Annotated in this window: 108 protein-coding genes and 1 riboswitch (2 of these 109 running past the window's edge); of the genes, 50 read left to right on the forward strand and 58 right to left on the reverse strand. The window is 35.8% G+C overall.

All coding sequences use genetic code 11. From position 1 onward, the window contains the following. The 5 genes from AC5P2S_RS16165 to AC5P2S_RS16185 form a co-directional block, all read right to left on the reverse strand. Positions 1-898, reverse strand: the 5' portion of a protein-coding gene (locus AC5P2S_RS16165) for a formimidoylglutamase (RefSeq protein WP_494555591.1). 173 nt of this gene lie to the left of the window's left edge; the window shows 898 of its 1071 coding nt (coding positions 1-898); its start codon is at positions 896-898; its stop codon lies beyond the left edge, outside the window. A gap of 4 nt (positions 899-902) precedes the next feature. Next, positions 903-2459 (reverse strand): DUF8728 domain-containing protein, encoded by a 1557-nt coding sequence (locus AC5P2S_RS16170; protein ID WP_494555592.1) that lies wholly within the window; start codon positions 2457-2459, stop codon positions 903-905. Between the two features lie 6 nt (positions 2460-2465). Continuing rightward, a complete protein-coding gene (locus AC5P2S_RS16175; RefSeq protein WP_283417844.1) occupies positions 2466-3599 on the reverse strand; it encodes an EpsG family protein in 1134 nt (377 codons plus the stop codon). A 112-nt stretch (positions 3600-3711) separates the two neighbouring features. Further along, a complete protein-coding gene (locus tag AC5P2S_RS16180; RefSeq protein ID WP_494555593.1) occupies positions 3712-4764 on the reverse strand; it encodes an acyltransferase family protein in 1053 nt (350 codons plus the stop codon). Positions 4765-4776: 12 nt separating this feature from the next. Beyond that, positions 4777-6126 carry a hypothetical protein gene (locus AC5P2S_RS16185; RefSeq protein WP_494555594.1) on the reverse strand — a complete coding sequence of 450 codons (1350 nt, stop codon included), beginning with the start codon at positions 6124-6126 and terminating at the stop codon, positions 4777-4779. Positions 6127-6501: 375 nt separating this feature from the next. On the opposite strand from AC5P2S_RS16185, the gene AC5P2S_RS16190 reads away from it, so the two are divergent. Together AC5P2S_RS16190 and AC5P2S_RS16195 are read left to right on the forward strand one after the other, a co-directional pair. After that, positions 6502-7581 (forward strand): serine hydrolase domain-containing protein, encoded by a 1080-nt coding sequence (locus AC5P2S_RS16190; RefSeq protein ID WP_494555595.1) that lies wholly within the window; start codon positions 6502-6504, stop codon positions 7579-7581. A 202-nt stretch (positions 7582-7783) separates the two neighbouring features. Further along, positions 7784-8884 carry a protein NO VEIN domain-containing protein gene (locus AC5P2S_RS16195; protein WP_494555596.1) on the forward strand — a complete coding sequence of 367 codons (1101 nt, stop codon included), beginning with the start codon at positions 7784-7786 and terminating at the stop codon, positions 8882-8884. Positions 8885-9014: 130 nt separating this feature from the next. Here the strand turns inward: AC5P2S_RS16195 and topA are convergent, their stop codons facing one another. Next, entirely contained in the window at positions 9015-11555 is a 2541-nt protein-coding gene (gene topA / locus AC5P2S_RS16200; protein ID WP_494555597.1) for a type I DNA topoisomerase, read from the reverse strand. Between the two features lie 248 nt (positions 11556-11803). Here topA and AC5P2S_RS16205 point away from each other — a divergent pair, with 248 nt between their 5' ends. The 23 genes from AC5P2S_RS16205 (at position 11804) to AC5P2S_RS16315 (ending at position 31839) form a co-directional block, all read left to right on the forward strand. Beyond that, entirely contained in the window at positions 11804-15469 is a 3666-nt protein-coding gene (locus tag AC5P2S_RS16205; RefSeq protein WP_494555598.1) for an MMPL family transporter, read from the forward strand. A 33-nt stretch (positions 15470-15502) separates the two neighbouring features. Further along, a complete protein-coding gene (locus tag AC5P2S_RS16210) occupies positions 15503-16417 on the forward strand; it encodes a dialkylrecorsinol condensing enzyme DarA (RefSeq protein WP_283417834.1) in 915 nt (304 codons plus the stop codon). A gap of 2 nt (positions 16418-16419) precedes the next feature. Next, positions 16420-17559: a dialkylresorcinol biosynthesis protein DarB gene (gene darB, locus AC5P2S_RS16215; RefSeq protein ID WP_494555599.1), complete on the forward strand. Its 1140-nt coding sequence runs from the start codon at positions 16420-16422 to the stop codon at positions 17557-17559. Continuing rightward, a complete protein-coding gene (locus AC5P2S_RS16220) occupies positions 17559-17990 on the forward strand; it encodes a hotdog family protein (protein WP_494555600.1) in 432 nt (143 codons plus the stop codon). Before darB ends, AC5P2S_RS16220 begins: the two co-directional genes overlap by 1 nt. A gap of 144 nt (positions 17991-18134) precedes the next feature. After that, positions 18135-18578 (forward strand): hotdog family protein, encoded by a 444-nt coding sequence (locus AC5P2S_RS16225; protein WP_283417831.1) that lies wholly within the window; start codon positions 18135-18137, stop codon positions 18576-18578. A gap of 4 nt (positions 18579-18582) precedes the next feature. Next, on the forward strand, positions 18583-18987 hold the full coding sequence (gene DarG / locus AC5P2S_RS16230; protein WP_494555601.1) for a flexirubin biosynthesis protein DarG: 405 nt from the start codon (positions 18583-18585) through the stop codon (positions 18985-18987). A 55-nt stretch (positions 18988-19042) separates the two neighbouring features. Then, positions 19043-20038 (forward strand): BtrH-related acyltransferase DarH, encoded by a 996-nt coding sequence (gene darH, locus AC5P2S_RS16235; RefSeq protein WP_240580537.1) that lies wholly within the window; start codon positions 19043-19045, stop codon positions 20036-20038. Continuing rightward, positions 20039-20794: an ABC transporter ATP-binding protein gene (locus AC5P2S_RS16240; RefSeq protein WP_494555602.1), complete on the forward strand. Its 756-nt coding sequence runs from the start codon at positions 20039-20041 to the stop codon at positions 20792-20794. Next, the gene (locus tag AC5P2S_RS16245) at positions 20781-22049 is read left to right on the forward strand and encodes an ABC transporter permease (RefSeq protein WP_494555603.1); all 1269 of its coding nucleotides are present in this window, start codon (positions 20781-20783) and stop codon (positions 22047-22049) included. Before AC5P2S_RS16240 ends, AC5P2S_RS16245 begins: the two co-directional genes overlap by 14 nt. Further along, positions 22039-22464 (forward strand): acyl-CoA thioesterase, encoded by a 426-nt coding sequence (locus AC5P2S_RS16250; protein ID WP_494555604.1) that lies wholly within the window; start codon positions 22039-22041, stop codon positions 22462-22464. Before AC5P2S_RS16245 ends, AC5P2S_RS16250 begins: the two co-directional genes overlap by 11 nt. Continuing rightward, positions 22461-23609 carry a beta-ketoacyl synthase N-terminal-like domain-containing protein gene (locus tag AC5P2S_RS16255; protein WP_494555605.1) on the forward strand — a complete coding sequence of 383 codons (1149 nt, stop codon included), beginning with the start codon at positions 22461-22463 and terminating at the stop codon, positions 23607-23609. The genes AC5P2S_RS16250 and AC5P2S_RS16255 overlap by 4 nt, the downstream gene beginning before the upstream one ends. Before the next feature lie 39 nt (positions 23610-23648). Then, the gene (locus tag AC5P2S_RS16260; protein ID WP_494555606.1) at positions 23649-23900 is read left to right on the forward strand and encodes a hypothetical protein; all 252 of its coding nucleotides are present in this window, start codon (positions 23649-23651) and stop codon (positions 23898-23900) included. Beyond that, positions 23861-24184: a type II toxin-antitoxin system RelE/ParE family toxin gene (locus AC5P2S_RS16265; protein WP_494555607.1), complete on the forward strand. Its 324-nt coding sequence runs from the start codon at positions 23861-23863 to the stop codon at positions 24182-24184. The genes AC5P2S_RS16260 and AC5P2S_RS16265 overlap by 40 nt, the downstream gene beginning before the upstream one ends. Before the next feature lie 9 nt (positions 24185-24193). Further along, positions 24194-24733, forward strand: coding sequence for a 3-oxoacyl-ACP synthase (locus AC5P2S_RS16270; RefSeq protein ID WP_494555608.1), 540 nt, complete (start codon positions 24194-24196; stop codon positions 24731-24733). A gap of 100 nt (positions 24734-24833) precedes the next feature. Beyond that, positions 24834-25091 carry a phosphopantetheine-binding protein gene (locus tag AC5P2S_RS16275; protein ID WP_034672593.1) on the forward strand — a complete coding sequence of 86 codons (258 nt, stop codon included), beginning with the start codon at positions 24834-24836 and terminating at the stop codon, positions 25089-25091. An 84-nt stretch (positions 25092-25175) separates the two neighbouring features. Then, on the forward strand, positions 25176-26375 hold the full coding sequence (locus AC5P2S_RS16280) for a beta-ketoacyl-[acyl-carrier-protein] synthase family protein (protein WP_494555609.1): 1200 nt from the start codon (positions 25176-25178) through the stop codon (positions 26373-26375). Continuing rightward, positions 26372-27433: a beta-ketoacyl synthase N-terminal-like domain-containing protein gene (locus AC5P2S_RS16285; protein WP_494555610.1), complete on the forward strand. Its 1062-nt coding sequence runs from the start codon at positions 26372-26374 to the stop codon at positions 27431-27433. The genes AC5P2S_RS16280 and AC5P2S_RS16285 overlap by 4 nt, the downstream gene beginning before the upstream one ends. A gap of 235 nt (positions 27434-27668) precedes the next feature. Continuing rightward, positions 27669-28430 carry a polysaccharide deacetylase family protein gene (locus AC5P2S_RS16290; RefSeq protein ID WP_494555611.1) on the forward strand — a complete coding sequence of 254 codons (762 nt, stop codon included), beginning with the start codon at positions 27669-27671 and terminating at the stop codon, positions 28428-28430. A 149-nt stretch (positions 28431-28579) separates the two neighbouring features. After that, a complete protein-coding gene (lolA2, locus tag AC5P2S_RS16295; RefSeq protein ID WP_494555612.1) occupies positions 28580-29206 on the forward strand; it encodes a flexirubin biosynthesis/transport protein LolA2 in 627 nt (208 codons plus the stop codon). Continuing rightward, positions 29172-29807: a flexirubin biosynthesis protein LolB2 gene (gene lolB2 / locus AC5P2S_RS16300; protein ID WP_494555613.1), complete on the forward strand. Its 636-nt coding sequence runs from the start codon at positions 29172-29174 to the stop codon at positions 29805-29807. The genes lolA2 and lolB2 overlap by 35 nt, the downstream gene beginning before the upstream one ends. A 1-nt stretch (position 29808) precedes the next feature. Further along, complete coding sequence (locus AC5P2S_RS16305) at positions 29809-30189, forward strand: ApeI family dehydratase (RefSeq protein WP_494555614.1); 381 nt, start codon at positions 29809-29811, stop codon at positions 30187-30189. Next, on the forward strand, positions 30186-30662 hold the full coding sequence (locus tag AC5P2S_RS16310; RefSeq protein ID WP_283417820.1) for a hypothetical protein: 477 nt from the start codon (positions 30186-30188) through the stop codon (positions 30660-30662). Before AC5P2S_RS16305 ends, AC5P2S_RS16310 begins: the two co-directional genes overlap by 4 nt. A 4-nt stretch (positions 30663-30666) precedes the next feature. Then, the gene (locus tag AC5P2S_RS16315; RefSeq protein WP_494555615.1) at positions 30667-31839 is read left to right on the forward strand and encodes a DUF2062 domain-containing protein; all 1173 of its coding nucleotides are present in this window, start codon (positions 30667-30669) and stop codon (positions 31837-31839) included. Positions 31840-31900: 61 nt separating this feature from the next. On the opposite strand, the gene AC5P2S_RS16320 is transcribed toward AC5P2S_RS16315, so the two are convergent. From AC5P2S_RS16320 to flxA, 7 genes are all read right to left on the reverse strand, one after another. Then, a complete protein-coding gene (locus tag AC5P2S_RS16320; protein WP_494555616.1) occupies positions 31901-33559 on the reverse strand; it encodes a C45 family autoproteolytic acyltransferase/hydrolase in 1659 nt (552 codons plus the stop codon). After that, positions 33559-35085, reverse strand: a complete 1527-nt coding sequence (locus AC5P2S_RS16325) for a phytoene desaturase family protein (RefSeq protein ID WP_494555617.1) — start codon at positions 35083-35085, stop codon at positions 33559-33561. Before AC5P2S_RS16325 ends, AC5P2S_RS16320 begins: the two co-directional genes overlap by 1 nt. Before the next feature lie 168 nt (positions 35086-35253). Next, positions 35254-36138, reverse strand: coding sequence for a lysophospholipid acyltransferase family protein (locus AC5P2S_RS16330; RefSeq protein WP_494555618.1), 885 nt, complete (start codon positions 36136-36138; stop codon positions 35254-35256). A gap of 48 nt (positions 36139-36186) precedes the next feature. After that, positions 36187-36441 carry an acyl carrier protein gene (locus tag AC5P2S_RS16335; protein ID WP_283417815.1) on the reverse strand — a complete coding sequence of 85 codons (255 nt, stop codon included), beginning with the start codon at positions 36439-36441 and terminating at the stop codon, positions 36187-36189. Positions 36442-36448: 7 nt separating this feature from the next. Continuing rightward, on the reverse strand, positions 36449-37669 hold the full coding sequence (locus tag AC5P2S_RS16340; RefSeq protein WP_283417814.1) for a beta-ketoacyl-[acyl-carrier-protein] synthase family protein: 1221 nt from the start codon (positions 37667-37669) through the stop codon (positions 36449-36451). Between the two features lie 85 nt (positions 37670-37754). After that, positions 37755-38486 (reverse strand): flexirubin biosynthesis SDR family reductase FlxB, encoded by a 732-nt coding sequence (gene flxB, locus AC5P2S_RS16345; protein ID WP_283417813.1) that lies wholly within the window; start codon positions 38484-38486, stop codon positions 37755-37757. A gap of 11 nt (positions 38487-38497) precedes the next feature. Then, entirely contained in the window at positions 38498-40033 is a 1536-nt protein-coding gene (gene flxA, locus AC5P2S_RS16350; protein WP_494555619.1) for a flexirubin biosynthesis tyrosine ammonia-lyase FlxA, read from the reverse strand. Between the two features lie 85 nt (positions 40034-40118). On the opposite strand from flxA, the gene AC5P2S_RS16355 reads away from it, so the two are divergent. After that, positions 40119-41366 (forward strand): NAD(P)/FAD-dependent oxidoreductase, encoded by a 1248-nt coding sequence (locus tag AC5P2S_RS16355; protein WP_494555620.1) that lies wholly within the window; start codon positions 40119-40121, stop codon positions 41364-41366. Between the two features lie 45 nt (positions 41367-41411). Here AC5P2S_RS16355 and AC5P2S_RS16360 read toward each other — a convergent pair whose 3' ends face one another. Continuing rightward, entirely contained in the window at positions 41412-41999 is a 588-nt protein-coding gene (locus tag AC5P2S_RS16360) for a hypothetical protein (protein WP_494555621.1), read from the reverse strand. 23 nt (positions 42000-42022) lie between these two features. Further along, a complete protein-coding gene (gene flxY / locus AC5P2S_RS16365; RefSeq protein ID WP_494557044.1) occupies positions 42023-43312 on the reverse strand; it encodes a flexirubin biosynthesis putative acyl-CoA ligase FlxY in 1290 nt (429 codons plus the stop codon). A gap of 171 nt (positions 43313-43483) precedes the next feature. On the opposite strand from flxY, the gene ileS reads away from it, so the two are divergent. The 7 genes from ileS (at position 43484) to trpS (ending at position 50360) form a co-directional block, all read left to right on the forward strand. Then, positions 43484-46939, forward strand: coding sequence for an isoleucine--tRNA ligase (ileS, locus tag AC5P2S_RS16370; RefSeq protein WP_494555622.1), 3456 nt, complete (start codon positions 43484-43486; stop codon positions 46937-46939). 139 nt (positions 46940-47078) lie between these two features. Beyond that, on the forward strand, positions 47079-47459 hold the full coding sequence (locus AC5P2S_RS16375; RefSeq protein ID WP_072997529.1) for a TraR/DksA family transcriptional regulator: 381 nt from the start codon (positions 47079-47081) through the stop codon (positions 47457-47459). Positions 47460-47537: 78 nt separating this feature from the next. Then, positions 47538-47780, forward strand: a complete 243-nt coding sequence (locus tag AC5P2S_RS16380) for a DUF6576 domain-containing protein (protein WP_283417808.1) — start codon at positions 47538-47540, stop codon at positions 47778-47780. A 61-nt stretch (positions 47781-47841) separates the two neighbouring features. Beyond that, positions 47842-48033 carry a DUF2683 family protein gene (locus AC5P2S_RS16385; protein WP_494555623.1) on the forward strand — a complete coding sequence of 64 codons (192 nt, stop codon included), beginning with the start codon at positions 47842-47844 and terminating at the stop codon, positions 48031-48033. Further along, positions 48033-48677 (forward strand): lipoprotein signal peptidase, encoded by a 645-nt coding sequence (locus tag AC5P2S_RS16390; RefSeq protein WP_494555624.1) that lies wholly within the window; start codon positions 48033-48035, stop codon positions 48675-48677. The genes AC5P2S_RS16385 and AC5P2S_RS16390 overlap by 1 nt, the downstream gene beginning before the upstream one ends. 3 nt (positions 48678-48680) lie before the next feature. Then, the gene (locus tag AC5P2S_RS16395) at positions 48681-49322 is read left to right on the forward strand and encodes a SanA/YdcF family protein (RefSeq protein WP_494555625.1); all 642 of its coding nucleotides are present in this window, start codon (positions 48681-48683) and stop codon (positions 49320-49322) included. A gap of 69 nt (positions 49323-49391) precedes the next feature. Next, on the forward strand, positions 49392-50360 hold the full coding sequence (gene trpS / locus AC5P2S_RS16400) for a tryptophan--tRNA ligase (protein WP_494555626.1): 969 nt from the start codon (positions 49392-49394) through the stop codon (positions 50358-50360). Positions 50361-50410: 50 nt separating this feature from the next. Here trpS and AC5P2S_RS16405 read toward each other — a convergent pair whose 3' ends face one another. From AC5P2S_RS16405 to AC5P2S_RS16430, 6 genes are all read right to left on the reverse strand, one after another. Beyond that, positions 50411-51109, reverse strand: coding sequence for a YjjG family noncanonical pyrimidine nucleotidase (locus AC5P2S_RS16405; RefSeq protein ID WP_494555627.1), 699 nt, complete (start codon positions 51107-51109; stop codon positions 50411-50413). Positions 51110-51189: 80 nt separating this feature from the next. Beyond that, positions 51190-51327, reverse strand: coding sequence for a hypothetical protein (locus AC5P2S_RS16410; RefSeq protein WP_170144185.1), 138 nt, complete (start codon positions 51325-51327; stop codon positions 51190-51192). Between the two features lie 43 nt (positions 51328-51370). Beyond that, a complete protein-coding gene (locus tag AC5P2S_RS16415) occupies positions 51371-51961 on the reverse strand; it encodes an RNA polymerase sigma factor (protein ID WP_120212336.1) in 591 nt (196 codons plus the stop codon). Positions 51962-52180: 219 nt separating this feature from the next. After that, positions 52181-52654 (reverse strand): hypothetical protein, encoded by a 474-nt coding sequence (locus AC5P2S_RS16420; protein WP_494555628.1) that lies wholly within the window; start codon positions 52652-52654, stop codon positions 52181-52183. Positions 52655-52782: 128 nt separating this feature from the next. Continuing rightward, positions 52783-54063 (reverse strand): methionine adenosyltransferase, encoded by a 1281-nt coding sequence (gene metK, locus AC5P2S_RS16425; protein WP_120212334.1) that lies wholly within the window; start codon positions 54061-54063, stop codon positions 52783-52785. Between the two features lie 200 nt (positions 54064-54263). Then, positions 54264-55217 carry a hydrogen peroxide-inducible genes activator gene (locus tag AC5P2S_RS16430; protein ID WP_494555629.1) on the reverse strand — a complete coding sequence of 318 codons (954 nt, stop codon included), beginning with the start codon at positions 55215-55217 and terminating at the stop codon, positions 54264-54266. Between the two features lie 112 nt (positions 55218-55329). Here AC5P2S_RS16430 and AC5P2S_RS16435 point away from each other — a divergent pair, with 112 nt between their 5' ends. From AC5P2S_RS16435 to recJ, 3 genes are all read left to right on the forward strand, one after another. Beyond that, positions 55330-56820 (forward strand): catalase, encoded by a 1491-nt coding sequence (locus AC5P2S_RS16435; protein WP_494555630.1) that lies wholly within the window; start codon positions 55330-55332, stop codon positions 56818-56820. 132 nt (positions 56821-56952) lie between these two features. Further along, positions 56953-57852, forward strand: a complete 900-nt coding sequence (locus tag AC5P2S_RS16440; protein ID WP_494555631.1) for a T9SS type A sorting domain-containing protein — start codon at positions 56953-56955, stop codon at positions 57850-57852. 93 nt (positions 57853-57945) lie between these two features. Further along, positions 57946-59658 (forward strand): single-stranded-DNA-specific exonuclease RecJ, encoded by a 1713-nt coding sequence (gene recJ, locus AC5P2S_RS16445; RefSeq protein ID WP_494555632.1) that lies wholly within the window; start codon positions 57946-57948, stop codon positions 59656-59658. A 37-nt stretch (positions 59659-59695) separates the two neighbouring features. Here the strand turns inward: recJ and AC5P2S_RS16450 are convergent, their stop codons facing one another. From AC5P2S_RS16450 to AC5P2S_RS16460, 3 genes are all read right to left on the reverse strand, one after another. After that, positions 59696-63826, reverse strand: coding sequence for a DUF7619 domain-containing protein (locus tag AC5P2S_RS16450; RefSeq protein WP_494555633.1), 4131 nt, complete (start codon positions 63824-63826; stop codon positions 59696-59698). Between the two features lie 84 nt (positions 63827-63910). Then, a complete protein-coding gene (locus tag AC5P2S_RS16455) occupies positions 63911-64672 on the reverse strand; it encodes a LytR/AlgR family response regulator transcription factor (RefSeq protein ID WP_494555634.1) in 762 nt (253 codons plus the stop codon). Further along, positions 64669-66582 carry a tetratricopeptide repeat-containing sensor histidine kinase gene (locus AC5P2S_RS16460; RefSeq protein ID WP_494555635.1) on the reverse strand — a complete coding sequence of 638 codons (1914 nt, stop codon included), beginning with the start codon at positions 66580-66582 and terminating at the stop codon, positions 64669-64671. Before AC5P2S_RS16460 ends, AC5P2S_RS16455 begins: the two co-directional genes overlap by 4 nt. Positions 66583-66688: 106 nt before the next feature. Between AC5P2S_RS16460 and nadD the strand changes: the two genes are divergently transcribed. The 6 genes from nadD (at position 66689) to AC5P2S_RS16490 (ending at position 74335) form a co-directional block, all read left to right on the forward strand. Further along, complete coding sequence (gene nadD / locus AC5P2S_RS16465) at positions 66689-67309, forward strand: nicotinate (nicotinamide) nucleotide adenylyltransferase (RefSeq protein ID WP_494555636.1); 621 nt, start codon at positions 66689-66691, stop codon at positions 67307-67309. 6 nt (positions 67310-67315) lie between these two features. Further along, positions 67316-67921, forward strand: a complete 606-nt coding sequence (locus tag AC5P2S_RS16470) for an XAC2610-related protein (protein WP_494555637.1) — start codon at positions 67316-67318, stop codon at positions 67919-67921. After that, entirely contained in the window at positions 67918-68259 is a 342-nt protein-coding gene (locus tag AC5P2S_RS16475; protein WP_283417793.1) for a DUF3817 domain-containing protein, read from the forward strand. The genes AC5P2S_RS16470 and AC5P2S_RS16475 overlap by 4 nt, the downstream gene beginning before the upstream one ends. A 202-nt stretch (positions 68260-68461) precedes the next feature. Then, a complete protein-coding gene (locus tag AC5P2S_RS16480) occupies positions 68462-69460 on the forward strand; it encodes a 2-hydroxyacid dehydrogenase (protein WP_283417792.1) in 999 nt (332 codons plus the stop codon). Between the two features lie 271 nt (positions 69461-69731). Further along, on the forward strand, positions 69732-71990 hold the full coding sequence (locus AC5P2S_RS16485; protein WP_494555638.1) for a TonB-dependent receptor domain-containing protein: 2259 nt from the start codon (positions 69732-69734) through the stop codon (positions 71988-71990). A gap of 41 nt (positions 71991-72031) precedes the next feature. Beyond that, complete coding sequence (locus tag AC5P2S_RS16490) at positions 72032-74335, forward strand: TonB-dependent receptor domain-containing protein (protein ID WP_494555639.1); 2304 nt, start codon at positions 72032-72034, stop codon at positions 74333-74335. 70 nt (positions 74336-74405) lie between these two features. On the opposite strand, the gene AC5P2S_RS16495 is transcribed toward AC5P2S_RS16490, so the two are convergent. The 14 genes from AC5P2S_RS16495 to AC5P2S_RS16560 form a co-directional block, all read right to left on the reverse strand. Further along, complete coding sequence (locus AC5P2S_RS16495) at positions 74406-75428, reverse strand: hypothetical protein (protein WP_494555640.1); 1023 nt, start codon at positions 75426-75428, stop codon at positions 74406-74408. Then, complete coding sequence (locus tag AC5P2S_RS16500; protein ID WP_494555641.1) at positions 75425-76906, reverse strand: flavin monoamine oxidase family protein; 1482 nt, start codon at positions 76904-76906, stop codon at positions 75425-75427. Before AC5P2S_RS16500 ends, AC5P2S_RS16495 begins: the two co-directional genes overlap by 4 nt. 121 nt (positions 76907-77027) lie before the next feature. Continuing rightward, the gene (locus tag AC5P2S_RS16505) at positions 77028-77333 is read right to left on the reverse strand and encodes a type II toxin-antitoxin system RelE/ParE family toxin (protein ID WP_494555642.1); all 306 of its coding nucleotides are present in this window, start codon (positions 77331-77333) and stop codon (positions 77028-77030) included. Continuing rightward, positions 77320-77655 (reverse strand): hypothetical protein, encoded by a 336-nt coding sequence (locus AC5P2S_RS16510; protein ID WP_494555643.1) that lies wholly within the window; start codon positions 77653-77655, stop codon positions 77320-77322. Before AC5P2S_RS16510 ends, AC5P2S_RS16505 begins: the two co-directional genes overlap by 14 nt. Before the next feature lie 57 nt (positions 77656-77712). Then, the gene (locus tag AC5P2S_RS16515; RefSeq protein WP_494555644.1) at positions 77713-79227 is read right to left on the reverse strand and encodes a polyamine aminopropyltransferase; all 1515 of its coding nucleotides are present in this window, start codon (positions 79225-79227) and stop codon (positions 77713-77715) included. Next, entirely contained in the window at positions 79220-79435 is a 216-nt protein-coding gene (locus AC5P2S_RS16520) for a DUF350 domain-containing protein (protein WP_494555645.1), read from the reverse strand. Before AC5P2S_RS16520 ends, AC5P2S_RS16515 begins: the two co-directional genes overlap by 8 nt. Before the next feature lie 17 nt (positions 79436-79452). Then, positions 79453-79647 carry a hypothetical protein gene (locus tag AC5P2S_RS16525; protein ID WP_494555646.1) on the reverse strand — a complete coding sequence of 65 codons (195 nt, stop codon included), beginning with the start codon at positions 79645-79647 and terminating at the stop codon, positions 79453-79455. 6 nt (positions 79648-79653) lie between these two features. Further along, complete coding sequence (locus AC5P2S_RS16530) at positions 79654-81096, reverse strand: DUF4178 domain-containing protein (RefSeq protein ID WP_494555647.1); 1443 nt, start codon at positions 81094-81096, stop codon at positions 79654-79656. Further along, the gene (locus AC5P2S_RS16535) at positions 81093-81461 is read right to left on the reverse strand and encodes an S-adenosylmethionine decarboxylase family protein (protein ID WP_494555648.1); all 369 of its coding nucleotides are present in this window, start codon (positions 81459-81461) and stop codon (positions 81093-81095) included. The genes AC5P2S_RS16530 and AC5P2S_RS16535 overlap by 4 nt, the downstream gene beginning before the upstream one ends. 82 nt (positions 81462-81543) lie before the next feature. Next, a complete protein-coding gene (ctlX, locus tag AC5P2S_RS16540; protein WP_494555649.1) occupies positions 81544-82461 on the reverse strand; it encodes a citrulline utilization hydrolase CtlX in 918 nt (305 codons plus the stop codon). A 107-nt stretch (positions 82462-82568) separates the two neighbouring features. Beyond that, positions 82569-83483, reverse strand: a complete 915-nt coding sequence (locus tag AC5P2S_RS16545; protein WP_494555650.1) for a dimethylarginine dimethylaminohydrolase family protein — start codon at positions 83481-83483, stop codon at positions 82569-82571. 176 nt (positions 83484-83659) lie between these two features. Next, positions 83660-84946, reverse strand: coding sequence for a citrate synthase (locus AC5P2S_RS16550; RefSeq protein WP_283416054.1), 1287 nt, complete (start codon positions 84944-84946; stop codon positions 83660-83662). A 220-nt stretch (positions 84947-85166) separates the two neighbouring features. Beyond that, entirely contained in the window at positions 85167-86459 is a 1293-nt protein-coding gene (gene eno / locus AC5P2S_RS16555; protein WP_283416053.1) for a phosphopyruvate hydratase, read from the reverse strand. A gap of 126 nt (positions 86460-86585) precedes the next feature. Beyond that, complete coding sequence (locus AC5P2S_RS16560) at positions 86586-86990, reverse strand: septal ring lytic transglycosylase RlpA family protein (RefSeq protein WP_283416052.1); 405 nt, start codon at positions 86988-86990, stop codon at positions 86586-86588. Positions 86991-87116: 126 nt separating this feature from the next. On the opposite strand from AC5P2S_RS16560, the gene AC5P2S_RS16565 reads away from it, so the two are divergent. The 4 genes from AC5P2S_RS16565 to AC5P2S_RS16580 are packed head-to-tail and all read left to right on the forward strand — an operon-like array spanning position 87117 to position 89813. Continuing rightward, positions 87117-87884: an enoyl-CoA hydratase/isomerase family protein gene (locus tag AC5P2S_RS16565; protein ID WP_494555651.1), complete on the forward strand. Its 768-nt coding sequence runs from the start codon at positions 87117-87119 to the stop codon at positions 87882-87884. Positions 87885-87893: 9 nt separating this feature from the next. Continuing rightward, entirely contained in the window at positions 87894-88328 is a 435-nt protein-coding gene (locus AC5P2S_RS16570; RefSeq protein WP_283416050.1) for a deoxycytidylate deaminase, read from the forward strand. A gap of 35 nt (positions 88329-88363) precedes the next feature. Continuing rightward, on the forward strand, positions 88364-89278 hold the full coding sequence (xerD, locus tag AC5P2S_RS16575) for a site-specific tyrosine recombinase XerD (RefSeq protein ID WP_283416049.1): 915 nt from the start codon (positions 88364-88366) through the stop codon (positions 89276-89278). Between the two features lie 19 nt (positions 89279-89297). Then, positions 89298-89813, forward strand: coding sequence for an NUDIX hydrolase (locus tag AC5P2S_RS16580; protein WP_283416048.1), 516 nt, complete (start codon positions 89298-89300; stop codon positions 89811-89813). A 29-nt stretch (positions 89814-89842) separates the two neighbouring features. Here AC5P2S_RS16580 and AC5P2S_RS16585 read toward each other — a convergent pair whose 3' ends face one another. Then, entirely contained in the window at positions 89843-90400 is a 558-nt protein-coding gene (locus tag AC5P2S_RS16585; RefSeq protein WP_283416047.1) for a thioredoxin family protein, read from the reverse strand. A 45-nt stretch (positions 90401-90445) separates the two neighbouring features. Then, entirely contained in the window at positions 90446-91357 is a 912-nt protein-coding gene (gene miaA, locus AC5P2S_RS16590) for a tRNA (adenosine(37)-N6)-dimethylallyltransferase MiaA (protein ID WP_494555652.1), read from the reverse strand. Positions 91358-91433: 76 nt separating this feature from the next. On the opposite strand from miaA, the gene AC5P2S_RS16595 reads away from it, so the two are divergent. Together AC5P2S_RS16595 and AC5P2S_RS16600 are read left to right on the forward strand one after the other, a co-directional pair. After that, positions 91434-92591 (forward strand): methionine aminotransferase, encoded by a 1158-nt coding sequence (locus AC5P2S_RS16595; protein WP_494555653.1) that lies wholly within the window; start codon positions 91434-91436, stop codon positions 92589-92591. A gap of 1 nt (position 92592) precedes the next feature. After that, a complete protein-coding gene (locus AC5P2S_RS16600; protein WP_494555654.1) occupies positions 92593-93159 on the forward strand; it encodes a DUF2911 domain-containing protein in 567 nt (188 codons plus the stop codon). Between the two features lie 54 nt (positions 93160-93213). Here AC5P2S_RS16600 and AC5P2S_RS16605 read toward each other — a convergent pair whose 3' ends face one another. The 10 genes from AC5P2S_RS16605 to AC5P2S_RS16650 form a co-directional block, all read right to left on the reverse strand. Beyond that, complete coding sequence (locus tag AC5P2S_RS16605) at positions 93214-93840, reverse strand: HAD family hydrolase (RefSeq protein ID WP_494555655.1); 627 nt, start codon at positions 93838-93840, stop codon at positions 93214-93216. 7 nt (positions 93841-93847) lie between these two features. Then, the gene (hutG, locus tag AC5P2S_RS16610; protein ID WP_494555656.1) at positions 93848-94762 is read right to left on the reverse strand and encodes a formimidoylglutamase; all 915 of its coding nucleotides are present in this window, start codon (positions 94760-94762) and stop codon (positions 93848-93850) included. A 3-nt stretch (positions 94763-94765) separates the two neighbouring features. Continuing rightward, entirely contained in the window at positions 94766-95989 is a 1224-nt protein-coding gene (gene hutI, locus AC5P2S_RS16615; RefSeq protein WP_494555657.1) for an imidazolonepropionase, read from the reverse strand. 57 nt (positions 95990-96046) lie between these two features. Next, positions 96047-97003, reverse strand: a complete 957-nt coding sequence (gene metF, locus AC5P2S_RS16620) for a methylenetetrahydrofolate reductase [NAD(P)H] (RefSeq protein ID WP_494555658.1) — start codon at positions 97001-97003, stop codon at positions 96047-96049. 24 nt (positions 97004-97027) lie between these two features. After that, entirely contained in the window at positions 97028-99709 is a 2682-nt protein-coding gene (metH, locus tag AC5P2S_RS16625) for a methionine synthase (RefSeq protein WP_494555659.1), read from the reverse strand. A 3-nt stretch (positions 99710-99712) separates the two neighbouring features. Then, positions 99713-100726, reverse strand: coding sequence for a homocysteine S-methyltransferase family protein (locus AC5P2S_RS16630; RefSeq protein ID WP_494555660.1), 1014 nt, complete (start codon positions 100724-100726; stop codon positions 99713-99715). Positions 100727-100794: 68 nt separating this feature from the next. Then, positions 100795-101049 (reverse strand): DUF8617 domain-containing protein, encoded by a 255-nt coding sequence (locus AC5P2S_RS16635; RefSeq protein WP_494555661.1) that lies wholly within the window; start codon positions 101047-101049, stop codon positions 100795-100797. A gap of 26 nt (positions 101050-101075) precedes the next feature. Further along, complete coding sequence (locus tag AC5P2S_RS16640) at positions 101076-102236, reverse strand: O-succinylhomoserine sulfhydrylase (protein WP_494555662.1); 1161 nt, start codon at positions 102234-102236, stop codon at positions 101076-101078. Positions 102237-102362: 126 nt separating this feature from the next. Next, a complete protein-coding gene (locus AC5P2S_RS16645; protein WP_494555663.1) occupies positions 102363-103901 on the reverse strand; it encodes an ACT domain-containing protein in 1539 nt (512 codons plus the stop codon). Continuing rightward, positions 103901-104848, reverse strand: coding sequence for an alpha/beta fold hydrolase (locus tag AC5P2S_RS16650; protein WP_494555664.1), 948 nt, complete (start codon positions 104846-104848; stop codon positions 103901-103903). Before AC5P2S_RS16650 ends, AC5P2S_RS16645 begins: the two co-directional genes overlap by 1 nt. A gap of 52 nt (positions 104849-104900) precedes the next feature. Further along, positions 104901-105005: riboswitch (SAM riboswitch) on the reverse strand. A gap of 173 nt (positions 105006-105178) precedes the next feature. Between AC5P2S_RS16650 and AC5P2S_RS16655 the strand changes: the two genes are divergently transcribed. Together AC5P2S_RS16655 and AC5P2S_RS16660 are read left to right on the forward strand one after the other, a co-directional pair. After that, complete coding sequence (locus AC5P2S_RS16655) at positions 105179-105985, forward strand: glucose 1-dehydrogenase (protein WP_283416034.1); 807 nt, start codon at positions 105179-105181, stop codon at positions 105983-105985. 285 nt (positions 105986-106270) lie between these two features. After that, a complete protein-coding gene (locus AC5P2S_RS16660; protein ID WP_494555665.1) occupies positions 106271-108877 on the forward strand; it encodes an MGH1-like glycoside hydrolase domain-containing protein in 2607 nt (868 codons plus the stop codon). Between the two features lie 44 nt (positions 108878-108921). Here the strand turns inward: AC5P2S_RS16660 and AC5P2S_RS16665 are convergent, their stop codons facing one another. From AC5P2S_RS16665 to AC5P2S_RS16700, 8 genes are all read right to left on the reverse strand, one after another. After that, positions 108922-109344, reverse strand: coding sequence for an OsmC family protein (locus tag AC5P2S_RS16665; RefSeq protein ID WP_494555666.1), 423 nt, complete (start codon positions 109342-109344; stop codon positions 108922-108924). Positions 109345-109451: 107 nt separating this feature from the next. Further along, the gene (locus AC5P2S_RS16670) at positions 109452-110783 is read right to left on the reverse strand and encodes a DUF58 domain-containing protein (RefSeq protein ID WP_494555667.1); all 1332 of its coding nucleotides are present in this window, start codon (positions 110781-110783) and stop codon (positions 109452-109454) included. Positions 110784-110811: 28 nt separating this feature from the next. Then, positions 110812-111216, reverse strand: coding sequence for a GxxExxY protein (locus AC5P2S_RS16675; RefSeq protein WP_283416030.1), 405 nt, complete (start codon positions 111214-111216; stop codon positions 110812-110814). 44 nt (positions 111217-111260) lie between these two features. Beyond that, positions 111261-112256, reverse strand: coding sequence for an AAA family ATPase (locus AC5P2S_RS16680; RefSeq protein ID WP_283416029.1), 996 nt, complete (start codon positions 112254-112256; stop codon positions 111261-111263). 5 nt (positions 112257-112261) lie between these two features. Beyond that, positions 112262-113431, reverse strand: coding sequence for a DUF4350 family protein (locus AC5P2S_RS16685; protein WP_494555668.1), 1170 nt, complete (start codon positions 113429-113431; stop codon positions 112262-112264). A 26-nt stretch (positions 113432-113457) separates the two neighbouring features. Next, on the reverse strand, positions 113458-114246 hold the full coding sequence (locus AC5P2S_RS16690; RefSeq protein ID WP_494555669.1) for a DUF4129 domain-containing protein: 789 nt from the start codon (positions 114244-114246) through the stop codon (positions 113458-113460). Further along, complete coding sequence (locus AC5P2S_RS16695) at positions 114236-115207, reverse strand: EI24 domain-containing protein (protein ID WP_494555670.1); 972 nt, start codon at positions 115205-115207, stop codon at positions 114236-114238. The genes AC5P2S_RS16690 and AC5P2S_RS16695 overlap by 11 nt, the downstream gene beginning before the upstream one ends. Further along, positions 115176-115343 carry the 3' end of a stage II sporulation protein M gene (locus AC5P2S_RS16700; protein WP_120212242.1) on the reverse strand. Its footprint extends 822 nt past the window's final position, so only the last 168 of its 990 coding nucleotides appear in the window; its start codon lies off the right edge, out of view; the stop codon is at positions 115176-115178. The genes AC5P2S_RS16695 and AC5P2S_RS16700 overlap by 32 nt, the downstream gene beginning before the upstream one ends.

Here is a 115343-nt window from a genome sequence, read left to right on the forward strand (position 1 = left end):
CGTAAGATTTCTCCTTCGGATGAGATCGCTGAATATTGATTCCCTCGATCAGATACCAGATCATTTGTGCCAAAAGCTGATGGTTCAGTTGAGAATCAGAATAGATATTATAATTGAAAATCCCTACAGATTTCAATCTTTCACTCAAGCCGATTTCTTTCATATAGGCACAAATCTCCCTTCTGTTAAGTCCATTCACTTGCGGATTCATAGAAAAAGCCTCACCAAAACTTTCAATCGCATCACAATTAATTGTAACCAAGTCTGCTTTACGAAAGTATGGTTCTGTTTTCTCAGTAGAATTCATCATCTCTGCCAATCTGATAATATCAAACTGAACTTCTTTGATGAGCTTTACAGAATCCATTTCGTTCAGATGTTTCTGATAGCCCAGATGATGGTAATTTTTGATAGAGAAATTTTTGGAGCCTAAGATTTTACTTAAAAAATTAGACTCATGGATTTCTTCATCCTGTTTCAGCGACACCACATTGCTGATTTGGGTGTAGCTGATATCTTGCTGATGAAAATTGAGCGCAGAAAAAAGCGAAAATGCGAAGTCATTACTTCCGCCAACAATCACCGGGATCGCACCTTTGTAATGACAAGCTGACAAAACTTCCTGCAAGATGTAATGCGAATCCTGCGGCGTCCTTCCGGAAACCAAATCTCCTAAATCCACAACCGGAATCTCAAAATCGAGCTGAGACAGTTTATAAAATTCTTTTCGTATACCTGTAAAATCCTGACTTTCCGCCTCGCCGTTAGCGCCACGGTAATCTGAAACAAATAGCAGAACAATACTGCCTTCTTTGATGTCGTTGGTGATTCCGTCTCCGATTTGCCATTTCTCCGTTCGGATTTTTCTGGGCGCAATAATAAAGTCTTCGAATTCCATAGTTCTAATCTACAATTTTTATGATAACGTCTTTTGGTGTTTCCTTAGAAAATTGAATTAACTGATTTCTAAGGCTCTGGGTATTCTCTTTCTGCACAGAGTAAAAAGAAACTGTTGCTCCTCCTGACATATAATTATTCTGAATCGTCAAAGTTCCGACTTTTGAAAAATAATCCGGCATTTTTACCCATTCATCAAAAACCAAAGCCACATCAAAATTCTGATTTTTTGCCGTATCGTAAACATATTGTTGCAAAGCCTTGTTATCGGTAAATTTTCCGTGGTCACTTTTTCTGAGTTTCGCCACTTCTATACTTCCTAAACCGTAAGTGTCCAAAAGATGAATATTATTGAAATAAGTAATCGCCCCGATATCATTGGCAATAACTTTCGAGTTTCCGTAATACTGATGAAGAAAATCCGCCAGCTGAATCTGCTGGTCAAAGATATTTTTGGAAGCGGTCGGCTGCTTTTCCAGCATTGTTCCAAACCGCATATAGAATGTAACCAGTAAAAGAAAAATAGTTCCGAATTTTAGAATTTTATTTGTCGCATTTTTATTGAAAACCTCATTAATAAAAGGCGTTATTGCAAATAAGACAATCACCACAAGATAAGCTTCATACCGGATCAGCCAGCCGAAATTAGCAAATAAAAGATGAACGACAAACCCGCAAAACACCACAAACGGAATAGCATTTTTTGAAATCTTATCCGTTAATGTTGTTTGATGTTTTGATTTGACAAAAACCTGAATCAATAAAATTAGAACTAACACCAGAACTGAAATTCCACGGTAGGCATTTCCTGCAACTCTGGTTAGGAAACCCACAATACCGTCATTGGTATTCCCTTTTAGAATCAAAGAATTTGGTAAGAAAAATGAGCCGTTGTCAATGGAAATATAACCATAAACCAGAACCGGCAAAAGCGCCAGAATTCCTAAAGCCACACTTATAACATAATCTTTTTTGATGAAAAAAAGGTAAATGCAGATAAAGAAAACAAAAAACAAACTCTCATACCGGAAACCGACAGCAATAATTGAGAGCAATGCCAGATTGGAGAAATGTCTCGGCGTTTTATCTTCAAGATATTTTTGAAATCCGAGTAAAACCAAAACCATCACCAACGTGTGAAAAACGTGCTCCATTCCCGTCATTATCATCAGATGCAATGGCATTAGCAGAACGACTGATGACAAAACAACAATATAAGTTGATTGTGAAAATTGTTTCAGATACCTATGAAAAACAAGGATCAAAGCAATTCCGGCAATACTATTGGCAACTAGTGGAATGTATTGCCAATTTCCAAATATCTTAATCAGAACAGCTAACAGAAAAGTGAACAGTGGTGATGACGTGGTAGAGGAAAATTCATATTGCGTGATACCCCACGTTCCAAATTCAGCAAAGTTTTTTGCCATAGATAAGTGGATATATGCATCGTCTAACGGATAAATATATTTTCCTGCAAAATCTATTACAACTTGGGTATTATAAAATATCAATAATCCAAGAACCAGAAATATTACTAAAAGTATTATATTTTTTTTCATCTAATTTTATTGAGTAAACCAAAGGAAGTTTTGATATTTATCCGGTGTGAAGCGCCCTGCGTTCCCCTGATATTTCACAAATACAAAATAGTAAAATATCATAAAAACAACGAAGAACAAATGGAAAAACCATCTTGTATTTTTTTTATCCATAGATGCAATAATATTGGTAATAACCAATGGTGCAAATCCTAAGTAAGAACCTACAAGTCTGGTAGAGAAAACGGGATTACTTCTCATAATAAAATAAAGACAAATTCCCATAATCAGCAGATTCCGCATATACTCATAATAATAGATCTTCTCACAGGCGACCTTGTCATAAGTAATCAGCAAGAAGCTAAAAACCAAAATCTGTCCGTCGAGAAAACTGGAGCCGGAAGCTTCATAATTGATGTAACCATTGTATCCGTTCGAAACGTCCTGAACATTAAGTGTATCCAGAAAACCTGAAAACAAATTATATATCTGAAATGGTGATAATATCACGCAAATCATTATCGAATAGAAGATCCTGCTGGGATTCATCGGGATTGTTGCGAGCCAGTAAGCAGGCAAAAAGATAATCGTGGATTTATGAAACCCATAAGCAATATAAATACACAGAAGATACCACCAGACTTTTCTCTCTTTGATAAATTTGAAAGATATAACACACATTGTCATCCCCAATGCCTGTCTCATATGCCCGCTGTCTGCAATGAAATATCCCGGAATCAGGAAAAGAAGAATTGCAAAAACAGGATATTTGGAATCTTTGTAAAAAACGGCAAGTTTTCCGGTAATTGTTATAATAGCGCTGATCAATGTAAATTCTTTAAACGGAACGCCTGTAGAATAGACCCATTTATTCAGCATGGCATACATCCATTCTACATCTATCCTTGATTTTCTAAACAACATTTTATCAATCAACTGACTATAATCAACAGTAGGAAAATACTGGCTGTACATCGAATCATAAACAGGATAATCCGCACCAACATATCTCCTGTAGCCAATAATTACGATCATATATACGGCAATGGTCCAAAAAATAAATTTGGGAGTTCGCAAGCCATCTTCTCTATTGACTTCTACAAAACTGTAGAGAATCAAGAAGACAAAAAGAACCGTAAAAACCGGATGTAAAAATGCCATTAATTACCTTTGCTAAGTATATCTGTTATAATTAGAATTCAAATATAATTCTTATTTTAAGATTTCGCAGTCAAATAAAATAAGTATTAATTCGATTTAATTCCCCTAATATTCAATTATTTTTTATCATTTTTTTCAAAATATATAACCTCACTGGTTCTTCAAAATATTTAAAGGCTAATGACGCCATTAGTAAATTGAGTAAAGCTAAAATCAGCAACTCTATAGAACCGGAAATATATTCCGAGATATTCAATTGGGCTATATAATTCTGTACAGGTTTGAACAAATAAAATGCTGTCAACTGAAACATGTAAAAAGCAAACGAAATATTTCCAAGATAAACCATTCTTTTTGAGTTGAATAACTTATCAAAATACGTCGGAAATGACAGTGAATAAATCATCCCCGCAAACAGCAACATACACAGAGCATCCACTTTGTAGTCTGTGATTGTAAGAGTCAGTAAAATCAAAACACTGGCTGCAAAAATCAAGCTCGCTGCTTTTTTAGAAACAGTAAAATCAAACCTTAATAATCCTATTAAAATTCCCAGAAAAAACTCGGGAATAATTCTTTCCAAGCCTTTGTAAGTATATTCATTAAGGTCAAAATTCTCGATATTAAACCATCTTACAATAAAGAAAAGAACAACTGCACCAAGAATAATTCTTCCCCAGAATTTATTCAGTTTAATAATGAATGTTGCAGAAATAAATAAAAACAGGTAAGCAAACCATTCATCTGACAAACTCCAGGAATGGGTATTCCAGCTCAAAGCATCATTGATGTTCCAGGCGTGGATCATCAAAAGGTTTGAAACGATATGATCCGGCCTGATGATTAGATCTTTCTGATGAAAAACATATTTGCCGACCAATAAAAGAATACCAACGATCACAAATGTTAATATCTGTAGCGGATAGATTTTCGCAAATCTCTTAACCAGAAAATTATAATATTTCCTGGAGGTTACTTTTTCCAAAATAAAGCTTTTATGATAAGCATAGGTCAAAATAAAACCACTCAACACAAAGAAAATATCCACACCCAGATAACCTTTCTTCACAAAGAAATTATCCATTCCTCCCGTATAAACACAAAAATGATATAGGAAAACCCAAAATGCGGTATAGAATCTCAGTCCTGTTAAATTATTCAGCATCTTCTTTCTGTTTTACCAATAAAAATTCCCGATCATCTGCATCCCAAACGTTTGAAAAAGACAGAGGTAAAACATGATTTTAAAATTGTCTGAACTAATACCCTTCAACAAAATCAAAAAATAAGGAACCAGAAACAAACAGGCCCTCGCTGTTTCGCCCGTTCCGTAAGCACCTGTCAGAAGCATTGCTGAAATCCCTGAAATCGCAGAGAAAAACAGGATATTAATATTCCGGTTTTCAAAAACTTCCGTTCCTGATTTTTTTGAGAAAAAAACAGATAAAAATCCAAAAGATAAAAACAGGAAAATCTCACCAATATCTTCCATTCTTGTCATTAAATAAACAAACGGCTGATGAAACAATCGGAAACCGTCCGGATTTTCTGATTTTGAAGCCAAAAAGAACGTCTCCAATTGATTGTAGCCCGTCATGGCATATATCATTGCAAACACCAAAACAAAAACAACAGTACCCATCAGGCTCAGCCAGACAAAATTCCATTTTCCCTTTGATAAAAAATAGAAACTGATGCAGCCTAAAAATGCAAATAGAAATAATCCCGAAAAGGTCAAAAGATTGGTCAGAATCAACCCTGACGAAATCAGCAAAAATGAAACGGAATCAATTTTATTCTGATGAAAAATTCTCGCAAAGCCTAATAAAAAGATCAGGGTTGAAGTTAAAACCAATGCATCAATCGAAACCAGAAGATAAATATTAACAGAAGGCACAACGGCAAACAAAAGCAGCGCCCACTTCCTTCTGGTTTCTTCGAAGCCGAGATCAACCAAAATCTTATAGAACAGTGGAAATGATAAACTTCCTATCGCAAAAAACACAATCGCCAGGGTTTCAATATTGGAAATATTCAGTATCCAATAATGCAGGAGCGTTACAAATGGCGGATGCGTTTTGGTATGCATCTGGAACTGTTCCAGATTCCCGGAGAAATCTCTCAGCCAAATCTGTCCGTCGGTAATGTTGATTGCATCAGCATAATATTGTCTTCCTTTCAGATAAAACGGCTGCAGGAAAGCAATATCGAAATTACCCTGACTCAGATTGCCTAATAAAACCAAAATAACAGCAATCAAAAAGAGAAGATAGACATTCATCTTGTCAGCAAATCTGAAAACAAAAGTCCCTGAAATCAGAAACAAAAACGCAAACACAAATCCGCTCCATAAAAACTGATTGGGATAGATCACCGAGATCGGGAAAAGAATCCCTGTCCCTGTATAACCGCCCTGATGCTGGTAATAGAAATTAGCGCCGGCAATGGCGATCCAAACAGCTATCGCTATAAAAAAAATCAGCCATGGAAAGCTTTTAAGATTCACCCATTGTAATTTTTCACCCATCAGTAACTGTGTTTTCTTGGTTCAAACGTCAAAAATATTAATAAAACTTCAGACTGCTCATTAATTTTTTGTGATTTTGGTTAAATAACGGCTGTGACAGAAGTCGGATTACGAAAAAATTACTGTTTCTGAGGACCTTCGCAAAATCTGCATTTAATAAATCCCAAAGGCACAAAGTTTTATTACAAAGCACCCAAATCTGGATAAGTCATGATTGTAATCTTGAAAAATCATAATCATTGCAAAACCCTTGTTAGCTTTGCGTTAAACAGCTAAAGATCACTCAAAATAAAATCAATCAACACATATTAAAATTAATTACATTTGACTGCTTAACAACTTGCTAGCACAAGTCCCCTTAAAGTAAACATAAAAATGAAAAAAATAACGACAATACTATTATTAACCATATCAGTAATTTGCTTTGGTCAAAAAACAATTAATTTCGCTGACTCGATTAGGAAATCATATAACATCCCCGAAATTAGTTACGCCGTAGTCGACAGCAGATCCACACTGGAAATCGCGGCTTTAGGAAAGCATTCGGTTAATCTTCCGGATGCAGCGACATTAAACGACAGGTTCCATATTGGTTCCAATACAAAAGCGATGACAGCGTTTATTATTGCCAAATATGTAGAAAATGGAAAACTAAAATGGACAACCCAATTTTTTGATCTATTTCCCGAATGGAAACAAAAAAGCAAACCGGAGTATGCTAATATGACATTACAGGATTTACTGTCACACAAAGCAGGAATACAACCATTCCAAGGAGAAGATGACCCTGTAATTCCCGGCTTCAAAGGGACAAATCCGGAAAAAAGAAAACAATTTGGGCAGTTCGTATTAACGCTGGAACCTGTAAAACCCGACGAGCAAAACCCGTTCATTTATTCGAATGCAGGATATACGCTGGCCACATTAATGCTAGAAAAAGTAACTCATAAAAGCTGGGAACAATTAGTTGAAAAGGTATTCAATAAGGATTTAAAATTAAATGTGAAATTATCCTGGCCCGAAAATCAAAAGCAAAAAGATACCTGGGGACATAGAACAGAGGATGGTAAGCTGGAGCCGGTTCCTTCTAACTTTGACTATCATTTGGACTACACCGAACCCGCTGGAGATCTAAATATAAAGCTTAAAGATTACATCAAATTTATTCAGCTCAATTTAAAAGGTCTTGAAAAACAAGATAATTACCTGAAAGCAGAAACATATACTTTTATCCATAAGGGAATCCCAAACTATTCCCTCGGCTGGTTTAATATTTATGAAAACGGAAAAGAACTTTCGACACACTCCGGTACTGCAGGAACATACTATACTCTTGTGCACATCGACAGATTAAAAAATAAAGCCTATATAATTTTCACAAATTCCTTTAATCCGGATACGCAGCAAGGTGTAAGGCTTTTAATGAGAAAGCTGAAAGAAAACTATGGCAGCTAGAAGCGTAGCCCAATTGGCTATGTGTAAAATCCATAAAATCTGACGTAGCCCAATCCCTGAGGTCTTAAAGCACAATTACAAACCCTCGTGAGTCTTGCATTAAACAGCTATCGCATTTTTTAAAATAAATAAATATAATTATTTCATAAATTAAAATTAATTATTCTATATTGGTGCCGCGTATTTGACAGCAGAAATTTTAATGGAAAATCTGACATTACAAGACTTAAGGTTTATAAATGAAATAAGTAATCGAAATTACAAGGATAATTTTTTTCTAAGCAATGCAATAGCTGAAGAAAAACAACATCTTCAAAACATTAAGTTAAAATTAAAAACTATTGCAAATTTTTTCAAGCAAAAATATGATGCAGGTTATGGAATTTTTGAATCATCAATAGTAACAGGAAATGACATTGCCATTGGTGGCACTAGGTTGAAACGTATTTGGTCTGGAATATTTAAAGGAAATACGAACAAACAATATTCTGCTCAAATAAGTTTTGTATTAAATCCACATAAACCGTGCCTTGATGTTGGATTTTTCTTTGGTAGGGCACACGGACATAGTGTAAAAAAAGAAGAAAAATTAAGATTAGAAACTGAATTAAAAAATTTAGCTATCAGTATAAGTAATAAAATAAATGAAGATCAGCTTTATAAAGAAAAATTTTATAATTTATGTGATTTAGGTTTTACCGCATATAGCAATAATTCAAGGGTTAGTTTTGAAGATTGGGCAAATATAATTATTAAACATACCAATACATCACAAATTTTAGTTGAAGTATATCCTAATGAAATAGGAGAAATCGAATTTTCACAACTTGATTTCTATGTTTCTCAAATTATCTTTTTATTATCAGCTATCTCAACTAATGGTGAAGAACAAAAAATTAAGCCTTTGTCAATTGAGCAACGAACAAAACAATTACAAAGATTAAGTGAGATAGGTTTAAAAGGTGAAAAATATATTTTTGAAATAGAAAAAAAACGTTTAAAAAGCCACGATAAACATCCTATTCATAAATCTTTAGTATCGGATCATTATGGTTATGATATACATTCTTACGATGAATATGGTAATGATCAATTAATTGAAGTAAAGACCACATGTAGAATGAAAGGAGAATACAACTCCCAAAAGTTTTTTTTATCAACAAATGAATATAATGTCTTTCAGAAAAATAAGGAAAGGTACAAGTTATATCGTGTTTATGACATAGAAGGGAATCCACATTTTGAGATTATTGATCTAGAATCTATCGAAATATTTTCAGATGGATATTATTGTATTTACTAAAAAAATCCCCACGCTGCACAAAGTCTCCAGGCTTTGCGCCAACAACAAAACTGTTAATCAGTACCTCAACAAAAAACCCTTTCAGAGTTTGAAATTCTGAAAGGGTTAATTATTTATGGAGAATAAGTTTTTACTTTTTCTTCGCCGGTGCTTTCTTCGCAGCCGGCTTTTTAGCAGCTTGTTTCTTTTTCTCGGCAAAAGCTTTCGGATCCTGCGCGGTGATCCATTTTTTCACTTCGTCGAGAGAAATGTCTTTCAGTTCATCAGCCTCATATTTAGAATCATCTTTCTTTTTCGGGATTTTGAAGTTCGCTTTTCCAAACTTGATAAATGGTCCCCATCTTCCGTTCTCGATAGCGATTTTTTCTTTTTCCCATTGCTGGATGTAGCGGTTGGCCTCTTTGTCCAGTTTGGCATCAATCAGTTCATTGATATCACTTTGGGAAAGATTGTCGAAGTCGTAACGCTTCGGCACATTCACGAAAATGTTTTGGTATTTGATAAACGGCCCGAATCTTCCTGTTCCTTTAGTTACCGGCTCACCTTTGTAAGTGGCGATAGGCGCGTCGGCTCTTTTCTTTTCGTTGATGATCTCTTCTGCTCTTTCCTGGTTCACAGACAATGGATCTTCGCCTTTCGGGATGCTGATAAACGTCTCGCCCCATTTCACATAAGGCCCGAATCTCCCAACACCCACTGACACCGGCTGACCGTCAAAATCCTGAAGATCAAAAGGCAGCTTGAACAGCTCCAAAGCTTCCTCCAGTGTAATGGTAGCGATATTCTGGTTAGACATCAGTGATGCAAATGTCGGTTTCTCCTCATCATCCTGCTCGCCGATCTGGATCATTGGCCCGAATCTTCCGATTCTTGCATGAACATTTTTACCAGACTTTGGATCAATACCTAAGATTCTCTCTCCAGTTGCTCTATCTGCATTTTCCTCGACGTCCTCAATTCTTGGGTGAAATTTGGAGTAGAAATCCGTCATCATTTCTTTCCACTTTTGTTCACCGCTCGCGATCTCATCAAAGCCTTCTTCCACTCTCGCCGTGAAACCATAATCCAGAATCTCCGCAAAGTTATCGGTTAAGAAATCATTTACCACTTCACCGATATCGGTTGGAACAAATTTATTTTTATCACCGCCAAACTTCTCTTCGAGAACTTCTTTTTTGACACCGGATTTGCCCAATGTCATCTTAATGATCTCTCTCGTTTGTGGTTCTATTTCTCTTTTATCCACATACTCGCGGTTTTGAATGGTTTGAATTGTTGGTGCGTAAGTCGAAGGACGACCAATTCCCAATTCTTCTAATTTCTTAACCAATCCCGCTTCTGTAAATCTCGCAGACGGTCTCGTAAATTTTTCTGTAGCTGTGATTGTTTTATAGTCAAGAGTTTCACCAACTTTTACTTTTGGCAACAGCTTTTCATTGCTTTCATCGTCGTCATCTTCTGTTTTGACAATGCCATAAGCCTTAAGGAATCCATCGAAAACAATCACTTCGCCTTGCGCTTCAAAATGCTGTGGTAATTTCGGATTCCCGATCTCGATCACCGTTTTTTCGATTTTTGCATTTTCCATCTGGGACGCCAGTGTTCTTCTGTAGATCAATTGATACAGTTTGTTCAATTGTGCATCTCCAATTGACTTAACAGAAAAATCTGTCGGACGGATCGCCTCGTGCGCTTCCTGTGCAGAAGAAGATTTTGTTGTATAATTTCTCGGCCTGGAATAGCTCTCGCCGTATTCTGAAATAATTTGCGCTTTTGCACCGTTGATCGCTTCCTGAGAAAGGTTAACAGAATCCGTTCTCATATAAGTAATGAATCCTTCTTCATAAAGTCGCTGCGCCAAACGCATAGTAGTCGTTACATTGTAACCCAATCTGGAAGACGCTTCCTGCTGCAAAGTAGATGTTGTAAAAGGAGCAGACGCTGTGCGTGTCCCCGGTTTTGTCTCAACATTCAGAACTTTGAATTCTGTAGCTTTGGATTGTTCCAGGAATTTTTCGGCTTCAGATTCTTTTTCGAAATCTTTTTTCAGCTTAGCTGCGATCTCCTGTTTTCCGTCATTCAGGAAAATACCTTCCACTTTGAAACTTGGTTTTGGAACAAACTCACGGATCTCTTTTTCTCTCTCTACAATTAATCTTACCGCAACTGACTGGACTCTACCTGCCGACAATCCTGTTTTAACTTTTTTCCAAAGAACCGGTGACATCTCGAAACCAACGATTCTGTCCAGAACTCTTCTCGCCTGTTGAGCGTTAACCAGGTTTTGATCAATATCTCTTGGGTTTTCGATTGCTTTCAGGATCGCATTTTTGGTGATCTCGTGGAAAACAATTCGTTTTCTGTTTTCAGGTTTTAATTTTAATTCATCTGCCAGATGCCATGCAATCGCTTCTCCTTCTCGGTCCTCATCGGAAGCCAGCCAGACCATCTCCGCACTTTTAACAGCGCTCTTCAGTTCTGCCACTAACTTTTTTTTATCAGCAGAAACTTCATAATCAGGCGTGAAATTGGAAAGATCAATTCCCATCCCTTTTTTAGGCAGATCACGAATGTGTCCGAAGCTGGATTTGACCTCGTAATCTTTACCTAAATATTTCTGAATCGTTTTTGCTTTTGCCGGAGACTCGACGATGACTAAATTTTTTGGCATTCTAAAAAAATTTTTGCAAAAGTAGGAGTTTTTTTATTACCAATCGATTTAAGAATTATTTCTATTGTCTATTCCTTATATATATTATTGATTTCAGAAAACCTCTTTTAACAAAACATTAACTTTTTTTCATTAAATTCGCAGACTCAATTTAAAAAAAATTGTTTTTAAATATTGAGAATGAACACGTTCGCAGAAATAAAAAACTTTAACCATATTTAAAACTGAATACAGCAGTTTAAATCAAAATGCATCGCTTTTTCATCTTTTTATATTATCTGATTGCCAAGAACCGGCTCATTTCCATCGCAGCAGCATTGGGAATTCTTGTCATTTGTGGTTTTTTTGCTTCTAAAATTAATTTTGAAGAAGACATCAATCAGATTATTCCGAAAAACGACAAATCTGATTTGACGGCGAAAGTTCTAAAGCAATTGAACTTTTCAGACAAAATTATTGTCATCATTGAGAACAAATCGAAAGATGATAATTTCCAGCTTTCAGAAACTGCAGATACTTTTTTACATAAAATCGAACCTTTACAAAAATACATCAGTTCGGTTCAGGGAAAAGTAAATGACAACGAAATTTCTGAAACTTTTGATTTTGTCAATCAGAATCTGCCTTTATTTCTGGATGAAAACGATTATCAGGAAATTGAAAGAAAACTTAACAAAGACAGTATTGCAAAACAGGTAGAGAACAATTATGTGTCGCTGGTTTCGCCAACAAGTTTAGTCACCAAAGAATTTATCAAAAAAGATCCTCTCGGAATCACTTTTCTCGGAATCAAAAAACTCAATGCTTTAAATATCAGTAAGGATTTCAAGCTGGAAGACAATTACATCGTTACCAAAGACGGAAAAAACCTCCTGCTCTTCATCGATCCTAAAAATAAAAGCAACGACACGAAAAACAACGAAGTTTTTGTCAATCAGTTAAATGAAATTAAAGACAACCTCAACAAAGAATTCAAAGGAAAAACTGAAATCAGCTATTTTGGTTCGCCGGTAATTGCGGTTGCCAATGCCCAACAAATCAAGAAAGACATTCAGAATACGGTTATTATTTCGATGACGGTTCTGTTGATTTTGTTGATGTATTATTTCAGAAATTTCTTTACACCGCTGATTGTTTTTTTACCGACAGTTTTTGCTGTTTTCATTTCACTGATGATTTTATACTTTATTAAAGATAAAATCTCGGCAATTTCGCTCAGCGTCGGAGCAATTTTAATTGGAATTACCATCGATTATGCCCTTCATATTTTAACGCATTACAAGCACAACAACAATACTGAAGAGCTTTACAAGGAAATTACGCAACCGATTATTCTGAGCAGCGCAACTACGGCGGTTTCATTTTTGTGTTTGGTTTTTGTCCGTTCTGAAGCGTTGAAAGATCTTGGGCTTTTCGCTGCGATTACAGTTTTCCTGTCGTCTTTTACCGCTTTAATTATTGTTCCGCAACTGTATCATCCGAAAGAAAAATCTGATAAAGTTAGCACGAATTTCATCGATAAAATCGGAAATTACCCTTACGAAAAGAACAAACCGTTGATTATCGGATGTTCTTTGATGATAATTGCGTGTCTTTTTGGTTTCCGTCACGTTGGTTTTAACGAAGACATTGGTGATTTAAATTACATTCCAAAAGATTTGAAAATCAGCGAAGCGAAACTTGAAAAATTATCGGACCTTACTTCAAAATCGATTTACACGATTTCTTATGGAAATTCTGAAAATGAAGCTTTGGCGAGAAACTCTCAGCTGAGCCGGTTTTTGGAAAAAGAAAAGCAGGAAGGAAAAATCCTGAGCTATAATTCGCTTGGAAATGTTGTTTTATCGAAAGAAGACCAACAAAAAAAGTTTGAAAAATGGAACCAGTTCTGGAATCAGAACAAAAAAAATCAGACAATCTCTGAATTGGTTCAAAATGGGAATAAATTCGGATTCAATGCTTCTGCTTTCGATAAGTTTAATGAAAATTTAAATAAATCCTACTCCACTTTAAGTTTAAGAGATTATGAAAAAATAAAAGCCCTTCAGATTTCAGAATTCCTAAGCAACGAAAATGGATTTTACACTGTTTCGAATGTGGTGAAAGTGGACGAAAAGAAACGCGATGCTTTCATCAAAGATGTTGAAAAAAATCACGATGCTTTGGCAATCGACCGCCAACAGATGAACGAGAACTTTTTAGGTTTGCTTAAAAATGATTTTAATACGCTAATCAATTACTCACTTTTAGCTATTATTCTTACGATTATTGTTTTCTTCAGAAATTTCGAATTGTCTGTTTTGACGATGTTTCCGATTGTTTTAACGGGAGTTGTGACTGCAGGAATTTTGTATTTTCTTGGATTAGAATTAAATATTTTCAGCACCGTTGTCTGCACTTTGGTTTTCGGAGTCGGTGATGATTTCAGTATTTTCCTCACGAAAGCGATGCAGAAAGAACATACAACAGGAAAAAATGAACTTCCAACATACAGAATTTCGATTATTTTGGCAGTTTTCACAACGATTTTATCCATCGGTTCTTTGATTTTTGCAAAACATCCTGCTTTACATTCTTTGGCTTTGGTCGCATTGATCGGAATGTTTTCAGTGATTGTAATTACCTCAACTTTGTATCCGTTCTGGTTTAGATTTTTGATCATTAACAGGCAGAAAAAAGGTTTATCGCCGATTACTTTCAGACTGTTTTTGCACTCTGTTTTATCATTTCTTTATTATGGTTTGGGTGGATTATTTTTTTCTTTTTTCGGAACTATTTTTGTGAAGAATGCGAAAGGAAACACCTTGATTTTCATTAAAAAATTCATTGCAAAATATTTAGGTTCAGTTTTGTACACCAATCCTTTTGTTAAAAAAACTGTTATCAGAAATCCAAACGAAGACTTCGGCAAACCTTCTATTATTATTGCCAATCACACATCGTTTCTTGACACATTAGCGATGGCGATGACGACTCACAAAATCGTTTATCTTGTGAATGACTGGGTTTATGAATCACCAATTTTTGGAAAGTTAGTAAAGGCATTGGGTTTCTATCCCGTTTCTCAAGGCATTGAAAACGGAATGGAAAAGTTGAGAGAAAAAGTGAAAAATGGCTATTCTCTAATGGTTTTTCCGGAAGCGAAACGTTCTTATGACAACGACATCAAGAGATTTCATAAAGGTGCATTTTATCTTGCCGAGCAATTTGATCTGGACATTGTTCCAGTTTATATCCACGGCAATTCAGAAGTCCTGCCAAAAGGCGATTTCATAATCTATGACGGTGCAATCACAGTAAAAGTCGGAGACAGAATTAATAAGGATGATTTGAGTTTTGGAACAAATTATTCCGAAAGAACGAAGAAAATCAATGCTCTGTTCAGAGAAAAATTTTCTGAATTGAGAACTGAATTGGAAGATGAAAACTACTTCAGAAAGAAATTATTCTTAAGTTTCCTTTACAAAGAAAATGAAGTTGTAAAGGAAATCAAACGAGATTTTGAAGCTAATAAGTCGGTTTATTTTGAACTGAATCAATACATTGCAAAAGACACCGTTGTTCTGCATATTGCGGATGATTATGGACAAAAAGATGTTTTACTGAGTCTTTATCATGCTAGCAGAAAAATTTTTAGTTTCATCGGCAATGAAGAAAAACGGGAAATTGCCGGACAGAATTATATTGTAAAAACCAGAAAAATCAGTTACATCAAAAATATTTCCAATGTCAACAAAAATATTGACGTGCTTTTGATTTCTGATGACCATTTTAGCTTTTCAAAAATCTCTGATCTACCAGAAACCGTTATACTGTTAAAAACAAAAGCGTTATTGTTCACTAATCAGAATTATTCCTTAATATTTGAATCAGGCGCTATAAAAATTTACAAAAAAAATCAGAATAAAGGCTAAAAATCATAGTTTTGTATAAAACCATTTTTATTAATGTCTAAAAAAATTCTTGTCATATACTATTCGCAAACCGGGCAGCTGAAGGATATTGTGAAGAATATAGCTCAGCCGTTTGAGGAAAAAAAGGACGAATATAGTGTTACCTATTATAACATCCAGCTTAAAAAGGATTTTCCTTTTCCATGGCCAAGTGATGTGTTTTTCAATACATTTCCGGAGTCTTACCTTCAGATTCCAAGTGAAATCCTTCCACCACCGGAAGATGTTCTGAATCAAAAATTTGATCTCATCCTTTTCGGATATCAGGTTTGGTATTTGACGCCTTCGATTCCGATTATTTCGTTCCTGAAAAGTGGTTATGCAGAAAATATTTTGAAAGATACACCAGTCGTTACAATCTCTGGAACCAGGAATATGTGGATGCTTTCTCAGGAAAAACTGAAAGTCTATCTGCGTGATTTGAAGGCTCAATTAGTAGGAAATATCGCGTTGGTTGACAGACACGATAACTACACCAGCGTACTTACAATCCTACGTTGGCTAACAACCGGACAAAAAGAAAAATCCGGAATTTTACCTGCCGCGGGAATTTCTGACGAAGAAATTGCCGGTTCTGTAAAGTATGGTAAGATTATTGAAGGGCATTTGCGCGAAAATAGCTTAAAGGATCTTCAGCCCGATCTGGTAAAAAACGGAGCGGTAGAGATAAGACCTTTTTTGGTAAGAGTAGAAAAAGTCGGGAACAAAATTTTCACCGTCTGGTCGAATCTGATTATCAAGAAAAAAGAAAAGCGTCCTTTGCTGATAAAATTCTTTAAGGTATATTTGATGGCAGCGATCTGGATTATATCTCCGATCGTTTTAATATTTCATATATTATTAGCGCCATTATTATGGTTTAAGAGAAAAAAACAAAGAGAATATTTACAAGGAATTAATTTAAAATAAAAATGAGTAACGTTTATATCACCAAATCTTCTACATACTTACCAAATGAACCGATAGCCAATGATGATATGGAAACCTATCTTGGTTTGGTAAACAACACACCTTCCAAAGCAAGAGCTTTGATTTTGAGGAATAATCAAATCAAAACCAGATATTATGCGCTTGACAAAAATGGACAACCCACTCATACCAATGCTCAGATTACAGCTAATGCAATTAACGGGCTTTTTGATGAGAATTTTAAAAAAGAAGATATGGAACTGTTGTCTTGCGGAACAACGTCTGCAGACCAAATACAGCCGTCTCACGCATCAATGGTTCACGGTGAATTGGGTATGAACAAATCTGTGGAGATCAATACATCAATGGGACTTTGCAACTCCGGGATGAATGCGCTGAACTACGGTTTTCTTTCTGTAAAAGCAGGTGTAAAAAACAATGCGGTTTGTGTTGGTTCTGAGCGGTTTTCTTCTTGGATGACAGCGGATAAATTTGATCATGAAGCAGAGAATCTGAAGCTATTGGAAGAGAGACCAATCGTAGCGTTCAAAAGAGAATTTTTAAGATGGATGCTTTCTGACGGTGCTGGTGCATTTTTATTGGAAAACAAACCAAGAGAAAACCAGACATCATTGAGAATCGAGTGGATTGATTTTTATTCTTACGCTCACGAGATCGAGGCTTGTATGTACTCCGGTTGTGAAAAACAGGAAGACGGAAGTCTAAAATCCTGGGCAGATTATCCTTCTGATGAGTGGTTGAAGCAATCTATTTTTGCTTTGAAGCAAGACACAAAAATTCTGGATCAGTATATCCTTGTAAAAGGTGCGCAGAGTTTGAGAGCTTCTTTTGACAAACATGAGCTGGATCCGGAATCTATAGATCACGTGTTAGCACACATCTCTTCCGGTTATTTCAAAGATGGATTGAAAGAAGAATTTGCCAATGTAGGCTTAGATTTTCCTTGGGAAAAATGGTTCTATAATCTTTCCGAAGTTGGAAATATCGGTGCTGGATCCATCTTTATTGCTGTAGAGCAATTGATGAATTCTGGGAAACTGAAAAAAGGAGAAAAAATCCTTCTTTGTGTTCCGGAAAGTGGACGATTCGCTTATTCTTGCGCATTATTGACAGTTTGTTAATGGAAAACTTGTTACCAAATTCTGACAAAAACTTCATAGAAAGTCTGATTCCTCAAAAGTTTCCTTTTGTAATGGTAAGCGGGCTTGTAGAATATTCGGAAAATCATTTGATTTCCGAATTTGTCATTAAAGAAGACAATATTTTTGTTAATGACAATACGTTTCAAGCCTCTGGTTTGATTGAACACCAGGCGCAGAGTGTAGCTTTGCATACGGGTTACAAATATTTTCTTTTAGGAAAGGAATCTCCTACAGGTTACATCGGTGCTATCAAATCTTTTGAAGCCGAAAGTTTACCTCAAACTGGAGATGTATTAAAATCCGAAGCGACTATCATTAATGAAATGATGGGCGTAACATTGGTAGAAATCATTACAAAAATCAATGATAAAGTGATTGCAAAATCGCAGATGAAAACCATTGTGAAATAATAAAAAATAAACCACAAAGTCAAGAAAGGAAAAGTAATTAATCTAAGTTCAAAAGAAGAATAGTTTTAAAGTGACAATCTTTTTTGAGCTTTTTAAAAATAAAAATGGCAAAAACTTTTGTGACTTTTGTGGTTAAAATAAAATATGGAACCGAAGACTGAAAACTTAATCAACATCCACAATTTTTTACCTCATCGCGAACCGATGCTGATGACGGATTATATTTTGGAATTGACGGAAGATAAAGTCATCACATCATTCAGAATTACTCAAGACAACATTTTTGTTCACAATAATGAATTTGTTGAAGCAGGTTTGATTGAAAATCTCGCGCAGACCTGTTCATCCATTCTCGGACAAAGTTTCTTCGAAAATCCTGATGCAGACACAAAAGTGATTGGTTTCATCACCAATATTAAGAAAATTGAAGTCTTTGCTTTACCGAAAGTGGGCGATAAGATCATTTCAAAAGCCTCTCTGATTTCTCAGTTTGAAAACATCTGCCATATCTTCTGCGAGACATTTAACAATGATGAATTGTTGATAAGAGCTGAAATTAATTTGTTTATTCAAGAAGTAAAACACTAAGCCAATGAAAAAACAAGACCTTCCTCAGGACGAAAGCAATCTGAAGTCAGCCAACATGACCGAAGTGTTGTATGTGACCGACGAAAATGATAATTACACCACAGCCAACAGCATTGGCTGGGATGCTAAGAAAGCAGCACTCGAAGAATCGATGGAACTGATTCATGAGCGTATTGAAGACGCAAAACAAGATGTTGCCAATCATAAAGTAAGCCCTATTATTTATTTCATGGAGCTGAATAAAATGGATTTACAAGTTCTTGCAGCCTATGTCGGAATGTGGCAATGGCGCGTAAAAAGACATGCAAAACCAAAAATTTTTAAAACACTAAGTGAATCCGTACTGAAAAAATATGCCGACGCTTTCGGGATTTCAGTAGATGAATTAAAAAACTTCGACGGAAAATAAATAGAAACCTTCAAGGTTTTTAAAACCTTGAAGGTTTGGTAAAATCAAGCTAAGAATGAAACTTAATTTTGAACACCATCAGACCGCACATTGCGAAAACGGTGTCGCCTCCAATTTACTATTAAACAAAGGGTTAAAACTCAGCGAACCCATGATTTTCGGAATCGGTTCCGGATTGTTCTTTGTGTATCTTCCTTTTTTAAAAGTGAATTTCGCTCCCGGTTTCAGTTATCGCCCGATGCCAGGTGCGATTTTCAGCAAAGCGGCAAAAAGACTGGGAATAAAAATTAAAAGAATCAAATTCTCAAATCCGGCAGAAGCTCAGAAAGCGCTGGAAAAAAATTTAGAAAATAATATCCCGACAGGACTTCAGGTAGGAGTTTTCAATCTTACTTATTTTCCTGAAGAATATAAATTCCACTTCAACGCTCACAACTTAGTTGTTTACGGAAAAGAAGACGGAAAATTTCTGATCAGTGATCCTGTGATGGATTACACAACGACGCTTACAGAAGCCGAACTGGAGAAAGTAAGATATGCAAAAGGCGCTCTTCCGCCGAAAGGTCATATGTACTACCCTACTTACATTCCCGAAAATGTAAATCTGGAAGAAGCGATCAAAAAAGGGATTAAAGATACCTGTAAAAATATGTTGGCTCCCGTTCCGATCATTGGAGTAAAAGCAATGCGTTGGGTGGCTAAAAGCATCCCGAAATGGGCTGCAAAAAAAGGAACAAAAACCACCAATCATTATTTGGGACAACTGATCAGAATGCAGGAAGAAATCGGAACCGGAGGCGGTGGTTTCAGATTTATTTACGGAGCTTTCTTGCAAGAAGCTGCGGTGATCCTTAAAAATGATGAATTAAGAGAACTTTCCAAAGAAATTACAGCAATCGGTGATCTTTGGAGAGATTTTGCGGTGGATATTGCAAGAGTCTACAAAAACAGGAATTCGAAAAGCGATATTTACAACCAGCTTTCGAAAACTATGCTTCATATCGCAGATCTGGAAGAAGCTTTCTATAAAAAACTGAGAAAAGCGATCTAAATGGAGAACTTTATTGAGATTAAAAATTTATATAAAAAATATAAAAATGCAGAAGAGTTTTCTGTAAATGATATTTCGTTGAATATTGATAAAGACGAAATCTACGGAATTCTCGGTCCAAACGGAGCAGGAAAAACAACATTGATTTCCATGCTTTCAGGTTTAATAAAGCCCACATCGGGAAGTTTTAAAATCAATGGATTGTCTCCTCAAAAAGATGGTTTTAAATTAAGACAGATCATCGGAATTGTTCCGCAGGAATACGCTTTATACCCGACTTTAACCGCTAAAGAAAATTTGATGTTTTTCGGAAGTCTGTATGGTTTAAGTCACAAAAAATTAAGAAATGCTATTGATGAATCTTTGGAAATCATGGGTTTGTCAAAATTCGCAGATAAAAAAGTAGAACAGTTTTCAGGGGGAATGAAGCGTCGCTGCAATCTGATCGCGGGAACCCTTCATAATCCTAAAGTTTTATTTCTTGACGAACCAACTGTTGGTGTTGATGTTCAGTCAAAAAAAGCCATCATCGACCACCTTTTGGAGCTGAATAAAAAAGGAACCTGCATCATTTATACATCTCATCACCTTTCAGAAGCAGAGGAATTCTGTACAAAAATTGCCATCATCGACCATGGAAAGATTCATGCGGTGGGAACTCCTGAAGAATTGGTGAACAGAGTAACAAATGCCGAAAACTTAGAAGATGTTTTCATTTCATTAACCGGAAAAGAATTAAGAGATGTTGTTGTATAAACTGTGGAGAAGTTTCGTTAAGGAAATCCTTTTGCTGAAAAGAGATATCGGAGGAATCGTCATTATTTTCGTGATGCCTTTATTGCTGATTATCACGATTACCTTGATTCAGGATTCTACCTTTAAAAATCTGGAAGGCTCAAAAATCCCGATTATTTTTATTGACAATGACAAGTCTGAAGTTTCGAAAAACATAAAACAGGAGCTTGAAAGCAGCAAAACATTCGAGTTACTGACCAATTTTACGGAAAAATCCGCTCAGGATGCTGTTTTTGGCGGCGATTATCAAATGGCTATCGTCATCCCCGAAAATTTAACGAAAGATATCAATTCAAATATTGATACAAAAGTTCAGACCATCGTCAGTTCATTTGGTCTGGAAACAGATTCTTCCGCCGTGAAGAAAACGGTTTCAAAAGCGAAAGATATTCATTTATATTTCGATCCGGCAACCAATATCGGCTTCAAAAACAATGTGATGAATGCTGTGAACAAAATGGTTTTTGAGATCGAAAATAAAAAGATTTACAAAGCTTTTCAGGATCAGCTGGGAACGACGGAAAACCTGGAAGAAAATAAAAATTTGATCAGCTTTAAAGAAATCACTCCGAAAAAAGGCAACATGGATGTCATGCCTAATTCCGTTCAGCACAACGTTCCGGCTTGGGCTTTGTTTGCGATATTTTTTATTGTGGTTCCCTTATCGATTAATTTAGTTAAAGAAAAAAGTCAGGGAACGAGCGTGAGAGCGAGAATCAGTCCGACTCCTTACTTTATCCATATTTTAGGAAAAACATTTACTTATTTGATAATTTGCGTCATTCAGTTTTTACTGATGGTTGCGGTGGGAATTTACCTTTTTCCTTATATGGATTTACCGCAGTTTGACGTGACAGGAAAAATGTTCCAGCTTATTGTTGTGACCTTATTCTCAGGTTTGGCAGCAATCGGATTCGGAGTTTTATTGGGAACTGTTGCCGATACGCAGGAACAGTCTGCGCCATTTGGGGCAACTTCGGTTGTCGTTTTGGCAGCTGTCGGAGGAATCTGGGTTCCGGTATTTTTAATGCCTGAATTTATGCAGACCATCGCCAAATTCTCTCCTATGAACTGGGGCTTGAATGCTTACTATGACATTATTTTAAGAAACAGCGGAATCGGAGGAATTGCCAAAGAAATCACTTTCTTATTTTTATTTTATGTAGCCATGGTCGCTATTTCATTATTTTACGAAAGAAAACAAAATGCAGTCTAAAGAAAATTTAACTTGTACAGAGGAAGTTCGCGTAAGGTTCAACGAAACAGACCCGTTGGGAATTGTCTGGCATGGACATTACATCGTGTATTTTGAAGACGGAAGAGAAGCTTTCGGAAGACAGCACGGTTTGACCTATCTTGATATTCAGAAAGCAGGATTTGTAACACCGATTGTAAAAAGTACCTGTGAACATTTTCTTCCTTTAAAATACGGAGAAACCTTTAAAATTGTAACCACTTTCGTGAATTCAAATTCGGCGAAATTAATTTACAGATACGAGCTTTTTAACGAAGACAATAAATTGGTCTGTTCAGGAGAAACCATTCAGGTTTTCCTGGATTCTGACAATAATTTATGTTTGTATAATCCTGAGTTTTTTCAGGCCTGGAAAGATAAAATGGGGTTATCGTGAGAAAGGAAGTTTACATTACAGATTACAACTGCGTCACGCCTTTAGGTTTTGATGTTTCTTCGAACTGGAATGCCCTTTTGGAAGGAAAATCCGGCGTAGCTTTACATAAAATCATAGAAAATCAGGAGCCTTTTTATGCTTCTATGATTGATTCTGAAAAGTTAAATAAAGAATTTAATAGATTCTTCGACTCCGCTCAGAATGACAGTACGGAATTCACAAGGCTTGAAAAAATGTTTTTGTTGAGTTTAAAACCTTTGGTTGAAAAACATCAGATTTCAAACGAAACGGCTTTTATTTTATCAACAACAAAAGGAAATATCAGTTTATTAAAAAACCAGAAGACTTTACCGGAAGGTATTTTTCTTTCCAGCTTAGCTCAAAAAATTGCTGACTTTTTCGGATTTAAAACAAAACCGATTGTTGTTTCCAATGCCTGTGTTTCTGGAGTGATGGCGATTGCTGTTGCCAAAAATATGATTCAAGCGGGAAAATATAAAGATGCTTTTGTCATTGCCGGAGACGAAATTTCTGAATTTGTAATTTCTGGTTTCAATTCTTTTCAGGCGATCGGAACCGAAATTTGTAAACCCTACGATAAAAACCGTGACGGGATTAACATCGGTGAAGCAACAGCAGCAGTTTATATCACTTCAGAACTCAATCAAAACGAAAAATTTAGTTTTAAAGTTTTAGGAGATTCAGCCATCAATGACGCCAATCACATTTCCGGACCTTCAAGAACAGGCGACGGATTATTTGCAAGCATCAAAAATGCAATGACAGAAGCCCAAGTTTCGACAGAAAAAATCGATTTTATTTCGGCGCACGGAACAGCAACCATTTACAATGACGAAATGGAAGCCATAGCTTTCAACAGAATAGAATTGCAAAATGTTCCTCTGAACAGCATGAAAGGTTATTATGGACATTGTCTGGGCGCTTCAGGATTGTTGGAAAGCATTATTTCAATGGAAAGTGCTTTAAACAATACTTTAATTCCTTCTAAAAATTTTGAAGAAACAGGAACTTCCCAACCTTTGAATATTATCAAAGAAAACCAGCCTGCAGAAATTAAATATATTTTGAAAACAGCTTCAGGTTTTGGCGGATGTAATGCGGCAATCGTTTTGGAAAAATGCTGAAAATAATTTTGTAATTTTATAAAATTAAAGTTTTAGGAAATGGAATCTACAGTAGACATCAGAAAAAGAATTCACGAGTTCATTGATATTGCGGATGAAAGAATTCTGCGAATTTTCAAAGGAATTATTGATGCTGAAGAACAAGATGCAGAATTAGAATCTTCACAATACCCACAAGTTCCTGATTATATTTATGACCGAATTGAAGAAGAACGTGAAAAATATTTAAATGGTGAACTTAAAACTTCTTCATGGGAAGAAGTGAAGGAACGACTGATGAAAAAATTATGATTTACCACTTTTCTTTATCTCCAAAAGCTGAAGCCGATTTGCTGGAAGCTGCATTATGGTACGAAAGTCAGCAAACTGGACTTGGAGAAAAATTTGCACAAAAGGTTGAGTCTTATTTTATCAGAATTCAAAACAATCCACTGCATTTTCCTTCGAAAAAAGGAAACCTGCGTGAAGCGTATATTCAGAAGTTTCCTTACGTTATCATTTATCAAATTATAAACGATAATATTATTGTTTTTGCTGTTTTCAATACCCATCAAAATCCTACAAAAAAGCCTTAAACTTTATTAATGAAGAAAACAGACATTTGCACCATAGAAAATTCAAAAATCGCTCTCAACAACGAAGTTATTTTTGAAACTCCCACCGAAAATTTTTCAGATTTTGCGAAAGAGGCTTATAAAAGTTTAGCATTGAATTATCCGAAATTTCACAAAATGGATAATCTCAGCAAACTCGCTTTTCTGGCTTCTGAAATGATTTTAAAAGATGAAGACCACAGCAGAACGGCTTTGGTTTTTGCCAATAAATCATCAAGTTTGGATACCGATTTTAAATATCAGGAAAGCATCAATTCTCAGGAAAACTATTTTCCGAGTCCTGCGGTTTTTGTGTATACTTTACCCAATATTTGCGTTGGCGAAATCAGCATCAAGCATAAAATGCAGACAGAGAATGCTTTTTTTGTTTTGGACGAATTTGATGAAAATTTTTTAAACGATTACGCAGCCCAGATTTTACAGTCAGGCAAGGCCGATAAAGTATTGTGTGGCTGGGTAGAACTATATCAGGAAAGTTATCAAGCTTTTGTATATTTGCTTACGAACTAATGTAACAATTTAACAATATAACTATAACAATGTAACAATGATTCGCAGTTATCCATTGGTAAACTGGTACACTGCTAGATTGTACATTAAAATAATTTTTATGGAAAACTTAAGAGAAGAATTAAAGCACAAAATCATCGAAGTTCTTAATTTAGAAGACGTTGCAGTAGAAGAAATCAAAGATACAGATCCGTTATTCGGCGGAGGTCTTGGATTGGATTCTATCGACGCTCTGGAATTAATCGTGCTTTTGGATAAAGAATACGGAATCAAATTAGCCGATCCGAAAAAAGGGAAAGAAATTTTTTCTTCGATCGACACCATGGCAAAATTCATTGAAGAAAACAGAACGAAATAATTCAATCTGGCAATGTATCAATTTAACAGTTTACCAGTATTGTTACACTGTTAAATTGATACATTGTTACATTATAAATTTAAAATGGGTCAAAAAATTGCCATAACAGGAATGGGCATCATTTCCGCGATTGGAAACAATGTGGAGGAAAATTTGAGTTCGCTGAAATCCGGAAAACACGGAATTTCAGACATTAGTTTGTTTGAAACTCGTCATTCCGGAAATATCAAAACCGGCGAAATAAAATTGTCTAATGAAGAGCTTGTTGAAAAACTTCAGTTGAATGAAGATAACAACGCAACAAGAACCTCTTTGTTAGGCATGATTGCTGCAAAAGAAGCTGTAGAAAGTGCCGGAATTTCCGACATTAATGAGTATAAAACCGGACTTATTTCCTCAACAAGCGTTGGCGGAATGGACGTTACCGAAAAATATTTCTATACTTACGAAGACTTTCCTGAAAAGCAAAAATATATTGACGCTCACGATGCGGGAAATTCATCGTTATTGATTGCAGATTATTTGGGTCTAAAAGGCATGGTTTCAACGATCAGTACAGCTTGTTCGTCCGCAGCCAATGCGATTATGATGGGTGCAAAACTCATTAAAAACGGCGTTTTGGATCGTGTAATTGTTGGCGGGACAGATTCTCTTTCAAAATTTACATTGAATGGCTTCAATACACTGATGATTCTGACGGATTCTTACAACACGCCTTTTGACAACGACCGAAAGGGTTTGAATCTGGGTGAGGCAGCCGCTTTCATCGTTCTGGAATCTGATGAAGTCGTTAAAAAAGAAAACAAAAAAGTCTTAGGTTATCTTTCAGGATACGGAAATGCAAATGATGCACATCACCAGACCGCTTCTTCGGAAAACGGGCAGGGAGCTTATTTAGCTATGGAAAAAGCATTGAAAGTTTCAGGTTTGGATAAAGAAAATATCGATTATATCAACGTTCACGGAACAGCAACGCCAAATAATGATTTGTCTGAAGGAATTGCAATGATCCGAATTTTTGGCGAAAATAAAGTTCCTGAATTCAGTTCTACAAAAGCTTTTACGGGTCATACTTTAGCAGCAGCAGCGGGAATTGAAGCGGTATATTCGTTGTTGGCAATTCAAAACAATCTTATTTTCCCGAATCTGAATTTTAAAACCAAAATGGAAGAATTTGATTTAACGCCTGTGACTAAGCTCAAAGAGAAAAATATTAACCATGTACTTTCCAATTCGTTTGGTTTTGGAGGAAATTGTTCAACTTTAATTTTCTCAAAATCATGAGTGCAGTTTACATCAACAGTGCAGCTTGTATCTCGGTTCAGGACACTTTAAACGAGAATTTTTTCCAAAATCTTAAACCTGAAAATTCATCTCAAGTTTTAAAAGCGATGGAACCTAATTACAAGGAATTCATTCCGCCTGCAGCCAGCAGAAGAATGTCTAAAACCGTAAAAATGAGTTCCGTAGCTTCACAATATGCTTTGAAAGAAGCCGGAATCGAAAATCCTGACGCGATTATCGTCGGAACCGGAATGGGCTGTTCCCAGGATTCTGAAAAATTTCTGAAAAATGTATTGGATAATAACGAAGAATTTCTGACTCCCACCTTTTTTATTCAGTCCACGCACAATACGGTTGCGGGACAAATTGCTTTAGGATTGCAGTGTCACGCGTACAATTTCACGTATGTAAACACATCTTCGTCGTTGGAATTTTCATTTTTAGATGCAAAATTACAGATCAATGACGGTGAAGCAGAAAATGTTTTGGTCGGTTCCACAGACGAACAAACCGACCGGACAATGGAATTGTACAAATTGAACAAAACTATTAAAAAAGAAGAAAATCTTCCCGTTGATTATCTGAACTCAACAACAGACGGCGTCATTTGGGGAGAAGGCGCAAGCTTTTTTGTTTTAGGGAAAAATAAAACGGAAAATTCTTATGCTCAATTGCAAGACATCCAGATCAATAACCAATTAAATCTGGAAGAAACGGAACAGTTTGTTGAAGATTTTTTAGCTAAAAATAATTTGAAAAATGATGAAATTGATGCTGTAATTTTAGGTTTCAGCGGAGATGCGAAATCGGATGTTTATTATGCAAAAGCAATGAATTTGTTTGAAAATTCGGCTTTGTTGTATTATAAACATTTGAGTGGAGAATTCAATACAGCAAGCGGTTTTTCAACGTTTATGGCTTGTCATATCCTTAAAAATCAGGAGATTCCGGAAGTGATGATGATTAATTCTGTGAAGAAAGACAGAATTAAAAATATTTTGCTTTATAATCATTTGGGAGGAAATGACCATAGTTTAGTTTTGTTAGGGAAAGCTTAGTTTGTTGAGTTGTTTTTAACGCAAAGAGCGCAAAGATTTTATTTTAAAGTTTGAAAACATTTCCGTTCGCAAAGGCGTTTCACTCAGCAAAGGAAACCGTACAGCTGTCATTTCGACGTAGGAGAAATCTAATAACGATGCTTAGATTCCACGCTACACTTCGTTTCGCTCTGAATGACAAAGATACCGCTTTAAAAAACTGGATATTTTTAAATCAAATTCAAAAACAATAAAGATGAAACATTACCCATTTATCTTATTTTATCTTTTCTGTAACGTATTTATTTATGCGTTTCACGGAACTTTTTGGATGTATTTGTTTTGTTTTTTATTGTTTTCTGCGGTTGTTGTTTGGGGTTCTTTCGATATTGAACTGGGATATTTCGTTAACAGCATTACTCATAAAAGAACAAAGATCAAGGAAGTGGCTCTGACTTTTGATGATGGTCCGACAGAATTCACACCAAAATTTTTAGATCTATTGAAAGAAAATAACGTAAAAGCAACCTTTTTCTGTATCGGAAAGCAGATTGAAAAATATCCTGAAACTTTTCAACGAATCATTGCGGAAGGTCATATTGTTGGAAATCACACCCTTTCTCATTCCAACAATACCGGATTTTTATCAATCGCAAAAATGATTGAAGAGATTGAAAAATGTGATAAAGTGATGTTGAAAGTCGGGAATTTAAAAACGAGCTTATATCGACCGCCTTTTGGAGTTACCAATCCGAATATTGCCAAAGCCATCAAAAAAACTCACAAAAAAAGCATTGGCTGGAATGTCCGTTCTCTCGATACAATTACAGAAGATGAGAAAAAAATTTACCGTAAAGTCACCAAAGGATTAAAAAAAGGAAGTATCATTCTTCTTCACGACACTTCGGAAAAAACGTACAATGTTTTGGTGGATTTATTAGTATTTTTGAAGGATAAAAATTATTCAACTTTTACAATTGATAATATTTTAACCACAAAAGAGACAAAAGCTTTTTAACATATTAGAATTTTAAGTTTAAATTGTAAGAAGAACACATAAGTCCTGAAAATCTTTGATTTTCATCTTTTGTAAACTCTATTTCTAAATATTTAAGTTAAAAAATAATCTTTTGTGACTTTTGTGGTTAAATTTAAAAACGTTAAACAATGATTAAAAATATTGCTCTCGGAGTATTCTTATTAGTTTCAAGCTTCTTTTTTGCTCAAAATACGGCGATGTCTGGAGCGGAAGCAAAAGGATTTGTAGCTAAAGTTTCTTCGGAAACCAAAGAAATAAAAACCTTGCAGGCAGATTTTACCCAAACCAAAAAAATGGATTTTCTGGATAAAAGCATCGTAACGTACGGGAAAATGTCTTTAAAAACTCCGAATATGCTGAGCTGGAAATATACGAAACCTTATCAATACAGCGTTGTTTTCAAGGATAATAAAATTTTCATCAACGATCAGGGGAAAAAATCTTCTGTAGATGCGAAAAGCAAAACTTTTGAAAAAATCAATAAGCTGATTGTCGGAAGTTCAAACGGACAAATGTTCAACGATCCTGAATTTTCCGTAACGTATCTGAAAAATGCCAATTTCAATGTTGCAAAATTTACCCCGAAATCAGCTCAATTGCTGAAATACATTAAGCAGATCGAATTGAGTTTTCCGAAAGGACAATCAACCGTTTCGCAGGTGAACATGACGGAAGCTTCAGGTGACACGACGAATATTGTTTTCAAAAACACCAAAATCAATGCGCCGATTGCTGCTTCAGAATTCAGTTTATAGCCTGGTTTTCTTACTGTTCGTTTCGTGTAAGACATACAAATTAACGGATGTAAAACCTGTTTCCAATTCTGAAAAAACGGTTGAAAATTTATATTTTTCTTCCAACGAAGATTATGTTTATAAATGTCAGATGGATATTTATAAAAATCATGTCAGCGGAATTTTGATATTAAAAAAAATTAACGAAACGACGCATCGTGTTGTTTTAACTTCAGATTTCGGAAATAAATTAATCGATTTTGAAATTTCGGATAATAATTTTAAGCTGAACTATGTTCTTCCTGATTTAGACAAAAAAATCGTCATCAACTTTTTAAAGAACGACTTTCAACAGCTTTTAAAAAGACAGTATCCTGTGAATGAAAGCTTTGAAAATGAAAATTCAAAAATTTATCTTTCTAAAGTTGATAAAAAAATCTATTATTTATTCTTTAACAAAGAAAATGGTTTATTGAAACAAATCATTTATACGAAAAATAATAAGGAAAAAATCGATTTTACATTTGATGCAAAAAAACATATCTTCGCGGATAGTATTGATCTTCAACACAAAGATTTCAAGATCAATATAAAACTATTTCAAATAACTGAAACAGAATAACATGCAGACCATTCTTACAGATTTTTATACCTTACAATCATACGAACAGGCAGAAAACGGAAGTTATATTGCCAACATTTCTCTTAACAAAGATCATGATATTTTCAAGGGACATTTCCCCGGAAATCCTGTTACTCCAGGAGTTTGCATGATGCAGATCGTAAAAGAACTTTCTGAGGAATTCACTGGTTCGCCTTTATTTTTAAAAACGGCATCCAACGTGAAATTTATGGCGATCATCAATCCTTTTGAAACACCGGACCTGAAACTGCAACTCGATATCACGCAGACCGAAGAAGAAGTGAAAGTAAAAAACACAACGTCTTTTGGCGAGACTATTGCATTAAAATTGTCAGTTAACTACCAAAAAACAGCAAAATGAAGCTAATTTTTTCATTTTTAACGGCTTTTATCCTTTTTTTCCAATCGGGTCTTGAATCTTTGAGGGAAAGCTATGCAAAGGCCAATTCGTCCAATGCAAATACGGAAGAATTCATCAATATTGCGGAAAAAACATCTGGATCAGACGCTGTAATTCAGGGCTATAAAGCTGCAGCCAAGATCATGGAAGCCAAAATTACCAAGAACAACAGAAAAGCTTTGGTGAAATCCGGCGCAACAAGTCTTGAAGCAATTATTAAAAGCAATCCGAACAATGCCGAACTGAGAGTGATCCGAATGAGCGTTCAGGAAAATATTCCTAAAATTGTAGGATATAATAAAAATCTGAAAGAAGATAAAACTTTTATTCTAAATAATTATTCAAAGCAAAATTCTGCACTGAAAACATACATCAGAAAATTTGCTATGCAGTCTAAAACGATGACCGCAGCAGAAAAAAATTCACTAAAATAACCGAATGACCCTGCCTGAAGTACAGAATGCAATCTCTGAAAAAAAGATCTGCGTTTTAATTCCTACTTACAATAATGAAAAAACTCTGAAAAGAGTGATCGACGGTGTTTTAGAATACACAGAAAATATCATTGTTGTCAACGATGGCTCTACCGATTCCACAAAGGAAATCTTAAGCCAATATCCTCAAATCAATGTCATCAGTTTACCTAAGAACAGAGGAAAAGGAAACGGCTTGAAAATCGGCTTCAGAAAGGCAAAAAAATCAGGTTATAACTATGCAATAACGATAGATTCCGACGGACAGCATTATCCAGATGATATTCCTGTTTTTGTGGAAGCTTTGCTTAATGAAAATAAAGATGTTTTATTGATTGGAAACAGAAATATGTCTCAGGACGGAATTCCGAAGAAAAGCAGCTTTGGAAACCGTTTTTCTAATTTTTGGTTCTGGTTCGAGACAGGAATTAAGCTTGAAGATACGCAATCCGGTTATCGATTATACCCTTTACACAGAATTCCGAAAAAATATTTTACCCCGAAATTTGAGTTTGAGATTGAAATAATTGTACGGACAGCATGGAGGCATGTTCATGTAAAGAATGTTCCGATAAAAGTTTTGTATGATCCTGCAGAAAGGGTTTCGCATTTCAGGCCTTTTAAAGATTTTACGAGGATAAGCATTCTCAATACCATCCTGGTAACGATCACTTTGCTTTATATTATTCCGCGAAATTTCGTGAATAATTTCAAAAAAAAAAGCATTAGAAAATTCATAAAGGAAGATGTGCTTGAAAGCGACGGAAGCAACCGTAACAAAGCGTTTTCTATAGCTTTAGGTGTTTTTATAGGACTATCTCCTTTCTGGGGATTCCAAACTTTACTGGTAATTTCTTTAGCCGTTCTTTTTAAATTGAATAAAGTGTTGGCTTTTGTAGCTTCCAATGTGAGCTTACCTCCATTTATTCCTTTTATTATTGCTGCTTCATTGTTTTTAGGTTCTCCGTTTGTTAGTGAAAACAGTGATATTTTTAGTCAGGAACTAAATTTCGACTTGGTGAAAAATAATTTACTTCAATATATAATCGGAAGTATGATCTTAGCAAGTACGGCTTCGGTTATTTCCGGTATTGCGACGTTTTTATTTTTGAACCGGGTAAGTCCGGAGATTAGCTGATTTTTCTCGTTATTGGATTCAAGGTTTCGGCGGCGGCTTTGCCGCCGCCGAAACAAAAAAACTACCTCAATTTCCTTAACGTTTTCTTCAAATATCTTCCCACATTTTCTTTATCAGGAACCGTTGTAATTTCTTTGGTTAAGGCTTTTTCAAATTCTATTTTTGCTTTGGAATATTCTTTTTTACTAAAATAATATTTCCCGGATTGATAATATACCAGCCAAAAATCAGAGTTCAAAGACTGGTAATGAGGCAGAAAATCATCAGCGAGCATTACGTCCTTATCATCAGTTGCATTATTCACCTCAGAGCTGGCAAATTTATATTCTTCATAATTCTTAAATTCCTTAGAATCTACAAAAGGATCTTTAGCAATATTCAATTCAGATTTTGCAAACTCACCGCTTTTCAATCTCTTATCAGAAAAAATCTCATTAAGATCATAGCAGACAAATTCTCCCAACTGATACGGATTCGAAGAAACCCAAACCAGCTTTTTCTGAGGCGAAAAAATCACCGCATGATGCGCTAACAACTGATTGATTGCCTTTTCATTTCCATAGCCGATCTTTTCTCCTTTCAAGCCTGATTTATTTCTTAAAATCGCAGCCATTTTCTCAGGATTAAGTTTTTTATTTGCCTGTAAAAGTTCCTGTAATTTTTCGTAACGGTACTCAGAGTGACTTTCTGCAATGTGTTTCTGATTTCTCTTGTCATTTTTGTAAGCATCCGACTGGAAATGGTTAGTACAAAAAATACGGCTTGTATTTTCCACTTTGTACACTCCAAAATTGTCCGGAGAAACTTCGATAATCACCGCATTCTTATCATTCGCGCTTCCCACCAAAATCGATTCCGAGACAAAAACTTTTCTCTTTTTAGCAATCGCAATAGCTTCATCGATGTTTTTTGCGAATTGTAAAATCTCTCTTGTGACCAGAGAAATCGGCGTTTTTGCCGTCAACGGAATTTTAGATTTTCCGGCATTGATGGTTACTGTAATTCCTTCCTTATTCATCCCCGAAACGACACCGATCATTCCCGGCCAGCTTACGGAAAGGTAAGGAATTCCATCTTCCGGCTCTACAAATTCGATCAATTTATTTTTAGAAAAATCATCGCCGACGTAAAAATCGAAATTTCTTCCGATCAGGAGATCTCCGTCCTCCGTATTTTCATTCCAGACCGCAAGAGAAGTACAGCCCACAACCATTAAATCCTGCATCGCGTGACCGATATCGTGCGCTCCGTGCAAATACATGCTTCTTAAAAATTTCGGAGCTATGAAATCATATTTATCCGATGAATATTGGGATAAACCGTATAATTCTGCCTGATAATCTTCACGAACGTTCAGGTACATTTTTCGGTTGTACCACTTTAGAAAACCACGTAATAAATTTTGCTTAAACTTCGACGGAACAAAACCTTCAACTTTTGAAAAGAATATTTCTTCCTGTTTCTGCATCAGATTTTGCGTTAAAGCTCCGTTATTATAGCCCAGCTGCAAAGGATTTCCTTTAATATACAATTCCCAAAGCTGCTGTCTATTTTTCGTTAAATAATTTTGATTAAAACTAAAAGTAGAATCGTTGATCTTGTTAACTTTCGGAATTTCAAGGGAATATTGTTTCACATCGGGAATGTGTTTGATGGATTTTCTTATTCCGCAGGATGTGATGTTGAGAATCAATAAAAGGTAAAGTAAAACTCTCTTCATCAATTCTTATTTAAAACTTTCATTAATCTTTCGTCAATCACTTCTTTTCCAAGAATTTCCGAACATGTAACAAATGCGCCAATCGTAACACCAAGAATTCCATGCATGTTGATGCTTTGTCCCGTCAAGAACAAATTACTGATCTTGGTTTTTGGGGAGATGATCGTTTTCAAAGGATTGCCGGAATCTTTTACATAGCCGTACATATTTCCTTTGTAACCACCAATATAATCCCTGTAAGATAATGGCGATGAAGTATAAATCTCCACAATATGAGATCGCAGATGAGGATATTTTTTTTCTATTTCAGCAATGAATTGTTCAGCTTTTCTTTTCTTAAAATCCTCATATTCCTGTCCTCTTTCATGCTTGTCTGCAACTATATTAAAAGTCTTTTCCCATTCCCTGACCTCATCATAATCCATATAGGTAATAGCGGTAAGACTCTCTGCAAAATCAGGGTTATCTTTTGAAGAACAAGATGACAGCATATAACACTCCGGCCAGCTTTCCCTGGAATAGCTGGAGCCGTTCCAAACCTTATCTTCTGACTTGTAATGGTAATAGTTGTAATTAAAATGCTTGAAGGATTGAGGCTTCAAAACAATATAAATACTGAAACAAGAACTTGTGGGATCGAAGTCATTAACTCTATTGGTAAACGATTTTTTAAATCGATCCCGTCCCGCTAAATCTAATGTCGTTCTGATTTCTATATTTGATATGAATTTTTTCGAAAAAAAATCTTTTCCATTTTTTGTTTTTACGGATTTCAGCACATTATTGTCGTCGAAGATCATTTCTGTAACTTCTGAGTGTTTATAAACTTCTGCCCCGTGATTACGAAGTTCCTTGATGATCAGTTTTGAAATCTGACTTCCTCCATTAATGCATTTGTAAGAACTCTGAATGTAGGAGTTAACTGTTAATGCATGGACATAGAGTGGCGTTTTATGAGCAATCCCGGCATATAAAAAATTAGAACCGGATAGAACAGCCTGAAGTTTTTTATTAGAAGTAATAGATTCTATAAATTCCTGAGCATTGATGTAAAGAATATCATCGTTATATTTCCCTTCACCAACAAGATTGTATCGGGGAAACTCGTTACAAACGTTTTGGATCTCTTCTATGTATTTTTTCAAATTTTCTTTTTCATCCGGAAAAATTGCGGAGAGTTGCTCTACAAAATTATCGTAACCTTGGGAATGCGGATATTCTATCTCGTCATTATCAAAAGTAATCTTATCAAAACCGTTTTCATCCAGTTTTTTTAGGTTCAGTCCGTCCATTATTCCGAGATATGTGAAATATTGGTTAAGATTTTGCCCTTTGGAAAGTCCGCCCAAATAGTGGACACCTGTATCAAAAATCAGCTTGTTTCTGGAAAAAGTCTGCAGGTTACCACCATATTGGTTGTTTTTTTCTAACACACACACTTTCAGACCTTCTTTTGCCAAAACTAGAGCAGACACAAGACCTCCCAAACCGCTTCCGATAACAAGTATGTCGTATTCTTTTTCCAATTCCTAGAGAAGTGAGATGTTAGACTTTAGATGTTAAATAAAAAAATAAGCTTTAAACGTTGAATCACTCGCAGCCCGACTTGAGCGGAAATCCTTTTTGTTTTTTTGCTAAAAAATAAAAAGATTGGGAGCGGAAGGCGGATTAAGCTGCCATAAAAATATTGAAAATTAATCAATATCGTCCCAAAAGTCGAAGTAATTGAACCATTGGAGCGGATATTTTTTAATCATTGATTCAAGATTTTGGGTGTAGGAATTTAAAAGTCCCTGCGAATCCCGTTTTTTAATGTTCTGAGCAACTCTTGCATATAAATGGTAATGCAGATTTTTTTCTTTCATAACATAAACATAAACAACAGGAACGCCCAATCTGGATGCAATAAGAAAAGGGCCTGCCGGAAATCTGGCAGTCTTACCTAGCAATTCTGCTTCGAGAAATTTGGAACCTTCGAAATAGCGGTCGCCTGTGAAGCAAATCAATTCGTTGTTGGATAAAGCCTGATTGATGTCAAAAATATGGGACATATCATCCTTGACGTAAATAAATTTGATGTTACTTCTTTTTACCGCAATACTGTCCAGATATTCTTTGATGACTGTAATTTCCTGATCAGTTGTGACTAAGTTGATCCGCGCATCAAAATCGATATCTGCAAAAAAATGTTCTGCAATCTCAAAGTTGCCGATATGGGCACTGATCAAGACACCACCTTTTTTCTCGTTGAGAAGGTTTTTGAGATTTTCTATCCCGTCGAATTCATAAGTGAATCGGTTTCTTAAACCTACAGAAATAGCCGTTTTGTCAATCAGTACTTTTCCAAAAACAAAGTAACTTTTGAAAACAGACAGCTGTGATTTCCAAAAGCTATAACCTAATCTCCTTCGAAAATAATATGAAATATATTGATTGCTCTTCTTAAGAAACAAGAAGTAATAGGATGCTACAAAATACAGCACAAAATATGAACTGTGGACGCCAAGATTTTTGATGCTCCAAACAAATATCCTGTAACCGAGTATCGTTCCTTTGGACTTGCCTTTCCACTTAGTCATGATGAATTACCAATTATCAGTAATATTGGTATATCTTTGAAATATTAGTTATGCTACTTTTTCAGAAATTTTGGTTTCTATCGTATCATAAAAATCATCAAAAGTAACGACCTTTTTAAAATCAGCTTCACCCAACTTTACACCAAAATTAGACTCAATTACAACAACCATATCGATATAATCCAAACTGTCCAAGCCCAACGTTTCCTTAAAATTGGCATCGTTGACGATATCATCGCGGTCCACTTCAAACTCATTGACAAGAAAATCATTAACAATTGTAACAATTTTTTCTCTTTCCATAATGTCTTTAAACAAATTTTTTAACAATTAGTGACGAATTGGTTCCTCCAAAACCAAAAGAATTCGACAAAAATACGTCAATTTTTTGATTTTTTGTTTCAGAGATTAAATTTATCTTTTTTGCATCTTCGTCCGGATTATCGAGATTGATATTTGGTGCAATAAAATTATTCTGCATCATCAGAACCGAATATATAATCTCACTTGCTCCAGCCATCCAGCATTCATGTCCCGTCATGGATTTGGTAGAACTTACCGGAACTCCGTTACCGAAAATTTCATAAATCGCTTTTGCTTCGTTAGCATCGCCTAAAGGTGTAGATGTTGCGTGGGCATTGATATAATCAATATCTCCCGCCGTTAGCCCGGCTTGAGTCAGAGATCTTTCCATTGCCAAAGCCGGTCCGTCCACATTGGGTGTAGAAATATGTCCGCCATTGGATGAGAAACCATAACCAACAATTTCTGCAATGATATTTGCACCCCGCCGCTGTGCAGATTCCAAACTTTCAACAATCAAAGTTGCAGCGCCACCACTTGGAATCAATCCATCTCTTCCGGAATCAAATGGTCTTGAAGCTTTTGTAGGGTTATCTTCTCTCACAGAAAAAACGCCTAATCCGTCAAAGCTCGCCATCGAAAACTTGTTGGTTTCCTGCGCTCCTCCACAGACAACAGCATCTTGTAATCCATTCTTGATCAAAAGATAAGCTAATCCCAGAGAATGGGATCCGCTTGCACAAGCTGCACTGATTGTCAGATTAATTCCTCTTAATTTAAAAATTGTGGAAAGATTCATGGTTACAGTGGAATTCATTGATTTAAAAATTGCACCAGAACCCATCAATTGAGTATCTTTTTTTTCTCTAACGATGTCTGTAGCTTCTATAACTGCCTGTGAAACACTGTCGTTACCATATAAAATCCCGACTTCATTAGCGTCCAGGAATTCCTGTTCTATTCCGGCTTGTTTTAACGCATCAATTGTAGCCAGGTAAGCATATTCGCTTTCCTCGCCCATACTGATACGCTGTCTCCTGCTTAGAAGACTTTTAAGATCTGGCTTCGGAACGCGTCCCGTTAAACCGGACCTGTAACCAAATTCCTTTCTGTCCTGGTCCAGAACGATCCCGGATTTGCCATCATAGAGCGACTTCTTCACCTCTTCCAAAGAAGTCCCAATGCAGGAATAAATTCCCATCCCGGTAATCACAACTCTATTTTCCATTTTGTCAAATTTAACAATGTATCAGTCTAATAATGTAACAATTTCAATATTAGTAAGCTGTTACACTGATATATTGGTACATTATTTAAGAATAAATTCCTCCATTAATATTAATCACTTCACCTGTAATGTAAGATGACTTCTTAGAAGCTAAAAATGCAACAAGATCAGCTACTTCTTCCGCCTCACCAAATCGGTTCGCCGGTATCATTGCTTTCAGTTCGTTCTCATCAAAGTCCTGCGTCATATCGGTTTTGATAAATCCCGGTGCGACAGCATTTACAGTTATATTCCGTTTAGCAATCTCTTGTGCCAAAGCTTTTGTTGCGCCAATTACCGCTGCTTTTGCGGCTGAATAATTAGTCTGTCCTGCTGTTCCTTTAACTCCGGAAACAGAAACCATATTGATGATTCTGCCATATTTATTACGCAACAATCTTTGGATAAAAAAATTAGTCACATTAAAAAACCCGTTCAAACTTGTATTGATAACATTGTTCCAGTCTTCGTGTTTCATCCACATAAACAATCCATCCTTTGTGATTCCTGCATTATTGACAATAACTTCAACCACAGAATCCGGATTTTTTTCCTGCCAATTATTTAAAACATTCTGAGTTTCTTCGGCATTGCTTACATCAAATTTAAGAATTTCGCCTGTAGAACCCAACTCTTCAACACCTTGTAAAGTTTCCTCTGCCGCAGCCTGATTGGAAGTATAATTAATCAGAATATGATAATTTTTTTCCTCGGCCAATTTCAGACAAATAGCTCTGCCAATTCCTCTGGATCCTCCTGTTATGATTGCACATTTCATAATCTTCTGTATTAATGATATAAAGCTTCAGTTTTCATCAGATACTCCTTCACTTTTTGCAGATATGGATACATTACCATATCATCGGAAAAAGCAGGGATTATTTTTCTGATTTTGTCATACAATTCTTTAGTCGATGATGAAACTTTATCCTGGAACCCAAGATATTCAATTGCCTGAACAATCGTAATCAATTCAATCGATAATACTTCGAAAGCATTTTCTATAACTTTTCTGCAAATTACCGCAGCATTGGTTCCCATACTTACAATATCCTGATTGTCGTTATTATTCGGGATACTGTGGATATACATCGGATTAGACAACATTTGGCTTTCTGCCGTTGTAGAAGTTGCCGTGAACTGAACGCCCTGCATCCCGAAATTGAATCCTAATTTCCCCAGATTCACAAACGGTGGAAGTATTTCATTGATTTTAGAATTCAAAAGATAGTTCAGTTGTCTTTCTGCTAACATTGTCAGTTTCGTAACAACGATTTTAAGCTTATCCATCTCAAGAGAAATATAATCGCCGTGGAAGTTTCCGCCATGATAAACATGCTGATCTTCAACATTAATGATTGGATTATCATTGGCAGAATTAATTTCGTTTTCAAGAACAACTTCTGTATATTCCAAGGTGTCTAAAACCGGTCCCAGGATCTGCGGAACACATCTCAAAGAGTAATATTCCTGAACCTTATCTTTAAAAACTTTTTCCTGCTCTTCAAAACTTGTATAGAGATGGTCTTCTCTTTTCCTTATCAACTGGCTGTCAGAAAGATATTCACGCATTTTTTCCGCAACTTTTTGTTGTCCAAGATGCCTTTTCGTTGCATTCAGAGATTCTGAAAAATGATCATCGTAAGCCTGAACAATCTCGTTGATTGCGCAAGATAATTTAATAGAAATTTCTGTTAACTGGCTGGCTTTATAAGCATTAACGATTCCGATTCCCGACATCACAGAAGTTCCGTTCATCAAAGCCAGACCTTCACGAATCTCTACTTTTATCGGTTCCAATCCTAGTTCTCCAAAAACATCTTTTGTTGATCTTCTTTCGTCTCTATAAAAAACCTCGCCTTCGCCAATAAGAACTAAAGCTAAATGCGCCAACTGAACCAGATCTCCACTTGCGCCAACACCTCCGTGTTCAAAAATAATCGGTGTAACATCTCTGTTAATTAATTCTTTAAGTAGATAAATAACCGAATCGTGAACACCGGAATGTCCTAATGACAAGACATTCAATCTTGCCAACATACAAGCCTTAACTTCATCTGCGGGTAACGGATTTCCGATACCTGAAGAATGACTTCTTATCAGATTATATTGTAACTGATGGGTATCGCTATCGTTGATTTTGAATTGCGCCATTGGTCCGAAACCCGTGTTCACACCGTATATGACTTTATTTTTTGAAAATTCCTTTAAAAACTGGAAACTTTTCTCTACTCTTTGCAGCAGCTCATTATCCAATTCTATCTTTTGGTTGCCAATGATTATCTTTTGAAAATCCTGAATGTTTAAATGGTCGTTAATTTTCATTAATTATGGTGATAAGAGACAAATTTGTAATATAATTCAATATTTGTCATTAATTTTGCGCAAAGATAAAAGTTTTATTAAACAAATGGGTAAAGAATTTGTTGATGTTCTTGTAATTGGAGCTGGTCCTTCTGGCTGCGTTTCTTCTGCATTTCTCAAAAAGAATAACATCAATGTAAAAGTTGTCGAGAAAACAAAATTTCCAAGACTGGTTGTTGGCGAAAGTCTGATTCCAAGAGTAATGGACCATTTTGATGAAGCCGGACTGTTTCCTGCACTTGATAAAATGAGATTTGAAAAGAAATTGGGCGCACGTTTTATGCGAGGCGACGAGGTTTGCATTTTCGATTTCAGCAACAAATTTGGGGAAGGCTGGGACTGGACCTGGCAGGTTCCGAGAGCCGATTTTGACAATACATTAGCCCAGGAAGTTATTAATAAAGGAATTGATCTTGAGTTTGAAACCGAAGTCGTCGGGATTGAATTCAATGGAACTGATTCTATTACAACTGTCAAAAATAAAAACGGAGAAACGAAGGAAATTCACGCTAAATTTGTAATTGATTCCAGTGGCTACGGACGGGTTTTACCGAAATTTTTAGATTTGGAAAAACCTTCGAAATTGTCTCCTCATTCTGCTATTTTTTCTCATGTTGATGACATCAACAGAGAGGAAGGTGTTGAAGGCACTTTGATTTCTTTTGACATCATTGAAACTGAAGTCTGGCTTTGGGTTATTCCTTTCTCAAATGGCAATACGAGTTTGGGAATCGTTGGTCCGACTGAATATATCGAAAAGCTAATAGAAAACGGAGATGCAACAGTTGCTTTAAGAAAAGCGATTGCTCTTTCCGATTATTATGTGAAACGTTTTGGCGATGTGGAATTTCTTTTTGAGCCCAAACATTTGAAAGATTATTCCTGTTCGGTAAAAAGTTTATTCGGAGACGGATTTGCTTTGACAGGAAATGCATCGGAATTCCTTGACCCGGTTTTTTCATCGGGAATGGCTTTCGCAACAGAATCCGGAATGCTAGCTGCAAAATTAGCCTTAAGACAATTAAATGGCGAAACTATCGATTGGAAAAAAGAATATTCGGATTATATTTTGTACGGTGTGAATGTTTTCACGACTTATGTAAAGGAATGGTACACCGGCAATCTCCAGGAATTATTTTTTCATCAGCCAGAAAATCCGGATGTCAAAAGAAAAATCTGCGCTGTCTTGGCGGGCTATGTTTGGAACAAGAAAAATCCTTTTGTAAGATTGCACGATTCTGCGATTGTCAATCTTGCCAATTATATCAAAACAGAAAAACAGGAACAACAATAAAAAAAGACCGCGATATGCGGTCTTTTTGTTTTTTAATAAATAATATTATTTTTTCCCTTTCTTGATATCTGCTGCCAATTCTTTTGCCAGTTTTGCGTAAGATTCAGAAATCCTGTATCCTGAGTTATAATCGTTTCCAAAAGCACCTCCGCCCGGAACATCGGAATAATCAACAGTTAAGAGAATCTTACCTGGATTAGCTTTATCAGATATTGTAATTGTAGTATTGATCTTAGAATCCTGTCGCCACGCACCCACATTGTATCCAGGATATATCCAAGTTGTTTTTACTGTCATTACATAAGGAGCTCCATTGTTTTTCCCAACCTGGATAGACGGTTCTCTTTTGTTAAAAGATTCGATAAATTTTGGTTCATAACGGTCTTCTCTGTCAGCAAACCAGGACTTTTTGAAATCATCATCTGTTCCTTTCTCTTCTCTTTTTTTCATTTTATCCTTAAGGAAATCCTCTTCAGTTTTGAATTTGTCAACCTTAAGATTAGAATAATCGAATGTTACATCATATAGTGTGATTCCCTTCAAGGCAGCGAAGCTACCTGATGTGACCTTCATTTTCTGAGCTGTTAAAAATGTTGAAACAGCTATCAATCCCAATAAAAATAGTTTTTTCATAGTTGATTTGTTAAGTATAATTTTTATGTTCGTAAATCTATAAAATTAATTGGTTTTCTACTATTCGGATGATGAACTATTTTAAACAAAGTATCAAAATCGACAATCTCAATTTTCGGACTGACTCTCAATTTTGCACGGAAATGATCCCGAACTTCATTCACAAAATTTTCATCGTTATTTTCTGTACTCAACTTAATAATAATTTCATCCAAACCTATTTCACTGGAGTGGATCACAATCTGATAACAGGAAATTCCCGCAAAATCATTCAAAATATCATTCATCGCCGGCGGATAAAGCGTCGTTCCTTTGTATTTTATCATTTGCTGTTTTCTTCCGATAACAGGACTTAATCGCATTGTATTTCGGCCGCATTTACAAGGTTCGTAATGCGCTTTTACCAGATCTCCGGTTTTAAATCTCAACAACGGAAGCGCTTCAACCCCCAAAGTTGTAATCGTTAATTCACCGCTTTCTCCTTCTTTTACAAGATTCTCGTCTTCATCAAGGATTTCTGTAATAATCAATTCCGGATGATGATGTCCGCCAACTTGGAATTCACATTCCGTGAAAGCCGTACTCATTTCCGTAGAAGCATAAGTTGAAAACAACTGAATACCCCATCTTTCCTTGATTTTTTGAGACAAAATATTATCTGTGAAATCCTGATTTTTTATACTTTCGCCAATGCAGACCGCACCAACCACACTTGAATTTTTATAATCTAAACCATTTTTCTCAGCATAATCGATCATTTTCAATAGAAAAGACGGAACGGTTATCAGATATCTTGGCTTGTATCTAAAAATTGAATCCCATTGTAATTCAGGAATTCCCGGTCCCATTCTCACAACGCCTGCCCCGATTTTTCTGAGGCCAAGCAAATAAGCTAAGCCGGCAATAAAGCGCTTATCGATCGTTGTAATCATTTGAACGACATCACCTTTGGAAATCCCTGCGCACGAAAGAGAAATTGCTTCGTTGTAGGCAATTCTTTCCATATCTTTTTCTGAAAGACCAAAAGTCACAGGGTCGCCTAAAGTTCCGGAAGTGGTACTGAAATCAACAATTTCGGTCATCGGAACACAAAAGAAATCATTATTATTTTGCTGAATATCATTCTTTTCCGTAGTAGGAATTTTGCGCAGATCTTCCAACGTATTGATATCATTAATATCGATATGATTTTCTTTGAATAATTTCTGATAAAATGGCGAATGATTTTGCAGGTAAATCAACAGTTCTTTCAATTTTGATTCCTGAAATTTTTTAATTTCTTCAGCCGTTGATTTCTCGATGATTGGGTACAGTTCCAAGTATGATGATTTTAAAGGACAAATTTATAAAACATAATATAATTTTATGATTCTGAAATTGAAGTTTTTAACATTCAGAAACGCCATAAAATATGCTTTAAAAATCGACAAAAATCACTAAATTCGCAAACTTAATCCACAAGAAACAGATTTGACACATTAAAAATGAGCAAGTTTACCGAATATAAAAATCTTAGCCTTACCGAAACTGCTAAAAACATTGCAGAATTCTGGAAAAATAACGACACTTTCAAAAAATCCGTAGAACTTCGTGAAGGACAACCGGAATTTGTTTTTTACGAAGGACCACCTTCCGCCAACGGAATGCCTGGAATTCACCACGTTATGGCAAGAGCGATTAAGGATATTTTTTGCCGTTACCAGACGCAAAACGGGAAACAGGTTTTCCGTAAAGCCGGTTGGGACACGCACGGACTTCCTGTAGAATTGGGTGTGGAAAAAGAATTGGGAATTACTAAAGAAGACATCGGTAAAAAAATAACAATCGAAGAATACAACGAAGCTTGTAAAAACGCTGTTATGCGTTACACAGATGTCTGGAACGATATGACCGAAAAAATTGGTTATTGGGTCGATATGGAAAATCCATACGTGACTTACAAACCAAAATATATGGAAACCGTTTGGTGGCTTTTGAAGCAGATGTATGACAAAGGTCTCATCTACAAAGGTTACACCATCCAACCTTATTCTCCGAAAGCTGGAACTGGATTATCTTCTCACGAAGTTAATCAGCCTGGCGCTTACCGTGATGTGACGGACACGACTGTTGTCGCTCAGTTCAAAACTTTACCGGAAACTCTGCCTTCATTTTTGCAAGGATATGGTGATGTTCATTTCCTGGCTTGGACAACAACACCTTGGACTTTGCCTTCAAACACTGCTTTGACAGTTGGTCCAAAAATCGATTATGTTTTGGTTAAGACTTTCAATCAATATACATTTGAGCCGATCAATATTGTTTTAGCTAAACCTTTGGTTGGAAAACAATTTGGAAAAAAATTCGTGGAAGGAACTGACGAAGATTTTGCGAATTATACTTCAGAAAGCAAAACCATTCCTTATCAAATTTTAGCCGAATTCAAAGGTGCTGATTTGGTTGGAATTAAATATGAGCAACTTTTAGACTACGCGAAACCTTACCAAAATCCGGAGAATGCTTTCCGAGTAATTTCTGGAGACTTCGTAACAACGGAAGACGGGACAGGAATCGTTCATACAGCTCCGACTTTTGGTGCGGATGATGCAAAAGTTGCGAAAGAAGCTTCGCCGGAAGTTCCGCCAATGTTGGTTTTGGATGATAATGGAAATCCGGTTCCTTTGGTAGATTTGCAAGGCCGGTTCTTATCTGTCGTTAATGATAAAATCTACGGCTTTGCAAATGAATATGTGAAGTCGGAATACCTAAATGACGAAGAAAAGAATATTGAATTCAATATTCAGAAAGAGAACCTGAAATCAATCATTGCAGATTTGAAAGTTTATTTATCTGTTGATGAGAGAATTGCGCTTAAATTAAGAAAAGAAAACAAAGCTTTCAAAGTTGAAAAATATGTTCACAGTTATCCGCACAGTTGGAGAACCGATGAGCCATTGTTGTACTATCCGTTGGATTCCTGGTTCATCAAAGTAACAGATGTAAAAGACAGAATGTTCGATTTGAATGAAACCATCAACTGGAAACCAAAATCTACCGGTGAAGGCCGTTTCGGAAACTGGCTGAAAAATGCCAACGACTGGAATCTTTCCCGTTCAAGATATTGGGGAATTCCGTTGCCGATTTGGAGAACGGATGATAAAAAAGAAGAAAAAATCATAGGTTCTGTTGAGGAATTATACAACGAAATCGAAAAATCAATCAAAGCCGGTTTCCAAAAAGAAAATCCTTTCAAAGGTTTTGTGATTAGCGATATGTCGGAAGAAAACTACGCAAAAGTAGACCTTCATAAAAATATTGTAGACCAAATTACGCTGGTTTCAGCTTCCGGAAAACCGATGAAGCGTGAAAGCGATTTAATTGATGTATGGTTCGATTCGGGTTCGATGCCTTATGCGCAATTGCACTATCCTTTTGAAAACAAAGAGCAAGTTGATAACAACAAAGCGTTCCCGGCAGATTTTATAGCAGAAGGTGTTGACCAGACTCGTGGCTGGTTCTATACTTTGCACGCAATTGCAACAACGGTTTTCGACTCAGTCGCTTATAAAAATGTAGTGTCGAATGGTTTGGTCTTAGACAAAAACGGACAAAAAATGTCTAAACGTTTGGGGAACGCTGTTGACCCATTTGAAACGCTTTCAGTTTACGGACCAGATGCAACGCGTTGGTATATGATTTCGAACGCGAATCCTTGGGAAAACCTGAAATTCGATATTGAAGGCATTGACGAAGTGAGAAGAAAATTCTTCGGAACACTTTATAACACTTATTCTTTCTTCGCTTTGTATGCCAATGTTGACGGCTTCAAATATCTTGAAAGTAATGTAGAAAGTCGTCCGGAAATTGATCGTTGGATTTTATCCGAATTAAACTTATTAATCAAAGAAGTAAAATCTTTCTACGAAGATTACGAACCGACCAAAGCTGCAAGAGCAATCAATACTTTTGTGAATGATAACTTGTCCAATTGGTACGTGAGATTATGTAGAAGACGTTTCTGGAAAGGTGATTATTCCAATGACAAAATTTCCGCTTATCAGACTTTATATACTTGTCTTGAAACTGTTGCTAAATTGTCTGCACCAATTGCACCATTCTTTATGGATCAATTATTCCAGGATTTGAACAAAGTGACAGGCAAAGATTTGGTAAATTCTGTTCACTTGACGGATTTCCCTGTTGCGGATGAAAGTTTGATTGACCAAGATTTGGTTGAAAAAACACATTTGGCTCAGCAAATTACTTCGATGGTTTTTTCATTGAGAAAAAAAGAAAATGTAAAAGTTCGTCAGCCACTTCAAAAAGTGATGATTCCGGTTTTGGACAAAAAGACAGAAGAACAAATTTTGGCAGTTTCAGAACTCATCAAGCAAGAAGTGAATGTTAAGGAATTACAACTGATTAATGCAGAAGAAGCATCGCATCTTATTGTAAAACAGATCAAACCGAATTTCAAAACGCTTGGTGCGAGATTAGGAAAAGATATGAAAACGGTTGCTGGAGAGATTTCAAACTTTACTTCCGAACAGATTGCTGAGTTGGAAAAATCAGGAAAAACAGAGGTTGCAGGTTACGAAATTACGATAGAAGATGTTGAAATTTCCACGAAAGATATCCCGGGCTGGACGGTTGCAAGCGAAGGCAAAACAACTGTGGCATTAGATTTGACGCTAACGGAGGAATTGAAGGCTGAAGGAATCGCAAGGGAGTTCATTAATAGAGTTCAAAACCTGAGAAAAGACAAAGATTTTGAATTAACGGACAGAATTTCAATAGAATTGGAAGAATCCTGCCCTTTCCGACAAGAATTTATTAACAATGATGCATATATTTCTGCAGAAGTATTGTCGGATAAAATAGAATTTGTAAATTCACTTTCAAATTATGAAGAAATAGAGATAGATGAAGAAAAATTCAAAGTAAAAATTGAGAAAATATAATCCATATTACTTTATTATTAAGGATTTGTTAATTGAATTTTTAACTGGATTATTTTCAAATTTTATCTTTATTCTTGCTGGTTGAAAAATGCGTGATAATAAAATAGAATAAAAGTTAAACAATAAATAACCGCTGGAAATGGCTGACGAAAAATTACGATATAGCGATGCTGAGCTTCAGGAATTCAAGAAACTGATTCAAGACAAAATCGCAAAAGCTGAAAACGACCTTGGTCTTATAAAAGAGAGTTTTATTAATAATCAAAATAACGGAACGGACGATACTTCGCCAACTTTCAAAGCTTTTGAAGAAGGCGCTGAAACACTGAGTAAAGAACAGAATGCTATTTTAGCTTCAAGACAGGAAAAGTTTGTGCGTGATTTGAAACACGCGCTCATCAGAATCGAGAACAAAACTTACGGTATCTGCAGAGTGACTGGAAAACTAATTCCAAAAGAAAGGCTCCAGGCTGTTCCGCATGCCACACTTAGCATTGAGGCTAAGAATATGCAAAGATAAATCACTGTTTATCAAAACACAAAGTCCGAATTTCTGATTCTAAAGATTGGAAATTGGGACTTTTTTCTTATAACAAAAATGACAATTCTAATTATTCTACTTCTGGTTGCAGCAGTCGGTTTTGCCGTAAGCAGAAATCAATCGGTAAAAAACATCTTCAAGCCCGGACAAAAATATTACTCCATTGATGATGAGTATAATGCCCAGCGAAAAGAAAGACAAGACGAGATTGATCGTCTTTTAAGCAAAATTGGAAAAAACGGCTTAAATGATCTGACGCAAAAAGAACGCAAAAGACTGGACGAATTGTCCAAGAAATAAGTTATTTGAATTACATTTGCAAAACTCTTTTTGAAGGAAACAGATCTCAAAAATTTAATCAATGGAATCTATTATTGTACATCCAAAAAACTCTATGGAACTGGCAGCGCTGAAAAGCGTATTGAAAGATATGGGCATTGAGTTTGAAAAATTTCACACCAGAAATCAATTTCATAATCAGAAAACGGTTCAAAAAATCAACGACAGAAAGGAGAAAAAAATTAATAAAAATCAAAAACCCAAAGGATTGTAATGAAAAAAATAGTACTCATCACTTTTCTTATTCTATTAATAGACCAGTTTTCTAAAATCTATATTAAGACTCATTTTTATCTTGGAGAAAGCATCAACGTTTTCGGACTGAGCTGGTTCAAACTGACTTTCGTAGAAAATCCCGGGATGGCATATGGCCTGCACTTTGGCGGATTGTGGGGAAAATACACGTTAATTCTTTTGAGAATCATCCTGGCAATCGGAATGGTTTTTCTGTTCAAAAAGTGGTTGAGAGAAGGCGCATCCAATTATCTGATCATTCCAATGGCGATGATATTTGCAGGCGCAATCGGCAACGTTTTTGACGGTATTTTCTACGGTGTTATTTTTGACAGCGGTACTTTTTATGATGCAGAATCCGGAAGATGGATTGATTATGGCGGAATTTCTAAACTGACGCAATTTGGACACGGTTATTCCGATCTGATGAAAGGCTGTGTGGTAGATATGCTCCATTTTCCCCTGGTTGATACAACCTGGCCGGACTGGGTTCCAATCTTTGGAGGTAACAGGATTGAATTCTTTAAGTATATTTTTAACGTTGCGGACAGTTCTATTACGTTGGGTGCATTATTTTTGTATATCTTCAGAAAGAAAGCTTTCCCCAATGGATTGGATTTTTAAACTATGAAACGATTCAAAAAAATATTATTTGCAGGACTGATTTTCTTCGGAATATCGGTTCTTTTTATTTTCTGGGCTAATTTCAAAATCGAAAATGAAACCGAAGATAAAGTTACCTCCGAATTGTCAGAACTTCCCAATGAAAAAGTCGGACTTCTTTTAGGAACCAGTAAAATACTGGCCAACGGAAACCCAAATCCTTATTTTTTTAACCAAATCGAGGCTACAGTTCAACTTTACAAATCCGGAAAAATTAAAAATATTATTGTAAGCGGTGATAACTCCCGAAAACATTACAACGAACCGGAAGACATGAAGAACGAGCTAATCAGATCCGGCATTCCAGCAGATAAGATTTACGAAGATTTCGCAGGTTTCAGAACTTTGGATTCGGTGGTGAGAGCCAAAGAAATTTTTGGACAGAAATCCTATATTATTATTTCTCAGCAATTCCATAATGAACGTGCTGTTTTTCTTGCGCAAAAGAATGGCATAGAAGCCTTTGGTTATAATGCAAAAGACGTTAACCAATATGCAGGTTTTAAAACTAATGTCCGCGAAAAATTAGCAAGAGCAAAAGTGTTCTGGGATTTTTTATTTGGTGTGGAACCGAGGTTTGGAGGAGAAAGAATAGAAATCAAATAAATCCTTTCGTTTTTTTTAAGTTGTCCAAACTTTTTATCTTTCTTATTTTTACAATCTGAAAAAATTATAATGTCAAGAATACTTACAGGTATACAAGCCACAGGTACGCCACATCTAGGAAACCTTTTGGGAGCCATTATTCCCGCAATCGAGTTATCAAAAAAAGCAGAGAACGAATCTTTTTTGTTTATTGCTAATCTGCATTCTTTAACACAAATCAAAGATGCAAAAGAACTGAAACAAAACACTTACGAGATTGCTGCAGCATGGCTTGCCTGCGGACTGGATACAGAAAAAACATTTTTCTACAGACAAAGCGACATACCGGAAACTTGTGAATTATCCTGGCATTTATCGTGCTTTTTCCCTTACCAGAGACTGACTCTTGCTCATTCTTTCAAAGATAAAGCAGACCGATTACAGGATGTCAATGCCGGATTGTTTACTTATCCGATACTGATGGCAGCAGATATTTTGTTATATGACGCAGAGATTGTTCCTGTGGGAAAAGACCAGCTGCAACACTTGGAAATAGCACGCGATGTAGCATCCAGATTCAATAATCAGATGGGTGAAGTTTTTGTTTTACCAAAAGCCGAACTGGAAGAAAATACGAAATATGTTCCGGGAATCGATGGACATAAAATGTCAAAATCCAGAGGAAATATTATTAATATTTTCTTGCCCGAAAAAGAATTAAAGAAACAAGTAATGTCCATCGAAACTGATTCTACACCTCTCGAAAACCCAAAAGATCCTGATACAGATAAAGTTTTTGCTATCTATTCATTAATTGCGACACCGGAACAGACAGAAGAATTGAGAGCCAAATACTTAGCCGGAAATTATGGTTACGGTCACGCCAAAAAAGAATTATTGGATTTGATTTTAACCAGATTTGAGAAGGAAAGAGTAACCTTCACTTATTATATGAATAATCTGAATGAGTTGGAAGCAAAACTACAGGAAGGTGCTGAAAAAACCAGAGTTATCGCAACTCAAACGATAAAAAGAGTAAGAGAAAGTTTGGGAATATAATTTCAACTTTTAAAATGTAAAAAGCCTTTCGGATCTGAAAGGCTTTCTTTTTATAAATATTGTTTGATTTCCGATAGATGTTTGATGAATTTCAACCCTTCTTCCTGAGGATTTTCGTCCAAAACGTCAAAGAAAATAATATCAATCCCAAAATTCTGCGCGCCTTTGACATCGGCAATCCAATCGTCGCCGATTAAAATACTTTCTTCTTTACTGGCTTTCGCAAGTTTTAATGAATATTCGAAAATTTCCGGTCGTGGCTTTCTGATGTTGACGGAATCTGCACTGGTAATGGTTTCGAAAAAACCGGAGATTCCGGAGAGAATACATTTCCGTTCAGTTACTTCCTGAAAACCGTTGGAAATAATGTGCATTTTATAGTTCTTAGATTTCAAATAGTTGAGCAGATCCAGTGCACCGTCAACCAACTCATTATATTTAAGGATTTCGTCCAGGAAATGATGTTCGAAGTAATCGGCGAGATTGACATCATCCACTCCAAAATTCAGGAACGTGTCATAAAAACGATGTTTTCTGAGATAATCTTTGTCAATTTCGCCGTCACGTATCTGTTCCCAAAGTTTTTCGTTGATGATATGATAGGTACTGTGAAATTCTTCAAAATCAATTTTATACTTCTCAGATATTTCCTGCTTTCCAAATAAATCTCTAATGGTTAAATAAGCATTCTTGCGATGATCCCACAACGTATTATCAAGGTCAAAAAAAATGTGCCTTACGTTTTTCATAAGGCACAAATCTAGTCAATTTTTTTTGTCCACGTAGGAAAGCTCAGTCATAAAATTCAATTATTTAAAATCTAAAAATCTCAGTTTTTTGAAACTAAAACAATTTTTCTATTTTTAGTTTTTATCGGTTGAATATTTTTCGAATAATTCAACAGAAAATCGATGATTTCTTTTTTAGGCGTCAAAGCTTTTGTTGTTAAAGTGTCGTTTTTTTTCATAGGCAGGCTTTTACAACATAACGCCAAAAAAAAATGTTTATTATTATTTTGTCAAAATAATTTTATTTTCCTCCATGATTTTTCTCAGGTTGATCAAAGCATATCTCACTCTGCCCAGAGTTGTATTGATACTTGTATCTGTATGATCCGCAATCTCTTTGAAACTCAGACCATCAAAAAATCTCAGCTTGATTACCTCTTGCTGATTGTCAGGAAGCATTACCAGCATTTTTAGCAAATCCTCATTTATTTGATCTGCTATTAGTTTATCCTCAATATTGTTTTCCGGCTCCTTAATGATATCAAATATGGAGAATTCTTCATTATCAAAAGAAGTTTCCGAGATTTTGATATTTTTAGATTGCAGCCTGAAATGATCGATGATCAGATTATGTGCAATACGTTTTGCCCAAAGGATGAACTTGTTTTCTTCTTTGTAACGACCTTCTTTTAAGGTCACAATGATTTTAATAAAGGTATCCTGAAAGATATCGTTTGCCAAATCTTCATCCATCAACTTGTAGTAGATGAACGTGAAGAGATCTTTTTTGTGTCGGTTGATCAGTGTAGAAAGGGCCTTCTCATCGCCATTCTGATATTGGAAAATCAGTTTGCTGTCCGTTTGCGTTTTCATAACTATACTCTTAATTTGTGAACCCAACCATACACTCAGATACTGGTGTAACTGATTTGACAGGTTCGATTCTGTTATTATTTTTTAAGAGTAAATTTTTTCTATACGCAAGATTTTTAAAGAGGTGTAAAAATAATAAAAAAGATCAAACAAAAAGTTAAAGGATTGTTAAATTTTCATTTTTCTTTAATTTGATTCAAAAAAAACCGAATAGTTAAATCAATTAAGTAAAACCAATGGGATATTTATTGTGAAATTGATATTAAGTCCTTTCAGCTCTTTTCCATTAATTCCGTCTTTATCTAGAGAAAATCCATAACCTCCGGTCAAATCTAAAATCCCGAAAAGACTAAAGCCGGCTTTTGGTGCAATATATTTATTAGTTGCTTCTGCTCCTAAAATAAAATAATGAGCGTGATAAAAATCCACATTTTTCTGGAAATTCAATAAAATGTCAGCACTTACTTTAGGCATTATAGCAAATTTTTGATTCGATGAGCCCATCAAAGCAGAAACTCCTGTCCTGAAAACGACATCATCATTACTCAGAAAAAGTAGTTTTCCGCCGACTTCACCAAAACTTTGATTCTGATAAACATAACCTGCGGTCAACAGCTTATGAACGGTAAGCTGAGATTTTGCAAGTCCACAAAAGGTAAAAAGCAAGACAACTGTATATATAATTGATTTCATTGATTAATTTTTTAACGGAATTATTTATTCCTGCACAAAAGTAGCAAAAGTGATGCAATGATTTGATAAAATAAAAAACTGCTTTACCCAAAGATAAAGCAGTTTCCAGATTTCTAAAATTCCGAATCTTACAATCCGAATTCTTTTTTGATATCCTCTACCCGATCCAGTTTTTCCCAAGTGAAAAACTCAAGATCTTTTAGAGTTAATTCGTTTTTCTGTCCTTTGTTAAAAGTTTTATCAGCTACATAATAATCTTTTCCCATATGTCCGTAAGCTGCAGTTTCTATATAGATAGGGTTTCTCAGCTTAAGGTTTTTCTCAACGGCATAAGGTCTAAGGTCAAACAATTGCTGAACTCTTTTCGCCAATTCTCCATCATTGATATCCAGTTTTGAAGTGCCGTAAGTATTAATATAAAGTCCACAAGGCTCTGCAACACCAATCGCATAAGAAACCTGAACCAAAACCTCATCTGCAACGCCTGCCGCAACTAGGTTTTTAGCAATGTGTCTTGTTGCATAAGCAGCACTTCTGTCAACTTTGGAAGGATCTTTTCCTGAGAAAGCACCGCCTCCGTGAGCCCCTTTTCCTCCGTAAGTATCAACGATGATTTTTCTTCCCGTCAAACCTGTATCGCCGTGAGGACCACCGATTACAAATTTTCCAGTTGGGTTGATATGATATTTGATATCGCCGTTGAACAATTCTTGGATTTCCGGCTTTTGTTTAGCCTTAACTTTAGGAATTAAAATTTCGATAATATCTTTTTTGATTTTAGCTAACATCGCTTCTTCACTTCCGAAATCGTCGTGCTGTGTAGAAACCACAATACTGTCGATTCTGATTGGCTTGTGATCGTCAGAATACTCGATAGTTACCTGAGATTTTGCATCCGGACGCAAGTAAGGAATTGCGTTTCCTTCTCTTCTTAGATCTGCTAATTCTTTTAGAATCTGATGCGCAAGATCCAAAGCCAAAGGCATATAATTTTCAGTTTCGTTGGTAGCATAACCGAACATCATCCCCTGATCTCCAGCTCCTTGAGCGTTTGCTCTGGCTTCGAAGTCGGTTTCGTCCAAAGTTCTGTCAACACCCTGATTGATATCCGGAGATTGTTCGTGGATTGCGGAAATTACACCACAAGAATCACCATTGAACATATATTCACTTTTCGTGTAACCAATTTTATTGATCACATCTCTCGCGATATGCTGTACATCAAGGTAAGCATCAGACTTCACTTCACCAGCCAAAACAACCTGGCCAGTCGTCACAAGCGTTTCACAAGCTACTTTTGAGTTTTTGTCATAAGCTAAGAAATGATCGATAAGCGCGTCAGAAATCTGATCAGCTACTTTATCAGGATGCCCTTCAGAAACTGATTCGGACGTAAATAAATAAGACATAAATAAATTCCTTTTATATTAATTTGTTTAAGGATAAACCACTGATTGTAAAAAGGAACTAAAAGAGAAAAATCTGTTTTAGCATTTTTTATTGAGGTTGCAATCAGTCAAAGTTCTCCTCCGTTTATTCAAAAATCGAGGGCAAATTTACAAAGTAATTCTTAAACTTCAAAATGAATTCCTATTAAACCAGTATGAATTTATTCAGGTTTTATGCTGACATAGTTTTCAGAATCCTTATAATAATTAAGTCTTTGTGACATCGATTCTCTGATTTCTGAAATCAGTTCATCAATAATTTTCTGTTTATAAGTCGGTTTATAATAGATGATGCTGATTTCTCTGAAAGGAAACGGTTTTATAAATCTGGAAACTTTTTGTTTTTGTTCTGTTGACAATTGCTCAACGCCCATTTCCGGAAGAATCGTGATACCACCTACCTTATCGACCATTTGGATTAATGTATTGATGTTGGAAGCCAAGAATTCCAAATTACTGGGTTTCAGAGAATTTTCTTTTAAATGGCAAATATTTTCAAATTGTGTTCTTAAACAATTTCCTTCTTCCAAAAGCCAAACTTTGTCCACATCGATGTCATCAGGAACCACAAAACAATCCTTTTTTGAACCACTTTCCTGGCTTGCGGAGTACAACATCAGTTCCTCGTTGAAAAGAAAATCCTGGTAAAACTCATCAGCAGCAGAATATGGTGTAGAAATAATTCCTGCATCTAATTCTCCGGATTTCAAAGATTTGATGATACTTTCAGTTGTCATTTCTTTGATATTCAGTTCAATCTGGGGATTCTTTTGAAGGAAACTAAAAATCTCATTCGGGAGAACATAACTTGAAACGGTTGGGATAATTCCTAGATTCAATTTACCGGCAAGAATATTATTGAGAAAATTAGCCTTGTTCTTGAGTTCCATTACAGAATCAATGACTTTCTGAGCTTCTTTGATAATTTCCGCTCCGGCGTCTGTTGTTCTGATTGGATGAGTTGTTCTGTCAAAAACCTTCACATCAAGCTCATCTTCAAATTTCTGAATCATTGCACTAAGTGTTGGCTGAGTAATGAAACACGCTTGCGCAGCTTTACCAAAATGTTTATATTTATCTACTGCAATCAGATATTCTAGTTGTTGGATATTCACGATTTCTAATTAATTTTATCTATTACAAATATACTTATTAATTTGTTTCATAAATAAGTTTTTTTATCGAATTTAGCATCACAATTAATGAATTAAATCATAAATCTGAAATATGGAAAATAAGAGAAAACTCACAAACGCCGTTGGCTCACCTTATTATGAGCATCAGGATTCGCAAACCGTAGGACCTAGAGGTCCGGTTTTGTTACAGGATTTTATACTTCAGGAGAACCTTGCTCATTTCGTAAGAGAAAGAATCCCGGAAAGAATTGTTCACGCCAAAGGTTCGGGTGCATACGGAACTTTTACGGTAACACACGATATCAGCCAATATACAAGAGCAAAACTGTTTTCCAAAGTCGGGAATTCCTGCAGGATGTTTGCGAGATTTTCTACAGTAGGCGGAGAAATGGGAAGTGCCGATACGGAAAGAGATCCCAGAGGATTTGCTTTGAAATTCTACACCGAAGACGGAAACTGGGATCTGGTTGGAAACAATACACCGGTTTTCTTTATTAAGGATGCAAAAAAATTTCCTGATTTTATCCATACTCAGAAACGTGTCCCGAAAACCAATTTGAAAAGCAAAACGATGATGTGGGATTTCTGGTCGTTGAATCCGGAATCACTTCATCAGGTTCTGATTCTGATGTCTGACAGAGGAACCCCCTATGGTTACAGACATATGCACGGATTCGGGTCTCACACTTTTTCTATGATCAATGAAAATAATGAGAGAATCTGGGTCAAATTTCATTTCAAGACGCAGCAGGGTATCAAGAATTTTTCTGATGCCGATGCAACCAAAATGAAAGGTGAAAACCCGGATTTTGCGCAGGAAGATTTAGTCAATGAAATAGAAGCCGGAAATTTCCCGAAATGGAAACTTTACATCCAGACTATGACAGAACAACAGGCAAAAGAATGGCGCTGGAATCCATTTGATGTGACTAAGGTCTGGTTTCAGGACGAATTCCCACTACAGGAAGTTGGCGTAATGGAACTGAATGAAGTTCCAAGAAACTACTTCGTTCACGTGGAGCAGTCGGCTTTTGCACCAAGTCACTTAGTTGACGGCATCAGCTTTTCTCCGGACAAGATGCTTCAGGGCAGATTATTTTCTTATGCTGATGCGCACCGATACAGAGTTGGTGTGAACTCGCATCAGCTGGAAGTTAACAGATGTCCATTCGCTGTGAATAATTTCCAAAGAGGTGGTTTTATGGCAGACGATTCTAATTACGGTGACCAGCCGAATTATTATCCAAACAGCTTCAGTGATATAGAACCAACAGAATCATACAAATCTTTCGAATATGACCTGGACAACAATCATGTCGCTAACTTCAACAGGAATCAAAACGATGATGACCATTATACACAGCCGGGATTGTTCTATACAAAAGCTCTGAATCAGGAAGCGAGAACAGCTCTGGTCAACAACATCGTTGGCCATATGAGCGGAATTGACGGGCCAAAACGAGACGAGATCATCAACCGTCAGCTTTGTCATTTCTTCCGTGCTAATATAGAATTAGGAATGAGAGTAGCGCAAGGTCTTGGAGTTAACATCGATGCGAATGCAATGAACCACACTAAGTAGACTCAGAGATAAAAGACTGATAGAAAATAGATTTCATAGGAAACCTTTCGAATTTTTTTCGGAAGGTTTTTTTATTGATTATAAGTGAATTAATAATTATTTCTTTAAATTCGCTTCCCTTTTAATTTATCTATGAAGAAAACTTTATTCTCTTTAACATTTGCGTTATTATCAGTCCCATTTTTTGGGCAACAACAGAAAATTTCTTTTGAAACATCCGAAGGTTATAATCTGGGAACGGTTGTCGGACAAAAAGAATGGACCGTTAAAACCGATAATGTTCCGAACAATAACTTCAAAGTTGTTACCGGAAAGGCGACCGATGGCAACAATTCTGTGGAAGTCACCAGCACTAATAATTACACCGAAAACTTTACTTTCCTTTTCAAAAAAATCCCTGAATATAATAGACTTTCTGTTTCAGCAGACGTGAAAATGGAAAAATTGGACAGTTCCGATTACTATATGCTTTCCTTGTACTATAACAATAATGGCAATTATTCCTGGGCCGGTGGATTCAATTTTATGTACAGTGGTAAATTGTATGCTGACAGTGATGTCAATTTTAAAGATCTTGGAAGCTGGGTTCCCGGAAAATGGTATAACCTGAGGATTGAGATCGATCATGCAACCGACAAAAACGTAAAATATTACCTTGACAATCAATTGGTCCACACCTCTGCTCTAGGACCAAAAGTTGTAAGAGCAAACGATTTGAATTTTGAATTCGATAATGATGGAAGCGGTTTTATTGTTGATAATATCATCATCAAGGATATGGATCAACTGGCAGTTTCAGAAGTTGCGAAAACTGAAATTAATGTATTTCCAAATCCAACTTCGGATTTTATTAATATCAAATCCAATCAAGTCATTAGATCTGTTAAATTATACAATGCTGCAGGATTATTAATTAAAACCGAAAACAGCAATTCATCAAAAATAGATATGTCTTCTTTTCCAAAAGGAAATTACTTGATTTCCATCGAAACTGAAACCGGAACTGAAACTAAAAAAATCATTAAAGAATAAGCACCATATTCTTCAAAACTTAAAAACGGTTACTGATCATTCGGTAACCGTTTTAATTTCCAAAAGCCGTTTTTTTTCTTTACTTTTGTAACTATGAGTCAAAGATGGATTTATAAACCCGAGCCTGATGAAGAAATTGTTGACGGACTGATTTCTTCGATTGGATTTGGAACTTTAGAATCCAAAATCCTGGTGATGCGTGAGATTGACAATTATCAAAAGGCACGCGAGTTCTTCAAACCAAACGGCACAGACATCCACAATCCTTTTCTGATGGCGGATATGCAAAAAGCGGTAGAACGCATTGCAACAGCAATAGAAAACGGCGAAAAAATATTAGTTTACGGCGACTATGACGTTGATGGAACAACAGCCGTTGCGCTGATGTATCTTTATCTCAGCAAGATTGTTGATAAAAAATACCTTGATTTTTATATCCCGGACAGAAATGTCGAAGGTTATGGCATTTCTGATGAAGGAATTTATTTTGCAAAGGACAATGGATTTTCATTGATTATTGCATTAGATTGCGGCATCAAATCGGTTGACAAAATCGACCTGGCCAATTCTGTTGGTGTCGATTTCATTATTTGTGACCACCACTTACCTGGGGAAAAGCTTCCGAATGCAGTCGCAGTTCTTGATCCTAAGAGAAAAGACTGCCGTTATCCTTATAAAGAGCTGAGTGGCTGTGGTGTTGGCTTTAAACTTTGCCAGGGCCTTAACACCATTTATAAAATCCCGGAAAACGAATTATTCGAATTGACGGATCTTTTGGCTATCAGTATCGCTTCTGACATTGTTGCAATGACAGGCGAAAACCGTGTTTTGGCAATGCAAGGCCTTAAATTCCTTAGAAAAACAAGAAAATTTGGATTAAGGCTTTTAATTCCTGAAGAGAAATTAGCGCACTTCGAAATCTCAAATATCGTTTTTGATATTGCCCCAAAAATCAATGCTGCGGGAAGAATCTCGCACGCCAAGGCTTCGGTGGAATTAATGATTTCTAATAATCTGAAACAAGCTCAGCAAATTGTTGATGAGATCATCAATCTGAATGATGAACGACGAGAGATGGATATCACCATCACACAATCGGCAATGACCCAGGTTTTGGAACTGCAGAAAACCGAACGTTTCTCTACCATCGTTTATGATCCGAGCTGGAACAAAGGTGTTATTGGGATTGTAGCTTCCCGTCTTATTGAAACTTACTACAAACCGACTTTGGTTTTTACCGAAGGGAATAATGGAGAATTGGTAGCGTCCGCAAGATCGGTTTCTGATTTTGACATTCATAAAGCTTTGGAATTTTGTTCTGATCTTTTCATGAAATTCGGAGGACATCAGGCCGCAGCCGGACTTTCTATGGAAAAAGAATTCTTTGAAGAGTTTAAAGAACGTTTTGAAGATTTTGTAAAAAACAACATTCAGGATCATCAGAAAGAACCTTCTATCTATATTGACAGCATTGTGAAACCTGAAGATCTGAACCGCGAATTTTTTAATTTTCACAGAAAGCTAGCCCCTTTTGGTCCTCAGAATATGAAGCCTATTCTGGTTCTTAAAAATGTAAAAGTAAACGGTTATGTAAGGTTAATGGGAAAAGAAAGCTCACATCTGAAATTCAATATTCTGCAACCGACTACCGGAAGGAATATCGAATGTGTAGGCTTCCGATTCGGCGAGTTTGCAGAAGATTTTAAAACAAAAACATTTGATCTAGCATTCACCATCGAAGAAAATCATTGGAAAGGCAATGTTTCTCACTTTCTGAATATTAGAGATGTAAAGTTTCAGGACTAAAAAAATATCCCGCCTCATTTCGAGACGGGATTTTATTTTACTCCTTAATGATTTTCTTTATTGAAACTCCTTTATTGGTTTTTATTTTCAGATAATAAATGCCTTTTGGAGAGTTAATATTTAATCTAGATTCTTTTGAAGGCAAATTATATAGTTGCTTCTGCATAATTCTTCCGGTCAAATCATAAACTTCGACAGCATTAATTTTTTCATCAGAAATAATGTTAATCAATCCTTTGGTTGGAATTGGGTAAACTTTCATCTCCGTATCATTAAGATTCCCAGCATCCAAAGTTGGTTGTTTCTGAACCATTTTATTGGCAAATATCAATCCTTCCGAACAGGACACAATTGCATTCACATCTATGGATTGTCTTAACAAATTGTTATTGGAATACAAAAACACCTTAATGTAATATCTTCCTGGAGACAAAGAGTAATTATTTACTTTTGGACTTCTGTTGTTCAACCAGCCTTTGAAACCATCATTCATCCATTGTGTTTTTGTGATTTCGGTTTCAGTCTCACTTCCGTCAGCATTTACTTTTACAAGATATGTCCAGTTTCTTACGAATGATAATGATCTTAGATTCAACTTAGCATCTGTTGCATTATCAGGAATTGTAAATTCTCTGCTCTTATAAGTATAATAACCTTCCAAATTGTTGAGGGTAATCCATTGGCTGTTCTGCCCATTTGCAAGATCTGCATAGCTCCAGCCTGTGTAGGTATGTCTAACTTTAGGAGTAATTTCGGTTCCATTGATATCATAACCTTTCCAGTCATCTTCATCTGCATCAATTGCTATGAAATTATTTTCAGAATTTTTACCGGTTGACAAATCTGCGACATTTCCTCCAACGCTGAAAGTAATTGTCTGTGAAGAAGACGCTCCATTAGAATCAAAAACAGTCAATTTCGCTGTGTAATTTCCTGGTGTGTTATATGTAACCACAGGTTTTACATCTGTACTTGAACTGATTAATGGATTACCTAAAAACTCCCATTGATAACCTGCAATATTACCTGTACTAAGGCTTGCATCGAAGTTAATTGGATAATTATTTGGACTGAAATTGGATGCCGAATAGTTGATTTTAGCAGCAAGAACATCACTTGCACTATAAATAGTCGTTACATAATCATTGGTTTCAATCGGGAAATTGTAATCAAAATAGATCTCTGCCACGTTATTAACTGTATCACCTTCGACAAGATCTGACTTGGATCTCATTTTTAACAACACATTGCCATGACCTCCGCTTTGCAATTTTATGTTTTTGAATGCAAATTCTACCTGGTTTCCAACGATTTTTGTATCAACACTTGCTGAAGCATTTTGCAATTGTAATGTATTAATATCGAATTCATTTGGATCTACTTCCATTTTCACTACAATATTCTCCGCCTCTGCATTTCCTGTGTTTTCAAAATTGATGACATAGTGCATATATTTTCCTACCGTTGATACAGGAACCGTTTCTCCTTCCAAACAAACAATATCATTGGGGTCAAAAGAGTTAACGACAGTATGATTAAAACTAAAAAGATTGTCTTCCGGCGTGATGTCTGTATTAGTTGGCGTAATCTGCGCATTAAAAGCCAATATATCCCCCATATTCACAGGATTAGTTGAATCCGTAGGTGTATTGATCTTAAATATAATTTCCGAAGCAGTGTTAGCAAATGGTTTCAGGTCAGTATAATTAAATTCTATCGATCCATTGCTTAATATAGAATAAGGTAAAGAACTGCTCTGGAAAGTCATCTTATTGGAATCGTAATTCATTATCACTTTTCCGGATAAAGTCGTGTTTCCTTTGTTTCTCCATACCAAATTGTAAACAGCATCGAACCCTGGTCTTGCACTGGTCAGCGGTGCAATTACTACTTCCGCATCATTTTGGCTTCCGTTAGCTGTTACACAAATATCCTGCATGAAGACGTTATTGTTAGCATCTGCAAAAGTGGCAGAAAAATTAGCTGGCGAAACAGTAAACAGAGCTGGATTTTCTGCAAGTGCAACTATGTTAAAATTACCTGCTTGTGTATAAAACTCATATTTCCCATCATTCTGAACAAAAGTTTCGCCAGAATTAGTTCCATCATCAATTTTCAATTTTAGATATTCGAATGGGTTATCTGTAGAATCACAGCCATTGTTATTGGCATCTATTTTTACGGTTCCGGAGATTGTATTGTAATTTCCGCCTGGTGTGAATGAGCAGAAAGAGTTGACGTTAGCATTTATTCCTGCCAGTGCTAAATTTGTTTTTATTTCTTCAATTTCAGAATCATCAGCACAGATGTATTTGAGATTTGTAGTAGAGAAAGAACCTTCATATTCAATATACTGCTGTTTTCCATTCTTGATGAAAAGTGACTGCAAGTCTGGATTATTCATAACAGCAATGACTTCTAATTTTTTATTTTGAGAAAAATCTAAAATTGAAAATTTTGAATCCGGACAATATATCATTTTGAGATTTTCAAGTGAAGACACATCTATTGTTGATAATTTGCTACTACCAATATTAAGATTTTCAATTTTAGGAGTATTTACAAAAATCAAAGTTTCCAGATTATTTCCACCAACACTCAAGTTTTTCAAATTGGAACAATTTTTAATATTCAAATCTTTTAGTTCAGTTTCGTCTGCTACTATTGCCGTAATAGAAGAGCAATTTTCAAAATTAAGCTTTTCAATAGCTGTGTCAGAACCAGGAGCGGGCTGAAATAAAAATTGTTTTAGAGAACTACAATTTTTAAAATTTGCATCAACTAACCCAGATTGTTTATCTAATATAACATATTCTAATGAAGTACAATTTTCCGCATTCAAATGATGCATAAAATCAGTAGAAAAATCAGGTTGAGGATCTGCTCCAAAACTAAAGCCTACACTTGCAGAAAGTGTTTCTAAAGATTGCATGCCACTGATATCCAAATCAGAGATGGGTTGGTTATTTAAACTCAGATTTTTCAGAAACGCATTATTTTTAACCGTAAGATTCTTCAAAGATCCAAATGCATTAACAAATGGACTCGTTGAGTAATTAAAATAATCAAGATTTAATACTTCCAAATTGGTTGCTGCTGTGGCATCAAAAGAGTCTCCTTTAAATCTTTGGACAGAAATATTTTTTAGATTGGGAACTTGGCCTAGATCCATAGCATTGCAGGCATATAAATCTATCACACTCAGCAAGGGACAATTGATAGCTTGTAACGCTTGCAAAAACCACGAGCTACATTTTATTGTTACAAGACTCGAACAATTATTAGCAATAACTGTACTTACACCAGAATGATTACCTGTTGAATTATTGCTATCTAAATCTAAGTCTGTTAGCATTGGACAATCACTGACATCAATTGTACCAATCTGCAAAGGATTAAAGGAAGAAAAATTTCCTTTTATTGAAACCGATTTCAGCTGATTACATTGACTAAGATTGATATTGCTAAATTTAATATTAGAAATATAAACCGACTTAAGATTGGTATGATTACTGAGAATCAGTTCATCAGATGGATCAAAATAAGGACTGACACTTGTTAGTGTGATATACTCCAGCAAATCAGCATTCTGAATCTTATCCAAAAATAAATTATTCACGGAAACACCATAACTCAAGCTAAGGTTTTTGAGCTGTGGGATAATGTTGCCGTCCGCAAGCTCGATACCTGAAAGATTGAGCGACTCGAGATTAGGAAGATTAGCCAGGGATACTTTTGCAGGGTCAGAATTATAAAAAATTACAGAAAATTTCTTCAAATGAGCCAAGCCAGAGATATCTAATCCTGCTAATGGAACTGCTATTCTATGCAAACTAATTGTTGTTGCATTTGAAAAACTATTAATTCCCTGATAATCCATAATGGGATCCAACTCATTGAAATCTGGTTCTTGATATCCTCCTCCAAAATCAATCATTTTTGGTAATAACAAGATTTCACTTACAGATTCTGCTTCAGTAATACTAATCTCCCCATCTCCGTCGGCATCTATAGCAAAATAATTACCACTTAGATTCTTTGCAATAGTATTACCAGAAGAAGAGGACAGTAATACAGCCTTAAAATTCGCATCCGGGAAATTGATGTTTTGTGATCTGATTCCCAAAGAAAAGAGAATCATCATTATCAAGAATAATTTTGTTTTCATCATTTGTGCTTTCAGGGTTTAAATTTACTTTTTATCATTACATTATGTTTGTTACATTTAGAATTCGGAAGGTTTGGGTTAGAATTACAACCTTCCGATAACTTCCTGTAATCGTTCTTTTTTCCTTTGAGAAACAGGCACTTGTGTATTATCAGACATTATTACAAATCCGCCATCTTTTTTGATATAAGATTTCAGTTCATTCAGATTGATGAGATGTGACTGGTGAATCCGTTCAAAACCCTGATCAGATAACAATTCCTCATATTCTTTCAATGTTTTGGAAATCAGGACTGTCTTGTGATTTTTGAAATGGAATTTGGTGTAGTTATCAACAGACTCACAGCGGATAATATCCTTAATCTCAAACAAATGAATTCCATCCGACGTTGACAAGGCAATTTTTTTGAAACTATCTGCTTTCTTCGAGATATTTTCCAACAGAAGTTCTATCGTTTTATTTTCAGAACTGTTATCTGTAATATTTTTAATTTTCCGGATGACACTTTGTAATTCTTCCGGGTCAATCGGTTTCAGAAGAAAATCTAAAGCACTGAAACGAAACGCTTTTATAGCAAATTTTTCGTGCGCTGTTACAAAAACAATATGAGAAGAGATTTTTCCGTACTTTTTGTTGAGCCGTTCCAGAATATCAAAGCCGGAACCATCGTTCATCATAATATCCAGAAAAACAATATCAGGGTTAATTCCTTCGATCAGTTTAGTTCCGGTTTTCACGCTGTCAGCTTCGCCTAAAATATTGATTTCAGGAGCATAAAGAGCCAGCATTGCCTTCATCCCATTTCGGAGATTATGATCATCGTCTATTAAAACAGCTGTTATCATTTTTCTATGAATTCTAATGGTAATTTTATCAAAATCTGAGTCCCCAAAATCTTCTCGTTATCTCTTAGTTCTGTGATACTCAGTTCTATTTTTTTGTTTTCCAGTTGCTCCAGAGTTTCCAATCGCTTTTTAGAAATTTCCATTGCCATAGACTTATGAGCGTTGACAAATGTTTCTTTATTTTTCTTCGATTGTTCTATCCCTACACCATTATCTGTGATGATGCAAATCAGCTGATCCTCAATTTGACGGAAAATAATATTGATGAAACCTTTATCTTCTAAAGGAACTACACCGTGGATGATTGCATTTTCCACATAAGGCTGCAGAAGCAAAGAAGGAATCGCAGTATCATCTTCGATATTGGATTCTTTGGAAATGTTAAAATCGAATTTATTATTAAACCGCAATTGCTCCAGTTCAAGATAATTTTGAAGTGCTTCGATTTCTTTATCTAGAGTAATACTGGATTCTTTCGAAAATTCCAACGTCAGTCTCATCAATTTGGAAAACTTCGCCAGATAACGAATCGCTTCATCTTTTCCGTTTTGAATCACAAATGCCGAGATTGCTGCCAGACAATTAAAAACAAAATGAGGATTCATCTGCAGATGCAGCGCTTTATGTTCAAACTCTGTCAGTTGTTTTTGTAGAAGCAAGGTTTTTTGCTTTTCCTTATTTCTGTAAAAAAGAAACAATCCGAGTAAAAGTAACCCGATTATTAGAACCGTAAAAATCCATTTCAGCCTTTCCCTGCTTGCATTTTCTCTTTTTTCCAACTGCTGTTTTTCATATTGAAAATTGAGTTCCGTTTTTAGACGTTGCTGCTCATTTTTAACAGCGTCAAATTTTTCTTTTTCGATATCATAATTCTTAAGATGATACAGAGCCAACTTCTGATCTTCTTTTTGATCATAGATTTGAGAAAGTAATTTTTCGGCGTTCATTCGGGCTTCTGTCAAATCCAGTTCTTTAGCAAGTTCAAGACTTTTGTTGGAAAACTGGAGTGACTTTTCAAGTTCTTTCTCATCAAAATAAATCTGAGCCAGAAACATATAAGTGTCAGATAACCCAAACTTATCGTCAACCGATAAAAATTCTTCTTCCGCTTTTTGAAGACTATTTTTAGCTTCTTTTTTCTGATTTTTACGAATGTAATACTGAGAATAACTGTTATAAAGTTCTCCTAAACCACGCGGATTCTCATTTCCCTGGTAAGATTTTAGACTCTCGTCAAAATACTTTTTCGCCTGCTCCAACTTATTCTGAAACAAATAAATCAATCCAATGTTAGAAGCACTTGCAGCAAAAGTTTCTGGGTTAATTTTCCTGGAAGTCTGGTTAGCTTTCAGAAAATATTCTAATGCTTTTTCTTGATCATCAATAGACTTATAAATAACTCCAATATTGTTATAAAGCTTTGAAGTCTGGAGATTATTTTTGTTTTCTTCATAGATTTTCAAAGCCTGGAAATCATTTTCCAACGCCGCAGCATAATTGTTCTGTTGAGAATAAACAACGCCTTTGCTTCCAAACGTTTTGGCTAATGTTTCCTTGATTTCTTTTTTTTCAGAATTGATTTTTAAAAGAATCTTTTCCGATGAATCAAAATTCTGTAAGGCCTTTTTATAATCACCATAAATCAAAAATGAAACACCAATATTCTGATAAGCAACTGATTGCTGATAAATATTTTTATTTTTCCTGGAGTTTGTAAGTGCCAACAATGCAAACTTCTGCATCTGCTCAGGATCCGAATGCTTATAAGCATCCGAAATCTGATTTTGTAAAGCCGCAATATGGTTTGGATTTTTTTCTTTTTTAAGAACCGTCAATAGAGAATCCACCGCAGATTGCGCAGAAATCAAGATGACAGAAATGATCATCAGAAAAAGTAGAATTTTTCTCATCAATTATGTTTGTTGCAAAAATAATCATAAATTATTGACTATTAAATGACCAATGAGAAAATTAATGATTTGACTTAGAATTCGATTTCAATTATAATTTTTAAATTTGAAAAGTAAAAACGACTATTCTATCTTGGAAAAACGCAAAAAAATCGGTCTATTTTTCGGCTCATTCAACCCGATTCATATTGGACATCTGATTCTCGGGAATTATATTTTGGAGAATTCTGATATGGAAGAATTGTGGTTTGTGGTGAGTCCGCAAAATCCATTCAAGGATAAAAAATCTTTGCTGAAAGATCACAATCGATTGGACATGGTTCAACTGGCCATCAAAAATTATCCGAAAATGCGTGCTTCCAATGTAGAGTTTTCTTTGCCAACACCAAGTTACACGATTGATACATTAACTTATCTTCAGGAAAAATATCCGGATTATTCTTTCTCTTTGATAATGGGTGAAGACAATCTGGGAAGCCTTCACAAATGGAAAAACTATGAATTGCTCTTAAAAAATCACCAGATCATTGTTTATCCCAGAATTTTCGGAGAAGACAAAAAAGACACGGACTATTTGCAACACGAGAGTATTTCACTCATCAAAGCACCTGTTATAGAGCTTTCTGCAACGGAAATCCGAAATATGATTAAGGAGGGTAAAAATGTGCGGCCGATGCTTCCACCAGAGGTTTTTGAATATCTTGACGGTTCTTCATTTTATAAATAATTTTGAATGAAAAGCGCTCTTCTTCTCTCTGTTTTTTCAATATTTCAAACATTACTTTTTGCTCAAAACAAAGAGCTTATTAAAATAAACTGTGATTCAATTTTCAGTAAAAAAGGTTATCTCGTTTCTTTGGAATTTGACCCGAAAGATGAAAGCCAATTCAATGTACTCTTTACTTTTTCAAAAAAAATCAACGGAAAGAAAAAAATTATTCATCAGGAAAAGTTGTACAGTCAATTTCAAAATGTCGAGTTTACTGATTTCAATGGGGATGGAATCAAAGATATTCTAATTGAAAATACTGCAGATGTTAGGAGTAATGAGACTTACCATCTTTTTATTGTCGATTTCAAGAATCAGAAACTAAGGAAAATAGAAGGCTTCGAGAAAATCAAAAATCCAAATTACCTGGAGAAATATAATCTCATCGATTGTCTTGTGATGTCTGGCAGAAACTGGACGCGTTTTTATAAAATCGAAGGCGATAAAATCAAAGATTTTGGCTATATTGTAGAAGACGGCGAAGATGACAATGGGAAAGACTTGGAATACGATAAAAATTACAACCTGACTTTATCAAAAATCCTGAAATCTGAAAAAGTAAAAAGATGAACTTTATAGAAAAATATTACTCAAAATATCCGGAAGAAAAACTTATCAATTGGTTTAAGCAGATTTGTTTTGCAGAAGCTATTTCGTGGCTTTTATTATTTTCCGCCATGATTTGGATTCGGGTTGAGCCGGAAAATATTTTCGCCATTATTTACATCAGTACTATTGGGAGTATCCATGGACTTTTTTTCACACTTTATCTTATCTTTCTTCCCGCGATTAGAAAAATATACGATTGGGATGATGAGGATTTTATCTTTGCATTGATGGGTGCTTTCTTCCCTTTCGCAACGATTTGGGTTGATAAAAAGTTAGCCCGAAAAAATCGGGTTGAGTGACGAATAGCAACTAAAAATAATCTAAAATTCATTCACCACAAAAGTCACAAAAAGGAGTGAATTAAATTTAAATTCACATTGATATAAAGAGCAAAAAAAGGAGATGTTTAATAAAAACTGATTTGTACTTTTTATAAGCAGAAAGATAAAAATCTCATGTGACTTTTGTGGTTAAAAAACTAAATCATAATAACTTTAAAATATGAAAATCACGTTCTTCTCTTCCAAACCCTACGACAAAGAATTTTTTGATAAAGCGAATAAAAAATTCAATTTTGAGCTAGATTATTTTGAGACCCATCTTGGTCCGCACGTTCTTAATCTTATCGAAAATACCGACGCAGTTTGTGCCTTTGTGAATGACAAGCTTGATGCTGAAGTTCTAGAGTTTCTGGCAAAAAAAGGTGTTAAATATGTTGCGATGCGATGTGCAGGTTTCAACAATGTGGATTTGGAAGCCGCTAAACGTCTTGGTTTGAGAGTCAGCCGAGTTCCGGCTTATTCTCCCGAAGCCGTTGCAGAACACGCAATGGCAATGATTCTTACGCTTAACAGAAAAACTCATAAAGCTTATAACAGAGTTCGTGAACAGAATTTTGCTCTGAATGGATTGATGGGTTTCAATCTTTATCAGAAGACAATCGGCGTTATCGGTACCGGAAATATTGGTGCTGCTTTTGCAAAAATTGCGAAAGGATTTGGAGCAAGAGTTTTAGCTTATGATATTACAGAAAATCAAGAACTTAAAGACCTCGGAATCGAATATGTTTCGCAACAACAATTACTTTCCGAATCTGATATCGTTTCACTTCATTGTCCACTAATGGAAGCTACCCATCATTTGATCAATGAAAATTCTATCCAAAAAATGAAACCAGATGTGATGCTAATCAACACTAGTCGTGGTGGACTAATCGATACAAAAGCTGTTATCAATGGTTTGAAATCCAAACATATCGGTTACCTCGGCATCGATGTCTATGAACAGGAAGACAAACTATTTTTCCGGGATCTTTCTCATACGATTATTGAGGATGATACAATCCAGCGTCTGATGAGTTTCCCAAACGTTTTAGTAACTGCACATCAGGCTTTTTTCACTCAGGAAGCGCTTGAACAAATTGCAAATTCAACTTTATCAAGTCTTTCCCATTTTGAAAAGAAAGAAGAATTTGAAAATCCAAATGCCATTTTAATCTGACAAAAATTCAGATTTTGAATGCTTAACAATCAAGCCTTTGCACATTTTGCAAAGGTTTTTTTATATTTTTTTGATAAATGATGTAATAAATCATTATCAAAAATTGTCTTAATAATAAATCAACCAAAAAATTTTATCTCTGAAAATCAATAGATTAAAAACAATAAACAATTTTATTTACTACTTTGTATTGCATAATACTTAAAATAATACATATCTTTGCAATGTAAATTATTATAAACTACAAACTACTTTATTAAAACCAAGTATTATGAAAGCCAAAATCCTAATTGCAGTTATTTTTTTCTCAGGAATGATTTCTGCGCAACAGACCCAGAAAAAAACGGAAGAGACAAAAACGATAGAAGAAGTGAAACTTAGCAAGAAAGTTTTCGTGAAAAAATCCGACAGGTTTGTTTACGATGTGGCTTCCTCTCCTGTTGCAAAGGGAACCAATTCTTTCAATCTTCTTCAGCAGACGCCAATGTTGTCCAGCACAGACGGAAAAACTTTCAAAATAATGGGAAAGTCAAACGTGGTTTTTTACATCAATGGCAAAAGAACGCTGATGGATGCAGAAGCCATTACGGAAATGCTAAAAAATACGCCATCCGAAAACATCCAAAGAATCGAGGTCGTAACTGTTCCTGGAAGTGAGTTCCAAGTGGAAGCAAATGAAGGCGTCATCAATATCGTAATGAAAAAAAGCAAAACGAATGGCTACAACGGAACTTTGAAAATGAACAACAGCCAGACTTTCTATAATAATCCCTCGTCCGGAATTGCGTTTAATGCAAGACAAAACAAATGGTCGTTCAGCACCAACTTCAATATGGGAAGCTGGAGAGAAAGAGAAAAATATACGTTGACCAACGGAAATGACACTTTCCAGAATAATTCTTTCGGAACAATGGATGACCCGAACAAAAACTACGGCGGAAGTGTGAATATCGATTATGAAATCAACAAAAAACAAAGTCTTGGTTTCAGCTACAATATGCGCTATAACAAGAGCTTCGGGTCTGTTTTGGATATGACGAATTTTGAAAACGGCGTGTTGTCCAACAGAACAATTAACCAGGAAGATGCGCAGACCAGAAATCATAACTTCAACCTGAATTATGAAATCAAAACTGATACGCTGGGCAGTAAATTGAGTTCAAACGTTTCCTATTTATGGTTCAACAGGGACAAAGTGAGTCTGGGCGAATCTTTCCCACTAAAACCTAATGGTTCTTACAGCGCATTCCAGCAGGCTGTTCCTCAAATCATCAACAATTACGCTGCAAATATCGATTATATTAAAAAATTCAAGAATGAAAGTACGTTTGCTATCGGAAGCAGCTATAACTACACCAACACAGACAGCGATACAAGACAAAATGATTTTAACGGAACACAATTCGTGACCAATAACACGCTTTCCAATCACTTTATCTATAAAGAAAATATTATCGGCGCTTATGCGACTTTCGAGAAAAAATTCTCTGACAAATTCTCAGGAAAAATCGGAACAAGATTCGAAGCCACATTGAGCACAGGTGATGTTGTAGGAAAATCCGACATCGGTTTTGAAAGAAATTATAACAATCTTTTGCCTTACGCGACATTGAATTATGCCATCAATGAAAACAACAACATCAGTTACAGCTTTTCCAGCCGGGTGAGAAGACCTGGATTTGGACAACTGAATCCTTCCAGAACGTACTTTACACCGACCAATTATATCCAGAACAATCCTTTTATGCAGGCTTCCAAGAATTATAATCAGGAAATCAACTATATGTACAAGAATGCTTTCTATGCTAATGTGAGTTTCAACTTTGCTGAAAATGCTTATGGACAATTGCCTTTGCAAGGAGTTGAAACAAAACTTGTAAGAGACGAAAATGGAAATCCTACATATGATGCAGACGGAAATCAAATAAAAATCACATCCGAATTCCTAAGATACATCAGAACCAATTATGGCAACAATAAGCAGATTGGATTGACTCTAGGGATGAACAAAGGCTGGTTTGGTGATATCTGGACAACCAACTACTCCGCCAACTTCGAGTATGCGACTTTCAAAGGTGGTGTAACAAATGACCCAACTTCGCAACTACTTCCAGGAGACACAGAAACATTAGAGCCATTCATTATCGATGTGAAAACCTTGAACACTTTCTTCCAGGCCAACAATATGATAAGATTATCTCCGAAAAAAGACTGGTATCTGGGCGTTAATTACTGGCTGATGCCGACAAGAGAAGTGGAAATGGGAAAACTTTACACACAACAGAGTTTTGACGTAAACATCAAGAAAATTATGGGAAATTTCACATTCCTGGTTGAGTTCAATGACATCTTTAATCAGAATATCGATGATATAAGAACAATACAAGCTAAAGGAAGCTACAACACTGTAAGAAATTTCCAATACCGAAGAGAACTGAACATCAACGTAACCTACAACTTCGGGAATCAAAAATTGAAAAAAGCAAGAGAAGTGAAATCGGCTAACGATGCGATTCGCTCCAGAACTTAATCAAGAAAAAAAATAAACTATTACTCTCAAAAAAATAAATTATGAAAACGAAAACTCTCATCGCTGCCATATTTTTCTCAGGGTTGATCTATGCTCAGGAAACACCTAAAAAAGATTCTGCTGAAACAAAAAGTATAGAAGCTGTTACCTTAACCAAACAAGTTTTCAAGAAACAAAGCGATCGATTTGTTTATGATGTAGCTGCTTCACCTGTCGCAAAAGGTAATACAGCATTCAGTTTGTTGAAGCAAACGCCGCTTGTTTCTTCGACTGATGACAAAACTCTGAAAATCATTGGGAAAAACAATGCCGTCATCTATATCAACGGCAGAAAAACCAATATGGATGCGGAATCTCTGACTCAGTTTTTGAAAAATACACCGGCAGAAAATATTCAGAAAATCGAAGTGATTACGCTTCCAGGAAGTGAATATCAGGTAGAATCTTCCGACGGAATTATCAATATTGTTCTAAAGAAAAAAATGACCGACGGACTGAATGGCAATATGAGAATGGGAAATTCACAAAATTATTATAACTCCACTTATGCTGGCGTTTCGCTCAACTACAGAAAAGATAAACTAGGCATCAGCACGAATATCAACACCAGCGAAAACATCCAGGAACAATATTATATCCTGAGAAACGGCAGCAGCACAACCAGCAATCAATCTGAAGGACGCGTGACTGACCCAAATAAAAACCTTGGAGGTTATTTGAACATCGATTATCAGCTGAATGATAACAGCAACCTTGCTTTGACCTGGAATTCCTGGGCGAACAGAAGTTATGGTTCCGGTTCCAATCTTTTTAATACGATTGTTGCTCCCAATGAAGACGGCGATACTGAAACGAGATACAGCCTTACTAAAAATGTTGAAAATTCGCGCTCGTATAATAATTCACTCAACCTGAATTATGAATGGAAAACAGACTCACTCGGAAGCAAGCTCAACCTGAACGCCGCTTATCTTAATTATAAAAGATTCCAGAATGCGGATAACAGAACTTATACTTCAGATTTGATGAGACAGCTTCTGAATCCTTCGACTATCATTACACAAAGTACGCCTCAGATTATTAATAATTTTTCATCTACGGTTGATTATATCAAGAAATTTAAGACTGATTTCACGGTAGCAGTCGGAGGAAACTTTAATAAAACAAAAACCGATAACGATACCAAAAATGATACTTATTACTATGACAAGGACGGAAATCTGGTAGACCAATATGGAAAACCAATCAGCGGTCCTATCTCTACGCCCAACCATTTTATCTACGATGAGAATATCTATGGATTCTATGTGACGTTGGAAAAGAAATTTTCTGATAAGTTCTCAGGGAAAATCGGTTCGAGATATGAATTGACGAACAGTGTCGGAAAATCAGACAATTCGGATTTCAGCAACATAGAAAGAGATTATAATAATCTGTTGCCTTATGTGAGCTTGAACTATGCGATTAACGACAAGAACAATATTTCTTATGCTTTTTCCAGCAGAATGAGAAGACCGAGTTTCTGGGAACTGAATCCTGTGAAGAATTATCTGACCAATGTGAATTATACTCAGAACAATCCTTTTGTGAAAGCGTCTTCTGTTTACACCAATGAGTTCACATATATGTTTAAGAATTCTTATTTCCTGATTATCAACCATTCATTGACGAAAAATGTGATTACACAGGTTCCTTTGCAAAGAGATAAGGTCAGATTAGGCGCTAATGAACAACCTGTTTTGGATGCCAACGGCAATCAAATCACAGACAGAGAATTGCGATACATCAGAACCAACTTCGGAGACAAGCAAGAGATGTCCGCAATGATCGGAATGCAGAAATCATTCTTCAAACAATATCTTACCTCCAATTTCAACATCGGGATGCAGAGAAATGTGAACAACGGCTTTCTGAATACAGACCCAATTACCGGCGATGTTTTCCCGGACTATGTTAACAAAATCAAGTCTAACAGTTTATTGATTCAAACCAACAATACTGTGAGACTAGACAAAAACAAAACCTGGTTCTTAGGCGTCAACTATTGGTACGTGGATAACCAACAAATCGAATTAGGAAGACTAAAATCACTAATGAGTCTGGACGCCAACATCAAAAAAGTCTGGAACGACTGGACTTTTGCTTTGGAAATCTATGATATTCTGAAAACGAATAAAGTCGTGATTACAGATTATCAGGACAATGGCAACTTTAATTACATTAATCAAAATCAATATAACCAAGGTCTGAACTTCAGCGTGACTTATAATTTCGGGAACAAAAAAGTTCAGAAAATAAGAGATATCAGCAGCGCAGATAAGGACATTAAAAACCGCACCAGATAACATACATTATATTTCTTATCAAATCATTATTTTCAAAAGAAATCCCGAAGACGTTCTTCGGGATTTTTTTTTATGTTTTCTGATTTCTCCAGATGAATCCATCCAAAAGATAATGCGTTAACTGCGGAACGATCAAAATAGGAACTAGAAATTGTTGCCAAGACATTGACAATTCGAATGATTGAATTGAGAAATGCTCTCTCCAAACCAGAACTTCCCACATTAGTTCTTCAAAAAAAGCAAATCCGATGATAACCAATACAAATAATAAAATTCCGAAACTGGTCTTAAAAATGGAAAGGTTTTTAGATGACGCCAATTTTTTTTGCTCAATTTCCCTGATATAAATCAAAGCAATATAAGGTATTCCGTGTGAAATGACATTAAGTAAAGTGAAAATCAAATCGTCGTTAAAATAAACAATCCCAAAGTACCATGACAGGTAAGTTCCGAGAATAATCCCATTTTTCGGAATATTGAAGGTTTTATCTTTAACTAAAAAATAAGCCGTTTTCAAAATCCAGACTCCGAGAATTAAGTAATAAATTGATGTAATTACGGGAATATAATTCGGAACAGAATCCAACCAATTGAATTCATTTTCTATGAACCAATTGAAAGCTCGTGGTGTTTTTATCCAATACAACATCGGAAAAATCGTTGCTGAATAAACAGCAAGTCCGTCCCAGAATTTTGAAAAACCTTTTTTCTCAAATCTAGCATACAATCGCATAAACCCATATTGCTGACGCACAAAATGAAAGACTGCTACCAACGCTAAACCCGACCAAAACATTAAGCTTCCGAACTGATAAAATATCAAACCGAGAATCAGACTAATTGCTGGAATTACCAAATACAAAAGTTTCCTTTCTTTGAATTCTTCTTTGACAAAATAAGTTTTGAATAACGTAGAATAAACGTGCGCAACATCCACAAAAACAATGAGAATCAACCAGGTGTAGAAAGAATAATGATTTTCCAGATTATGAATCTGATTCTGAAATAAAACAACTGTCAATAACACCAAAAATGGCGGTGACAAAATAAAACTCCAGTCCGTTTTAGCATTATGTATCCAGGGTTGCTTCATATTCCAATCATTTCTTTTGCGACATTAATCCCTTGATGAAAAGCTTCCTCAAAAAGTGAAATTCCGGATAAGTCTGTATGGGCAAAAAATATTTTGTTATCAATATTTTGTTTGGCCAACTTTTTTTCTTCTCCGAAAATAAAATTTGGAACAGGCGAAATCATACCGTGTCCTAATTTATGAAACTGAATATCTATAATGAAATCCTCAATCTCTGGATGTGCAACTTTTAAATCATCAAAAACCAAATTTTTCAATCCTTCTTCCTTCATATTATATAACTGTCGCCGGGCTTTTTTACAATTATCCGTAGAAAAACTTCGGTAATAAGTAATCACTTTTTCGCTCACAATTTGATTGAGATTCTGATGCTGGTCATTGATATAACCTAACCCTTCCGTTCCGAAAATCACATTGTCCCAAGCCATTTCTTCTGCCCCACCAAATTCATTTTTTAATGTTAAAGTTGCCAAAAGCCAAGGCACATAATTGAAATCTTTGAATTTTCTGTCTTTAAAAATATGCTTATTGACAAATTGTGGCGTTGCAAAAAGGACTTTTTCAGCAATGATTTTTTTTGAAATTTTTAATTGATTATCATAAACCAAAACTTCCACATTCTCTTGATTATAATTGACATCATAAACCAAATGTTGGGACAGATTTTTACTTTCGACAAATTCCGAAAGATGCTTTGCCAATCTTGCATTGCCTTCGGGCCAAGTTAAAACTTGGTCGTGGCGGTTAGTCGCCCAATTATTTTTTCTTCCGGCAAAATAATGGATTCCCGCCCACGCAGAAACGTATTTTATTCCTAAACCATAATCGTCTTTGCAGGAATAGTCCAATAGCCATAGTAATTCCTCAGATTTGAAATGATTATTAACAAGCCAATCCAAAAAGGTAAGCTTATCCAATTCTTTTGCTTCATTACTAGATTTTGAAATCGGAATATCAAACCAATATTTCCCTTGATCATCTTTTTCATTTTTGAAAATTTCCATCGTTTCAAAAAAGCTTTTAATCTCTTCTTTTACGCTCTCAGAAATTCCATTTTGAGGAATCAAATCATTTTGCCATTCGTTTTTGAAAAAAAGGCGTTCTTCTTTTGGAAAAGTCAGTTGTTCATCATCTAAAATCGGAAATCCGTTTTCGTCTTCACCAAGATAGATTTTACATTCTTTCAGAAATTCAATTAAATCTAAATCTTCTTTGTTTGGAATCGGAAGATAATGAGCTCCAAGAGGAAATTTGGAAAATTTGTTTTCTCCATTGGAAGCATTTCCTCCCAGATGATTTTCCATTTCGATCAAGAGAAAATCAGTTTCATTGTTTTTTGTTAAATGTCTGCAAGCGGAAAGTCCGGAGATTCCACTTCCCACGATTAGGAATTTAGTTTTGATTTCTTCAGTAGGTTTTGGGAAATCTTTAGCCCAAAGTTGATGTCCTAAAACATAATTGGTTCCCGTAATCTTCAATAAAATCGATTTTGATTTCTGTTTGCAATATTGCAAAAAAGGCAACATTGCGCCAGCCCACAAGATTGTTGTAAGAAAAGATTTTCGGGAAAATTGATTGGTAGAAGTTGACAAGATTTAATTATAATTTTGAAACACTTCCGTAATTATCGTCTGGGTTTTGAAAATTTTGTAGAATTCTAACGATATAGACTGTTTCATTTTCTACTTTGTAGATTATAGAATTATGTTTGGTCAACAAAAATTTTCTAAAATTAGTGTCTTCATACCTCTCAAAATGTATATTTCCCGATTCTAAAATATCCAGAGCATCTCTTAATCTTATTAAAAAATCAAGCAAAACCTGTTCATTCCATTTTAGCAAAAGATATTTTTCTATTCGTCCAATATCTTTCTGCGCATTTTCTGTAATTTCAGATTTCAGCATTGATTTTAGTCCTTAAATTTTCAATTCTTTTATCCAAATATTCTCTAAAAGGAATTGTATTTCCATCCTTTATATCTTCCTCTGCTTTTTTCAACGATTCCAAAATTTCTTCCTTGGTTTCATTTCTGTAAACCGGTTCCATAACTTTGGCAATAGCGAGCAACTCTTCGGAAGTAAATCTTTTGTCTTTCATTTTTTTGAAAAAGGTTGGCTTTTTAATTCCTGTTTTCTCAATAATGTAAGAGATTTTAAAAGGCGATTGTTTCAGAATCAAATCTATGCTGTTCTGTATTTCTATATATTTTTCAATTTCTGTTATCATAATTTATAATTTTAAGTGTCACTATTTGATACAAATATAATAAAATATTGAGACAAATTACTGGACTTTTCCCCATTCTTCATCAAAATATCTTACCAGAATCTGATTATCCAAACGATTCACTTCCAGATTATTTGCTTTCATATCCTTACTGAAATAAGACATTTGTTTAAAATCGTAATCGTAAAACTTCAGATTCGTAAGTTTTCGCACAATTTTGTTATCAATCGGTTGGAAAGATGCCATACAAAATCCCCATTCTCCAAAACTCGGAACATAAGAATGATAGGCCGTGGTGAATGTAAAAATCTGATTAATGGTCTTCTCGATGCACCAAAAAGATTTCGGAGCGAAATATGGTGATGTTGTCTGAACCACAATTCTAGTATCATTTGTGGTTATTCTTTCCAATTCTTTGTAAAACTGAAGAGAATATAATTTGCCCAAACTGTAATTGGAAGGGTCTGGAAAATCGATGATGATGACATCATATTTTTTCTTGTTTTCTTTTACCCAAATGTAGGCATCTTTATTAATCACTTCAACTTTTGGGTTGGAAAGGGATTGATGATTAAGACGTCTCATTGTTTCATTATCTCGGAAAAAATTAGTCATTTCTCCATCCAAATCGACTAAAGTAATATGTTTTACATCTTTATATTTCAAAATCTCTCGAACAGCAAAACCATCGCCGCCACCTAAAACCAAAACATTGGAAATATTTTTCGCCATAGACATCGCCGGATGAACCAAAGCTTCGTGATAACGGTATTCGTCTGCCGAAGAAAACTGAAGATTATTATTAAGATAAAGTCGGAAATCCTGATTATTTCTTGTTAAAACAATTCTTTGATAAGGCGAACTGTTGGAATAAATAATATTCTCTCCGTACATCTTTTCTTCTGAAAATGCTAAAAGTCTGTCTGAAAAAATGAAAAGTGCTAATAAACTTAGAAAAGCAAAAATTGATTTTATTTTTAATAAAATTGGATTTTTCAATTCTCTTTTCAGATAAAACGAAAGGAAAATCGCAATGGAAATATTAATCAAACCGAAAAAAAGCGGTGTTCTGATAATTCCTAAACTCGGAATCAAAACCAATGGGAAAAGTATGGATGCCAACAAAGCGCCGATATAATCAAATGCGAAAACATTGGAAACCAAATCCTTGAACTCAACTTTATCTTTCAGAATGTTCATTAATAAGGGAATTTCTAATCCAACCAAACATCCTGTCAGAAATACAAATAGATATAAAACAGGCTCAAAATGATGAACCGCGTTGAATAAATAGAATAAAACTACCGAACTGATTCCACCAATAACTCCGACAAGAATTTCGATTTCAACAAATTTATTCAGTAAATCTTTATGAATAAATTTTGCCAGATAAGAACCAACACCCATCGAGAAAAGATAAACGCCAATGATAAAAGAAAACTGCTTGACAGAATCACCCAAAAGATAGCTTGCCAAAGCACCTGCTACCAACTCATAAATTAGTCCGCAAGTTGCGATGACAAATACAGAAAAAAGCAGAAGTAGCTCAAACGAAATTCGTTTTTTACCCATGAATCGCAGCGCTGATAATAATAGAAATTCCAATAATGAAAGCGCCGAAGATAATAGCCAGAGCAGTATTGTTGTTTTTTGAAATCTCATGCCACGTTTTTTCCGGAGTCAGTTTCTCGATAATGATATAGCAAATCAACAAAATTGCAATTCCTAAAAATGAATATAATATCGAGTTGAGAATCGGTAAATAATTGAAATCTCCCATAATTAATGTTTTAAATTTTATTTGTGATAATATCTGTAAACCGAAGTTCCGTGTGAACGATATCTGGTTGCTCCGTCTCTATACTTTTCTGTTTTTGCACAATCGCAAAACTGATTTCCTGTGTATGTCAAATACAGAAACCAAGCGAAAAAAAATACCCCAAGCAAAAGCAAGAACTTATTATATCTGATATACTCAATTATTTTTTCCATTTGAATTTATTTGTCAAAAGGTGAATAATTACTGTTTTCCCATTTAGCCTTATCAAAAGCATACTTTCCCCAATAATTCAGAAGAACCAAAACAACCATTATTCCTATAATAATGAAGTAATTCCAAAAACTGACGGGCCTCCAGAATGCCTGAATATCAAATGTAGGATTAAGCGTGTCTGTATCAGGAAACGTGGCGGAGAAATTTGGATTTTTAAGTTTGAATTCTTTCGCTTTTTCTAACTCAGAATAGACTATAGAATCATTGGTTTGAAGGTTTGATAAATTATAAGATACTTTTTCACCAGTCGCCAAAGTCGTGACATCCACGAATCCAAATTCATCATAAGTAAAAGACCTAGTTCCGTCAGGAGAATAAAATGTTTCTCCGTTTGGTTGTTCAAAACCTTGTTTCTGTGCATTGATAGCGAAATGATATTTTCCAGGAGCAACACCACAAAAATTAAATTCTCTATTTTTATCACCTTCTGACCAGCTTTCGCCGTCTTCATAACCGTGATATTGTTCAATATCCTGGGATGTGTATTCTATTTCATTTGTTTTTTCGTTAATGAGACTCAATTCTACATTGGCCCAGGAATTATCAACATTCGAATAGAGTTTGACATTAAGCGGAGCAGAAGCACCATTCAAATCAAAGGATTTTGAAATCAATTCTTTATTTCTTACCGAATCAAATCTTATTCTATCATTAAAAACTTCATAATTAGTTCTTGAAACCGTGTTATATAACTGAAAAACACTCATTAACAAAGCAACGACTGCAAAGACGTTGACGAGTTGTTTTATATTGACATAATATGACTGAACAATTCCAATCCCGGAATAATTGGGCATATAGCTCGGTTTGAATTGCCGTTTGATTTCACTTTTCGGAATATGCTTTCCCCAGAAAAAATTTCTCTCGGTTCCTACTTGTTCTGTCGAAACCATTTCAGTTCCGTTGACAAATTCTTTATACGTTGCTAAAGAAAATTTAATTTTATCCTCGAAAAATCCGGTTGCGGAATCAATATTATTCGGAGTAGATTCGTACCATCGGTATTTTTTACCTTCAAATTCAGCATGAAATTTGAACTCTTTCTTAGGCATTTCTTTAGGTTGTAGGAAAACCCAATGTCCACTACTTTCACTTAGGAAGGCGTCATTTTTATCTTTGTCTTTAAGATAATATTCTCTCCAGAAAACAGAACTTCCGTACTTTCTGACAACAATTGCAACAACCTGATATTCTATACCGTCAATCTTGCCTTTTTGACCAACTTCCAAAACCACATTTTCTGTAGGTTTTTTGATTTTTTTTTCAATCTCATCACTTCCAGTGTTTACCAGCATAGAACATGATTTACAAATATATTGTTCAATCTCGATATCGATTGTAAGTATATTTTCGGTTTTACAACTTGGGCAAACGTAAGTTTTCATCATCTCAGGATTTTGTGTTCTTTGATGATTTCTGCTTCGAAATAAAGCAGTAATTTGGAAGTAATTTTCTGGACTTTCTTTGTGTTATCATTGTAATAATTACACAGTAGCAAATCCAACGTCAGTTGCTGAAACTCAGGCCAAGTATGGATACAAAGATGCGATTCTTTCAGAATAATTGCAGAAGTGAAACTATCATTATCAAAAATATAAAAAGTCTCGCCAACAACTTCCGTGTCACATTCTGCCAAAAGTTTTTTAGCGTAATCCAAATAAGAATAATAATTTGTCAGTAATTCAGAATTTTCAACTTTCAAAGTCAATAGAACGTGCAATCCTTCCTGATAAATTTCCAAAGTTTTCATCATTAATGTTATCAGAAAGCAATATCAGAATTTTTTGAAAAACTGACAATAGAAAAATAAAAAAGCTGTAAATATTTACAACTTTTTATTTCTTCGGCAAGAAAACCTCAGCCAACATACATCTGGCACTTCCGCCGCCGTTGGTTTCTATCACTTCCAAATCGGAGTAAATAATTTCGCAATATTTTTCGATGGCAGCTACTTGTTCCTGATTTAAAGATTTGTACGCACTTTGGCTCATTACCAAGAATTTTTCTCCAGAATTATTCTGAACCTGAAGCATATTTCCTGCGAAATGTTGCATCTGGTCTTCGGAGATTTCTATTAATTCTTTTCCGGAATTTTTAATCGTTTCGATGACTTTTTCTCTTTCCAATTCGTCATCGATGCAATCCAGACAAATCACCACGAATTTATCCGCAACACACATCATCACATTGGTATGATAAATTGGTAATCTTTCTTCACCAGCCGTTTGATAAGAATGAAAAACTACAGGCTTGAATCCAAACTCACTACAGAATTTTCTAAACAAATCTTCATCCAATCTCAACGAAACCGAACCGTAAGCAATCTTATTATCGTGGTCAAAAATCATACTTCCTGTTCCTTCCAAGAATTTATTGTCTTTTTCAATGTCAGAATAATCGATGATTTCGTTGATAGTAAATTGCTCTTTGATTTGTTTGATGATATCTTCGCGTCTTTCCAAACGTCTGTTTTCAGCAAACATCGGGTAAAGGACTACTTTCCCGTCTCTGTGAAAGCTCACCCAGTTATTCGGGAAAATTGAATCCGGCGTTTTGGGGTCAAGCGTATCTTTTATGGTAATGACATTAATACCTTTTGCTCTCAATTTTTCAACAAAGGCTTTGAATTCTTTCAAAGCTTCATCCTGAACATTCCCTTCCTGCTGAACCTGGAAATAATTATTAACCGCCGTCTGCTCGTTGAACCCGAAAGCAATAGGCTCTATCATTAAAACTGTATCTGTAGTCTGCATATTTACTTTAAATATAAATTTATGGCTCTCGCTGATTTTTCAGATTCAGTAAATTATCTTGAAGAATCAGCATAATTTGCTTTATTTGCTTGAAATGATCTTAATTATTATTCTCTAACTAAAGGCAAAGTTGAACACCTCAACAGACCGCCCATTTTGGAAATTTCGCGGTAAGGAATTTCTTCCACAGTCATTCCCCACTCGTCTCTTAGATGATGATTTAGTCTTGTGAAAGCTTTATCAGAAACCACAACATCCGGAGCAATTGAGAAGATATTCGGGTTCATCTCAAACATTTCTTTATCGTTGACTTCGAAACAATTTTCTTCTCCAAAAATATCCAAAAGCAACTGATAGTCAGACTCATCAACAAATCCGTTTTTATAAATGATACATTTGTCTTCGCCAACAATATTAAACGTACAATCCAAATGAAGAATACCTTCGTAAGGTTTTGTATCGTTTTTTCTCAAATCCAGGTCGATGATTCTCTTTTTTGGGAAATATTCTTTCAGAATTTCGATAGCATATTCATTTGTTCTGGCTGTTTTCAAATTTCTGTAATCCGGACTGTAGCTGGTTCCGATAAACAAAAATCCATTCCAGACGATGACATCTCCACCTTCAATATGGGCTGTTTCCGGCAGGTTGATGATATTTCTCCAGGATACTTTATCAATGATATGCCTGTAAGCTTCCTGCTCATCTGCACGATCAGGAATGATGTTAGAAATAATCATTTTGTCCTCAATTACGAAAGCAACGTCTCTTGCGAAAACCTGATTGTAATCTTTGATGATTTTCGGTCGGAAAACCTCGACATCATATTTCTTCAGCACTTTTTCGAATTCCGTCATTTCCAAGATAATATCTTCCTCTTTTGGATATATATTATTCTCGATAGTATGATAGGATTTTGCATCGTAACTTTCTTCCAAAGTAGGAACAGGGCCATTTGATTTCGGCTGTCCAAGCACTACGGACTTCAGTCTTCCGGTTTCGTTTTTGATATTTAATTTCATAATTTCAGAATCAGGCAAATATAATTAAAGGATTCAAATCAGGGATATTTTATTTTAGTTAATAACACCTGCGAAAGCCCGATTGCTGGAGAAATTTTCAGATTAACTACAATATTCCCGAAAAAAAATCCCCGAAAAATTAATTTCGAGGATTTTATAATTGAATTTTATATTTTTTATCTGTTGGCAATGTCCACGTAATCACGCTTTTCTGCACCTTGATAAACCTGTCTTGGTCTTCCGATCGGGTCACCTTTCAGTCTCATTTCTTTCCACTGAGCAATCCATCCCGGTAATCTTCCTAATGCGAACATCACAGTAAACATTTCTGTTGGGATACCCAACGCTCTGTAAATAATCCCTGAATAGAAATCTACGTTCGGATATAGTTTTCTTTCTACGAAATAATCATCCTCAAGAGCAACTCTTTCCAACTGCATCGCAATGTCAAGTGCTTTGTCCTGGATTCCTAATTTTCCTAAGATATCGTCAGCTGCTTTCTTGATGATCTTTGCTCTTGGGTCAAAGTTTTTGTAAACTCTGTGTCCAAAGCCCATTAATCGGAAGCTGTCTTCTTTATCTTTCGCTTTTGCAACATATTTGGAAACATCGCCACCATCTTTTTCAATTAACTCAAGCATCTCGATAACTGCCTGGTTTGCACCACCGTGGAGTGGTCCCCAAAGTGCAGAAACACCGGAAGATATAGACGCGAACAATCCTGTGTGGGCAGAACCAACCATTCTTACAGTAGAAGTGGAGCAGTTTTGCTCGTGATCCGCGTGTAGAATCAATAATTTGTCTAAGGCTTCTACAACAACAGGATCAATTTCGAAATCCTCGTAAGGAAGTCTGAAAGCCATTTTATAGAAGTTCTCAACATAGTTGAGATTGTTGTCACCGTGATTCAATGGCAGACCTTGAGTTTTTCTGTAAGTCCATGCACACAGATGAGAGAATTTTGCTAACATCAGTTCCGCAGCAAGGTCCATTTCTTCTTTTGATTTTACATCAACAGCTTTTGGATTGAATGCAGTAAGAGCAGATGTCAATGCAGATAAAACTCCCATTGGATGCGCAGAACGAGGAAAAGCATCAATGATTCTTTTCATTTCTTCTGCAATGAAGTTATATTTTTTGATACCTGTTTCAAAATTACTGAACTGATCTTTTGTTGGTAAATTACCATGAAGCAAAAGGTACATTACTTCCGTAAAATTAGACTTCTCAGCAATCTGCTCGATGGGATAACCCCTGTAGAACAATTCTCCTTTATCACCATCCAGGTATGTAATTTCACTGATTGTAGCACCTGTATTTTTGTAACCAAGATCCAAAGTAATCAGCCCTGTCTGATCTCTTAATTTGGAAATATCAATTCCTCTGTCACCGATAGTACTATCTACGATTGGGTATTCAAAACTCTTCCCGTCGTAATTTAATATAACTTTATTATCTGACATTTTTTAAAAATTTATGTGCTAAATATAAGAATTAAACCATAAATGCTCAACTGACAAAAGTCATATCTCACAATCGATTCTATTAATAGCAATAATTGAACAAAAAAAATAATTATTTACTAAAAATCTATAATATTAACAATTTGATTTTCAATCGAATAAAAAATAAAAAGCATCTGAAAAACTCCAGATGCCTTAAATTATAAATTTTTGTTAAAAATTATCTTTTGATTTTGAACGCGTCCAAACCTGGGAAGATTGCAGTTTCTCCAAGAGCTTCTTCAATCCTCAATAATTGGTTGTATTTCGCCATTCTGTCCGATCTGGAAGCAGATCCTGTTTTGATCTGTCCACAGTTTTGAGCTACCGCAAGATCCGCAATTGTAGAATCTTCGGTTTCACCGGATCTGTGGGACATCACTGTTGTATATTTGTTTTGCTGGGCCATTTGTACTGCAGCCATTGTTTCGGAAAGAGAACCGATTTGGTTAACTTTTACAAGGATAGAGTTAGCTGTATTTTCTTTGATACCTCTGGAAAGTCTTTCAACATTAGTCACAAACAAATCATCACCAACCAGCTGAACTCTGTCACCGATTTTTTCAGTCAACAATTTCCAGCCTTCCCAGTCGTTTTCCTGCATACCATCTTCGATAGAGATAATTGGGTATTTGTTTGCTAATTCTGCTAAATAAGAAACCTGCTCACTGCTTGTAAACTGAGCGGCATCCGGAGTCTGGAATTTTCTGTAATCATAGATTCCATCTTTATAGAATTCTGAAGCCGCACAATCAAGAGCGATCATAACATCATCACCCGGCTTGTATCCTGCTTTTTCGATAGCCTGTAACAGGGTATCCAAAGCATCTTCAGTTCCTGTGAAAGTTGGCGCAAATCCACCTTCGTCACCTACAGCAGTAGATAAGCCTCTACCGTGAAGAATTGATTTTAAGCTGTGGAAGATCTCAGTTCCTTTTCTCAAAGCATGAGAGAAAGAATCTGCCTTTACTGGCATTACCATAAATTCCTGAAAAGCGATTGGCGCATCTGAGTGAGATCCACCGTTGATTACGTTCATCATTGGAACAGGAAGCGTGTTAGCGTTTACACCACCAACATATTTGTAAAGAGGCATTCTTAATTCAGCTGCTGCAGCTTTTGCAGCGGCTAAAGAAACACCCAGAATTGCATTAGCACCTAATTTTCCTTTATTAGAAGTTCCATCAAGATCGATCATTATAGCATCAATCAGATTTTGTTCGAAAACGGGAAGACCTATTAATTCCGGAGCGATAACTTCTTTTACATTTTCAACGGCTTTCAAAACCCCTTTTCCTAAGAATTCCGGCGCTCCGTCTCTCAGTTCTACCGCTTCGTGTTCACCTGTAGATGCACCGGAAGGTACAGCTGCACGTCCCATTGCTCCGTTTTCTGTGAAAACATCTACTTCTATAGTAGGATTCCCTCTGGAATCTAGAATCTGTCTTGCTTCGATAAATGAAATGTAACTCATTGTCTTGATGTTGTTTTTTTAAGATTTTTATTTGTCTGCTTTTTCAAAAGCATTGCAAATTTAAACATTTTTAAAATATTATGTGATGAATCATTTCTTAACATTTATCACCTATGAAAAAAGCAATTATTTAAGAATTCTGTATTTAATCTTAATGATCCCTTCATTCAGGTTCGCAATTTTTTTAAATGCACCCTGGCTGACATCAAATTCTCTGGAAGGCTTAAGCGGACCTCTGTCATTTATAATAATGATAACCGATTTATCATTTTCTATATTAACAATTTCTACTTTTGTTCCAAAAGGCAGCATTTTGTTAGCACCTGTCATTTTAGAATGTCTGTATATTTCTCCGCTTGCCGTCTTCTTCCCATCAAATTTATCTGCATAATAAGAAACCGTCGTGGATTTGTATCCTGAACTGCTGCCAGATGAACTTCTGCTGCCGCAAGAAATAGCAAATAAAAGAATGGCAAAAATGTATGTTTTAAAGGTTTTTTCAATTAATCTGTTTAAATTTTCAGCCATCATTTTAAGATTGATTTAAAAAATATTTATTAAAATGTTAAATATTCATTAATATTTTGTTTATTTTGCACAAATTTCTAACTTAGATTTTTATATCGCTTAGATACAGAAATATATTTGCTTTTTTAAATGAATTACGAAAGTATAAAATTAACAATAGATAATAAAATTGCAGTTGTAACCATCAACAGGCCAGATAGTCTGAATGCTCTAAATGCACAGGTTTTCAATGATCTTGATAACGTATTTGATTTTTTAGCATCAGAAAAAACGGTAAACTGTGTTATAATAACTGGAAGTGGAGAAAAATCTTTTGTTGCCGGTGCTGATATCAAAGAATTTTCAGCTTTCAGCCAAGAGCAGGCAAAGGAATTGTCAAAAAGAGGACATTTGGTTTTCCAAAAGATAGAAAACCTCAACAAACCGGTCATTGCTGCAATCAACGGTTTTGCATTGGGTGGCGGACTGGAACTGGCCTTGTCCTGTCATATCAGATATGCTTCTGAAAATGCAAAATTAGGTTTACCGGAAGTAACCTTAGGATTAATTCCCGGTTATGGCGGAACTCAGAGATTACCAAAACTGATTGGAAAGGGAATTGCGAATGAGATGATTTTTTCCGCCAAAATGATTTCTGCTGAGAAAGCGAAGTCGATCGGATTGGTCAATGAAGTTTTTTCTTTGGAAGATCTAATTCCAAAATCGATTGAGCTGGCTTCACAAATTGCTAAAAATTCTCCGGCAGGAATTGAAAAAGCAATCAAAGCCGTTAATGCAAGTGAAAATGACAATGGCATGGACAGCGAAATCAATTATTTTGGAGAATTATTTTCTCAGGAGGATTTCAAAGAAGGAGTTTCTGCATTTATTGAAAAAAGAAAACCGGTTTTCAATTAGATTTGCAGAATGAATTATAATAAATTTGACATTGCTTATTTGAAAATGGCAACCGAATGGGCAAATCTTTCTTATTGTAAAAGAAAAAAAGTCGGGGCTCTTATCGTAAAAGACAGAATGATCATTTCTGACGGATATAATGGAACACCTTCCGGCTTTGAAAATAATTGTGAAGATGAAAATGGAAAAACAAACTGGTTTGTCCTACATGCAGAAGCCAATGCGATACTCAAAATAGCCAGCAGCACACAATCTTGTAAAGATGCAACGTTATATATAACAATGTCACCTTGCAAAGAGTGTAGTAAGCTGATTTTGCAATCCGGAATCCGAAAAGTTGTCTATATGACAGGCTATTCTGATGATAGCGGATTAGAATTTCTAACAAATGCCGGGATTGAAATTTTAAATATCACAGAACAAGAATTATATAATTATACATGAAAAAATAAAAATTCTTAAATAATAAAAACACAAATATGGATTGGTCAGAAAAAATTACAGACTTCTCAAATTTTCTAAAATTTGAGAAAAGCTTCTCCGACAATACACTTGATGCGTATATCAGAGACATCAAAAAGTTAGAGAACTTTGCTATTAATGACTTAGGAGAAGTTTCTCCTCAAAACATCACTTATCAGAATCTTCAGGAGTTCATCTATCAGCTTTCCAAAAAGAAAATCAGTGAAAGATCACAAGCCAGAGGTATTTCTTCTATCAAGGCATTTTTTAAATTCCTTCTGGAAGAAGAATACAGGGATGATAATCCTGCAACCCTATTGGAAGGTCCAAAATTAGGGCTTTATCTGCCGGATACTCTTAGTGAAGAAGACATCAACAGAATTATTAACTGCATCGATTCTAATACTGACACAGGAAAAAGAAACCAATGTATCCTGGAAGTGCTTTACGGTTGTGGTCTGCGCGTATCTGAGCTGGTTGACCTGAAAATATCAAATATCAATTTCAAAGAAAATTTTATTATCGTTGAAGGTAAGGGTGAAAAAACAAGATTAGTTCCTCTTGCAAGAACAACAGCTGATTTTATCAAGGATTATATCCAGACTGTTAGAAATAAAACAAAGATTAATAAAAAACACGAGGATGTGCTTTTTCTGAATAGCAGGGGAACCAATATGTCCAGAGTAATTGTTTTTATAATTATCAAAGAATTGACCCAGAAAGCCGGAATCAACAAGAGTATTTCTCCACACACTTTCAGGCATTCCTTTGCAACACATTTGTTACAGAATGGAGCTGATCTGAGATTTATTCAGGAGATGTTGGGACACAGCAGTATTACAACAACCCAGGTCTATACCCATTTGAAAACAGAAGAATTAAGAGATGTTATTCTGAATTTTCATCCAAGGAACAGAAATGTATCATCATAGTTTTTCTTAAATTTATCCAATGGAAAATTTAAGATTCTGTCCCAAATGCGGTCAGGAAAAATTATTATGGAATAATATCACCAAATGGAGCTGCAGCAATTGTGATTTTGTCCTATATCATAATACTGCTGCAGCTGTTGCAGTCATTATAAAGCATAAAGATGAATTATTTTTCACGGTTCGGAACCAAGAGCCGGGAAAAGGAAAATGGGATTTGCCAGGTGGTTTTACAGACCCGAAAGAAAGTTCTGAAGAAACCTGTGAACGAGAGCTGAATGAAGAATTGGGATTAATTATAAACCCTGACAAATTCACATATCTGGGAAGCCAACCGAACATATATCCTTATAAAAATATTGATTACAATACTTTGGATATGTTCTTTTTATATGAAACTGAGGAAAAATTCGAAATTAAATTGGAGGAATCAGAAATATCCGAAGCCATTTGGATAAAAGCTTCTGAACTTGACTTGGATCAAATTGCTTTCGAATCTCAGAAAAGATTTCTTAAAAATTACATCGATAAACTTTAATAAAAACCGGAAATTAGTTCCGGTTTTTTTTATTTCCATTTGATATTACAACCCAAACTTGGTCTCTGGAACTCTTCCTGCTCCGCACCAGCTAAAAGATTTTCAAAGGCTACAACCAAATCTTCACCTGTAATTTCCTTCTGATTTCCTGGTCGAGAGTCATCCATTTGACCACGATAAATTAAACTTAGATTTTCATCAAAGAAGTAAAAATCCGGCGTACAAGCCGCATCAAAAGCTTTTGCAACATCTTGTGATTCATCATATAAATAAGGAAATTTGATATTTCTTTCATCTACAAAATCAACCATCATCTCCGGAGAATCTGCAGGATATCTTTCAACATCGTTAGAATTAATCCCAATAAACTCGATTCCCTGGGATTTGTAATCTTCATACAGTTCCTCCAATTTATCAATAATATGAAGAACGAACGGACAATGGTTGCACATAAAAACAACCAAAGTTCCTTTTTTCCCTTTCAAAGATTCAAGGCTTTGTAATTCATTATTTTTTGAAGGATTAGGAAGCTTGAAATCTGGAGCTTTTGTTCCCAGAGCCAGCATATTTGAAGGTGTATTTGACATAAGTTTGATTTAAAAAGATTAAAATATTTTGTGATTAAGAAATTACTAAATCTCCGAATTACTTAATTTTTCCAGCAAAGATAATGCTTCTTGCAGAGAATTATCATAGTTGACCCAATTTACATTATCCAGTTTTTTGTTCCACGTGATTTGTCGCTTGGCGTACCGACGGGAATTTTTCTTGATTTCCTCGATAGCGAAATCCAAATCCCATTCTCCATCAAAATATCGGAATAATTCTGAATATCCTACCGTTTGTAGAGCCACTCTGTCTCTATCAGCAATCAAACCTCTCACTTCCTCCAGCAATCCTTTCTCTATCATTTTATCAACACGAAGATTGATTCTTTCATAAATGACTTCTCTTGGCGCATCAATTCCGATTCGGATAGTTTTAAAATTCCTTTTATCTTTTGGTGCACTAAGATTTTCGGTGTAGGTTTTTCCGGTTTGCCAGATGATATCAATAGCTCGTAATAAACGCCTGGGATTGTCTTTATCTACAATTGAAAAATAATTAGGATCTAATTCTTCAAGCAATTTTTGCAAAGCTTCAATTCCTACATTTTCCCAAATTGATAGTAATTTTTGTTGATTTTCAGCATCCGCTTCAGGCAAGTCATTCATCCCTTCCACAACAGCTTTTTCATACATCCCACTACCTCCGACCATTATGGCGACATCTTTTTGAGAGAAAATTTCATCAAGTTTTTTCAGCGCATCAACTTCATATTGACCGATTGAATAATAATCGTTGACACTAAGATTAGCCACAAAATGATGTTTCGCTTCAGCTAACTCTTCATCGGTGGGCATTGCTGTTCCAATTTTCATTTCTTTATAGAACTGGCGCGAGTCACATGAAATAATTTCGGTATCGAGATGTTTCGCCAAGTCGATTGCCAACCGGGTTTTCCCGATTCCTGTAGTTCCGATAATGGAGATGAGACGTTTCAACAAAAATTTTTTTGCAAATTTACAAAATCATTATTTTGATTTTTTAATGTAATAATTACTTATTTTTACAATCAGAATGGCTTTCAGATTACCCAACTCCAAACTTCCTGATGTGAAAACTACGATTTTCACAGAAATGAGCTTATTAGCACAACAGGAAAATGCAGTTAATCTTTCTCAGGGATTTCCGGATTATCAGCCTGATGAAAATTTAATCCAATATCTCGGTGATTTTGCAAAACAAGGTCATAATCAATACGCACCTTTGTTTGGAATCAAGGAACTGCGGGAAGAAATCTCAAGAAAATTCAATCTTCAATATCAAGCAGATTACCATCCGGATTCTGAGATTAATGTAACGGCTGGAGCTACTCAGGGGATTTTTACGATTATTTCTGCATTTGTAAAAAAGGATGATGAAGTCATTATTTTCGAGCCTGCTTACGATTGCTACGAGCCTGCAATTATTCTGAATGGCGGTATCGTCAAAAATGTCAAAATGCTTTATCCTGATTACAAAATTAATTGGAGCGAAGTCAAAAATCTGGTTTCTGAAAAAACCAAGATGATTATTATCAACAACCCGAATAATCCTTCCGGAAAAATCTTAAAACAAAAAGATATTGATGAACTGATTGCGATTGTAAAAAACACTAACATCATTATTCTGAGCGATGAAGTCTACGAAAGCATCACTTTTGACGAAAAACCTCATCTGACTTTAGCCAAATATCCTGAGCTGAAAGAACGAACTTTCATAGTTGGCTCTTTTGGGAAATTGTTGCATATCACTGGCTGGAAAATAGGTTATGTTTGCGCGCCTTCGGATCTGATGAAAGAGTTCAGAAAAGTTCATCAGTTCAACGTGTTTTGTGTGAACACGCCGGCACAATTTGCAATTTCTAAATATTTACAAAATGTTGATAACTTCAAATCAGTATCAACATTTTTCCAAACTAAAAGAGATTATCTTAAAAATGCTTTGAAAGAAACGCCTTTCCAATTACTGGATTGTGAAGGAACTTATTTTTTATCTGCTAATTTTGGCGCAATTTCTGATAAGCAAGACAAGGATTTTTGCTACTGGTTAACCAAAGAATATAAAGTAGCAACCATCCCGTTTTCTGCCTTTTACATAGATAAAACCGATGAAAAAGTCATCCGTTTTTGTTTTGCAAAAAAACAGGAAACATTGGATAGAGCTATAGAAAAATTATTAAAAATTAAAATGTAATATGAAAAACCTAATCATTGCCGCTTCTTTGTTAGTAGGAGTTAGCACATTTTCACAAGCAAAATTAGACCCGACAAAATTGAACTATTCTTCTGTAGATGTGAGTCCTATGGATGCGGCTTATTATCCAATTCAGGCAGCTTCATCTAAAACAGAAACTCCGAAAGTAAAAGTGGTTTATTCCCGTCCGCAAAAAAAGAGCAGAGTTGTTTTTGGAAACCTTATTAAATATGGAGATATCTGGAGATTTGGAGCCAATGAAAATTCTGAAATCAAATTTTACACGCCTGTTGTAATTGGCGGAAAAGAAATCCCTGCCGGAACTTACAGTATTTTTGCCATTCCATTTGAAAAAGAATGGACTATTGTTATCAATTCTGATATAGATAAATGGGGTGCCTATTTCTATGACAAAAGTAAAGATGTAGTGAGATTCAATGTTCCGGTTGAAAAAACGTCTCCCCCAATCGAATATTTTTCTGTGACTTTTGTACAGACAAAATCCGGAGCGGATTTGTACGCTGGCTGGGATAATACGCAGGTTAAATTTCCAATTGAGTTTAAATAATCTTCAACGATCTCTAATAATTAAAGCCTTGTCCAATTGATAAGGCTTTAATTTTTAAAATTCTAATGTAATTAAATCTTCGAAATTTTGAATCTGAGTTTTTGAATTTTCAATTTTTCCAAAACCGTAAGCAGCATAAATAAAATCAACGCCAGCTTTTTCCGAAGATTCTTTGTCCCAAATCGTATCGCCAACATAGACCGGATTCTGCAAATTATTTCTTTCTACAATCAGCCTGATGTTCTTGTCTTTTGGCAAACCATAGTTGCCGAAACATTCAAAATCTTCAAACAGACCTTCAAAACTAAAAAACCCGATGAAGTTCTCGATGTAGCCTTTCATACAATTGCTGACAATGAAAAGTCTGTAATTTTGTGCTAATTTTTCTAGTGTTTCTTTGACTTTGGGAAATAATTCACCGCCAGATTCTTTAAGATATTGGCTCTCTTTATGAGCATAAATTCTTTCAAATTCTTTCAGTTTTTCTTTTGGAACAAAACCGAAATATTGCGAGAAAATGTCATCCATCTTCATTCCTGAAAAATCTCTCACGGTCTGAGATGTGACATTGATGTCAAATCCAATCGCATGAATACTGTCGTTAAAAGCTTTGACCACAGTTTCCGAAGCATTCCAAAGTGTTCCGTCCAAGTCAAAAATAATACTGTCTCTTTTCTTCATAATTTATCTAAATCATAAACCATTCGTTCACAAGACTTGCAGCCAGTCTTGCGGTTCTTTCCTGTATATCAAAATTGGGATTCACTTCTGCAACATCCAGTGCATTTGTTTTTTCTGAAGATAAAATATGACGGTAGATCTGCATAAATTGGCGATCGGCAAAAATCCCATTATAAGCCGGCGCGCTGACGCCAGGCGCAATGGAGGCATTGAAAACATCCATACAAATGGTGACATAAACAATGTCCACATCTTCCAAAAATGAATTAATGGTAAACATCAGATTTGGAAGATTTTCGGAGTAGATTTCGTCAGCGAGAATATATTTCATTCCGAAATTATCCGCACTTTCGAACAACTTTCTGGTATTACTATTTTTCTGAATTCCAATATGTAATGAGTGAATCTCGTCTTCCTGAGCAATTTGCCAAAATCCCGTTCCGGAAGTTGCCAAATCGTTTTCCGGCTCGCGGTTATCAAAGTGAGCATCGAAATTGATAATTCCGATCTTTTGATTTGGGAAAGCTTTTCTAATTCCGGAATAATGTGCAAAAGTAACCTCATGTCCGCCACCTAAAACAACAGATTTCGCTTGTTTTAAAAGTACTTTCGAAACTTTTTCGGCTAATAAATCCTGAGTTGCTTCAAGGTCATTATTCTCACATTTGATGTTTCCAAAATCTTTCAGTGAAAATCCAGAATTGACAACAGGAAAATTGGACATATTTTTTCTAATCAAATCCGGTGCTTCCTGTGCTCCTATTCTACCTTTGTTACGTTTTACACCTTCATCCACAGCAAAACCGTGTAAAACGAAATCCTTAGGATTAATATTTTCATAAGCCGATTCTGTTGTTACTCTTTGAAAAATCCTGTGGTACAATTCTTCTTCGCCATCAAAACGGCCCGTCCATTCAAACATAATTTAGATTTTTTCTCCGTTGATATAAATATTTTTCGGTTTCAAACTTCCCTGATGATAAAGGATATTCTGGAAATTATCCGTTTCGTATGTGATGAAATCTGCTTTTTTACCTTCAGACAAAACTCCTCTGTCTTCTAAATCCAAAGCATAGGCCGCTCGGAAAGTTATTGCAGCTAAAACCTCAGCTGTAGTCAGCTTCTGATAAGTTGCCAAAATAGAAGCTTGAGTAACGAGATTTCCCATTGGAGCAGAACCCGGGTTCCAATCAGTTGCGATTGCTAAAATCCCACCTTTATCCAGAATTTTTCTAGCCGGAGCAAACGGTTCGCCTAAACCTAAGCTTGCACCAGGTAAAGCAATCGCCACAGTATTAGAGTTGGCCAAAAAATTAATATCCTCATCAATCGTGGCTTCCAAATGGTCGGCAGATTTTGCGCCAACTTCAACAGCTATCCTTGAACTACCTGCAGTAAATTGGTCAGCATGTACTGTGATTTGAAAGCCTAATTGTTTTGCTTTTTCAAGAAATATTTCACTCTCTTCTGGCTGAAACGCTGACTTTTCTATGAAGATGTCAACCCGGTTGGCAAGGTTTTCTTCTTTTACTTTTGGTAGAATTTCATCCAAAATATAATTGAGATATTCCTCTGATGTCCCTTCAAAATCCCTTGGCTTAAGATGAGCTGACAGACAAGTTGGAACCAATGTCGCTTTTGTTTTGTCCTGAGTCTTTTTTATGGCTCGAAGCATTTTGAGTTCTTCCTCAACATTCAATCCGTAACCACTTTTTATCTCGATTGTTGTAATGCCTTGATTTAATAAAATATTGACACGTTCAAGAATTCCATTAACTAAATCATTTTCGGAAGCTTGTCTTGTATGCTGAACAGAACTCCAAATTCCGCCACCGGATTCTGCAATATCGAGATACGATTTCCCAGCATTTCGCATTGCAAAGTCGTTGGCACGATTTCCTCCGAAGCAAATATGTGTGTGCGCATCCACAAAAGCCGGAAGTGCAATTTGTTCACTTTCAATCAAATCAATTTTGGAATTTGGAAATTTTTGTTTTAATAAATCAAAATCGTTGACTTCTAAAATTTTTCTATTTTCTGTTAAAATTCCGCCATTGGGAATTATTTCTAAAGATTCGTCTTGTAATTTTCCCTTCAGTGGAAGATTATTGAGTGTAATGATTTGCTTGAAAGGACCTGTTAATTTCATATATGATCTTGAATCGTAAAATTAAAAAAAGAGATGCAAATCACACCTCTTTTTATCTTAAAAAACTTCTCTTCCAATCTTCAGAATATTATCGCTTTTTCCCATCGAATAAAAGTGAAGAACAGGAATTCCGAAATCCAACAATTCCTTGCTCTGGTTAATTGCCCATTCAATACCAACTTCGCGAACATCATTATTAGTTTTGCATTTTAAAACTTCATTAATTAGAGCTTCCGGTAAATCGATTTTAAAAACCTGTGGCAGCATTTGCAAATGTGTTTTGGTAGCAATCGGTTTGATTCCCGGAATAATCGGAACGTCAATCCCAATTTCTCTGGCTTGCTTTACAAAATCGAAGAATTTCTGGTTATCAAAGAACATTTGAGTTACAATATAATCTGCGCCTGCTTCTACTTTTTTCTTCAACATCTGAAGGTCATAATTCATAGAAGGTGCTTCAATATGTTTTTCAGGATAACCCGCAACACCAATGCAAAAACTGTTATCAACGTCCGATTCTATCTTGCCGTGAAGATATTCTCCGATTCCCAAATCATGAATCTGTTTCACCAAATCCGAAGCATATTTGTGTCCGCCAACAGAAGGTTCAAAATATTTTTCACCTTTCATCGCATCACCTCGCAAAGCAACAATGTTATTAATTCCCAAGTACATACAATCTACCAAAAGATATTCGGTTTCTTCTTTTGTAAATCCACCGCAAAGAACGTGAGGTACGGTATCTACATTATATTTATTCTGAATCGCTGAGCAAATTCCTAAAGTTCCAGGGCGCATTCTTGTGATTTTTCGCTCCATCAAACCATTTCCTCTTTCAAGAAAAATATATTCTTCCCGAGAAGTTGTAACATCTATAAATGGCGGTTTGAATTCCATCAACGGGTCGATGTTCTTATATAAATCGGCGATTCCAACTCCTTTTTGAGGCGGAACAATTTCAAAAGAAAAAAGTGTTTTGCCGCTGGCGTTTTTTATATGGTCAGTAATTTTCATTTATTTAAATTCAAAATTCAAAGTTTAATCAGCCAAATTCGGAGCCAGCCATTTTCTGGCATAATCTAATTCGATACCTTTTCTTTCGGCAAAATCTTTCAGTTGGTCTTCATCGATTTTCCCGACACCAAAATATTTGGATTTTGGATTTGCGAAATAATAGCCGGAAACCGCTGCTGTAGGAAACATCGCCAAACTTTCTGTCAAAGTCACGTCGATATTTTCTTCGACTTTCAATAAATCCCAAATCGTCAGCTTTTCCAAATGGTCCGGACAAGCCGGATAACCCGGCGCAGGACGAATCCCGAGATATTTTTCTTTGATTAAATCTTCATTTTCCAAAATTTCATTTTCAGAATAGCCCCAATATTCGGTTCTGACTTTTTTGTGAAGATATTCAGCAAAGGCTTCTGCGAAACGGTCAGCCAAAGCTTTTACCATAATTGCATTGTAATCGTCATTTTGGTCTTCATATTCTTTTGCCAATTCGTCCGCTCCAAAACCTGTACAAACACAGAAAGCACCAATGTAATCCTGTTTTCCGGAATTCTCTGGTGCAATAAAATCACTTAAAGCAAAATATTCTTTCCCTTCTGATTTTTTATGTTGCTGACGCAAAGTTCTGAAAGTCGAAATCACATTCTGATTGTCATCATAAACCAAAATATCGTCCTGTTCATTTGCATTCGCTGGGAAAATTCCGAAAATACCTTTTGCTTCAAAACTCTTTTCTTTCAAAATTTTCTTGAGCATTATCTGCGCTTCATTAAACAAAATCGTTGCTTGTTCTCCAACAACATTATCAGTCAAAATTTCAGGGAATTTCCCAAACAATTGCCAGCTTCTGAAAAACGGTGACCAGTCAATGTATCCAACTAAATCATCCAGATTTTGGTCTTTGATGATTGTGATTCCTAATTTTTTAGGTGTTGGAATAATTTCATTTTCCCAATCGATTTTGAATTTTTTCTCACGCGCTTCTGCAATCGGAACATACTCTTTATCAACTTGTCGGTTCAGGAATTTTTCACGGAATTCATCATAATCCTTTCTAATTTCCAAAGCATAAGCATTGGATTTATCTCTGTTTAAAAGAGAACTCACAACACCAACTGCTCTGGATGCATCGTTCACGTGAACAACGGTGTTAGAATATTTAGGCGAAATTTTTACAGCTGTATGCGCTTTAGATGTTGTCGCACCACCTATCAATAAAGGAAAATTCAGATTCTTACGTTCCAGTTCGTCTGCAATATGAACCATCTCGTCCAGACTTGGTGTAATCAATCCGCTTAATCCAATCACGTCCACTTTTTCATCAATGGCCGTCTGAATTATTTTTTCTGCCGGAACCATCACGCCCAAATCTACAATCTCATAATTATTACAACCCAAAACCACGCTTACAATATTTTTCCCGATATCGTGAACATCGCCTTTCACTGTTGCCATAAGAACTTTTCCGTTGGATTTTTGAGTCTGGTCTTTTTCTGCTTCGATGAAAGGCTGAAGATAAGCCACCGCTTTTTTCATTACTCTCGCCGATTTTACAACCTGAGGCAAGAACATTTTTCCGCTTCCGAAAAGGTCGCCGACAACGCCCATTCCTGTCATCAGATTTATCTCAATCACATCAAGCGGTCGTTTTGAAGTTTTTCTAGCTTCCTCTGTATCTTCTTCTATAAAACGATCAATTCCTTTTACTAAAGCATGAGTAATTCTCGATTGTAAATCCTGCTCTCTCCAAGCGAGGTCTTCGGTTTTTTCTTTTTTTGTGGATTTATGTTTTTCGGAATAATCGAGCAATTTTTCTGTCGCATCGTCTTTTCTGTCAAGCATTACATCTTCCACCAATTCCAGCAAATCTTTTGGAATTTCGTCATATACTTCCAACATCGTTGGATTCACGATTCCCATATTCATCCCCGCTTTTATGGCGTGGTAAAGGAAAACAGAATGCATTGCTTCTCTCACAGAATCATTTCCACGAAAGGAAAATGAAACATTGGAAACGCCTCCACTTACTGAAGCGTTTGGAAGATTGGTACGAACCCAGCGTGTTGCTTCGATAAAGTCAATCGCGTTTCTGCGGTGTTCGTCCATTCCTGTCGCAACAGGGAAAATATTGAGATCGAAAATAATATCTTCGGAAGGAAAACCAACCTGATTCACCAAAATATCATAAGACCTTTTGGAAATTTCGATTCTTCTTTCGTAATTATCGGCTTGTCCAACCTCATCAAAAGCCATAATAATGGCCGCTGCGCCATATCTTTTAATCGCTTTTGCCTGCTTGATGAATTCTTCTTCACCTCCTTTCAAACTAATGGAATTCACAACAGGCTTTCCCTGAACGACTTGTAATCCAGCTTCCAAAATTTCCCATTTTGAGGAATCTATCATAATCGGGATTCTTGCAATATCTGGCTCAGAAGCAATCAAATTAAGAAATCTGACCATTGCGGTTTTCCCGTCCAAAAGTCCGTCATCCATATTGACGTCCAAAATCTGGGCACCGCCTTCCACCTGATTTCTTGCAATATCGAGTGCTTCGGCATATTTTTCTTCTTTAATTAATCGAAGAAATTTTTTGGAACCAGCAACGTTGGTTCTCTCTCCAACATTGATAAAGTTGGATTCGGGAGTTATAATTAAAGGCTCGAGGCCTGATAATTTCAGATATTTTCTTTTACAATCTGTTTCCATAAATTATTGACTAATTGCCGATAATTGTCTCGGCTTATAATTTTTTGCCAAATCAGCAATGGCGTTGATATGGTCCGGGGTTGTTCCACAACAGCCACCGATGATATTAATTAATCCTTTTTCTAAATATTCTTCCACCTGATTGGCCATTTGCTCCGCAGTTTCGTCGTACTGACCGAAAGCATTCGGTAAACCGGCATTTGGATAAGCAGAGATTCCGAAATCTGTTTGATTGGCAAGAATTTCCAGATAAGGTGTCAATTGTTTTGCTCCTAAAGCACAGTTGAAGCCTACACTTATCAAATCCATATGAGAAACGGAAATCAAAAACGCATCGGCTGTTTGTCCGCTCAACGTTCTTCCGGAAGCATCGGTAATCGTCCCTGAAACCATAATTGGAATAGTGATATTGCGTTCTTCTCTTATTTCATCAATGGCAAAAAGTGCCGCTTTTGCATTCAAAGTATCGAAGATTGTTTCAACCAAAAGAATGTCGGAACCTCCGTCGAGCAAAGCTTCTGCTTGTTGTTTGTACGCCAATCTGAGTTCGTCAAAAGTGATGGCTCTGTAACCTGGGTCATTGACGTCCGGACTAAGGCTTGCCGTTCTGTTGGTTGGTCCGATGGAACCTGCTACAAATCTCGGTTTATCAGGATTCTGAGCGGTAAATTCATCACAGACTTTTTTAGCAATTTTGGCAGATTCATAGTTTAGTTCGTAAACCAGATTTTCCATATGATAATCCGCCATTGCAATGGTTGTTCCGGAAAATGTATTGGTTTCGATGATATCTGCGCCTGCCAAAAGATATTTTCTATGAATTTCTTCAATAGCTTCAGGTTGCGTGAGAGACAGCAAATCATTGTTTCCTTTCAATGGCGATTTCCAGTCTTTGAATCGTTCTCCGCGGTAATCTTCCTCAGTGAAATTATAGCGCTGAATCATCGTTCCCATTGCTCCGTCTAGGATGAGGATTCTGTTTTTCAGTGCTTTATATAATTGTTCTGAATTTTTCATTTTTTAATTTAATTTTATCATTACTAAAAGAAACGACAAGGTATTATATACATTTCAGAAATGACTTATTAATCATTTTTATTCCAATTTCCTTTTTCTATTTGATATACAATAGGCTCTTTATCATATCCATTTTCAAAAATATAAAGTCTTTTACAATCTGGACATCTGACAACTAAATTCATATCTTGATATAATTTTTCAGCATCAATATTTCCAAAATATTTATCATAATCCTTGTCTTCGATTAATAATAATTGATTTGGACTAGGTATATCGCTTAAGTTGATTATGTTTTCGCACTTACAAATATATTTAGGCATCTTAATTATAAATATGTAATAAAGTTTTAATCTAAAGCCTGTTTCAAATCATTAATAATATCATCAATATTTTCCAATCCAACGGAACAACGTACCAATCCGGCAGTAATTCCAACTTCGTTTCTCTCCTCGTCAGAAAGTTTGGAATGTGTTGTGGAAGCGGGATGCGTAACAATCGTCCTCGTATCTCCCAAGTTGGCGGAAAGGGAACACATCTTAATTCTGTTTAGGAAATTTCGTCCGCCTTCAATTCCACCTTTGATTTCGAAAGCCACGATGTTTCCGCCTAATTTCATTTGTTTTTGGGCAATTTCATAGCTCGGATGAGATTTCAGGAACGGATATTTTACCAATTCTACATTGGGATGATTTTCCAGAAACTCGGCCACTTTCAATGCGTTTTCGCAATGTTTCTCTACCCGAATCGCCAAAGTTTCCAGACTTTTGCTCAAAACCCAAGCGTTGAACGGTGACATCGCCGGACCTGTGTTCCTTGCAAACAGATAAATCTCGCGAATCAAATCAGCTTTTCCAACAGCAACGCCGCCGAGAACACGACCTTGACCGTCAATCAGTTTTGTTGCGGAATGGACGACAATATCTGCTCCGTATTTAATCGGTTGTTGTAAGTAAGGTGTTGCAAAACAGTTGTCAACGATGAAAATCAGATTGTGTTTTTTAGCAATCTGTCCGAAAAATTCCAAATCCAAAACTTCAATTGCGGGATTTGTTGGTGTTTCCAGATATAATATTTTTGTATTTGGTTGGATATATTGTTCTACGTTTTCCGCATCTTCTGCTTTGAAATAAGACGTTTCGATATTCCATTTCGGGAAATATTTGGTGAACAACGTATGAGTGGAACCGAACACCGACTGACAGCTCACAATATGGTCGCCCGCATCAAGCAAAGCTGCAAATGTTGAATAAATCGCCGCCATTCCCGTTGCAAAAGCGTAACCGGATTCTGCACCTTCCATTTTCACAATCTTATCTACAAATTCGGTAACGTTGGGATTGCTGAAACGGCTGTAAAGATTCTTGTCTTTTTCTTCCGCAAAACTCGCACGCATATCTTCTGCATCTTCAAAAACGAAGCTTGAAGTGAGATATAATGGCGTGGAATGTTCGTCAAACTGAGTTCTTTCGGTTTGGATTCTTATGGCTTGTGTTTCAAAATTTTCCATAAAATTTTAATTTACCAATGTAATAATTTACCAATGTAACAATGAGATTCTTCATTTCGTTCAGAATGACACTGCTTATAAGAATTGGTAAATTGCTACACTTTTATATTGTTACATTAATTTAATTTATTTGGTTTCACTAAGTCTTAAAATATCTCCGAAAACACCTCTGGCAGTCACTTTTGCTCCGGCTCCGGCTCCCATAATGACAATCGGATTCTCGCCGTAACTTTCTGTATAGATTTCGAAAATAGAATCTGAACCTTTTAGTTGTCCTAATGCCGAATTGGCTGGAACGGAAATTAGTTTCACATCCAATTCACCCTTTTCTTTTTGTAAATCGCCGTGCAAATCGCCGACATATCTTAGGACGTGGTCAGATTTCTGGTTTTCTTTGATTTTCTGATATTCGGAATCTAATTCTTCCAATCTTGAAAGAAATTCTTCTTTAGAAACAGACAACAAACTTTCAGGAACAAGATTCTGAATATTGATATCATCAAATTCATTAATCAAATCAAGTTCTCTTGCCAGAATCAACAGTTTTCTTGCAACATCATTTCCCGATAGATCTTCGCGCGGATCCGGTTCTGTGAAACCTTTTTCCAAAGCTTCGTTGATAATCGTTGAAAATTTGTCATTACGAAGCGAAAAATTATTGAAAACATAGCTCAATGTTCCAGAGAAAACACCTTTAATTCTTGTGATATTTTCGCCTGAAAGATGCAGAAGCTTGATAGTATCAATCAAAGGCAAACCAGCACCAACATTGGTTTCATAAAGATATTTCTTTTTATTTTTTTCTAATAATTTTCTGAAATTCCTATATTCTGCAATCGGTAATGTGTTGTAGATTTTGTTGGAACCAACGACATCAAAACCATTTTCCACAAAAACCGGATAATTTTTCACAAAATCCTTACTCGCTGTATTATCTACCATTACCAAATTTTCCAAATGATGTTCGTTTGCAAAATCTACCAAAGACTGGACACTGGATTCTGTTTGAGAATATTTGATTTTTTGTCTCCAATCACTTCCGAAACCTGCTTTGTTGAAAGCTACTTTTCTTGAATTGGCAATTGCAACGATTTTCAAATCCACTCTTTTACGATTAAGAATATCATAAGCTGAATCCAGAATCTGCTCAACCAAAGTTCCGCCAACATTACCGTGACCAATTAACGCAAGATGAACGGTCTTCGGTTTTCCGTAGATATCGGTTTCGATGATATTTTTTGTGATTTCGGTCTGATTTCCGGTTACAACAATGTTGACTCTTCCGGCAGAAGCGATTTGACTCAACAACAAAGGGAAAATTTTATTTCTCTGAAGCTCTGATAAAATCTTGTTATAATTATCCGAAACAAATCCGATCACACTAAGATTTTCAATACTATAAATATTGCTGACGTGACCTTCCGATTTTTCTTTTTCAAATTCTTTTTTCAAAACATCCACTGCATCCTGCGCATCATCTTCATCAACCAAGACAGAAATTCCGTTTTCAATCGCTTGCTGGGAAATTACACCAACGCTGATTCCGCCTCCATTCAAAGCATTAAAAATACGTGAATCCACGCCGATTTGTCCAAGGAAATCTTTTCCTTCGAAATTCACTAAAGCTTTGTTTCTATAAATATTAATTGCGTTCTTGTCTGTCATCAGTTCAAAAAAATAGGTTTTAAAATTGTGTTCAGTTGTTGGTATTCCATCAGGAAAGCGTCGTGTCCGTGAATAGATTTTATTTCGTGATACTGAACATTTCTGTTTTTATTTAGTAAAAAATCGTAAGTATTCTTAATTTCAAAAGCGGGATAAAAAAGGTCCGAATCTACTGCTACTAAATGGATCTCTGCATTGATATTTTCCAATTCATTTTGCTTTCCATTAATGTTCATCAGAAGATGATTAACGAGTTTGTAAGCCTTTAAACTAAACCTTTCGCTTAATCGTTTTCCGTGAAAATTGAGCCAGTCGTGAGATTTCAGAATTTTCTTTTCGGAATCGATTTCCCGGTTGAATCTTGAGTTAAGTGATTCCGGTGTTCTGTAGCATAACATGGCGTGAACTCTGGCTTTTTCAAGAGGCTTATCTTCTGATTCTAATAAAAATTTCTGAACCAGACATTGAGAATGCAACCAATCCGACGTTTTGAAATCTGTTGCAACCGGGATGAATTTTTCGACTAAATTATTGTCTAAAGCCAGCATTTCCCAACCGATTGAGCCTCCAATTGAGCCTCCAACCAAAGCGAATAATTTTTTGACTTTAAGTTTTTGCAATCCTTGCAGAAAAACCGATGCAATATCCTGAACTGTGAAATCTTCATATTTATCAATGAAAAATCCGTCAAAACCATTGCCTGGAATATTGAAACAGATAATTGTAAATTGATTAGTATCAATCACTTTTCCTTCTCCAACCAAAGATTTCCACCAGCCGTTTTCGCCGGCAACATCAGAGTTTCCCGTCAAAGCGTGATTGATCAAAACAATTGGAGCCGAATACAGTTCTTTTCCGAAAAGCTGATAGCTTAACGGGATATCGAGAACTTTTCCGTTCTGAGTTTCGAAGTGTTGAATGTTGATATGTTGTAGCTTGTTTTCCAATTTTGTCTTGTAAAAAATTGAAAATGCTACAGGAAATGTAGAATAAATGTCTAGGTTATCTTTTCTGCCATTGCAGATAGAATTTAGCACCTTCTTCGTTCCCGAAGGGTTGCCAAGGTTTCACAGAGTCTAATCTCTCCACCTTTCTCGATAACATTTTCAATATGTGAATGAACAAATCTGGGCGCAAAGATAGATAAGAAATTGTTATTTTTCCAAATAAACTGAAAAAAGTCAGTATAAATTTTTTATTAACAATCCAATTTAAGAAATTTATAACAGCAATTGTGTACAATATTTGCTTAACCAACTTCACCAAAAAAATAAACAATGAACATTAATCTTAATAAACAAGTTGCTATTGTTACAGGTTCCAGCAGCGGAATAGGAAAAGGAATCGCTATCAGTCTGGCAAAATCCGGAGCCATTGTTATCGTGAATCATTCATCGGAACATTCTCGTCCGGAAGCTGAAGATACCCTGAAAACCATTGAGGAAAACGGTGGCGAAGGATTGATTATTCAATGTGATGTGAGTAAGGAAGACCAAGTTTTGGCGATGTTTCAAACGACTATTAATCAATACGGAACCGTTGATATTCTCATTAATAATGCCGGTTTACAGCAAGACGCAGCCTTTGTTGATATGACTCTGGAACAATGGCAAAAAGTGATTGATGTCAATCTTACAGGACAATTTCTTTGTTCGCGGGAAGCGATTAAAGAATTCTTAAAACGCGGAATGACCGATAAATCCAAAGCATTGGGAAAAATCATCAACATCAGCAGCGTTCACGAAACAATCCCTTGGGCCGGACACGCTAATTATGCTTCCAGCAAAGGTGCGCTTAGAATGCTGATGCAAACGCTGGCACAGGAATATGGGAAACAAAAAATCCGTGTGAATAATATTTGTCCCGGTGCTATCCAAACACCAATCAACAAATCGGCTTGGGATAATGAAAAATCTCTTGATGCGCTAATGACGCTGATTCCGTATGACAGAATCGGGCAACCGGAAGATATTGGGAATTTAGCCGTATTTTTGGCAAGTGATTATTCGGATTATATTACCGGTGCGAGTATCTATGTGGATGGCGGAATGACAACGCTGGAAAGTTTTGCGGATAACGGGTGATTATGAATGATGAATGATAAGTGATAAATGATTTCATTATGCTGTATCAATTATTATTTATCAACTATCATTTATATAATCAAAGAAGCAAAACCTCAACATAGCCCCGATGGGAACGGCATCCTTTTTTGTTATTGCGATGGTCGATAAGTTCAACAGATTGCTTCACGTTGTTCGCAATGACAAAAAAGATATAGTGGACAGCGGGTTGGGATGTTCTAGCAAAGGTACAACCGTGTTGCTCCTAATAAAAAGAATAATTATTGTCGAAAAATAATTAGAAAAATGAATGAAGAAGAAAAATTAAAAAATCCTAATTGGAAAAAGTGGGGACCTTACGTGAGCCATCGCCAATGGGGAAATGTACGCGAAGATTACAGTACCAACGGCGATGCGTGGGGATTTACCGGTCATGATACAGCGGAAGCCTGGACCTACCGATGGGCTGAGGAAGGCATCGCAGGAATCTCTGATGAGAAACAGCAATTGTGCTTTGCGCTTTCTTTCTGGAATAAAAATGATTGCAGAGTCAAGGAACGTTTTTTCGGATTGAGCAATTATCAGGGAAATCACGGCGAAGATATCAAGGAAATCTTTTATTATCTCGACAACACGCCGTCTCATAGCTACATGAAGATGGTTTACAAATATCCTATCAATGCGTTTCCGTACGATGACCTCATCAATACAAATGCACAACGCTCCAACAAAGACCCGGAATATGAAATCATTGACACAGGAATCTTCGACAATGATGAATATTTTGACATCTTTATTGAATATGCAAAAGCCGGCGAAGACGATTTTTTAATAAGGGTCGATGTCCATAACAGAAGTAACAAATCTGCGCCAATCGTGGTTTTGCCAACAGTCTGGTACAGAAATAACTGGATGTGGGGTTATAATGATTATAAAGCGAAATTTGGCTTTTCTAAGCCGGGCGAAATTGATGTTCATCACGATAGTCTGAGCATCAAAAAGTTATATTCCAGAAACCGAAATGTGGATGCCTTGTTTTGTGAGAATGAAACGAATCGTTCAAGATTATTCAATCTTCCGAAGACAGAAGGTTTTTTCAAGGACGGAATCAATCAATATATTACGAAAGGTCTTGATACTGTAAATCCTTCTAAAACTGGAACAAAAGCTGCTCTTCATTGTGAAGAAATCATAGAAGCGAACAGCAACAAGGTTTTCGAATTCCGATTGTCGCCTCATATTATGGAGGATGCGTTCTGGGATTTTGATGAAATTGTCTCGAGACGAAAACAGGAAGCCGACGAATTTTACGCCAACATCCAGAAAGACATCGATAATGAAGATGAGAAAAATGTTCAAAGACAGGCTTTTGCCGGTTTGCTTTGGAACAAACAATTCTATCATTACAACATTGGAAAATGGCTGAAAGGCGACCCTAATTTCCCGATCCAAAGAAAAGGTTTCGTACGAAACAGCGACTGGGAACATCTTCATAACAAAGACATCATCTCGATGCCCGATAAATGGGAATATCCCTGGTACGCAACCTGGGATTTGGCATTCCATTGCGTTAGTTTTTCTGTAATTGATTCGGAATTTGCAAAGAATCAATTGGTTACATTGACCAAAGAATGGTATATGCATCCGAATGGGCAATTACCTGCCTATGAATGGAATTTTGATGATGTGAATCCACCGGTTCACGCCTGGGCAACATTCCGTGTTTTTAAAATCGATGAAAAAAATAATGGAAAACCGGATTTGGCTTTTCTGGAAAGAGTTTTCCAGAAGTTATTGTTGAATTTCACCTGGTGGGTTAACCGGAAGGATTACAACGGAAATAACCTTTTCGGAGGCGGATTCCTTGGTCTGGATAATATCGGAGCGTTCGATAGAAATATGGAATTGGGCGACGGCGAACATCTTGAACAAGCCGATGGAACCAGTTGGATGGCGATGTATGCCTTGAATATGATGCGTATTGCAATGGAACTGGCAACTTACAATCCGGTTTATGAAGATATGGCCATTAAGTTCTTTGAGCATTATCTTTATATCGCTGAAGCTATGGAAAACATTGGTGATGCCAAGCAAGGACTTTGGAACGAAGAGGACGGATTTTTCTACGACTTACTCCAGCTTTCCAACGGAGACAGTGTGAATCTGAAACTGAGAAGCATTGTTGGATTGATCCCGATGTTTGCTGTGGAAGTTGTGGAACATAGTCTCTTGGAAAAACTTCCCGAATTCAAAAAAAGAATGGAATGGATTCTGAAAAATAAGCAAGAACTGACAAAACTGGTTTCCCAATGGTATGTTGAAGGTGAAGGAAATAAGCATCTTTTAAGTATTCTCAGAAAAACAAGATTGACCAAAGTTTTGACAAGGCTGGTTGATGAATCTGAATTTCTAAGTGATTACGGAATCCGTGCGATGTCCAAGGTTTATGAGGAAAACCCTTTCCGATTCACTGTTCACGGACAGGAACACGTGGTTTATTATACACCTGCGGAAAGCGACAGCCGAATGTTCGGTGGAAACAGCAATTGGCGCGGACCGATTTGGTTCCCGATCAATTTCCTGATTGTAGAAAGTCTGCAACGCTTCCATTTCTTTTTTGGTGATGCATTGACGATAGAATATCCGAAAGGAAGTGGCGTTCAAAAGAATCTGGAAGAAGTTTCAAAAGATATCAGTGACAGACTTTGTAACATTTTCCTGAAAGATAAAAACGGAAACAGGGCGTTCAATGGTGGTGTGGAGAAATTTAACCAAGACCCGCATTTCAAAGATTACATTATGTTCTTCGAATATTTCCACGGTGATAATGGTCGCGGTGTTGGTGCTTCCCATCAAACCGGATGGACTTCTACGGTGGCGAAGTTGATTCAGCCGAGGCTTTCTAGTCGATAAACTAAAAACCTTATCAGATTTTTGATAAGGTTTTTTAAATTTTATTATTCTACAATAATTCCATTAACGCTGACTTCATAAGAAATCTCAACATTCGGTTCCAGAGTCTTGGAAACAGAGCAATATTTTTCGAAAGATAATTCTGCTGCTTTTTTAGCTTTTTTCGGGTCGATTTCGCCCTCGAGGAAAAACTTCACTGTGATAGATTTGAAAGGTTTTGCTTCATCAACCTGAACTCTTTCGCCTTCAACTTCGGCTTTGAAATCTGTAATCGTCTGACGTTGTTTTTTTAGGATCGAAACCACATCGATTCCGCTGCAACCGGCAACCGCCATTAACAAAGATTGCATTGGCGAAACACCTTTTGCGCCTGGCAGAGTTGTGTTGTCAAGTAAAATTGAGTTGCCTTGTTCATTGGAACATTCGAATAAAAAGTCGTTGTTGATTCTATTAAGTGTAATTTTCATTTTTAATTTTTTTAACACAAAGCGCACAAAGATTTTTCTACTTAATTTAATGCTTTTAAGTTCATAAAGACGCTTCGCTTAGATAAGATTTGTAATTAAATTCAAATTTACAAAATTCCTCTTGCTTTTATCTCCAGATATTTATTAATCACTTCTATATTGAGATTTTCCGGAAGTGTGTAAATGCTGTAAATCCCATATTTTCTGAGTTCCTGAATAATCAGTTTTTTTTCAAATTCAAATTTCTCAGCAATGATTTCGTCATAAATTTCCTGCATATTTTCCGGATTGGTATTCAGCAATTTGTGAACCTCAGAATTCTTGAAAAATATGACTACCAAAAGATGATTTTTAGCGATGCCTCGCAGGTATTTTACTTGACGATTTAGGGCGTCCAACGTTTCAAAATTGGTAAAAAGCAAAACCAAACTTCTTTGATTCAAATGGTATTTCGTATCCTGATACAACCTTCCGAAATCACTTTCGAAGAAATCGGTTTGAACGTTGTACAAAGCTTCGGAAATCTTTTTTAATTGTCCGGATTTATTATCTGCAGCAACCTTATTTTCTGTCTTTTTAGCGAAAGTCATCATTCCGGCGCGGTCGCCCTTTTTCAGAATAATATGTGACAAAGCCATAGTTGCATTGATCGAATAATCCAGCAAACTTAAGCCATTGAAAGGCATTTTCATTGTCCTGCCTTTATCAATCAACATCATAATCCGTTGTGATTTTTCATCCTGAAACTGATTGACCATTAATCTGTTGGTCTTGGATGTCGCTTTCCAGTTGATACTTCGGATGTCATCGCCCTGAACGTAATCCCGGATCTGCTCAAATTCCATCGTGTGTCCCAACTTTCGGATTTTCTTGATTCCGCCCAACAAAAATTCGTTTTGAAGCGCCATCAATTCATATTTTCTGAGATGGATAAATGATGGATAACTTGGCAAGTTCGCGTCTTTTTGAAATGCAAATCTTCTGGAAACCAATCCGATCGGCGAATTAACATAAATATTCAGATTTCCAAAACTGTATTCACCACGCTCTTTTGGTTCCAGAATATATTCGAACAATGAATGATTTCCACTTTCGATATTTTTCTTGATCAGGAAATCCCGTTTTTGAAACTGGAACGGAATTTCGTCAATGATCTTAGTATTGATATTAAAATTATAGTTGTTCCGGACATCAATTTTCACCGAATTTTCATCGCCATTGGAAAGTTTTTCCGGCAAGATTCTCTGCGCATTGATTCCTTCTTTGTTTTGAAATAAAATTAAAGCATCCAAAATCGTTAACAATAAAACAAAAACCAGTAACGAATTGGCTATCCACATCATCACCGGAAAGAAAAATGCCAAAACATAGCAGATTCCGACGCCGAATAATGCGAAGAAGAATTTGTTATTGAGGTATGTTTGTTTTAATGTTTTCATTTTGATATAAACCACAAAAGACACAAAGCTATTTGTATTGATTAAAATACTTGTTTACAAAAGTTTCTTGACCATTATTAAAAATATTTTTTACATTAAAGTTTATTAAAATACCTTTTGGAACTTTAAGTAGATTCATATAATTCAATACTTGTGCTCTATGAATATCATTCATTTCATTAACTGATTTTATTTCTAAAACAATTAAATCTTCAATTAAAAAATCACATTTGAAATTGCAATTTAGGTCTTTTCCTTTATAATTTATTGGGATAATTAACTCTGATTTATAACTAATATTTCTAATTCTAAACTCTTCTTCAAGACATTTATGATAAACTGATTCCAACAAGCCAGAACCTAAAATTTTATGAACTTCAATACAGGCTCCATTAATTTTATATGTTAAATCCGTTAAATATTCTTTTGTCATTTTTCATTTGTGCGTTTATTTTCTTTTGTTCCTTTTGTGGTTTATCACCTTGGAACTTCGATGCTTTCCAAGATTTGCCTGATGATTTCGTCCGCAGTCAAACCTTCCATTTCACGTTCCGGAGACACAATAATTCTGTGTCTTAAAACCCCAAACGATGCTTCTTTAATATCTTCCGGTGTTACAAAATCACGACCCCGGATTGCAGCAAAAGCTTTACTTGCTGCCAACAAAGCCAAACTTGCTCTTGGTGAAGCGCCGAGATATAAAAACTGATTTTCTCTTGTATTGATAATGATTTTTGCAATGTATTCCAGAAGGTTTTGCTCGACAATGATATCTTTTACCAATTGCTGATATTGCTTCAATTGCTGTCCGGAAATCACGGTTTGAACCACATCCGTTTTGTCTTCTAACTTATTATGATGTTGATTTTTGATGATTTCAATTTCCTGCTCCAGGTTTGGGTAACCCACTTGTATTTTGAAGAGAAAACGGTCGAGTTGCGCTTCCGGCAGTCTGTAAGTACCTTCGTGTTCGATTGGGTTTTGAGTAGCAACCACCAAGAATGGCTCTTCCATTGGATATTTGATGCCGTCCATTGTGATTTGACGTTCTTCCATCACTTCGAACAACGCCGATTGCGTTTTTGCTGGTGAACGGTTAATCTCATCAATCAAAACAAAATTCGAGAAAATGGGACCTTTTTTATATTTGAAATCCGCTTCCTTCACATTAAAAACTGATGTTCCCAAGATATCAGACGGCATCAGATCCGGTGTGAACTGTATTCTGCTGAAATCGACCGAAATTGTTTTCGCCAACAGCTTTGCAGTAATGGTTTTGGCGACGCCCGGAACGCCTTCTATCAAAACGTGGCCGTTCGAGAGCAGTGCTGCGAGCAAATGTTCAATCATATTCTCCTGACCGACAATCACTTTGGCGATTTCTGCTTTTACGCGTTCCAGATTATTTCGTAATTCCGTCATATCCAGCCTGGACTGGAATTCGGGCGCCTGATCTTGATATTGTTCTTCCATAATTATTATTTTAAAATTTGATCCAGAAGCTGATTCATCTTTATCAAATCCTCCTTCATCACACTGGCGTAAGGGTCTTGTCCTTTTTTCACCAATGCAACTGCTTCTTTTATAAGTTCTATGTTTTTTCCGGTTTTCAAATGTAATTTAATAATGAATTGCTCATCCAGATGCTGCGTATCGATCAGTAAATCCATTCTTATTCTGTTCAAAAAGTATTGAGCTTTTTTGGCCATCATCTCGTGAAAATCACCTTCCTGAAGGTAAAGATTCCCTATGCTTCTGATAAAATCGAGAGATGTGTTTTTTAATGGTTCGATCACCGGCACAATCCGTTGTTTTCTTTTCGCATTGAAGAACACAAAAATTACCAATCCCAGCAATAACAGATACCAGGCATACCTTAATGGTGGATTACCGAGAATGAATCTCAACGGCGACATAGACAACGGTGTGTCTGTTTCCACAAACCAAACCGTCTGTCTATCTGGGAGATATGACAAAACGTTTTCCAGGTATTTATTTTTTGACTTAAGGAGATAGTAATTTGTCAAAATCAATGGCTCCGAATGAACATAAAAATGTCCTTTTCCAAAATTGATTTTAACAAAATCTGCACTTATTGAAGATTCGTTATTACTTTTTTTATGCAAAGTTTTTCCAAGAATTTCAATGTCACTTCTGATGTAAGAAAAACCCTGATTATCCGGAAGCTTATCAATCAGTAACCGACTGTCTGTTAATTTCTTATCCGTTAGCTGAAGGTAATAATTGTCCTCGAAACTCACTGTTTTGAATCGAAAACCCAGCGTATCTCTCAATTTGGCAGTTGTGTTGTTGGTGAACCACATTACATCGGAACCGTTAGCCACTTCATTCATAATATATTCCCAGGAAACATCGTCTAGTTTTTTCTGAATGATTAAAATATTATGTGGTTTTTTATACTGTTTTTTTTGATAATAAGCATAAGGTGATATTCTTGCTTTTTCCAATTTGCCTTTGAATAAAGCGGTTGATTCCTGATCAAAAACATAAAGTCCAAAGGGTGTTTTTTTCTCTACATTATAATTTTTCCGCCAGTCCAAAACCGGCTTTTTGTTCATCTCAAACATACCCATCACAATCAGAATGATGATGAAAATAACAGCGTATATTTTGAAAGTTTTACTCATTAAGGTTAAATAATAAAATAGTTTTATCAGAATTTGTTAAAATAAGCTTTATAATGTTGATAATCTTTTTCTTCGGTTTTAAATTCTCCGTACCAGATGTAATCATAGATGTAAATGATGCGTCTGAAATCTTCCTTCAATTGATTGTTTTTCAATTCCCGCAGATAATCCCGATTGGTTTTTTCAGGATTCCAGGTAATGAGATTTTTATCTGATAATTTTTTCAGCGCCTGTAGAAAATGATAGCGGATTGCCGAACGGTAATCGTGTTGTTTCTCTAATTTCAAAATAGCTTCCGGAAAGTTGATTTCGTGGATATTTTCTTCCAGATCCTGATTCTTGATATTGATTTTCCTATTCTTCTTTCCAAACAAGAAATTCCCATCTTTAGACATCAGATACCGAACTAAAAGAAACAGCAAGGTTCCTATAATAACGATTCCAAAAAAACGCAGGATATTGACTGTATAATCATTCGCCTTGTTGGGATCGATATCTTTAAAAATCTTTGATAATAGTTTAGCAATCTGTCTTTTGACTTTATCCCAAATAGATTCTTTCGGTTTCAGGACTTCATAATCAAATTCGTTTCCTTTGTATTTGCTTTTATAATTAGGTTCAAAATTTTTAGGATAAAGCGTATTATCTGTAGAGTAATGGCTTTTGACTAATGAATCTGTCAGAATAAACTCTTGTCCTTGATCTGAATAATTTGCAGAATCGGTCACAACAACCTCTTCCACCTCTTCGTACTGAGAAAAAACAGGCGTTGCTAATGAAAAAGAAAACAGTAAAATAAAAAATCTAAATCTCACCCTGTCCTATTGTATCAATTTCATTGAGATCCAAATTTCTGTGCAGATCCGTACGGCTGTCATAATATTGCAGCCCGGCATTAACATACATCACATTATACAAAACAAAGGTCACCAGTATCGATATCCCATACATGAGGAACATAAATATCCCAAATCCTCCGGAAAAAAGCTGCGTCGGATCTTGCTGCGTTCCCATCTGTGGAATTGTAGCAAAACCGAAAATCATTATCATATATGGGATCATCGTGAAAATAGTCAAAACTACATAAACCATCAGAAAAGTGATAACCGTAGATCCCCAATATTTCCAAAACTTGGCTTTACGGGAATCAAACATATCTGCAAAATTGACTCTCATTGCATAACTCAGAGAATCGAAAAAGCTTCTTTTTGTACTTAAATAATCGAATAATGTGTGATTAACAACATTAACAAACGCCGGCATCAGCAAAATCAATAAGAAAAATCCAATAATGATAATCATTAGAAAAGACGAAATCGCCATCATAATGAGCATCAAAGGTGTGATAATGAATAGCATTCCCAAAAAGAAAATGATCATTTTCCCCACATTCTTTCGGATATCAGACAACATTTGATCCGGTTTAACATTTTTATTTCCGGTTTCTGCAACCCGCTTCATATATAGCACAGGAAAAGCGTACATAATAATACTAAGTGCAAGAATTAATATAAAAAAAATTGCGAAACCTAAAATCAATAATAAACTGTTATTCTGGAAATAAGCCTGAAAAAAATAAGTGTCTCCATTGACATTAGCGTTCATCAACTGTAAAAAGAATTCCCGATAACCAAATATGAAAATGATGACGAACAACAGCAGCAAAACACCATTAAGCGCAAAATAGTTCTTAAAATAATTTTTACCATATTCTTTGAAAAAGGTAAAAGTATCACTAATCAAATTACCGAATTTTCTCTCCTGGTACAGCTGCATAGTTTAGTTTTTTGAATACAATATAAGGATATATAAAATAATAAAAGGCAATAACGGATAATGTTCCAAAAATGATAATAATGTTCAGCATCAAAGGCATTGTCTGTGCATATCTTGTCACAAAACCTTCTATCAG

This window comes from Epilithonimonas sp. 33E (assembly GCF_059372615.1).

Excerpts from the sequence above, each read along its gene's own strand:
- AC5P2S_RS16455 (WP_494555634.1), bottom strand. The coding sequence starts at position 64,672 with ATGATAACAGCTGTTTTAATAGACGATGATCATAATCTCCGAAATGGG.
- metK (WP_120212334.1), bottom strand. The coding sequence starts at position 54,063 with ATGTCTTATTTATTTACGTCCGAATCAGTTTCTGAAGGGCATCCTGAT.
- AC5P2S_RS16340 (WP_283417814.1), bottom strand. The coding sequence starts at position 37,669 with ATGGAAAATAGAGTTGTGATTACCGGGATGGGAATTTATTCCTGCATT.
- AC5P2S_RS16600 (WP_494555654.1), top strand. The coding sequence starts at position 92,593 with ATGAAAAACCTAATCATTGCCGCTTCTTTGTTAGTAGGAGTTAGCACA.
- AC5P2S_RS16175 (WP_283417844.1), bottom strand. The coding sequence starts at position 3,599 with ATGGCATTTTTACATCCGGTTTTTACGGTTCTTTTTGTCTTCTTGATT.
- AC5P2S_RS16245 (WP_494555603.1), top strand. The coding sequence starts at position 20,781 with ATGTTGTTGTATAAACTGTGGAGAAGTTTCGTTAAGGAAATCCTTTTG.
- AC5P2S_RS16260 (WP_494555606.1), top strand. The coding sequence starts at position 23,649 with ATGGAATCTACAGTAGACATCAGAAAAAGAATTCACGAGTTCATTGAT.
- AC5P2S_RS16550 (WP_283416054.1), bottom strand. The coding sequence starts at position 84,946 with ATGTCAGATAATAAAGTTATATTAAATTACGACGGGAAGAGTTTTGAA.
- AC5P2S_RS16170 (WP_494555592.1), bottom strand. The coding sequence starts at position 2,459 with ATGAAAAAAAATATAATACTTTTAGTAATATTTCTGGTTCTTGGATTA.
- AC5P2S_RS16560 (WP_283416052.1), bottom strand. The coding sequence starts at position 86,990 with ATGATGGCTGAAAATTTAAACAGATTAATTGAAAAAACCTTTAAAACA.
- AC5P2S_RS16390 (WP_494555624.1), top strand. The coding sequence starts at position 48,033 with ATGAAAAAAATAGTACTCATCACTTTTCTTATTCTATTAATAGACCAG.
- AC5P2S_RS16450 (WP_494555633.1), bottom strand. The coding sequence starts at position 63,826 with ATGAAAACAAAATTATTCTTGATAATGATGATTCTCTTTTCTTTGGGA.
- AC5P2S_RS16440 (WP_494555631.1), top strand. The coding sequence starts at position 56,953 with ATGAAGAAAACTTTATTCTCTTTAACATTTGCGTTATTATCAGTCCCA.
- AC5P2S_RS16330 (WP_494555618.1), bottom strand. The coding sequence starts at position 36,138 with ATGACTAAGTGGAAAGGCAAGTCCAAAGGAACGATACTCGGTTACAGG.
- AC5P2S_RS16335 (WP_283417815.1), bottom strand. The coding sequence starts at position 36,441 with ATGGAAAGAGAAAAAATTGTTACAATTGTTAATGATTTTCTTGTCAAT.
- AC5P2S_RS16415 (WP_120212336.1), bottom strand. The coding sequence starts at position 51,961 with ATGAAAACGCAAACGGACAGCAAACTGATTTTCCAATATCAGAATGGC.
- AC5P2S_RS16520 (WP_494555645.1), bottom strand. The coding sequence starts at position 79,435 with ATGGGAGATTTCAATTATTTACCGATTCTCAACTCGATATTATATTCA.
- AC5P2S_RS16585 (WP_283416047.1), bottom strand. The coding sequence starts at position 90,400 with ATGTCAAATACACCTTCAAATATGCTGGCTCTGGGAACAAAAGCTCCA.
- AC5P2S_RS16410 (WP_170144185.1), bottom strand. The coding sequence starts at position 51,327 with ATGAAAAAAAACGACACTTTAACAACAAAAGCTTTGACGCCTAAAAAA.
- AC5P2S_RS16640 (WP_494555662.1), bottom strand. The coding sequence starts at position 102,236 with ATGGAAAATTTTGAAACACAAGCCATAAGAATCCAAACCGAAAGAACT.
- hutI (WP_494555657.1), bottom strand. The coding sequence starts at position 95,989 with ATGAAATTAACAGGTCCTTTCAAGCAAATCATTACACTCAATAATCTT.
- AC5P2S_RS16475 (WP_283417793.1), top strand. The coding sequence starts at position 67,918 with ATGAACTTTATAGAAAAATATTACTCAAAATATCCGGAAGAAAAACTT.
- AC5P2S_RS16290 (WP_494555611.1), top strand. The coding sequence starts at position 27,669 with ATGAAACATTACCCATTTATCTTATTTTATCTTTTCTGTAACGTATTT.
- AC5P2S_RS16250 (WP_494555604.1), top strand. The coding sequence starts at position 22,039 with ATGCAGTCTAAAGAAAATTTAACTTGTACAGAGGAAGTTCGCGTAAGG.
- ctlX (WP_494555649.1), bottom strand. The coding sequence starts at position 82,461 with ATGCAGACTACAGATACAGTTTTAATGATAGAGCCTATTGCTTTCGGG.
- AC5P2S_RS16310 (WP_283417820.1), top strand. The coding sequence starts at position 30,186 with ATGAAGCTAATTTTTTCATTTTTAACGGCTTTTATCCTTTTTTTCCAA.
- AC5P2S_RS16655 (WP_283416034.1), top strand. The coding sequence starts at position 105,179 with ATGAACATTAATCTTAATAAACAAGTTGCTATTGTTACAGGTTCCAGC.
- AC5P2S_RS16675 (WP_283416030.1), bottom strand. The coding sequence starts at position 111,216 with ATGACAAAAGAATATTTAACGGATTTAACATATAAAATTAATGGAGCC.
- AC5P2S_RS16190 (WP_494555595.1), top strand. The coding sequence starts at position 6,502 with ATGAAAAAAATAACGACAATACTATTATTAACCATATCAGTAATTTGC.
- AC5P2S_RS16510 (WP_494555643.1), bottom strand. The coding sequence starts at position 77,655 with ATGATAACAGAAATTGAAAAATATATAGAAATACAGAACAGCATAGAT.
- xerD (WP_283416049.1), top strand. The coding sequence starts at position 88,364 with ATGGATTGGTCAGAAAAAATTACAGACTTCTCAAATTTTCTAAAATTT.
- AC5P2S_RS16240 (WP_494555602.1), top strand. The coding sequence starts at position 20,039 with ATGGAGAACTTTATTGAGATTAAAAATTTATATAAAAAATATAAAAAT.
- hutG (WP_494555656.1), bottom strand. The coding sequence starts at position 94,762 with ATGTTTGAATGGACGGGCCGTTTTGATGGCGAAGAAGAATTGTACCAC.
- AC5P2S_RS16435 (WP_494555630.1), top strand. The coding sequence starts at position 55,330 with ATGGAAAATAAGAGAAAACTCACAAACGCCGTTGGCTCACCTTATTAT.
- AC5P2S_RS16660 (WP_494555665.1), top strand. The coding sequence starts at position 106,271 with ATGAATGAAGAAGAAAAATTAAAAAATCCTAATTGGAAAAAGTGGGGA.
- AC5P2S_RS16570 (WP_283416050.1), top strand. The coding sequence starts at position 87,894 with ATGAATTATAATAAATTTGACATTGCTTATTTGAAAATGGCAACCGAA.
- lolA2 (WP_494555612.1), top strand. The coding sequence starts at position 28,580 with ATGATTAAAAATATTGCTCTCGGAGTATTCTTATTAGTTTCAAGCTTC.
- AC5P2S_RS16220 (WP_494555600.1), top strand. The coding sequence starts at position 17,559 with ATGGAAAACTTGTTACCAAATTCTGACAAAAACTTCATAGAAAGTCTG.
- AC5P2S_RS16320 (WP_494555616.1), bottom strand. The coding sequence starts at position 33,559 with ATGAAGAGAGTTTTACTTTACCTTTTATTGATTCTCAACATCACATCC.
- darB (WP_494555599.1), top strand. The coding sequence starts at position 16,420 with ATGAGTAACGTTTATATCACCAAATCTTCTACATACTTACCAAATGAA.
- AC5P2S_RS16695 (WP_494555670.1), bottom strand. The coding sequence starts at position 115,207 with ATGCAGCTGTACCAGGAGAGAAAATTCGGTAATTTGATTAGTGATACT.
- AC5P2S_RS16420 (WP_494555628.1), bottom strand. The coding sequence starts at position 52,654 with ATGAAATCAATTATATATACAGTTGTCTTGCTTTTTACCTTTTGTGGA.
- AC5P2S_RS16395 (WP_494555625.1), top strand. The coding sequence starts at position 48,681 with ATGAAACGATTCAAAAAAATATTATTTGCAGGACTGATTTTCTTCGGA.
- AC5P2S_RS16685 (WP_494555668.1), bottom strand. The coding sequence starts at position 113,431 with ATGAGTAAAACTTTCAAAATATACGCTGTTATTTTCATCATCATTCTG.
- AC5P2S_RS16380 (WP_283417808.1), top strand. The coding sequence starts at position 47,538 with ATGACAATTCTAATTATTCTACTTCTGGTTGCAGCAGTCGGTTTTGCC.
- DarG (WP_494555601.1), top strand. The coding sequence starts at position 18,583 with ATGAAAAAACAAGACCTTCCTCAGGACGAAAGCAATCTGAAGTCAGCC.
- lolB2 (WP_494555613.1), top strand. The coding sequence starts at position 29,172 with ATGCGCCGATTGCTGCTTCAGAATTCAGTTTATAGCCTGGTTTTCTTA.
- AC5P2S_RS16580 (WP_283416048.1), top strand. The coding sequence starts at position 89,298 with ATGGAAAATTTAAGATTCTGTCCCAAATGCGGTCAGGAAAAATTATTA.
- AC5P2S_RS16280 (WP_494555609.1), top strand. The coding sequence starts at position 25,176 with ATGGGTCAAAAAATTGCCATAACAGGAATGGGCATCATTTCCGCGATT.
- AC5P2S_RS16460 (WP_494555635.1), bottom strand. The coding sequence starts at position 66,582 with ATGAGAAAAATTCTACTTTTTCTGATGATCATTTCTGTCATCTTGATT.
- AC5P2S_RS16405 (WP_494555627.1), bottom strand. The coding sequence starts at position 51,109 with ATGAAAAACGTAAGGCACATTTTTTTTGACCTTGATAATACGTTGTGG.
- AC5P2S_RS16285 (WP_494555610.1), top strand. The coding sequence starts at position 26,372 with ATGAGTGCAGTTTACATCAACAGTGCAGCTTGTATCTCGGTTCAGGAC.
- AC5P2S_RS16595 (WP_494555653.1), top strand. The coding sequence starts at position 91,434 with ATGGCTTTCAGATTACCCAACTCCAAACTTCCTGATGTGAAAACTACG.
- AC5P2S_RS16495 (WP_494555640.1), bottom strand. The coding sequence starts at position 75,428 with ATGAAGCAACCCTGGATACATAATGCTAAAACGGACTGGAGTTTTATT.
- AC5P2S_RS16480 (WP_283417792.1), top strand. The coding sequence starts at position 68,462 with ATGAAAATCACGTTCTTCTCTTCCAAACCCTACGACAAAGAATTTTTT.
- AC5P2S_RS16385 (WP_494555623.1), top strand. The coding sequence starts at position 47,842 with ATGGAATCTATTATTGTACATCCAAAAAACTCTATGGAACTGGCAGCG.
- AC5P2S_RS16630 (WP_494555660.1), bottom strand. The coding sequence starts at position 100,726 with ATGAAAAATTCAGAACAATTATATAAAGCACTGAAAAACAGAATCCTC.
- topA (WP_494555597.1), bottom strand. The coding sequence starts at position 11,555 with ATGCCAAAAAATTTAGTCATCGTCGAGTCTCCGGCAAAAGCAAAAACG.
- AC5P2S_RS16525 (WP_494555646.1), bottom strand. The coding sequence starts at position 79,647 with ATGGAAAAAATAATTGAGTATATCAGATATAATAAGTTCTTGCTTTTG.
- AC5P2S_RS16265 (WP_494555607.1), top strand. The coding sequence starts at position 23,861 with ATGGGAAGAAGTGAAGGAACGACTGATGAAAAAATTATGATTTACCAC.
- flxA (WP_494555619.1), bottom strand. The coding sequence starts at position 40,033 with ATGAAAATTAACGACCATTTAAACATTCAGGATTTTCAAAAGATAATC.
- AC5P2S_RS16205 (WP_494555598.1), top strand. The coding sequence starts at position 11,804 with ATGCATCGCTTTTTCATCTTTTTATATTATCTGATTGCCAAGAACCGG.
- AC5P2S_RS16195 (WP_494555596.1), top strand. The coding sequence starts at position 7,784 with ATGGAAAATCTGACATTACAAGACTTAAGGTTTATAAATGAAATAAGT.
- AC5P2S_RS16470 (WP_494555637.1), top strand. The coding sequence starts at position 67,316 with ATGAAAAGCGCTCTTCTTCTCTCTGTTTTTTCAATATTTCAAACATTA.
- metH (WP_494555659.1), bottom strand. The coding sequence starts at position 99,709 with ATGGAAACAGATTGTAAAAGAAAATATCTGAAATTATCAGGCCTCGAG.
- AC5P2S_RS16270 (WP_494555608.1), top strand. The coding sequence starts at position 24,194 with ATGAAGAAAACAGACATTTGCACCATAGAAAATTCAAAAATCGCTCTC.
- AC5P2S_RS16210 (WP_283417834.1), top strand. The coding sequence starts at position 15,503 with ATGTCTAAAAAAATTCTTGTCATATACTATTCGCAAACCGGGCAGCTG.
- AC5P2S_RS16490 (WP_494555639.1), top strand. The coding sequence starts at position 72,032 with ATGAAAACGAAAACTCTCATCGCTGCCATATTTTTCTCAGGGTTGATC.
- AC5P2S_RS16225 (WP_283417831.1), top strand. The coding sequence starts at position 18,135 with ATGGAACCGAAGACTGAAAACTTAATCAACATCCACAATTTTTTACCT.
- AC5P2S_RS16375 (WP_072997529.1), top strand. The coding sequence starts at position 47,079 with ATGGCTGACGAAAAATTACGATATAGCGATGCTGAGCTTCAGGAATTC.
- AC5P2S_RS16505 (WP_494555642.1), bottom strand. The coding sequence starts at position 77,333 with ATGCTGAAATCTGAAATTACAGAAAATGCGCAGAAAGATATTGGACGA.
- AC5P2S_RS16180 (WP_494555593.1), bottom strand. The coding sequence starts at position 4,764 with ATGCTGAATAATTTAACAGGACTGAGATTCTATACCGCATTTTGGGTT.
- AC5P2S_RS16530 (WP_494555647.1), bottom strand. The coding sequence starts at position 81,096 with ATGATGAAAACTTACGTTTGCCCAAGTTGTAAAACCGAAAATATACTT.
- trpS (WP_494555626.1), top strand. The coding sequence starts at position 49,392 with ATGTCAAGAATACTTACAGGTATACAAGCCACAGGTACGCCACATCTA.
- AC5P2S_RS16635 (WP_494555661.1), bottom strand. The coding sequence starts at position 101,049 with ATGCCTAAATATATTTGTAAGTGCGAAAACATAATCAACTTAAGCGAT.
- AC5P2S_RS16355 (WP_494555620.1), top strand. The coding sequence starts at position 40,119 with ATGGGTAAAGAATTTGTTGATGTTCTTGTAATTGGAGCTGGTCCTTCT.
- recJ (WP_494555632.1), top strand. The coding sequence starts at position 57,946 with ATGAGTCAAAGATGGATTTATAAACCCGAGCCTGATGAAGAAATTGTT.
- AC5P2S_RS16515 (WP_494555644.1), bottom strand. The coding sequence starts at position 79,227 with ATGGGTAAAAAACGAATTTCGTTTGAGCTACTTCTGCTTTTTTCTGTA.
- AC5P2S_RS16485 (WP_494555638.1), top strand. The coding sequence starts at position 69,732 with ATGAAAGCCAAAATCCTAATTGCAGTTATTTTTTTCTCAGGAATGATT.
- AC5P2S_RS16605 (WP_494555655.1), bottom strand. The coding sequence starts at position 93,840 with ATGAAGAAAAGAGACAGTATTATTTTTGACTTGGACGGAACACTTTGG.
- AC5P2S_RS16665 (WP_494555666.1), bottom strand. The coding sequence starts at position 109,344 with ATGAAAATTACACTTAATAGAATCAACAACGACTTTTTATTCGAATGT.
- darH (WP_240580537.1), top strand. The coding sequence starts at position 19,043 with ATGAAACTTAATTTTGAACACCATCAGACCGCACATTGCGAAAACGGT.
- flxB (WP_283417813.1), bottom strand. The coding sequence starts at position 38,486 with ATGAAATGTGCAATCATAACAGGAGGATCCAGAGGAATTGGCAGAGCT.
- AC5P2S_RS16535 (WP_494555648.1), bottom strand. The coding sequence starts at position 81,461 with ATGATGAAAACTTTGGAAATTTATCAGGAAGGATTGCACGTTCTATTG.
- AC5P2S_RS16315 (WP_494555615.1), top strand. The coding sequence starts at position 30,667 with ATGACCCTGCCTGAAGTACAGAATGCAATCTCTGAAAAAAAGATCTGC.
- AC5P2S_RS16680 (WP_283416029.1), bottom strand. The coding sequence starts at position 112,256 with ATGGAAGAACAATATCAAGATCAGGCGCCCGAATTCCAGTCCAGGCTG.
- AC5P2S_RS16185 (WP_494555594.1), bottom strand. The coding sequence starts at position 6,126 with ATGGGTGAAAAATTACAATGGGTGAATCTTAAAAGCTTTCCATGGCTG.
- metF (WP_494555658.1), bottom strand. The coding sequence starts at position 97,003 with ATGAAAATTACTGACCATATAAAAAACGCCAGCGGCAAAACACTTTTT.
- AC5P2S_RS16545 (WP_494555650.1), bottom strand. The coding sequence starts at position 83,483 with ATGAAATTAAATATCAAAAACGAAACCGGAAGACTGAAGTCCGTAGTG.
- eno (WP_283416053.1), bottom strand. The coding sequence starts at position 86,459 with ATGAGTTACATTTCATTTATCGAAGCAAGACAGATTCTAGATTCCAGA.
- ileS (WP_494555622.1), top strand. The coding sequence starts at position 43,484 with ATGAGCAAGTTTACCGAATATAAAAATCTTAGCCTTACCGAAACTGCT.
- AC5P2S_RS16275 (WP_034672593.1), top strand. The coding sequence starts at position 24,834 with ATGGAAAACTTAAGAGAAGAATTAAAGCACAAAATCATCGAAGTTCTT.
- AC5P2S_RS16645 (WP_494555663.1), bottom strand. The coding sequence starts at position 103,901 with ATGACAGACAAGAACGCAATTAATATTTATAGAAACAAAGCTTTAGTG.
- AC5P2S_RS16670 (WP_494555667.1), bottom strand. The coding sequence starts at position 110,783 with ATGAAAACATTAAAACAAACATACCTCAATAACAAATTCTTCTTCGCA.
- AC5P2S_RS16305 (WP_494555614.1), top strand. The coding sequence starts at position 29,809 with ATGCAGACCATTCTTACAGATTTTTATACCTTACAATCATACGAACAG.
- AC5P2S_RS16565 (WP_494555651.1), top strand. The coding sequence starts at position 87,117 with ATGAATTACGAAAGTATAAAATTAACAATAGATAATAAAATTGCAGTT.
- AC5P2S_RS16360 (WP_494555621.1), bottom strand. The coding sequence starts at position 41,999 with ATGAAAAAACTATTTTTATTGGGATTGATAGCTGTTTCAACATTTTTA.